Here is a 114,967-nt window from a genome sequence, read left to right as displayed (position 1 = left end):
TCCTCTACTTGGGTATTGGGCAGCACGTAGTCGTTGAACACCTTCACCTGCAGATCCACACCTTGCTTGGCCAGGGTGGGCTTCAGGGCTTCCAGGATTTCAGCGTGCGGCACCGGCGAGGCAGCAACCACCAGCTTTACATTTTCAGCGTGCACGGCCAGGGCGGCCACGCTCAGGCTCAGGGCAGCAAACAGCTTGGAAACGCGTTTCATCGTTTTTTTCTCCAGATCAATGGGCAAAGGGGGTCCATACAGCCGGCAAACTCCGGCTGCACAGGGATTCACAACAAAGGGAATGCAGTAATGTGCTGGCGGCTGACTCAGCCGAAGCGACAGCGGCGCACCAAGGCGTCGCCGGCTGTTTGCAGGGCTTGTACCAACACCAGCAGCAGGGCCACGGTGACGATCATCACCTCGGTCTGGAAGCGCTGATAGCCATAGCGGATGGCCAGATCGCCCAGGCCGCCGCCGCCAATCACGCCGGACATGGCGGTATAACCCACCAGCGCCACAGCAGTAACGGTAGCCGCGCCGATCAAACCGGGCATAGCCTCAGGCAACAGCACCTTGAACACGATCTGCGGCAGTTTGGCCCCCATGGACTGGCTGGCTTCAATCACGCCACGGTCGATTTCGCGCAGCACGTTTTCCACCAGGCGGCCAAAGAAGGGAATGGCCCCCACCACCAGCGGCACAATGGCACCGGCCACGCCGATGGAGGTACCCACCAGCAGCAGGGTGAGCGGAATCAGCACGATCAGCAAAATGACAAACGGCAGCGAGCGCAGCACGTTCACCAGGAAAGACAGTACCGCATACAGGCGCGGGCGGGCGCGCAGCTGGCCCGGTGCGCTGATGTACAGCAGCACGCCCAGCGGCAGGCCGAACACAATGGTAAACAGCAGGGACACGCCCAGCATGGTCAGGGTATCCAGCGTGGCCCCGCCGATTTCCGGCCAGTCCACCGTCAACAACAGGCTTGGGTCGAATCCGCTCATGCCAGCACCTCGCAACGTACACCCTCGCGGGCAAAAATCTCCGGCAGTGCCGGCAGTTCCACATCAGACGCCACCACGCCCACCAGCAGCTGGCCGCAAGGCGTGTCACGGATTTCGCTCAGGGTGCCGCTCAGCAGATTGACGCGCAGGCCGGTTTCGCGACCCACCTTGTCCAGCACCGGGCTGAGCGTGGGTTCACCAACAAAGGTGAGCTTGAGCAGCGGCACGCCGATACGTGCACGCCAGGCTTCCACCCGTTCGCCCTGACCAAAGCCGGTTTCGGCCAGCAGGCTGCGGGTGACGGCATGCTGCGGCTGTAGGAACACATCCAGCACACTGCCCTTTTCCACCACCTTGCCGTGATCCATCACCGACACGTGGTCGCACAATTGGCGAATCACCCGCATATCGTGGGTGATCAGCACAATGGTGAGGTTAAGCTGACGATTGATGTCGGACAGCAGGGCCAGAATCGAATCGGTGGTTTCCGGGTCCAGCGCGGACGTTGCTTCGTCACACAGCAACAGGTCGGGGTGGTTGGCCAGCGCACGGGCAATGCCCACGCGCTGCTTTTGCCCGCCGGACAATTGCGACGGACGCTTTTCCTTGTGATCGGCGAGGCCCACCAGCTGCAGCAATTCGTCTACCCGCGCGTCCATTTGTGCCGGGCTCAGCGTACCTGCGAGCTCCAGCGGGAAACGCACATTGCCGCCCACGGTGCGCGAACGCAGCAGATTGAAATGCTGGAATACCATGCCGATGCGCTGGCGGCGTTGCTGCAGTGCAGCTTCCGGCAGGGCGGTGAGCTCCTGCTCACCCAGGGTCACGGTGCCGCTATCGGGGCGTTCCAACAGGTTGAGGCAACGAATCAGGGTACTTTTACCGGCCCCCGAGCGGCCGATGATGCCGTAGATTTCGCCGGCGGCCACATGCAGGCTGACATCGTCCAGTGCGGCGATGCGGCGGCCTTCATGGCTGAAATGTTTGCTGAGATTGCGTACTTCTATCATACCGTCTGCGTTCTATCCCCTGCCCTGATCAGGCAGAAAGCGGGTGAGCGACGGGGGATAACCCGTCAGGAGTGGCAAGTCTAGCGGCAGTACGCCCAAACCAAAAATAATAAAAATTTCGTTGTATATCGTTTTAGAGAATATTGGATACAGCAGACAAGTTGCACACCTGCCTGACTGCGCAGGGGGTAATGGCGGACTAGCAAGCCGCCCTGTCAAGCTCAGGCCAGCGTAGCGATGGAGACCTCGGTCGATTTGACAAAAGCCACCACCGGCGAGCCCACCTTCAGTTGCAGCTCCCGCACCGAGCGGGTGGTGATCACCGAGGTAACAATGCCGGATGGGGTTTCCACGTCCACCTCAGACAACACCGGCCCTTCGATGATTTCCTTGATCACGCCCTTGAACTGGTTGCGTACATTAATGGATTGAATGCTCATGCTCTGCTTTCTGTGTAATAGGGTTACAAGGCCCAGTGCAGCTGCGAGAAATGCAGCGACGTGAGCGGTGCTTCATTAATTAGCGGCGTATTGAATGACGGCCCCTGCAACACGCGCTGCAGGATGTGCTGCTCCAGTGCGACGAAGCGCGGGTCGGCATGAGTGCGGCTGCGCGGCAGCTCCACCGGCAAATCCAGCGCCACCCGGCCCTCTTCCAGCAACACCACGCGGTCGGCCAGGGTCACGGCTTCGCTAACATCGTGCGTCACCAGCACCGTGGTGCAGCCATGCTGTTGCCACAGCCGCTCGATCAGGCCCTGCATTTCCAGCCGGGTCAGTGCATCCAGTGCACCCAGCGGCTCGTCCAGCAACAGCAGCGAGGGCTGATGCACCAGCGCCCGTGCCAGTGCCACCCGCTGGCGCTGACCGCCGGACAACCGGGCCGGCCACTCCTGCGCCCGGTCAGCCAACCCTACTTCAGCCAAAGCCTGCTCGGCCTCGCCACGACGACTGGCCGGCAAACCCAGCGCCACATTGTCCAGCACGCTTTTCCATGGCAGCAGGCGGGCTTCCTGAAACATTACCCGCACACTCTGCCCGGCCGGCTGCTGCAACAGGCCGCCATCGGGTTGATCCAGCCCACCCAACAGCCGCAGCAAGGTGCTCTTGCCGCAGCCAGAGCGGCCGACAATGGCCAGGAACTGGCCTTGCGGAATCTGCAAATCCAACTGATCCAGCACCAGTCGTTCGCCAAAGCGCCGGCTGAGGCCCTGCAACAAAATCGGGTTGCCGGTCTTGAGATCATCCAGTTTCATCATGTTCTCCTCAGGCCGCCTTGAAATAGGATGGATGCCAGCGCAGCCAGCGTTTTTCCAGCAAACGGGCCGCCACATCCACCACCTTGCCCAGTGCGGCATACAGCAGGATGGACAGCACCACGATGTCGGTTTGCAGGAATTCGCGGGCATTGGCCGCCAGATAGCCGATGCCGCTGGTAGCCGACAGGGTTTCCGCCACGATCAGGATGATCCAGGCAATGCCCAGTGCGTAGCGTATGCCCACCAGAATCGATGGCAGTGCCCCCGGCAGCACGACCTGGCGGAACAACTCGCGGCCGCTCAAACCGTAGCTGCGCGCCATTTCCAGCAGCTGCGGGTCCAGCGAGCGGATGCCGTGATAGGTATTCAGATACACCGGAAACAGCACGGCAAACGCCACCAGAAACACCTTGGCCGACTCATCAATGCCAAACCACAAGATCACCAGCGGCAGGATGGCCAAGGGCGGGATATTGCGCAGCATCTGCAAGGTGGTATCAAACAGCGCCTCGCCCAGCCGTGACACCCCCGTCAGCAGGCCAAACAACAGGCCAAGGCCGGCACCGATGACAAAGCCGGCCGCCACCCGGGCAAAGCTGACCGCCAGATGGCGGAACAGGTCGCCACTGACCAGCAGTTGCCAGAAGGCCACCAGCACTTCGCTGGGCGCCGGCAAGACCCGGTGATTCAGCCAGCCGGCCAGCGAGGCGATCTGCCAGCCGATCACCAACAACAGCGGCACCAACCAGGGCAGCAGGCCTTGCCACAGCCCACGTGCGAATGAGACAGAACGTGACATGGGAGCTCCTCAGGAGGCCGCCGCCAGGCGGGTCTCATTGGGCAACAGCTGATTGGCCATCACCTCGCCTGCCGGCTGCTGGCCAAGGCTGGCCTGGAGACGGTCCGGCAGATGCGGGAACAGCAGCTCGGCCACGCGATAGGCCTCGTCCAGATGCGGGTAACCGGAGAACACGAAGGTTTCGATGCCCAGCTCGGCGTACTCTTGCATGCGCGCTGCCACGGTGGGGCCATCGCCCACCAGTGCCGTGCCTGCGCCGCCGCGCACCAGGCCGATGCCGGCCCACAGATTGGGCGAAATCTCCAGCTTGTCACGGCTGCCACCATGCAGCGCAGCCATGCGGCGCTGGCCTTCCGAGTCGGCCCGCGCCAGGGTTTTCTGCGCATTGGCGATGGTGGCGTCATCCAGACGGCTGATCAGCCGGTCGGCCGCAGCCCAGGCCTCTTCGTTGGTTTCGCGCACGATGATGTGCAGACGGATGCCAAAGCGCACCGTGCGGCCCAGCTTTGCTGCCCGTGCGCGCACGTCGGCAATTTTCCTGGCTACTTCAGCAGGAGGCTCGCCCCAGCTCAGATAGACATCCACATGCTCGGCAGCCAGATCATGCGCAGCATCCGATGACCCACCAAAGTACAGCGGCGGATACGGCTTGCTCACCGGCGGATACAGCAACTGGGCATCGCTCACCTTGATGTGCTTGCCGTCCAGATTCACCTTGTCACCGGCCAGCACGCCCTTCCAGATATGCAGGAATTCGCTGGCGGCTTCGTAACGTTCGTCATGACTCAGCCAGCTGCCATCACCGGCCAGCTCCACCGGGTCGCCACCGGCCACCACATTCACCAGTAGGCGGCCTTGCGACAGGCGGTCGAAACTGGAAGCCATGCGTGCCGCCACCGTGGGCGACATGATGCCGGGACGTACCGCCACCAGGAATTTCAGCTTGCGGGTAGCCGGAATCAAGGTAGCGGCAGTCACCCACGGGTCTTCGCACGAACGGCCGGTGGGAATCAGTGCTCCATCAAAACCCAGGCTGTCGGCCGCGCGGGCAATCTGGGTGAGGTAGTCCAGGTCCACCGTGCGCGCGCCTTCCGGGCTGCCCAGATAACGTCCGTCACCATGGGTGGGGAAAAACCAGAAAATCTGCATGTCTGTTGTTCCTGTCTTCATTTTGTCTTGTTTTTAATGTGTTCTTGATCTGGGCTCAGGGCTTCCACACCGCGTCCTGCACCTTGATGGCCTTGGGAATCAGGCCCAGTGCGTGGAAGGTGTCGGCCACTTGCTGTTGCTGCTGGATGGTTTTGGCGTTGACGTAGCTGACGCTGTAGTCCGGATGGCGGCTGAGCATGGCGGCATAGGTTTCCGCCTCCAGCCCGGTGTAGCCGGACAGGGTTTTCGCCACTTGCTGCACATCGCCACGCAGCTGCTTATTGTTGTCGGTGAGGGCCTTGAACACGATGGCAATCACCTTCGGGTTAGCCTGGGCAAAGTCACGCGCCGCCAGATAGAAGGTATTGTTGGCACTCAAGCCCTTGCCGCTGGACAACACCCGCACACCACCGGCACGAGTGGCCGCTGCATAGTACGGGTCCCAGATGCTCCAGGCGTCCACGCTACCGCGCTCGAAGGCGGCACGTGCTTCGGACGGGGTCAGGTATACCGGGGTGATGTCGCTGTATTGCAGCCCGGCTTTCTTCAATGCCGCCACCGTCAGATAGTGCGCGCTGGAGCCCTTGGTAAAGGCCACGCGCCTGCCCTTGAGGTCGGCCAGCTTCTTGATGGCCGAACCGGCGGGCACCAGAATGGCCGATGATTCCGGCTTGGACGGTTCCTGGCCGATATACACGATATTGGCTCCGGCAGCCTGGGCGAATACCGGTGGCGAATCACCGGTCATGCCGATGCTGACGCTGCCGGCATTCATGGCCTCCAGAATCGGCGGCCCGGCCTGGAACTCATACCACTTCACCGTCACCCCCAGCGGTGCCAGCTGTTTTTCCAGCGTGCCCTGCGCCTTGAGCGACACCAGATTGATAGCGCTTTTCTGGTAGCCGACATTCAGCTCCAGCGCCTGGGCCGATAGTGAAACGGCAGCCAGCCAGGCGAGGCCCAGTGTTTTCTTCAACAGGGAAATGGCCATGCTGGCGCTCCTTACAGGCTGATCAGCCGGGAAATGAAATCGTTGGCATAGCGCGGCGCATGCGGGGCCGGGGCATTCACCCCCAGCAGCGCGGCGAATTCGTGCACTGCGGTTTGCAGGCGCTGTTCCAGCTCCTCGGCCAGTTCGGCCTCGCCATTGGCATTGGCGCCGATTTGCGACTCCACCGCATACACGCCCTGATGGATGGCGCTGGCCTTGAGTGCCGCCAGCACGGGCTTGATGGAGTAATCCACCGCCAGCAAATGGCCGGGGCTGCCGCCGCTGACCAGTGGCAATACCGGCTTGCCGGCCAGGCCGCCTTCGGGAATCAGGTCCAGCAGCACCTTGAGCGCGCCGGCATAGGCGGCCTTGTACACCGGGGTGGCAATGATCAGGCCGCTGGCCGCGCTGACCCTTTGCTGGAAGTCCTGGATTTGCGGGTGAGAAAACTGGCCATGCAATAGGGCATCAGCCGGAAAATCGTGAATGGACAGGGTTTGCAGCTCGATATCGAGTGCGGCCAGCGCGACACGGCTACGCTCGATCAGGCGGGCGGTACGCGAATTCTTGCTGGGGCTGCCGAGAATGGCGAGAACGGTCATGGGTGGGTTTTCCGCAGTGCGTCATGTCAATGAACAGCACCTTAGCAGAGCCCTTTTATATCCATAACCAAGAATAAATAAACTTGTTAGCAGTAAAAAAGCTAATGAAACAACATGATTTGCTTAGCGTCAGGCTTGCAAAAGCCCGTGCCGATGGCTGTCGGCACGGGCTGGCAGATCAATCGCTCAGGCTTGGGCCTGGTCGCCCTGCCCGTCTTCGCTGGCACTCTCGTCCTTCTTCTCCAGCATTTCTTCCAGTGCTCCTGCGCCCTTGAAACCAGCCACGGCAGCAATGCCCTTGGTCAGGAGACCCGCATCGGGATCCAGCTTCTCCGCAGCTTCCACCGCAGCAATGGCACCGGCTACTTCACCCAGGGTATCCAGCAATCCCATAACCACTCCTTCAAAGTCATTGAAATGAAAATTTATAATGCCTGAAGTCGATGACATGGCAAGCATGCTCGGTTCAAACAGATAAACTGGCAGCAGCAACGAGACCAATCCAGCCACGGTGCCAGGCCAGCGCCGCGTGGCCCAACAGATTGCGCCATGGCCGTCATGGCGGCCTGCAACCACCCTGTCCAAATAGCAGCGCTTGCCGCACAATATCCGCCCAGCCAAGCCGCGAGCCCACCATGCGCCATCATTTGTTGATCATCGACCCCCAGAACGATTTCTGTGACCTGCCGCAATCGGCGCTACCCGTCAGCGGAGCCAATGCCGATCTGCAGCGGCTGGCGCAGCTGATCAGCCATCATGGCACGCAGCTGGACGGCATCACGGTGACGCTGGATAGCCATCATCGCTATGACATCGCCCATCCGGCCTTCTGGCGCGGCCCGCATGGCGAGCAACCGCTGCACACCCAGATCAGCCTGGCAGATGTCGATAGCGGGCACTGGTTGCCGGCCAACCCGGTGCTGCTGGCCGAGGTCCGCGCTTATCTGCAACAGAGCAGCCTGTATGTGTGGCCACCGCACTGCCTGGTCGGTAGCTGGGGACACAATATCCAGCAGGATCTGAACCAGGCATTGCAACAGTGGGAATGCCAGCGACAGCGGGTGATGCAGCTGCTGTTCAAGGGGCTTAACCCGCTGACCGAGCATTTTTCTGCTTTCGAGGCCGATGTGCCGCGTGCCGACGACCCCGCCACCTGTTTCGACAGCCGCCAACTGGCACCACTGCTGGCAGCCGACCATATTCTGATCGCCGGCGAAGCCTTGTCCCACTGCGTGGCCAGCTCGGTACGCAGCCTGCTGCGTCATCTGGGGCCGGACTTCGCCCGCAAACTCATCCTGCTGCAAGACTGTAGTAGCCCGGTGCCAGGATTCGAAAAGCAGGCGGAGGACTTTGTCGCAGAAATCAGCCGACTGGGAGCCCGTCTGCAACACAGCACTACCCTATTTTCCTGAAATTTCACCATGAAAAAGGGCGTGCCCGCTGGCACGCCCTGCTGCTTGCATCGGCACGCTAGCGCATGCCGCAACCATGACTCAATCCCGCTCGACCACCACGGTGGCCGGCTGGTGATGACGCCCCAGATTGAACATCTTGTACACCAGCGATACCGCCAGCAGCAGTCCGCTACCGACAAACAGCGATACGCGGGTATCCGGGTTCACCAGCATGCCGAACAGCACGCACACCAGGAAGGCAATAGTCAGCCAGTTGGTGAAGGGGAACAGGATGGACTTGAAGGGGTGAGCCGCCATCTTGTCACTGTGTGCCAGACGGAAGCGCGCCTGACACACCAGCACCACAAACCAGGGCACCATGCCCGGCAGCACGCTGGCACTGTAGACATATACGAATACACGTTCCGGATTCGGGATGATGTAGTTGAGCGCTGAACCCAGGCCGATACAGGCAATGGTCACCCAAATTGCATTGACCGGTACGCCACCCTTGGACACCTTGGCCAGGAAAGACGGCAACTGCTTGTTCTGCGCCAGGGTATACAGCATGCGGCCACAGCTGTAGATGCCGCTATTGCAGCCGGACAGCGCTGCGGTCAGCACCACGAAGTTGATAACACCCGCTGCGGCGGCAATGCCCACCTTGGCAAAGGTCAGCACGAAGGGGCTGCCGCTGCTGCCAATCTGGTTCCACGGGTAGATGGCCACGATGACGAAGATGGCACCGACATAGAAAATCAGGATGCGCCAGATGATGTTGTTGATGGCGCGCTTGAGCGTAACTTGCGGGTTCTTGGCCTCACCCGCAGTAATGCCTACCAACTCCACCCCCTGGTATGCCGCTACCACCAGGCACAAGGCAAACAGGAAGCCCTGCCAGCCACCGGCAAAGAAACCACTATGCGCGGTGAGGTTGGCAAAGCCGATAGCTGGCATGTCTGCACCACCTACCAGAATCAGCTTCAGCCCCACCAGAATCATCACCACGATGGTGGAGATCTTGATCAGGCCGAACCAGAACTCGAACTCGCCATACAGCCGTACCGCCAGCAGATTGGACGCAGCCAGAATGCCGACAAAGGCAATGGCTGGTACCCACTGTGGCATCGAGGGGAACCAATACTGCACATAAACCCCGGCGGCGGTAATCTCGGAAATACCCACCGCAATCCACATCAGCCAGTAAGCCCAGGCTGTCAGATAACCCCAGTAGGGGCTAAGGTATTTATAGGCGTAATAAGCAAACGAGCCGGCTACCGGTTCGGTATGCAGCATCTCGCCCATGGTGCGCATGATGAAGAAGATAAATACGCCGGCAATGGCATAAGCCAGCAATACCGAAGGCCCCGTCCACTTAAGCGTGCTGGCCGAACCCATGAATAGCCCGACACCGATGGTACCGCCCAGGGCGATCAGCTCGATGTGCCGTGCCTCAAGCCCGCGCTGCAGCTTTTTGTCACCTTGATTTTCTGACACGATGTTTTTCCCGTTGGTTTCACATATTTATTAGCGACTATCAAAGCCGCGACAATATTCTGTCAAGCGGCACGCTGATAATCTTTGATCTAACAACGGGTGAATGCTAACCAGTTCATATATTCGGCGCAACGCGGTTTTTATGGCCATTTGCACAGAAAAGCATTAATTCGAAAATCCGAACACCAATACGTTTATTTATTCGGCAATCCGAATGAATATATTCAAACCAGATTAAAATAATCGTCGCATTTAAAATAACTCCACACCTCCCATTCAAAATCATTCAAGACGGCCAGAAAATTTTTCAGCCATTACCTCACCGCAACAGCAGCAAGCGCAGTTGGCACCAGCCAGCAGCAATTCGCGATACGGAAGCGGTCACAAGGCAGCAGCCAGGCTGGGTACGTATGCCTGATTTTTGCCTATTTCTACAAAACCATGTGGGCAATAGCGGTATTAATCGACCCACACATGCCCAATACAATACTTTCAATACTCATTTTCGTTACCCATAATGACTATTCAGCCGCCATACACGGCATAGCGGGACAAGGGCATGGAAAAACTGGTCGCGGATTTGCTGGAAACCTCTCCCATCGGCATTGCGATTCTGGATAGTCAGCTGTGCTACCAGCACATCAACCGCCGGCTGGCCAACTCCAATGGCCTGCCCGCCAGCCAGCATCTTGGCCGCAAGCCCAGTGACATCCTGCCGCTGGCCGGCCCGGCGCTGGAAGCCATCATGCACAAGGTGATGTGCAGCGGCGTGGCCGAATGCGATTTCGAAGCCAGCGAGGAAATACCACCAGGTTCCGGCCGCATGACCTACTGGAATGCCAGTTACCATCCACGCTTCGACAAGGACGGCAAAGCCTGCGGCATCATCGCCATGGTGGAAGACGTCTCGCTGAAAAAACAGGCGGAAATGGCAATACGCAGCAGCAGCGAACGTATCCGCAAGGTACTGGACGCCCTGTTCACCTTTGTCGGCGTGCTGAGTATCGATGGCGTCCTGCTGGAAGCCAACCGCGCACCACTGGAACAAGCCGGGCTTGATTTGCCCGACGTGCAAGGCAAACCATTCTGGGACTGCTATTGGTGGAATTACCACCCGGACATCCAGTCCGGGCTACGCCAGGCCATCAGTCGCGCAACCACTGGAGAAACCATACGCTACGACGTGGTGGTACGCATGAAGCACGATAGCCGCATGACCATCGACTTCATGCTGACCCCACTCATGGACGATGCGGGACAGATCTGCAACCTGATCGCCTCTGGCATCGACATCACCGCCAGAAAGCAGAACGAGCAGGCCTTGCAGATCAGCGAAACCTATTTTCGCGAAGTAGTGGAGTCCACGCCGGACGGGCTGATGATGGTGGACCCGCACGGTACCATTCGCCTGATCAACACCCGCATGGAGCAGCTGTTTGGCTACAGCCGGCACGAGCTGGTGGGTGAAAAGCTGGACCAACTGTTGCCGGAAGGCTTTCGCAGCCAGCATGGCAGCTATGTCAGCGGCTTCTTCCGCCAGCCCGAAGCGCGCGGCATGGCCAATCGCAAACCCCTGTTTGCCCAGCACCGAGATGGTACGCAATTCCCCTGCGAGATTGGCCTGAATCCGATGCAGGTTGGCGACGAACTGCTGACTCTGGCCTGTATTTCCGATGTCTCCGATCGCTATTACGCCAAGCTGGACCTGGAAAAAGCGCTGCAAGAAAAGACCGTGCTGCTAGGCGAAGTGCATCACCGGGTAAAGAATAATCTGCAGGTGATATCCAGCCTGCTCAGCCTGCAATCGCGCAATGCCACCGCCGAAGTCAATAAAGCCTTGTTGGACAGTCAGAACCATGTGCGCTCGATGGCACTGATTCATCAGCTGCTGTATGAGCGCAATGACTTCTCCCGTATCCCGATGTCGGTGTATATCGAGCGCCTGATCCATCTGCTCCGCGACGTCAGCACCGGTTATGGCAGCCATATCGCCTTCAGCTTTCAGCGCGAGGGCAACGAGGCCTATCTGGAATTACAAAACAGTATTCCCTTCGGGCTGATTCTCAACGAAATCGTGGTCAATGCCTGCAAGCACGCCTTCACGCCCGGCAGCCCCGGCAAGGTGGAAATTCACATGCTCAGTGCCGCTACTGTCGTGCTGCAGATTTACGACAATGGCCAGGGCTGCCCGCCCGGCGTGACGCTGGGCAGCACCACTACCCTGGGCTTTCAGTTACTACCCATGCTGACCGAGCAATTGAAAGCCACCCTCACGCTGCAGACGGCACCAGGCCAGGGCTGCTGCTTCACCCTGACCATTCCAGACCTCATCCGGGAGTAAGCATGGCCCACCGCATCCAGATCGTAGAAGACGAGCGCATCGTGGCGCTGGATCTGAAAATTGCCTTGCAAAGCCTGGGCTTTGAGGTTGTCGCCAACTGCGCCTCCGGCGAAGAAGCCATCCGCAGCGCCAGCGAACTACGGCCCGACCTTATCCTGATGGATATCCATCTGGAGGGCGGCATGCCCGGCACCGAGGCTGCACTGATCATCCGCCAGCAACTGGACATCCCCGTGGTGTATCTGACCGCTTTTGCCGAAGAAAACATTCTGCAGCAGGCCGAAAAAAGTGCGCCATACGGCTATCTGCTCAAACCCTTCGAGCTACGCGAACTGAACGCCACCATCCGCATGGCGCTGGCCTGCCGCACGGCCGAGCTCGAAGTACACAAGCAGCAAAAACTGCTGATGCTGGCAGTGGAAACCGCCCAGCTGGGAATCTGGGAATGGGATCAACAACAATCGCTGTTTACCGGCCAGGGCTACTTCGGCAAAATCACCGGCCTGGCCATGGAGCCACGCCAGGAAAGCGCGCCGCCGTTCATGCGTTTGCTGGAACACGCCGACCAGACCCGGCTGAACCAATTACTGAAAGATCGCGGCCGCGTCGACATGATCACCACCATCACCCCGGACGATGGCGAATCGGTATGGGTGGAAATGTCGGTACAGGAGTACGAGCCACAATGGCAGGAAAGCGCCAAGCAAATCGGTGTGTTGCGTGACATCAGCGAACGTATCAAATCCGAACAGCTGCTGCAGCAAGCCGGTGCGGTGTTCCAGTCCACCGCCGAGGGGATTGTGGTGATCGATGCCGAGCTGCTGGTGAAATCCGCCAATCCGGCATTCTTGCGCATGACCGGTTTTTCCCTGCTGGAAATACTGGGACAAGACATCGACGAACTGCTGCATGTCAAAAAGCACACGCCAGACTTTTACCACAGCATCAGCCAGATGAAAGAGGTAGGGTGGCATGGCGAAGTCATGTGCAAGCGCAAAAATGGCGAGCAGTTCCCCGCCTGGGAACACATCTGCCTGGTGTCTTACGACAATGAATTCCCCTCGCACTACATCATCGGCTGCACCGATGTCAGCTCCATCAAGAAGGCCGAAATCGAGCTCAACCGCATGGCCTTTCATGACGCACTGACCGACCTTGGCAATCGCTATCTGCTGAACGAACAGCTGGCCATCGAACTGCAGCGGGCAGAGCTGAACGGTAGCCGCATGGGCCTGCTGTTCATCGATCTGGATGGTTTCAAACTTATCAATGACGGGCTGGGACACGCCACCGGCGACCAGTTGCTGAAAGTGGTGGCGCAACGCATCCGCGAAACCATACGCCGCTCCGACATTCCGGTACGTTTTGGGGGTGACGAGTTCTTCATCATCTGCCCACACAGCAGCGAAGAAGACTGCACGGCGATTGCCGGGCGCTTGCTGGAAAAGCTGGAGCAGCCAATGCAAGCCCGCGATGAAACCATCGTGGTCACCTGCAGTATCGGCATTGCCATGTACCCGCAGCATGGCCGCACAGCAGAAAAGCTGCTCAGCGCAGCCGACAGCGCCATGTATGAGGCCAAGGAATCCGGCAAGCGGCGCTATTGCACTTTTGATGAATCAATGGCTGAAAAAGTGCACGAACGGCTACGGCTGGAACAGCGCCTGCGCCAGGCGGTGAAGGAGCAACGCTTCCAGCTGCACTACCAGCCACTGATCCGGGTTGAGGACAGCGTGCTGATCGGCTTCGAAGCCCTGCTGCGCTGGCGGGATGGCGAACAAGACATTCCACCAGCCCATTTCATTCCGGTGGCTGAGGAATGCGGGCTGATTCAGGAAATCGGTAGTTGGGTGCTGCAACAGGCCTGCCTCGAAGCACAGCGCTGGAACACCACCTTTCACTATCCGCTCAAGGTGGCAGTCAATGTGTCGGTCATGCAGTTTGTCGAAGCGGATTTTCGCCAGCGAGTGGCCGCCGTGCTGGAGGATTCCGGCCTGCCACCCCACCTGCTGGAACTAGAAATCACCGAAAGTGTGCTGCAGTCACTGGAAGACAGCAAACGCATACTAAAAGAACTGAAAGCAGTAGGCGTATCGGTCGCCATCGACGACTTCGGCACCGGCTATTCGTCCATGGCGGTGCTGAAAGATCTGGCAGTCGACCGGCTGAAAATAGACCGTTCCTTCATTTGCAACACACCGACACTCAGCCAGGACTCCGCCGTATGCAAGGCCATCATCATGCTAGCCAAAAGCCTGATGCTGGGTATCACTGCCGAAGGCGTCGAGCTGATCGAACAAGTCGCCTTTCTACGCGAAAACGGCTGTGACACCTTCCAGGGCTATTTCTACTCACGGCCACTGAATGCCACGGCCTTGGAAGACTATCTGCAGCAGTACTTTGCCGGAGAAACCACCACGACAAGCTGCCACAAGACAAGGACAGCCCCGCGACGCAACAAAACCAAACCTACATAGCAGCTTGCTAACTGGCAGCAAGCCGCTGCTGAACTAGCCACATGTCCGCAAGACAGCAGCAAGCAAGCCGATTATTTGAAAATCAGCTGCACTCCGTGCGTCTTGCGCTCGGTATCGAAACGGATGGAAATTTTGCTTTCCAGCACCCCGGTTCCCACCAGGAAATCTTTCACTTCAATGGCGCGCGCCTGGGCCGCTGCTTTGGCATTGCCGACATCACCACGATAACAATGGCCACGAATGGCAATGGCCTTGCTGGCTTTCAATTGCGGCAGCAAACGCAACAGCTGTCCCTGCCCTACCGGATCCAGCTTGGGGCTCATCTTGTCGAAGGGGATGAAATTCGAATCAATTGCCATATTGGCATCAATCTTCTTTTCCAGTGCAGCACGCTCAGCAGCCATTTTTTGGGCTGCAGCAACGGCTACAGGATCCACCGGATGAGACGTATTGGCACATCCAGCCAATAGTGAGGAAAACAGGCAGGCTAACAACAATTGCTTCATGACAAACATCCGAGAAAAGCGGAAAACAGCCCGCTCCGGACGGAGCGGGCGCTATGCTCAATTCACAGGAATCAGGCGATAGTCTTGTTGCTGGTCAGATCCCAGCCGGCGCTTACATTGCCGCCGCCAGTACCGTCAGCACGTTTCTGCTGGGTGTAGGTCCACTTGATCTTGCCATAAGAGAAGCTCACCTTCTCGCTGGGGAAGCCGGCATCATTTGCAGAACCAGTCGGCTCAACTTTGGAAATCAGGACTTGTTCCATCTTGATTTCCATGTATTTCACCTTGTCTCCACCAGCACGGCACAGTTCAATCACAACTTCCTTGATGTGCTTACCAGTGCAGCAAGCCTCGTAAATCTTCGGGCTGGCCTTGTCCAGAAAGTGGGTGATCTGATAGGGAGCATGGTTTACACGCTCGGCAGTAGCACCACCGGCCGAGCTGGCAGTGGACTGTGCCGGCTGTTCCAGAGCATGGGCGAAGGACAGGATTTCGATCCAGTCTTTATGCTTGTCGTCAGTACTTTCACCAGGAATACCATCAATTTTCAGGAATGCATCAAAAGCCATTATTACTTCTCCTTAAAGCAAGAACAAAACGGAGGACACCCTCCACAATCACCAATTAAGCTGCGGGCTGCGGCAGTTCCGCCACCAGTCGCAACGAAATGGTCAACTCATCAAGCTGGAAGTGCGGACGCAAAAAGGCAGCTGCACGGTAAACTCCAGGCTTGCCCGGCACTTCCACCACATCCACCCGAGCCTCGCGCAAAGGATATTTCGCCTTGGCTTCCTGGCTGGCCGAGTCATCCAGCAATACGTACTGCGCCAGCCAAGTATTAAGGTAGTCCTGCACATTCTGACGGGAAGCAAAACTGCCGATCTTGTCGCGCATGATGGACTTCATGTAGTGCGCGATGCGCGATACCGCAAAGATGTACGGCAGCTGGGTCGACAATCTGGCGTTGGCATTGGCAGCATCCGTGTTGTATGTCTTGGCTTTCTGCACCGACTGGCCAGCAAAGAAAGCGGCATAATCCGTGTTCTTGCAGTGAACCAATGAAATCAGTCCCAGATCCGACAACAGCTTCTCGGTGCGATCGGTAATCGCCACCTCGGTCGGGCACTTCAACGCCACCTCGCCGTTATCAGTTTTAAAGGTATGTGCCGGCAAACCCTCTACCAAACCACCCCCCTCAACCCCGCGAATGGCCGCCAGCCAGCCGAACTGAGCAAACGCATCAGTCAACCGCGCAGCATAGGCATAAGACGCATTGGTCCACAGGTACTTGCCATGATTGCTGCCGTCGACATTTTCTTCAAAATCAAAGTCTTCAACCGGAACATTGTCACGGCCATACGGCAAGCGCCCCAGCACATGCGGCAATACCAAACCGACATAGCGCGAATCCTCAGACTCACGGAATGACTTCCATTTGGCATATTCAACGGTATCAAATATTTTGGCAAGATCTCGCGGTTTGCCGATGTCGGCAAAGGTTTCCAGACCGAAAAGACCGGGCGCAGCAGCGGAAATCAACGGAGCATGGGCCGCAGCAGCCACATGGGACAGTTCATCCAGCAGGTAAAAGTCTTCCGGATGGCGGGTAAATTCATAATCCCCCACCAAGGCTGCATAAGGAGCGCCACCGAAAGTACCGTATTCTTCTTCGTAGATTTTCTTGAACAGTGCGCTCTGGTCAAACTCGGCTGCCGATTTGAAATCCTTGACCAGATCCTTCTTGGAAACATTGAGCACCTTGATCTTCAGCATGGTGCTGGTTTCTGACTCTTTGATCAGATAGTTAAGACCACGCCAGGAGGCCTCCAGCTTCTGAAAATCGGGCTGGTGCATGATGGTATTGAGCTGGTCGGAAATCAGGGCATCGATTTCGGCGATTCGGGCATCCAGGCTGGCGCTCAAATCACGAGAAATGGTCACACTGCCTTCCAGCACCTGTTCGGCCAACTCCGAAATCAAATCCCGGGCATGGCCTTTTTCGCTGTCATTGGTGGCAACATGGCTCTGCTCGATGATGCTTTCCAGCAGGCTGGAAGTATTCGCTGCAGCAGTCGGCTCGATAGTATTCAGCTGTTGTTCCGCGTTCATCGCTTATTCACCCGCCTTGTCATTCTTACCCTGACTGATCTGCCGCAGCTTTTCGGTATCGCGCACGACGTCATCCAGCAGCTCTTCCAGTTTGTCATTGCCAGCCATCTTGTTGCGCAGGTCCGCCAGACGCTGGCGCGCCGCCAGCAACTTGTTCAAGGGTTCAACCTGACGGGCCACGTTTTGCGGTTCAAAATCAGCCAGATTCTGGAAATTCAGTTCAATGCCCAACTGGCTTTCGTCATCGACCAGCTTGTTATCCACCTTCATTGCCAAGCGCGGCGCCATGCCCTTGAGCACTTCATCAAAATTGTCACGGTCAATTTGTACAAACTTGCGCTCTTTCAGTTTGGGAAGCGGCTCTTTGCTGTGCCCGGCGTAGTCACCCAGCACACCCATGACAAAAGGCAACTCTTTGGTCTCGATGGCATCGCCGATCTCAACGTCGTAGGTAATCTGTACGCGCGGCGGACGTACGCGCGACAATTTCTTTTGTGTACTTTCGTTAGCCATCATGACTCCCCAAGGTTTGAACTAATCGCCAAAAAGATTAAACAAGGCTGCGCGAAAGGCTGGCCATCACATCGCAAAGCTGAGCTACCGAAAACTGCGGATCAGTCAGCCGGCGGCTGAGAATATAGGCTGCCTCCGCATAAGACTGATGGTTGCGCCACGGCGCCTGCTCATCATCAACATCAATTATGAAACGGGCATCTAGGGGGACACCCCAGCACTGTGCCAGCAGATGCTCACTCAGTGCACCCGGCACGAGGGCCAGATAACTGGCTTGTGGCTGACGGATAATCAGACACTGCACCGGGATATCCCGCATACCAGCGGTAGCAGCGGAAAACAGTGACAGCCAAGTCACTGCGGCCAACATATCCTCACCCTCACCTGCCGGCAGCGGTAGCAAATACGTTTGTGCAGATAGGCTGTCCTTGAATTTGCGCAGCAACTGGCTGTGAAACACAAAGGACAGCAGTAAGGCTTCGATATCCGTATCGCCATGCTGACGCAGCAATCCCGCCAGGTAATCTGGACGAGTCAAAGACAAATGCCTGCTGAGCAGTTGTTCTGCCAGTTCAAGATCTGCAGCCGAGCTGGCTCCGAAGATTGACTGCTCTTCCAGGTATTGCCGGCAGGCCAGCATCTCGACCGCATTGTCAATGGCGTTGCCAAGCTGCTCTTGCAAACCATTGAAAAACAATTCGTTGGAGAGCATCAGCACGGCAATCGGCGGCTGCGGGCCATCGGACTGCAGCAACGATGCCGCCACCAGCGGGTAATTCCGCCCGCTTTCATCATGGCTGGGATGAATCACACCCAGCGAAAGCCAGGCACCATCTCGCGAGCGGATGACAAAAGAAGTGGGTGGCATGGCGCGATAGCCATCGATCCGGGCATCGGAGTCGAGTTGCCGGATACTTTCTGCCAATACCGTATCCAGCTGAGTAGCTGCCGGGTGCGTCGCATTGATGCGTACGAAATCGCCACGGCGGGGCAGTTTGCCGAAAATGCAAAACTGCGCCGGCACGTCTTGAGCACGTTTGAAATTAAAGGCCATGTGACTGTTTTCCTGTTACAAGGTCACACGCTCTGGCAACGTCAATTTGTATAGTTTGATCAATTGCAAAGGGTTGACTCCACCGACCATACGGAAATTGAAATGAACGGACTGGCCATCGGCGGCCTTGCCGGCGGACCAGCTCAACTGGGCCAGATCAGGGCTGTCCTGTGTTACTTTGGCACTGGCCAACAAACGCATCAGACCCATACGACCAGACTGATTGGCAATGACACTAACCGCTCCGCTGTAGGACACCACCTGAATCCGTGCCCCACCACTAGCGTCGTTACCAGGCCAGGTAAACGGCTGCCACGTTTGCGGGCCATTGCGATAGCGCAACTCCTGACCGTCAATCACGAAGGAAATGTCAGATAGTCCTGGCGTTGGCTGCGGCTGTAATTCGAAGCGGCTGTTTTCACCATCCTGCAACTGATTACTGGCCAATGAACTGAGTCTCCCCACGCTGGAGAGAAACTCCGGATTAAAGCGCATGCCCTGATTACCCCAGGCACGCGGCACCAGAGTATCGCCCTTGCGCTGCACCAGACCGTTCAGATACTTGTTGACGAACTTGTCCAGCACGCCATCATTGGCTTTGACAAAGCGATTGATCTCGGCGACGGAGGCCGTGGTGCTGGAATCACTGAATGGATACTTGCTGGCCAACTGTCGCCATTGCGGCAAAACCTCATTCGCCCAAGCCTGGTTGATATCCTGCTGAGCCGGCGCGAGGATGGCAGAATAGGACTGTGACAAAGGCCGGATCAGCATCGGCCGTACCATTACGGCAGTGTCAGCCGGCACCTGGCTGAGCAGGGAATTGTCGACATAGCTAGTCGTATCGGCCAGTTCCGAGCCAGAACCATTCAACGTGGCTTGCAGAGTATTGCGGGCTTGCGGGCCGGGCTCGTCGGTTGACGCAATACCCGCCAGCTTGGCCTTGAGTTTGGCCAGTTGATCAAGATAGCCGTTGATGGGCGGATTATCCCCCTTGACCAGCAAGGCTACGCCGGCAAATACCTGCCCTACCTCACCGTACTGCTTGTCGGTTTTGGGCTGTGCTTGTCCGTCGTTGCCCTTGATAAAATCAGCCGTTTTTTCCAGCACTGACTGTTTGGCATTTTCCAGCGAGCGATTCAGCTCTGATGGGTTATCCCAAGCGGTTTCCACTGCGGCACGCGCCAAGATCAACTTCACCGGTGAAGTTTGCTTGTCTGCCAGACGGGTCAAGGCCGATGCCGATTGTGCCGGGCTGGTGAAATCACGCGTGGTAACCCCAGGCAGGAATTTTTTCCAGGCTGCAATATATTGAGCTCGGTAAAGCGCCATCAAGGCTGCGCGGTTCTTCTCGATATTGCCATCACGCCCCAGATTGTCCTGAATGGAGGAAGCCAGCACCCAGTCATCACCGCGAATTTCGCCCTTGCTCGCCTCATCTATCGCCGTCTTGACATAGGTATTCCAAGCTTCCCTGGTAAACGCACCTTCAACCATCTGGCTACTGGCCATGATGTCGAGATCGTGATTATCCAGAATGCGGGCAACCGTCAACGGGGCAAAACGGGTATTGGCACGGGCACGAATTTCGTTGTAAACCCGCTCTTCGGCAGAAAGATGTTTGTAAGAACCCCGTAGTACTTCACGTGCAGCAGCAACTACCTGAGCGTTGTTGTCGATAACCGGCAGGTCTGGCTCATGGATCTGGCTGACATAAAAGGCCACCAGTTTCTCAGCAACTCCCATGACCTCGTCCACAGAGTACTGCCCATGCTGACTTTCCAGGTAGGGCCGCCAGTAACGCGGAATTTGGTCAATCAGATGTGCCTCATCCATACGCTTGCGGTCATGCAGCATCAGATAGGTTTTCAGTGCGTTGTAGCCTGCATCCAGCTGGCGCGACTGATTATTCGTGGCAGTAACCGTAGCCGGCGCCGCTTCTGCGGCCGGACTGGAACTCTCGGCAGCGGTTGCTTTCTGTGGCCAGCCCAGCGCGCTCAACTTGATATTGGGCAGGCTATTGCCATGGCGCGGCGGACGCGGCTTAGGCTTGACGGGCGGCTTTACCACGGGCTTAGGCATATCCGTGACAACCGGTACCGGTTTAACAACCGGCACTGCTTCCGCTTGCGGCTTATAAGCCACCAGAGTGGCTTCCAGATTGCGCTGCACCGGTTGCAACATGACTTGCTTCAAACCGGCAAAATATTCTGCGCGCAGCCCTGCTTCCAGTGCATCGCCCTGATACAAGCCCCAACCCAACTGCCAGGGGGCTCCATTCTTGCGATAGGCCTGCAGCTCTTCCAGCCGTTGCTGTAGCAATTGCAGAGACTTCAATTTGTTGTACAGCTGACCACTAGCCGCCAGCTTGCTGGCTTCAGCACGCTCTGAGGTGATTTGCTCGATCAGCCGTTGATTGCCGATATAAGTCCACGACCAGACGCCGGCCAGCCCCGCCAGCAGCAAAACACCAACCCCCATAATGGCCATGCGCAAACGCCCGCCACCGGGTGCCGTCTGTCGTGAAATCAGATGCTGGTCCGGAAAAAGGACGTCGCGGAAAAAGTCACGCAAGAAAAAACTGTACGAAGACGGCGGCTGCTTGGCGTCCTTGCTCAAGGGGCTGAGATCGAACTGGCCCTGCACGCGATTGGCAGCCACGATGCGCGGCACCCCTTCCTGCAGGGCGCTGGTAAAGTAAAATCCACGCAGCAGAGGCCGTGCATGATAGGGATCTTCTTCGTGCAACAGCTTGATGAATTTGACAACGGCTGGCTTCAACCCATGGAATTCAATGGGAAACGCAAAATGTGCGGGCTTCACCTGGCTGCCGCGATATTGCACCAGCTTGTCTTCCCCAAGCTGAACCAGTCCGCGGTACAGCAATTCGAACTGCTGTGCCACAACAGTACCCACATCAAAACCATTACCCTGCTCTGCTGACAAGGTAGCGCCCCATACCTGGGCACGGGCCTCGTCGTCTGCATCCAGGAAAAACTGGCCAAAACCACCCAGCAAATCCAGCTTGGTAAACATCAGATACACAGGCACCTGTGCACCGAAGGTATTGCACATTTCATGAATACGCTCACGAATCTGCCGAGCATAGGTGGCGAAGCCTTCACTATTATGCTGAGCCAACTCCGGCAGACTGATCGCGATCAGAATGCCATTTACCGGCGCTTTGGCACGGTACTTTTTCAATAATTTGAGAAATTCCAGCCACTCAACACGATCCTCGGTATGCGTAGCATAACGACCGGCGGTATCAAGCAGTACCCCTTCAGTGGAGAAGAACCAATCGCAATTGCGCGTTCCACCAACCCCCTGGATACCACTCTTATCGCTAAACGGAAACGTTAGCCCCGACTGCAGGATTGCCGAGCTCTTCCCAGCAGCAGGGTGGCCGATAATCATGTACCAAGGCAGTTCGTATAGCGCAGCGCTGCCACTGCTGCTGCCCAGTTTGGACTTTTTCAGGGTATCCACTGCCGCCAGTAGCTTCTGACGCAACATGGTTACCTCGGCCCGCTTACCGGCATCCGCACCGATCACAGCGTCATCCGCCTGCTTGCGCAGCATTTTCTCGAGTAGGCCGCCGGCACGGCGGGTCAGCACCTGTCCCACCAGCAAACTCAGTACCCATAGCAGCATTACCCCGAGAATCCAACCGAGGCGCGCTTCTTGGGAAGCTAGACCCATCCAGGGACCGATAAACCAAATCAAAGCGATCAGGATCAGAAAACCGATTGCTGATGCCACTTTTCCGTGCCGAAGCCAACCTTGCATAACCATCACTTAGCAAAAATTAAAAGAAGGGCTATTTTCTAGCCTGCAAAGCCCGAATCGAGCCTGTCTGTTCGATATGGCCAAAATCTTTGAAACTCCAATTACCACCCCAGGTCAGGCCAGCCGCTTGCGACTCCTCACCCAAGGCCTGATACGCTTGCATCGCCCACGGGTCACGCTCAGATATCACCACCTTGCCATTACGGATTGGAGCCAAATCGACAGCCAAACCATATTGATGCTTGCTCTCCCCGCCTTTGGCTTGGGTCACATGATTGCCTTGGGCAGCCAAGGCATTCTGACGCTCAGGGCTGCGATATCCTTCAAGCAAAACCATGGAAAAACCGCGCTCTTTCATCGATGCCATCACGCGCAATACTGTTTGTACGAATGCCGGATTCAAGCGACTCCAATCACGACTCGCATGATTGATATCCAAACTGGGTCTTTCGGCTTGGGCATCGACAAAGGCAGCTGGCGGCAGGGCCGGTGGCGGCACCAGTTTTTCTTCCCGCAGTGTTTGCTTGATGCGCTCGGCTTGGGCATAGTCCTGTGCCACGTAGTCCGGCCGCTGATAGTAGCGCCCCATATTCAAGACCAGCAGCACCCCCAACCCCACCAGCGGCAAGGACAGCAAAGGGAGCAGCAACCAGCGAAAGCTGTGACTTACCGCCGGGCTTTGTGCCTGAACATTGGCAACTGACCCAGCAGGCAGCGTTCTCAAGTCAACCGCTTCCTCCATACTCAACAAGGGCTTTGACAGCAGCACTTCTGTCGCCTGCGAGGCCTGAAGCTGATGAACCTGCCTCTGCGCACCGGCTCCCAAGAAGTAACGCCAGCCAACCCATGCCAATAGCAGTACAAGCAAGGCCACCAGTACCGGCAAGGCAAAAATCATCTGCATGACACAATCAACACCCGAGAATCATAATTGCATTTAAAGTATTATCACAATATGTAACAATACGCAAAAAGAATATTATAATGTAATTTATTCTGTCGAAAAGATAACTGTAAGTACTAGTAAAAGTACCGATAGAATATGCTACGCGGTTTTTTTCAATCAGGAACGAGCATTATCCAATGACATTTAGTTTGAAAAGTCATCGCAAAAGCCTGCTGGCAGGCATCGTAATTCCGCTGATGCTCAGCGCCTGCAGCGGCCCAAAAATGATCGCCATCCACGGGGAAAGTGCCGCCGGCCTCAACCGCGACGCACAAGGCAAACCGCTATCTGTGGTCGTGCACATCTACCAATTGCGCAGTGCCGACGCATTCAACAGGATGACAATGGACGCCCTGCTGGCGGGTAAAACAGAGCAGGATCTGCTAGGAAACACCCTTATTTCCAGCAAAGAACTGACCATGATTCCGGGCAAGTCGGTGACCGATAGTGAAACCATCGGTGAAGAAACCCGCTACGTTGGCGTGGTCGGTTTTTTCAGGCAGCCTGACCCAGGTTACTGGAGGCTGCTGTTTGACGCCGATGCCATCAAGAGCCGTGGACTGATCTTCAAGGCCGCTGATTGCTACCTGCAGCCGGTGACTGCCAAGAACATTGCAATTCCGGGGCAATCATCACAGCCTCCCGCCGAGTGCACCAGCAAGCGGCGTTGATTTAGCCTGCAAATAATTGCCCTCTGTTGCAATTTAACAACGATTGTTATTAGTCCATTAATTGAATATTTAATTATTGCTATGCACATTCCATTTGCCATAAATATGACAAATGATATTACTACTAAGTAAAATCCCTTAAGCACTGTGAAAATCAATGCAGCGCATTGATCTACAGTTGCAAATGCAAGGTCATCACAAGATGCAATATGCAAAAAGAGTTCTGTGGGGCGAAGGCATGTTTTTGCGGCCACAGCATTTCCAGCAACAGTCATTGTTCCTAGAACAAAAAAGTGCACAGCTACTACAACTGTCCGGCCGCCATTGCTGGGGCGTCAGCCATTTGCTGGTTGATGAAACCGCACTGAAAGCCGGCATGGTGCGTATCGACGCCCTGACCCTGCTGTTTCGTGATGGCACCCTGTACCAGGCACCAGGCAATGCGGCCCTGCCCTTGTCCAGAGAGTGCGCCACCATCCCCCAACTTGGCATCAAGACCACCCTCTACGCCTGTCTTGCCCAGCTGCAGCCATACGGGGGGAACACCCGCAACGGTGAGGCACTCAATCGCCCTACCCGCTTCGTCAGCCACAACAGCGAAATCGCCGATCTCTACACACAGGCATTGGAAGCGGATGTCAGCACACTGGAACTCGACGTGAAGCTGATGTTCGAGGAAGAGAACCGTGACGGGTATGAATCTATACCGCTTTGCCAACTGGAAAAGGATGCAACAGGCCAATGGCGTGTCTGCACCGGTTTTATCCCTCCTCTACTCACCACCGAGGGATCAACCGAAATTCAGCAGTTGTTGCGCCGGCTTTTGGATATTTTGTTAGTGAAGAACCAGTCCTTAAGCAACAGCCACCGCGAACGTTCAAAAAGCGTTGTTGAATACGGCTCAACAGATATCAGCTCATTCTGGTTATTGCACACGGTAAATCGTAACTTCGCCCGACTGCGCCATCTGTCACAAAGCAGCCCGCTACACCCGGAAGAGCTTTACATGGCGCTCGCTGAATTCTGCGGCGAGCTGCAAACCTTTGCCACGCTGTACACGCTGTCGGACATTCCCGCCTACCGGCACGACCAGTTGCATCTGGTACTGCCGGTACTGGATCAGCAAATCCGCGAACTGCTGGAAACGGTCATCTCGGCACGCTACACCATCATCCCCCTGCACTCGCCCAAGCCATCCTTCTTTATTGGCCGACTGGAAAGCGACCGCTTACTGGATAACGTCGATTTCTACCTGTCAGTACAAAGCGAGATGCCAGCCAGCCAGGTAATCGACAGCGTGCCGCTCAAACTCAAGATCGGCGCACCGGATGATGTGGAAAAAATCCTGAACTCGGCGCTGCGTGGCGTAGCACTCAGCCATGCTGCGCAAACGCCCTCTGCCGTACCGGTGCGTGTTGGCAACCATTACTTCGCCCTCGAACCGCACGGAGATATTTTTGGCCGCATGCTGCAGTCACGCAGCATCTGCATCTACCTCCCGCAAACCCTCGCCAATCTGTCACTAGAACTGATTGCTGTTTTCCGTTGATAAGGCCATGAACCAAACTACCGCCCTCCCCAACCAAGAACGCCCACTAGCCGTTACCCCTTCTGCGGCTCCCAGCCTGCGCGAGATGCTGGAAGACGGCATTTACCTGCTGTTTTTGCTCAAAGACGGTAATGCACCCGGCAGCGCAGTGGAGTTCAATCGCCGCGTGGACCAGTTCCTGGCGCAATACGAGAAAACCGCGCGCAATTTCAACAAGGACATGAATGCAGTCAACTACTCCAAATACGCTTTTTGCGCGCTGATGGATGAAATCATTCTGTCGTCGGAATTTCCCTTGCGCGACGAATGGGAACGCATGCCCTTGCAATTGCGTCTGTTCGGCGAACATCTGGCGGGTGAGGGCTTTTTTAGCAGACTGGAACAATTACGACTGGAACCGGCACAGCAGATTGAGCCATTAGAAGTGTTCTACAGCTGCCTGCTGCTGGGCTTTCAGGGCAAATATCTGCTGGAGGGCGAAGAGAAACTGGGCTATCTGACCCACAAGCTGGCACAGGAGATTCAGCAAGTGCGTGGCGGCAAGGCCGAATTCGCCCCTAATGCCCAGTTGCCACAACGCTTTCAGGCTTTTGTCCGGCACGAGCTCCCCCTATGGCTGTACTTCGCCCTGCTGGCCATTGCCGGTAGCGGCATCTTCATGACCTACCGCTGGTTGCTGGCCAAGCAGCTAGGCAAACTGTTTGCCAGCTGACATGAGCACGCTTAGTCGCCACGCCCTGATCCAGCCCTCGGTACTCGACCGTTTGCTGGATGATGAACCGGACAGATCGCGCCAGCCCGAGGCCATGCTCTACGAGCTTGCCCAATTCAAGCGTTCGCTGGCGCGCGATCTTGAAGCCCTGCTCAACACCCGCACCATGCCGCTGGACGACTTGTTCGACGCCTACCCGCTGGCCAGTAGCAGCATGCTGCGTTTTGGGATTCCTGATCTCAGCGGCATCAGCCTGCTGAACCCGGATGATCGGGAATTGCTGCGCGAACAATTGCGGCGCGCCATTGAGACGCACGAACCCCGGCTATCAAGAGTGCGCGTCAATCTGGATGCCCCGCGTGAAATGGAAAGACATCTGCGTTTTCGGGTGGATGCTGTCTTGAAAGTCCACCCGCATCGCCCTCCGGTTACTTTTGATGCGACGTTGCAACTGTCATCCAATGTGTACAAGGTGCAGTAAACAGGCGTGGACTGAGCGACTGACATTTAACTTACAAACTAGATGACCAGGAAGCAGAGCTACGCTTGGCGGACTTGATGGTGACACTTTAGATGACGTTTGCAAAAAACTATTCGAATAGATGCCTGCTCAGCATTGGCATGCTGCTACTCGCACAACAAACAATTGCAGCGTGCAATAAGGCAGACTGGCAACAACTGCTGCGCCATGCCGACGCATCCGCGGTGGTCAGCCATATCAAGAACCATCACTGTGAGCTTGATCAATCGCTAGACAATATTTCCAAGACAGCACTGGCTTATGCGATCGACAGTCGTAACCGTGCAGCGGTGCAAGTGTTGCTGCAGGCTGGTGCTGATGCCAATGTCGATGGCTACGATGGCCGCACACCATTGTTTTACGCGGCGGAATCCAAGGACGTTGGTATCGTGGAAGATCTGATCACCAAGGGTGCCGATGTCAATGCATGTACACGCACCAGCGGGATCACCGTACTGATGATTGCGGTGCTTGAGTCCTCACCGGCCATCGTTGCCTCTCTTGTGGCACATGGCGCATCGCTGGATGAAACCGATAAATACGACCAAACGGCCATCAACTACGTCGACAAATTACCCGCCCATCGACGGGCATCAATGCGGGCAGCGCTGAGAAAGCGTTGAGTGCGTGCTCAGGCCATCAGCTTGCGGTCGCCAAACCAGTCCGCCAGCATCTGGCGGATAGCGGTTGCGTTGTACTTGGGAGCGCGGCTGTCAGACCAGCCGGCGTGATCGAGATGGAAGTTGTAGCGTTGGAATTCCGGTGACTGATTAAGGGCATTGCTACGGGTATAGATGGTGACCCACGGGTCGCCTTCACGCCAGGCGATGGCCACCGGCACCCCTTCCACTTCACCCGACCATAGCTGGTCGGTCTCGCAAAAATGCACATCATCCAACAGCACCATATTGACCACAGCGGGCAGTGCACCACGCTCGGCATACACCTTGCGTAGATGGCGGCAAAGCCTTTCCTTGCTGCCAATGGCAGCGCTTGATCCGCGCAGCAGGAAATAGCTACAGGTACAAGTCAGGGTAGCAGGGTCGACACGGTAGCACTTGCCCGGGGTGATGGTGCTATGCAGGATGACTGCGGGAATGTCCAGCGGCGGAAAGGTAAGCCTGTCACGGATGTAGGGCCAGGGACGGCGGGTCCAGGAGTCGTCGCGCGTCTTGCGGATGGTCACTACCTTGCCAAGTACGCTATCGCCCGGCGGCCTGCCCTGCCCGGTCAGGGCATCAGGATCATGCTGGCGCAGCGCGCCGCCTAACAAGCCGGCCAGAGCGGCGACAGTACACCCCACCAGGACCAGTGTCAGCATGGCCAGCCACATACCATTCCCCCAGATTCGGCCGACTATTGCAGCCTTGTTTATTTTCTTTTGTCAATCCCTGCCCAGGCTGGCTGGTGCATTACCCTTGTTGTAGTGCAATTCACTTCACATTTCGACCCGCCAGCATCAGCCCAGCAGCATGGCGACGTAAAAAAACCGGCCAAAGCCGGTTTTTCCTGCAGCCCGCCAGAGGCGGCCGATTTTACTGCTTAGCGTGATTTTACAAACGGCACGCCAATGGCCTTGGGTGCCACGGCTCGGCCGACAAAGCCGGCCAGCAACAATACCGTCAGCACATAAGGAATCACCTGGATGGCCTGCGAGGGAATCTGGCCAACGATAGGCAAATCCACCCCTTCCAGCCGGATCTGCGAGGCGTCGGCAAAGGCAAACAACAGGCAGCCCAATACCGCCGGCAGCGGACGCCACTTGCCGAAAATCAGCGCAGCCAGTGCCAGAAAGCCCTTGCCGGCGGTCATTTCCTTGATGAAGCTGCCGGTCTGGTATACCGACAGGAAAGTACCGGCCACCCCGCACAGCACGCCACCCCAGAACAGGGCGATATAGCGTACCCGCGCCACCGACACGCCCGCAGTATCCGCCGCATGCGGATTTTCACCCACCGCACGCAGGCGCAGGCCAAAACGGCTGCGATATACCACCCAGCTCACCACGGGAATGATCAGGATGGTGAGGTAAACCAGTATGCTGTGCCCGGACAGCAGCTTGCTGTAGAGATGGCCAATGACTGGGACATTCGACAGCGCATCGGCAAACGGCAGGCTGATGTCGTGGAAGCGTGAATCGTCATCCAGCTGCGGGGTATTGCCGCCCTGCTGGAACCAGGCCAGCCCCAGCACCGGCGTGATGCCGGAGGCAATGGTGTTGATGGCCATGCCGGAGATCAACTGATTGCCGTTATAGGTGACCGAAACAAAAGCATGCACCATGGCCAGGCTGACCGAGGCCATGATGCCGGCCAGCAGCCCCAGCCAGGGAGAATGCGTGACAAAGGCAGCGGCAGCAGCGGCAAAAGCCGCCACCAGCATCTTGCCTTCCAGGCCGATGTCCACCACGCCGGAGCGCTCGGAGAACATGCCGGCCAGTGCCGCCAGCACCAGCGGCGTAGCCACCCGGATGGTTGAGTCCAGCAAGCTGAACAGCTGCTCCATTATTTGTCCTCCTTGCGCTTGAACAGGCCGGCAATAAACGGCTCGAACAGGTTTTCCAGCGCGCCGCAGAACAGGATGATCAGGCCCTGGATGAAGATGATCATTTCGCGGGTAATCACCGGCTTTTCAAACGACAGCTCCAGCCCGCCCTGGGTCAGGCCGCCAAACAGCAGGGCCGACAGAATGATGCCCACCGGATGGTTACGTCCCATCAGCGCCACGGCGATGCCGACAAAACCCACGCCATTGGTGAAGGACACATTCATGCGGTGGGTGGAACCCAGCAGCTCGTTGATGGCGGCAAAGCCGGACAGCGCACCAGACACACACATCGCCAGGATGATGGTCTTGCTGACATTGATGCCGGCATAGCGGGCGGCGCTCTCGTTCACGCCCACCGTACGCAGCTGGAAGCCCCAGCGGCTATGCCACACCAGCAGGTAAAACAGGCCGCAGGCCAGCAGCGCCATGACAAAAGTCAGGTTCAGCGGCGTGCTGGGCAGGCTGATGCCCATGCCGGCAGCCACCTGATGAATGGCAGGAATCCATGAAGCCTGGCCAAACTCGCGGGTGGTGGGGTTTTGCGAACCGGCTTCGATCAGGTGATGGCCAATCAAATACAACATCAGCGAATAAGCGATGAAGTTGAACATGATGGTGGTAACCACGATGTGGCTGCCACGGCGTGCCTGCAGCCAGCCCGGAATGAAGGCCCAGGCCGCACCAAAGCCCATGGCAGCCAGAATGCACAGCGGCACCAGCACAATCGGCGGCAGGGTGTGATCAAACGCCAGCACCACCAGCGTCACCCCCAGGCCAGCCAGATAGGCCTGCCCTTCGCCACCGATATTGAACAGCCCGGCATGAAAAGCCGTGGCCACCGCCAGCCCGGTAAAGATGAAACCGGTGGTGTAGAACAGGGTGTAGCCTATGCCCTCGCCACTACCGAAGGCACCACTGACCAGCAATTGCAGGCATTCCCACGGATCTTCGCCTATCATCCAGGTCACGAAACCGGTCACCAGCAAGGCGGCCAGCAGATTCAATGCCGGCAGCACAGTGAGCTGTGCCCAGCGCGGCAATGTGGACGGTTGTCCGAATTTCAATGTTTGTGCCCCCCCATCAACAAACCCAGCGAAATGGTGTCGGCATCCCTGGCCGCCACTTCGCCGCTAATCTGCCCGCCGGCCATCACCAGAATGCGGTCGGACAAGGCCAGAATCTCTTCCAGTTCCACCGACACCAGCAGGATGGCCTTGCCGGCATCACGCAGTTCCACCAGCCGTTTGTGGATGAACTCGATGGCACCGATGTCCACGCCACGCGTCGGCTGGCCGATCAGCAGCAGTTCTGGATTGGCGTGAATTTCACGCGCCAGCACCACTTTTTGCTGATTGCCACCTGACAGCAAGCCCACGCGCAGCTGGGCATTGTCCGGACGGATATCAAACTGACGGATGAAATCGCGCGTGCGCGCCAGCAGCGCCTGGCGAGAATACAAGCCACCCTTGCTGACGCTCTTGTCGTCGTGATAGCCAAGAATGGCGTTCTCGAACATGGGGAAAGACTTAACCAGCCCCTCGCGCGAACGGTCTTCCGGCACATGGGCAATGCCCTTCTTGCGGTACAGCGCCGCCCGCGGCTGGCTGGATTTTTCCTGTAGCAGATCCGCCCCCTGATAGCGGATTTCACCGGAAGTCGGCTCCAGCATGCCGGCCAGCACTTCCAGCAGCTCGGACTGGCCGTTACCGGACACCCCGGCAATGCCGACGATCTCACCGGCACGCACCTGGAAATTCAAATCGTCCAGCAGCTTGACACCGCGCGCATCGGTCAGGCACAGCTGGCGCACGTCCAGCACCGCAGCACCGGGCTCGCGTTCGGCCTTGTCCACCTTCAGCGTTACCTTGCGCCCTACCATCAGGTCGGCCAGCTTTTCCTTGTCGACATCCGCCGTGCGGACATTGCCCACCACGGTGCCGGCACGCATCACGCTGACCGCGTCGGTGATATCCATCACCTCGCGCAGCTTGTGAGTGATCAGGATCACCGTCTTGCCCTGCTCGCGCAGCGCACGCAGAATGCAAAACAGGTGGTCGGCCTCCTGCGGCGTCAGCACGGCTGTCGGCTCGTCCAGAATCAGTACGTCGGCCCCGCGATACAGCGCCTTGAGAATTTCCACCCGCTGTTGCAGGCCAACACCCAGCTCGCCAACGATGGCGTCCGGATCCACCTCCAGTGAGTAATCACGATTTAGCGCCTGCAGATGTTCGCGCGCCTTGGCCAGGCCCTGCTTGAGCAGCAGGCCGCCTTCGGCGCCCAGCACGATGTTTTCCAGCACGGTGAAGTTGTCCACCAGCATGAAATGCTGATGCACCATGCCGATGCCCAGGCGGATGGCCTCCTGGCTATTGCGGATGCGCACTTCCCGCCCATCGACCGTGATGCTGCCGCTGTCGGCCTGGTAATAGCCGTACAGAATGCTCATCAGGGTGGATTTGCCCGCGCCGTTCTCGCCGATGATGCCGTGTATGGAGCCCTTGGCGATGTTCATTGAGACATCGCGATTGGCCTGCACTGCGCCAAAGCGCTTGCAGATGCCGTTGAGCCCGATGGCGAAATCAGTCATGCCCGTATTTCCCCGATTTCCATGAATCCGGTCGGCGGCCCCGCCAGAACCAAACAGGCACGATAGCCTGAGCCATCGTGCCTGCAGTCCTCCCGGGCCGCGACCGGGAAAATATCTTCAAATAGACTTATTTCACCGGGCAGCTATTGCTGGCGCGGTAGTCGACCACGCTAAGCTTGCCACTGATGATGTCCTTCTTGGCTGCGCCGATTTTCTTTTCCATGTCGGCAGAAATCAGCTTGCGGTTATTGCTGTCCAGCGCCCAGTCCACGCCGCCTTCCTTCAGGCCCATGACCTTGACTTCCGGCTTCCAGCTGCCGTCGCGGGCGGACTTGAATGTGTCGTACACGGCATTGTCCACGCGCTTGACCATGGAGGTCAGCACATAGCCCGGGTAGAGGTGGTTCTGGTTGCTATCCACGCCAATGGACAGCTTGTTGGCGGTCTTGGCAGCCTGCAGCACGCCCAGGCCGGTGCCGCCGGCAGCAGCGAACACCACGTCAACACCGCGATCAAACTGGCTCTTGGCCAGTTCGGTACCACGTGCCGGGTCGTTGAAGGCCTGCGGGGTGGTGCCGGTCATGTTCTGAATGACTTCAGCCTTCTTGTTGGCGTACTTGGCGCCCTGCACATAGCCACAGCCAAAGGCGCGGATCAGCGGCACATCCATGCCACCGATATAACCGACCTTGCCGGACTTGGAGGCCATAGCAGCGGCCATACCCACCAGGAAGGAGCCTTCCTGTTCCTTGAACACGATGCTCTGTACGTTCGGACCCTTGGCCACCGAGTCGATGATGGTGAATTTCACCTTGGGAAATTCCTTGGCCACGGTTTCTACCGCCTGGGTGAAGGAGAAGCCGACAGACACGATCAGGTCAGCATCCTTGCGCGCCAAGTTGCGCAGGAGCTGTTCCTTTTGTGCTTCGGAGGCAATGGTGCCTTCACGATAGCTGATCTTGAATTCCTTCTTGAAACGCTCTGCGCCATTGAACGCCGCTTCGTTGAAGCTCTTGTCAAACTTGCCGGCCTGATCGTAGATCACGGCCGGGGTGAAGTCCTTGGCAAAGGTGGCACCGGCCAGCATGGACAGGGCGACGGCAAGGCTTGCTCGTTTCAGTTGGATGGTCATATCAGGAACTCTTGGTTTTGTTGGTCAACATGCACGAGCGGACGCTAGCCTGTTCATGCACCATCGGGAAGCCCCACCTTCCGCATTGGCTATTTTGCACCCATCACCTGCTTATGGCTAAACCGATGTCAGCCGACAAGGCAGTATTTCAATTTGGTGGGCGCGGCGAATTGTAATGACCGGGAAATTGACTGTAAACAATTTCCTCTCCACTTTGAAATACCTTGTCGCAAAGCTGGTAATTGAGGGGCTGAATTCGCAATGATCCGGCGTTAAAAAACCGCAGCGCGCAGCAAATTTATGCCTATTTGCATGACCGGATCACAAAATATGACGTTTTCCTGAGGCAAGCGCAAGAAGTCACTGTCAATGCCGCTGACCGGCGAAATTTGACCGTATGGCTGTCGCAATTCGGCCACGGCCTCGCCTTTCGCATATCCAAGCCGCCGGCAAAGCCCTACAATCGCCGCCTTCGCCTCATCCACACCGCCATGCTACCCATTCTCTACCGCGACCAGCAGCTGATCGCCATCCACAAGCCGTCCAACCTGCTGGTGCACCGCTCCGAGCTGGACCGCCACGAAACCCGCTTTGCCATCCAGCTATTGCGTGACCAGATCGGTCAGCGCGTCTACCCGGTACACCGGCTGGACAAGGGCACCTCTGGCGTACTGCTGTTTGCCCTGGACAAGGAAAGTGCCAAGGCGATGAGCTGGCAATTCGAACGCCAGGAAGTGAGCAAGCGCTATCTGGCGGTGGTGCGCGGCCATCCGGTCGAAGCCGGCCATATCGACCACGCACTCAGCCGCCGCGTGGATGACCTGGCCTGGCTGGGTGAAAAGGTGGAACAAGGCCCGCAGGAAGCACAAACCGACTACCGCCGCCTGGCCACGGTGGAGCTGCCGATTGCCGTGGACCGCTACCCCAGCAGCCGTTATGCACTGATGGAGCTGTCGCCACTGACCGGCCGCCGCCATCAGCTGCGCCGCCACATGAAGCATATTGCCCACCCCATCATCGGCGATGCCACTCACGGCAAAGGCGTGCATAACCGCATGTTTGCCGAGCACTTTGGCAGCCAGCGCATGTTGCTGGCCTGCATGGAAATGCAGATCAGCCACCCGGTGACAGGTGCGGCCATCCAGTTGACTTGCCCGCTGGCGGAGGACTTTGCCAGCGTGGTACGCGCACTGGGCTGGGCAGATGCCATCCCCGCCAGCTGGCTGCCGGCCGTCTGAGGCGCGCCCAAATCCGCTACAATGCCGCCATTGTCTTAGAAAGCTGATGCATGCTGAGTTATCGCCACGCCTTTCACGCCGGCAACCACGCCGACGTGCTCAAGCACCTGATTGAAATTGCCGTGCTGGACTACCTGGGCCAGAAAGACAAACCCTACTGGTATATCGACACCCACGCCGGAGCCGGCGGCTACGCCTTGCACGAAGGCTATGCCGCCAAGAATGCCGAATACCTGAGCGGCATTGCCCGCCTGTGGGAGCGTAGCGACCTGCCGCCCGCCGTGGCGGCTTATGTGGATGTGGTGCGCGAGATGAACCCGGATGGTGAGCTGCGTTTCTATCCCGGCTCGCCCTGGTGTGCCGCCGCGGTGATGCCGCAAAGCGACAAGCTGCGCCTGTTCGAACTGCACCCTACTGATTTCCAGCTGCTGGAGCAGAACTTTGGCGGCCAGCCGCGCCGCACCCAGCTGCAACAGGCCAATGGCTTTGAAGGCATCAAGGCCATTCTGCCGCCACCGCCGCGCCGTGGCCTGGTGCTGATCGACCCGCCCTACGAAGACAAGCGCGACTACCAGCATGTGGTGACCGCACTGAAAGAAGGCCTGAAGCGCTTTGCCACCGGCATTTACGCCGTGTGGTATCCCTGCCTGCAGCGCGCCGAGATGAAAGAACTGCCCAAAGAACTGAAAAAGCTGCCGGCCAAGAGCTGGCTGCGCGCCGAGCTGCACGTGCAAGCACCCTCTGCCGACGGCTTTGGCATGTACGGCAGCGGCATGTTCCTGCTCAACCCGCCGTGGACCCTGCCCGCCACACTGAAGGAAGTGCTGCCCTATCTGGTGGAGCAGCTAGGCCAGGATGCCAAGGCCAGCTTCATCCTGGAGACCGGCGGCGATCTGTAACAGACAGTGCCACCGACAAGGCCATCCTGCGCGATGGCCTTTTTGCTGCCCGGCCAACCATAAAAAACGGCTGGCCTGCCAGATGGCAGCCAGCCCAAGCATGAGACTGATGAGAACTACAGGGGAATACCGCAGAAGCCGTTACACCTAGCGCACCACGGTTTGCACCGCCCAGGCATTGTTCTTGACTACGGACAGGGTGACCGGTGCCTTGAGCAGATTGCCATTGGGGGCAAAGGCAAAATCCGCCGTCACGCCGCTGTAGCGGATGGCAGCCAGCTTGGGCAGGTATTTGGCTGGCTCCACCGAGCCGGCCTGCTTCATGGCCTCGGCCACCAGCATCACCCCGTCGTAGAACTGCGGCCCCAGCAAGACCACGTCCTGATGGAAGCGCTCCTTGTAGCGACGCTCAAACTCTTTGCCGGCCGGACGGGCTGACAGGATGCCGCCAGCCACGGCCGAGTAATGCCCGGCGGCATCGGCACCTGCCAGCTGGATAAAGGTAGGCGTGTTCATCATGTCACCGCCCATCAGCTTGGCTTTCAATCCCAGCCGCTTGAGCTGCTTGGCCATCGGCGCAGCCTGGGCATCGGCCCCGCCGTAGAAGATGACTTCCGGATTGACCGCCTTCACTGCGGTGAGGATGGAGGTGAAATCGGTGGCCTTATCCGAGGTGAACTCACGACGCAACACCTTGCCGCCATTGGCGGTCACCGCCTTGACGAACTCGTCGGCAATGCCCTGGCCGTAAGCTGTGCGGTCGTCGATGGCCACAATGCTCTTGGCCTTCAGCGTTTTCACGGCGAACTGCCCCAGCGAGCCGCCAATCTGGCTGTCGCTGCCCACCAGACGGAAGGTGGTTTTATAGCCTTGCTGGGTGTAAGCCGGATTGGTGGACACCGACAGCTGCGGGATGCCTGCCTCCGAATAAATGCGCGAAGCCGGAATCGACACCCCGGAATTGAAGTGGCCGATCACGGCTTTCACTCCGGCATCCACCAGCCGCTGCGCGGCCTGGGTGCCAACGCGCGGGTCGGCCTGGTCGTCTTCGGACACCAGCTCAAACTTGATCTTCTGCCCGCCCACCAGCAGTCCCTTGGCATTGACGTCGTCAATCGCCATCTTGGTGGCGTTTTCATTGTCCTTGCCATAGTGGGCCTGCGGGCCGGACAGCGGCGAGGAAAAGCCGATTTTCACCACCGTATCGGCATGGACGGCCGCCATGGCAAACGGCATCATCATGCCGCCCAGCGCCACCACCCAGTTCATTTCTGCAAACAGTTTCTTCTGTGCCATGTCATTTCTCCTTTGATGCTGCATTTATTCAAGAGAAACCCGCTGGTTTCCCCTGCTACTGCTCCCCCGTCATGACCGGTCTGCGCCGGTGTCTGACAGGATCAAAAACGAGATAGCCGGTAGGGCTGCATATCCAGTGCCGGGCCCTGCCCTTGCAGCATGTCGCACAACAGCACGGCGGTAGTGGCCGCCAGCGTCAGGCCCAGATGGCCGTGGCCGGTGGCAAACCACAAACCGGCCTGCTGCGGCGCCGGGCCGATGATGGGCAGGGTGTCCGGCAGCGAGGGACGGTTGCCCATCCATACCGTCATGTCTTCGGTGGAAAAGTCGCCGACGATGCGCCGGGCCTTGTCCAGCAGGATGTGGGCGCGCCGCCAGTTGGGCGCGGCATCGCGGTGTGCCAGCTCCACCGTACCGGCCAGGCGCAGGCCGCCACCCGCCATGGGCAGAATGACAAAGCTCTCACTGGCGCACTGGATGAAGTGGTGCAGCTTCACCCCGGCACAGGGCAGATTGACGTGATAGCCGCGCTCGCTTTCCAGTGGCACGCGGTAACGGTGCTGACGGGTAAAGCGATCGCTCCACACGCCGCAGGCAATCACCGTGGAGGCTGCCGACAGGCGGCCATGGCTGGCTGTTTCCACCCCGCTCACACGCCCGTCCCCAGCGACCGTAGCCAGCACCTCATCCTGCACAAAGCGCCCACCGGCACGGATGAAGGCATCGAACAGGCCGCGGCTGAAGATGTAGGGGTCGTCCACATGCGACCAGTCCGGCACCCGTACCCCGCATTGCCACTCCTCGGCCAGCAAGGGCTCCTGCTCCAAGAGCTGGCTGCGTGACAAGGCCTGCCACTGCACACCGTGACGACCCTTTTCCTGCCATGCAGGCAGCGCGGTGTCGAACTCCTGCTGATTGCGATACAGGGTGAGGTTGCCGTGGCGTCGCCACATATGCTCCAGCCCGGCATTTCCGATCAACGCGGCGTAGTCATCATTCACACGCCCAAGCAAGGCGGACAGATCGCGGGTGAGCGTGGCCACCTTGCTGGGGCGGCTGGCGGCAAGAAAGCGCAGCAACCAGGGCATCAGGCTGGGCAGGTAGCGCCAGCGCAGGGCCAGCGGTCCCAGCGGATCCAGCATCCAGCCCGGCACCTTGCGCAGCACGCCGGGTTCTGCCAGTGGAATCACGTCGCTGATGGCAAAGGCTCCGGCATTGCCATAGCTGGTTTCCATGGCCGGTTCGCCACGGTCCAGCAGGGTGACGGCAAACCCGGCCAGTCGCAGTTGCAGCGCAATGGCGATACCGACCACACCAGCCCCCACCACGATGACCTCATCTCCCGGTGCAAGGAATTGCGCCATGACTCAGGCCTCCCTCATACCATCCACCAGCCGGCGCAAAGCCAGCGGATTGCCATGCTGCAGGGCTGGCGGCAGCAGTACATCCGGCAGGTCCTGATAGCACACCGGGCGCAGGAAGCGCTGGATGGCAGCAGTCCCCACCGAGGTAGAACGCACATCCGATGTCGCCGGGAACGGCCCGCCATGCACCATGGCATCGCACACCTCAACCCCGGTAGGCCAGCCGTTGACCAGGATGCGGCCGGCCTTGCGCTCCAGCACCGGCAACAGGCTGCGCGCCAGTGCGATATCGCCGTCTTCCAGTTGCAAGGTGGCAGTCAGTTGGCCCTCCAGCGCCTCGGCCAGTTGCAGGCATTCTGCTTCATCGCGGCATTGCACAATCAGCGCGGCCGCGCCGAACACCTCGGCCTGCAAGGCCGGATTGGCCTGGTATTCCGCTGCACTCACCCGCAGCAGCAGCGCCTGGCACTGGTTTGGCCCACTGGCGGGCAGGCCGCAGGCGACTGTCGCGGCATGGGTGGACAAGCTGTCCGCTCCGGCCTGATACGCGGCCCAGATGCCAGGCGTGAGCATGGTTTGCGCCGCGCTTTGTTGCAGCAGATCGGCCGCTCTGGCGACAAAACGCTCCAGCGCGGGCCCCTGTACGGCGATCAGCAGACCGGGATTGGTACAGAACTGCCCTGCCCCCAGCGTCAGCGAGCCGACAAAACCCTGTGCCAGCGCATCCCCACGGGCCTGCAAGGCAGCGGGCAACAGGAATACCGGATTGGTGGAACTCATTTCGGCATAGACCGGGATCGGCTCCGGGCGATTCTGCGCCGCCCGACACAGCGCCAGACCGCCAGCACGCGATCCGGTAAAGCCCACGGCCTTGATACGCGGATCGCCCACCAGACCCTGCCCCACTGCGCGGCCACTGCCAAACAGCAGGGCGAACACCCCGGCAGGCAGCTCACAGCGGGCCAGCGCCCGCACGATGGCTTGTCCGGCCAGCTCGCTGCTGCCGGGGTGAGCACTGTGCGCCTTGACGATAACCGGACAACCGGCCGCCAGCGCCGAGGCGGTATCGCCACCGGCCACCGAAAACGCCAGCGGGAAATTGCTGGCACCGAACACCGCCACCGGCCCCAGCGGGATCTGGCGCTGGCGCAGGTCGGCACGCGGCAGCGGCTGGCGTGCCGGCTGGGCCGGGTCTACCCGTACATCCAGCCATTCGCCAGCCAGAACGGTACGGGCAAAGCTGCGCAGCTGGCCGCAGGTGCGGGCACGCTCGCCCTGCAAGCGGGCGCGTGGCAGGCCGGTTTCTTGCATGGCGCGTTCAATCAACGCATCGCCCAGCGCTTCGATTTCCTCGGCAATGGTTTCCAGCAACTGCGCCCGCTGCGCTGGCGTGGTTTCGCGGTAGACATCAAACGCAGCCCAGGCCAGCGCGCAGGCTTGCGCCAGCTGTGCCGCATCGGCACCGGCATAGGCCGGCTCCAGCGCCAACCCGCTGGCGGGGTCAATCCCGTGGCTAGCCTCGCGCATGCCGGCAACAGCTTGTCCGCCAATCAGCATCTTGCCTGTCAGATTCATATGGTTTCCTGCACCTTCGATGACTGCTAATGAGGTAAACCCGGCCACGCCACAGCGGCATGGCACAGGTAGTCAGAGACAGGCTCAGGCCACATTCAGGCCGGCCGACCAGTTGCGATACCACTCGCGGAACAGCGTGTACTGGGTTTCGGCATAGCGGCGCTGGGCTTCGCTCAGCACGTCGGTTTCGTTAAAGTGCAGGCTGTATTCGGTGTCACCGTTCAGCACCATCAGGTACTTGTAATACAGCACCAGATCGCAGCCTTCATCGAAGGAGGACAGCACCGCCAGCGCGGATTCCAGCTCGCGCGCCTGACGGCGAGCGGTGGCGTCGCCCTTGGCGGCCGCCTTGCTCAGGGCCACCAGGTGCAGCACCTCGCGCGGCAGCGCATTGCCGATACCGGTGATGGCGCCGGTGGCATTGCAATTGACAAAGCCATGCACCACCTGGGTATCCACCCCCACCATCAGGGTGACCTGATCATCCTGCGAGGTGATGTGCTCGGCGGCATAGCGCATGTCGGCCGCACCACCGAACTCCTTGAAACCGATCAGGTTGGGATAGCTGCGACGCAGTTCGAAGAACAGGTCGGCACGGGTGGCAAAGCCGTAGTAGGGACTGTTGTAGATCACCGCCGGCAGGTTTGGCGCGGCAGCGAGGATGGCGGAGAAATGGGCTTTCTGGGCAGCCGGTGATGCACCACGCGACAGCACGCGCGGAATCACCATCAGGCCATGTGCGCCAACACGGGCGGCATGCGCGGCATGGGACACCGCCTCGCGGGTATTCACCGCACCGGTGCCGACAATGGTAGGCACACCGGCAGCCACCAGCCGGGCCACGCCTTCCTGACGCTCGGCTTCGGTCAAGAGCGGCCAGTCGCCCATCGAGCCGCAATACACCACGGCGCTCATGCCGGCGGCAATCAGTTGCTGGCCCTTGGCTACCAGTGCGTCAAAATCCGGCTTGCGCTCTGCAGTACACGGGGTCATCAGGGCCGGGATGCAACCGGTGAAAATGTTGTCGCTCATTGTTTTGCTCCTTGCAGCATTCATGCGTGTGTGTGGGGAAAGGATGCCGGGCATCCGGCGTGCGGGCTCAAATGCCCCACGCGAAAGGGTCTTGTTCGTCGATCAGCAGCATGCTGTTGGCGGTGACGTAGGCGCGGCCGGTAATGAAGGGGCGAATCAGTTCGCCCTCGCGCTGGTAATGACCGACAAACTGGCTGCCGGTAATGCTGGCCTGTACCCAGTGTTCGCCTTCGGCCAGCTTGCCGTCGGCGGCAAGACAAGCCAGCTTGGCGCTGGTGCCGGTGCCGCAAGGCGAGCGGTCATAGGCCTTGCCTGGGCACATGACAAAGTTGCGGCTGTCGGCCTCGGCATCGTCGGCGAACAGCTCAACGTGGTCGATCAGCGCGCCATCGGCCCCGGTAATGCCTTGCGCTTCCAGCGCCTTGAGCATGGCCCAGGTAAAGGTGGTCAGCGCCTCCACATTGGCCATTTCAAGCGTCATGCCGTGCTCGGCCACCAGGAAGAACCAGTTTCCGCCCCAGGCAACATCACCATGGAATACGCCATAACCTGGCACCTCCACCGCCACTTGCTGGCGGTAACGGTAGGCCGGCACATTACCCAGAGTGACCGCGCCGTCGGCATGCAGGGTGGCACTGACCGGGCCAACCGGGGTGTCGATCTTGTGCACGCCCGGTGCAATCAGGCCCTGGTAATGCAGTGAGGCGATCAGGCCGATGGTGCCGTGGCCGCACATACCCAGATAACCGGTGTTGTTGAAGAAGATCACCCCGCAAGTGGCATCCGGCGACACGGGGGCGCAATACAGTGCCCCCACCAGCACTTCGCTGCCGCGCGGCTCCAGCAGGCAGGCGCGCCGCCACTGGTCGTGCTGCTGGCGCAGTGCGTCGCGCTGCTCGGCCATGCTGCCACCGGCCAGCGCGGGGAATCCTTGCATCACCAGCCGGGTGGGTTCGCCCCCGGTGTGGGAATCGATGATGTGTATCTCTTGCATATACCTATCCATTCCAGAAACGTGAATGACGGATGGCGGGCAGATGCACAAGGCGCGGAGCGTGCGCGGCCATGCCGTGCAGTGCCTTGATTCCATTGCATCTTCGTGCCGCATCCGTCTTCGTCAGCACCTGCATAGAATGGCTGCATTGCGGCCCGGAATCTTGATGGTTATCATCAGCGACAATGACGAAATCAGCACAATTACTGTTTCCGGGATAAAAACTCCCCCGCTGAGGGGAGGCAAGGCAAAGGGGAAAGAATGACTGGCGATACGCTGGAAACCATCGCGCGCTGGCAGGAAGCCATGCGCCCGCCGTCCATTGCTGCACTGCTGGCAGGGCTGGGGCCGCTGCTGCCGGTGCTGGACCTGATCCCGAATGCAGCCATCTTCATCAAGGATCGTCAGGCGCGTTATCTGGTGGCCAACCAGACACTGGTGGAACGCTGCGGCCTGAAAAGCCTGCAACCGCTGCTGGGCAAGACCAGTGCCGAGGTGTTTCCAGCCCAACTGGGGCCGGTCTATACCGCGCAGGACATGAAAGTGCTGGAGGGTGGACTGGTACTGGAAAGCCAGCTGGAACTGCACCTGTTCAAGAACCGCGAACCCGGCTGGTGCCTGACCTACAAATGGCCACTATACAGCCAGGCCAATGAAATCATCGGGCTGATCGGCATTTCGCTGGACCTGCAAGCAGCCAGCAAGACCCACCCGGCCTACAAGCGGCTGGTGGCGGTGGATGAATTCATTCGCCAGCACTTCAACCGCCCGCTCAGCATGGCAGAGCTCACCGCCATTGCCGGCGTGTCCGCCGCCCAGCTGGAGCGCTACTGCAAAAAGGTGTTTCATCTGACACCACGCCAAATGATTCACAAGGCCCGGCTGGAACATGCGCACCGCCTGCTGCATAGCGACATGCCCATCACCGATGTCGCCCTGCACTGCGGCTACACCGACCACAGTGCCTTCAGCCGCCAGTTCAAGGCACTCACCGGCCTTACCCCGCGCCAGTATCGCCAGGCCACCGGACAGGACTGAACCATGCACAAGGCCCCCGCTGTGCGGCGGGGGCCTTGTTCCTGCACGACCAGGCAGCTGCAGCAGCGGGCTGAGCACCCGCCCCGGCTGCCGGGCTCAGCCCGGCCGCTCGGGCAGCGGCAAGTTCACCCACTCCTTGTCGCAGGTGCCGCCGCTTTATTGCGCCGGCGACAGGCGCTGAGCACTGGCGGCATTGTCCTGCTGATTGTCAGGGCCGATAAGGCTGGTGGCGAGGCTGTTGAAATCCAGCGGCAAGGCAAGGGCCGAGCGCGCTGGCTGATAGCTGGCGGCGTCGTTGACATCGCCTTGTCCGCTATAGCGTGCAATCTGCGGCCACGGATACACCGGCCGGGTGGCCTTCAGTGCCGCCCACGGCTTGGCCAGCGGGCTGCTGGCCATGATTGGCAGATGCAAGGTGGGCGGTGCCAGGCCAGGCTTGCCTTTGGCCGGCAGCTTGCCCGGTGGCGGGCCCGCCATGAAATCCGGCTCGGGCTGCGCCAGCTTGCCGGTAATCAGCGCCTCCGGCGCGTGCTGCAGCTCGGTCCATGCCATCAGCGGGCTGAGCACATCTACCTGGTTATAGCCATCACCACCACCGCAGTGGCTTACCCCGGGCAGCAGGAACAAGCGCATGAAGCTGTCGGTAGCCGCTGCGCCCAGCTGTTGCTGCACGCCCTGGTAATAGGCCAGCGACACGGCAGGCGTAATCGAGGTATCCGCCAGCCCGTGCCACAGAATCAGCTTGCTGCCACGTCGCTGGAAGGGCAGCAGATTGGTATTGGCAGCGTTGTACAGGGGAGCCAGCTGGGCTAGTTTCTGGAAGGTGGCGTCATCAAACCGCAGCTGTTGCAGATTGCCCATGGCCAGGTCCACCTGCGGCAGGATCAGGTAGCTGATAGCCAGCGAGGCCATGTCCTGACTCATCGACTTGCCTGCTGCGCTATTGGGCAGCATCCATTGCAGCTCGGACCCCGGCAAGGCACCGCCTATCGTCAGGCGGCGGCCGGCGGCATCCAGCGGGCCGTCATACAGCTTGCGTGCCACCGCCACTTCTTCGGCGCTCAGGCACTGGCTGCTGTCCTTGGCAGCGGCCGGGCACTGTGCCCAGGCCGGGTCCACCTTGCAGCTGAGCGGGTCTTGCAGCAGGCCGTCCTTTACTCCGGAACCCTCGGCGCAATGCGCCAGCACGGCACGGTGCAGAATGCCCAGCCGGTTTTGCAGCAGGATGTTACTGCCATCCGCACGCTGATTGGCCACCACATTCCAGGCGTGATACAGCGAATTTTGCAGCTGGAACAAGGCTGCCGGCGCGCCGGCTGCCACACCGTCAAAGTCATCCGGATAACGCTGCGCCTCCATCAAGGCTTCACGGCCACCATCGGAGCAGCCGACGAAATAGGCAAAGCGTGCAGGCTGGCCATAAAAGGCCTTGATCAAGGCCTTGGCCACCAGCGCGGTCTGGTGATTGGCGCGGTAGGCAAAGTCGATGCGTTTTTGTGGATCAGCCCCGAAACTGGCCTGATCCGGGCCCGTCATCGAGCCCTTGTGGCCCATGTCATTGCCTGACACCACGAATTCGCCATTCAGCGCCGGGCCACAACGGCCAGCATTGCTGATGCCCACGCGGGTCATGCCACACAGGCCGCCGCAACCGCCTTGCAGATAACGCTGGGTCCAGCCCTTGAGCGGCAGGTCTACCTCGAAGCCGATGGCCGGGGCGATGGTCCCTTCCACCTTGCAAAAATCACCCTTGGGTGTTGCCACCACACTGGCATTGCTGATGCTGACCGGCGCATCGGCCACGCCATTCAAAGCCTGCTGACCCAATGCGCTACAACTGATCAGCGCCGGCTGTGGCGGCAGGCTTTGATAATCAGCCGCCTGCGCCAGTTGCGGCAACAGTACCGTACACAGCAGCGATAGCCAGGCTAGCAGGGGCAGATAGCGCCGGCGGCTCAGCACTCGAGCACCAGCACGATTGGGATTGTTCACTTTGCACACTCCTGTTTCACATCCGGATCAAACGGGAATTACTATCATTCAACCGCCAGTCAGTCATGCAGTTTTGCCGCACTTTGCCTGCCTTTACACACGACAATACCACCCTGGAAACACAGCATAGCCCATGACACATGCCTGGCGCAGCGCCCCGCCGGCAGCGCGACATAACACGGCAACGCAGGTTCACTGATTGGCAACACAGCCCCCATTCCCCTGCCCTAGATTACTGCCTGCAATAACAAGAATTGTCACAACAACGCATTGCAGTTCTGCGATAGAGGAGAAACCATGCAGCAATCCACTTTCAAACTGAGCCTGGCCGCCTGTGCCGTACTCACCACCCTGAGCGTCCATGCCGAAGACAGCAGTGTCACCGTGTATGGCGTCATCAGCGCCTCGCTGGAGTCGGTAGGCGCGTCCGGCGGCAGCGGCGGCAGCAAAACCACAACCACCCGCGTCACTGACAACAACTCCCGCATCGGCTTTCGTGGCAATGAAGACCTGGGCAATGGCCTGAAAGCGATCTGGCAGGTGGAATCCAGCCTGCGCAACTTCGAACAGGGCGGCACGACCGACTGGGGCCAGAGCGCCACCCTGGCCACCCGCAACAGTTTTGTCGGCCTGGCCAGCGAGCAGTATGGCCGCCTGATTGCCGGTTATAACGATACCGTCTACAAATCGTTGGTAGGCAGTACCGCCGACTTCGGCATCGACGTCATGGCCGGCACCATTGCCGATAGCTGGGGCACCGGACCGGGCTTCTACCAGCTGTTCAGCCGTGGCGAAACCCGCCTGAAAAACTCGGTGCATTATGTATCGCCCACTCTGTCCGGCTGGCAGGGCGGCGTATCCTACGGCGTGGATGAAACCCAGACCAACAACACCAACCGCAGCCGCCTGAGCCTGGCGGTGAAATATGGCGATGGTCCGTTCAAGGCCGGTTTCGGCTGGGATCGCCAGTTTGATACCGCCGGCTACGAGCAAAGCAACGCCGGCACTGCCGCCAGTGGCAAGCATGTCGACTTCGCCAAGCTGCTGGCACAATGGACTTTCAGCAGCACGGGCACACTGGTGGGTGCCGGGGTGGAACGTGGCAGCTATGAATCCGCCACCGGCGGCCAAACCCAGACCCAGACTGGCTGGACAGTAGGCATCAGCCAGCCGCTGAGCGAACGCCTGGCGCTGAAAGCCTCGTACAGCAAGCTGGGCAGCCTGAACAATGCCAGCAATGCCGACGACTACAAGGCCACACAGTGGGTATTGGGCGCGAGCTATGCCGCCACCAAGCGCACCAGCTTTTACACCTATGCCACCCGCCTGAGCAATGGCGCACTGCAAAACGCCAACTTCGGCTTCAGCCCGCTCACCACCAGCAGCAGCGCGGTGGACATTGGCAAAGGCAATACCCTGCACACCGTTGGCGTGGGCATGTCCACTGCCTTCTGACCGGTGTGGCTGCCAGTCCTGCTGGCAGCAAATACTCGACAACGGCTGGCTCATGCCAGCCGTTTTTCTTGCCCATGGCGGACAAGGGCCAGCCAGGCTGCGGCCATCAACACGCAGGGCACAAAGCTGCCCTGCCCCTTCACCACACGGCTTCCCATAAAAATGCCACCCCGCAGGGTGGCCAACACAGAGAGTGACGTTTACGCCAGCAAACGTCAGTCGATATAACGCAGGCCGGCCTTGGCCAGCGGCTCGCGCATTGCATACATGTCCAGCCCCAGCACGCCCGAGGCCAGCTTGGCGCGCTTCTCCCCTTCGAACGATTCGCGCTTTTGCGCCGCCGCCAGGGTTTCGGCCGCACGCGCCGCCGGTACGCACACCACGCCGTCGTCGTCCGCCACGATGACATCACCCGGATGCACCAGCATGCCGGCACACACCACCGGGATATTCACCGAGCCCAGCGTGGCCTTGATGGTGCCTTTGCTGCTGATGGCGCGGCTCCATACCGGGAAGTCCATTTCCTGCAGGGTTTTGACGTCGCGTACCCCGGCGTCGATGATCAGCGCCCGTGCGCCGCGTGCCTGGAAGCTGCTGGCCAGCAGGTCGCCAAAATAACCGTCGGTGCATTCCGAAGTGACACCTGCCACCACGATGTCGCCGGGCTGAATCTGTTCGGCCGCCACGTGCAGCATCCAGTTGTCGCCCGGTTGCAGCAGCACGGTGACGGCGGTGCCGGAGACCTGATTGCCGGCAAAGATCGGGCGCATATAGGGCTTGAGCAGGCCGACGCGGCCCATGGCTTCGTGCACGGTGGCCGAACCCAGCGCAGCCAGCGCATCGGCGGCAGCGCGGTCGGCGCGGGTGATATTGCGGTAAACGACTCCGAGTTCGTACATGGTGTTGTCTTTCTTAATTCGTGATGAGCATCACATTTTTTGCGAAGAAGCCCTGGGTCAAGGCGCGCCGCCGCAGACAGTACGTGTGGTACGGCAAGGCGGCGCAACGTAGGAGCGGGGCTTCTATCTGCCTTACAGGCCCTTGGCTTTCAGGGCGGCATCCAGTCGCGGATACACGCGTCGGGCATTGCCTTCAAAGATTTGCTTGCGCTCGGCATCCGTCAGCGCCGCCGCTTCGATGTAGCGCTTGGTGTCGTCGTAGTAGTGGCCGGTTTCCGGGTCGATACCGCGCACCGCGCCAATCATTTCGCTGGCAAACAGCACGTTGTCCACCGGGATGACCTTGGTCAGCAGGTCGATGCCCGGCTGGTGGTAGACGCAGGTGTCAAAGAAGATGTTGTTCAGCAAATGGTCCTTGAGCAGCGGCTTTTTCATTTCCTGCGCCAGCCCGCGGAAGCGGCCCCAGTGGTAAGGCACGGCGCCGCCGCCATGCGGAATGACAAAGCGCAGCGTGGGGAAGTCAGTAAACAGGTCGGAGGTCAGGCATTGCATGAAGGCGGTAGTGTCCGCATTCAGATAATGCGCGCCAGTGGTGTGAAAGGCACAGTTACAGCTGGTGGACACATGCACCATGGCCGGGATGTCGTACTCCACCATTTTTTCGTAGATGGGGTACCACTGCCGGTCGGACAGCGGCGGGCTGGTCCAGTGGCCGCCGGACGGGTCCGGGTTAAGGTTGATGCCGACAAAGCCGTAGTCCTGGATGCAGCGTTCCAGCTCCGGGATGGAGGTGGCCGGGTCCACACCGGGCGACTGCGGCAGCATGGCGGCACCGATGAAGTTGTCGGGAAACAGCTGGCTGACGCGGTAGCACAGCTCGTTGCAGATGGCCGCCCAGGTGGAAGAGGTGTTGAAGTCGCCGATGTGGTGGGCCATGAAGCTGGCGCGCGGGCTGAAGATGGTGAGGTCGGAGCCGCGCTGCTTCATCAGCCGCAGCTGGTTGCTTTCGATGGTGTCGCGCAACTCGTCGTCGGAAATCTTCAGTTCGGACGGCTTGGGGCCCAGCTCCGGGGTGGCGAGGTTGTCGATCTGGCGTTTGCGCCAGTCTTCCAGCGCCTTGGGGGCGGTGGTGTAGTGACCGTGGATGTCGATGATCATGGTGTGATTCCTTGTTGTCTTGCCGCCGCCCTGTGGGCAGCGGCTGTGCAATGCTCAGCCCTGCTTGTTCTGGTCCCAGGCCAGTGCGCCAGCATCCTTGCCGGTGACCGAATACAGCGCGCCCGGCGCATTGCGGGTGGCCTGGAATTGCTCCAGCGTCTGGCCGCGCATGGCGGCGTAAATATGCAGATTGGACACACCCACTACCGCACCTAGTTTTTCCAGGCCAAAGAAAATCACCCCGTAGCGGATCAGCGCATCCCAGTCGCGCCGCTGCAGCATGTCAGCCTCTTCGGCCGTCAGCCCGGCCTTGGCATACGCCGCTTGCGGGTCGTTAAGGAACAGTTCGCGGTGTGCCGGGTCGACCATGTCGCGCAGGAATTTATTCAGGCGATAGGTGCGCAGGCTGGTTTCCAGCGTGAAGGGATGGGTGCCGCTGAGGGCTTCCGCTCCAGCCAGTTCACGCTCCATGGCATGACGTAGGTCGGCCGTGCGCGGCTTGGGCAGCGGCAGGCTGGCGTTTTCGTAAATGGCGGTGGCAATGCCGGTCATCGACGGCAGGTAGTAGGTCTGGTGGATTTTCTTTACCTGTGCCGACAGCGCGCCGCGCATGATCAGCCACATGATGACTTCCGCCCCTTCCATGCCGCCCAACTCGGCGTAGTCGGCCAGCGTCAGCCGGGTGAGCGCCTGCGGATCTTTTTCGAACAGTTCCAGGAACTGCAGATCCCATTCCGGGTTATTGAAGCCGCAGCGCGCACCATGCACCTGATGCGACAGGCCGCCGGTAGCGACGATGGCCACTTTCAGGTCTTCCGGATAGCTTTCGATGGCATCGCGCAGCGCCTTGCCCAGCTTGTAACAGCGCGCGGCGGACGGCACCGGGAACTGCAACACCCCCACGGCCAGCGGCACAATGGGCACATCCCAGTCGCTCTTGCCATTGTTGAGCATGGACAGCGGCGACAGGCAGCCGTGATCCAGCTTCTTGTCCTGGAAGAAGGACATGTCGAATTCGGCTGCCATCAGGCTGTGGCCGATATGGCGCGACAGCGCGGCGTGGCCGGCCACCGGCGGCAGATCGCGTGCGCCACCGCCCTCGTCCGCCACTTCGTAACGCTGGTCTATGCCCAGGGTGAAGGCGGAGTAATGGTCGAAAAAGAAAGACGTGACATGGTCGTTGTAAATCATGAACAGCACATCCGGCTTTTTCTCAGCCAGCCAGGCCTTGACCGGGGCAAAGGCCTCAAAAATGGGCGCCCATACCGGGTCGTCCTGCTTGTTGCGGTCCACCGCGAAGCCGATGGTCGGAGTATGGGAACAGGCGATGCCGCCGATGATAGTTGCCATATCAAGTCTGCCTTGTGTTATTGAGTGCAAGGGCGGTAGCCGCACTACCGCCGCCGTAGTGAAAAATCAGGCTTGCGCGCTGCCTTGCCGGTTACCGCCCAAAATGGCCGCTGCGGCAATCACCGCCGGAATCGCCAGCGCGAGGAAGATGGACTCGAAACCCCAGCCCAGGCTCAGCAGCACGCCGCCGATGGACGAACCCAGAATGCTGCCCAGGCGGCCGACGCCCAGCATCCAGCTCACACCCGTGGCACGGGCCATGGTGGGATAGCAGCCGGGGGCATAAGCATTGAGGCCGGTTTGTGCGCCACTCAGGCAGAAGCCGGTGGCCAGGATGGCCAGCACGATCCAGGCCGAATTCAAGCCGCTGCTACCCAGTACCAGCAGCGCCACGCCGCCCAGCAAGTAAGACGCGCTGATCACGCGGCTGGGCTTGATGCGGTCCATGGCAAAGCCCACCACGATGGCGCCCACGGTGCCACCCAGTTGGAACATCGCGGTCAGGGTGGAGGCACGGTCGATCGAGATGCCGGCGTCCTTCATCATGGTGGGCAGCCAACTGGTGGTGAGGTAGATCACCAAGAGGCCCATGAAGTAGGTCAGCCACAGGCTGAAGGTTTTCAGCGCATAACCGCGGGAAAACAGCACGCCCAACGGTTGCTTGGCGCTGACCGGGGCTTCTTGCGAAACAAATACCTGATAGCTGTCCAGCTTCACCTGGCACACGCGCGCGAGCAGCGGGCGCACGCGCTCGGCCGGTGCGCCCTTGCCCACCAGATAACGGGCGGATTCAGGCAGCAGGAAGAACATGAAAGGCAGCAGGATCAGCGGCATCAGGCCACCAAAGGTCAGCACCGCCTGCCAGCCAAAGCGCGGAGTCAGCCAGGCAGCGGCAAAGCCGATGGCCGCCGACCCCAGATTGAAGCCGGTAAACATGGTGGCAATCACCGAAGAACGAATGCGCTCCGGAATGTATTCGGAGATCAGCGTAGTGGTATTGGGCATGGCGGCACCCAGCGCGAGGCCGGTGACAAAGCGCAGCGCGGCCATCCCTTGCGGGCTGGTGGCATGAGCCGTGGCCAGCGTGGCCAGGCCAAAGCCCAGTACCGAGCCCAGCAACACCTTGCGCCGGCCAAACCAGTCCGCCGAAGAGCCGGCCAGCAAGGCACCCACCGCCAGGCCGATGGGCGCAGCGCCCATCACCACACCAAAGGCCGGACGCGAGATATGCCACTCACCCAGAATGCTGGGCGCAACAAAGCCCATGATGGCCACATCCATGCCATCCACGGCCACGATAAGAAAACACAAGACCACCAGCCCCCATTGAAAGGCCGACATCTTGCGCGCGTTGATAAACTCGCGCACGTCCAGTACTTCAGCTTGTTTCATGAATCTCTCCTGTTGCGAACGTTGGGCGCAGATCGTGCCGCGCCACATGATTTTTTCTTGTCAGTCTATGAAATCAGCCGCGTCTAGCCACGCGGCAGCAATACCTCTCCGCGAAACAGCGGTCGAGCGGTACGGATCAGCGCCACCGCAGGTGCGGCATCGCCTTGCGGCGTCAGGCGGATGGTGAATTCACCGCTGGGGTGCTCCACCGAAACCGCCTCACCGCCAGCCAGCACGGCCAGGCCAGCGGCCACCGTGGCCGGGTCGACACAGGCGGTGGCCACCGAGGCAGCGCCCAGCACGCCAATGGCGTCGTGGCATTTTTTCGGAATGAAAGTACGGGTATGAATGGCCCCGCCAGCAATCGGCGCGGCAATCAGCGTCATCTTGGGCACCACGCGATGGCTGACATCGCCCAGCCCCATGCGCGGGCCGATGGCCAGGCGGATGGCTTCCAGCTGCTGCTTGAAACTGTCGTGGGCGTCCAGCTCGGCCGGGCTTTCATAGCCGCTGATGCCCAGATCGGCAGCCCGCAGCAGCACCACCGGCATGCCGTTGTCGGTGCAAGTAACCGGAACACCGTTGACCACATCCTGCGCCTGCCCGGTGGGATAGAGCGCTCCGCAGGAGGAGCCGGCCACATCGGCAAAACGCAGTTCGATGGCGGCGGCACTGCCGGGTACGCCGCTGATGCGGGTAGTACCCTGGTAGCTCACCTTGCCGCCCGGGGTGGGCAGCACGGCTTCACACAGTGACTGGGTATTCACCATGTGAATGCGCACGCGGGTTTCACCGTCGGCACAGGGCAGCAGCCCCTCTTCCAGTGCAAACGGCGCCACCCCGGCCAGGATATTGCCGCAGGTGGGCGCGTAATCGATGCGATTGGCCCCGATCACCAGTTGGCCGAACAGATAATCGATATCGGCATCGTCACGGCTGGAGGGAGAAATGATGGCGATCTTGGTGGTCAGCGGATGGGCACCGCCAATGCCGTCGATCTGGCGCAAGTCACTGCCGTCCATGGCGGCCAGTAGCAGGCGATCACGGCTGGCCGGGTCGGCTGGCAGGTCTGCCGCGTGAAAGAATGCCGCCTTGGACGTACCGCCGCGCATCCACACGCAGGGTAGCGCCTGCAGGCCACCGTATCGTGCTGTCGAATTCATGCTCATCCTCCGCATTGCCTGGGCAAATTTCTTTTCGTTCCAACAATATATGCGGAGGGAGCCGGGCCGACTTTGCCCCTTCGTGACTGTGCATTCTCATTTTGTGACAGCGGCCAGCCAGTTTTTCCGATGGCCGCCCGCCGGCGCAAGCGGCGGCAGCTTGCTCGCCGCGCACGCGGGAATGCTCAGGACAACAGGCTGTCGCCGCGATTGATGTGATGGGCAGCGCGATGCAGATGGGTCAGCAAATGGCGTACCACCGGGGCCAGTGCCAGCTCCTGACGCAAGATGGCGCCCACCTGCAGCGGCAGGCCGGCTTCGGCCAGTGCAATGGGGGCGACATAATTGGCCAGCCATGGCTGGTGGGCGATCTGCTGCGGCAGCAAGGCCACGTAATCGCCAGTGGACACCAGCGACAGCAAGGCCAGGGTGGAATTGACCAGCGCGCCTTGCTGCGGTGCCTCCAGGCCATTGCGTTCGAACAGGGCCCGTGCATAACCGGAATGGCTGTTGGTACCGGCATACACCCAGGGTGCCTGCTGTAAATCCTGCAAACTCTTTGCTTGCAACCAGCGGCTGCCCTTGCGTGCGGTCGGAATCATTGTGGTGGCCAGCAAGGGCTCAACATAGAACTCGCCGGCAGACAGGTCATCCGGAATGCCACCCACGGTGATGTCGACCTCGCCGCTACGCAGTTTTTGCAATTGCGCCACATACAGCTCTTCGCTGATGCGCAGTTGAATCTGCGGAAACTCACGCACAAAGGTGCGCATGGCCTCCGGTATCAGCAGCATCACGGCCAATGGCACTGCGCCAATATGCAGCTTGCCCACCAGATGACCACCGATCTGGCTGATTTCATCGGCTGCGGCATCCAGCTCGTGGCGCGCCCGCACCGCCCGCTCATACAACACCCGGCCTTGCGCCGTGGGCTGCACCCCGCGTGAGGAGCGCACCAGCAATGGCGCAGCCAGTTCCAGCTCCAGTTCACGGATCATCCGGGTCAGCGCCGGTTGCGAGCAAGCAAGCCGCCGGGCTGCCGCACGCATGCTGCCCTCTTCCACGGCAGCGATCAGCGCCGCCAGTGTTGCCAGTTTCATTCTTCCCTCCTCACCAGTCATTCCCACCGGCTCTGGCGATCAACAAAGCGGATCGCCAGCACAGTTTTAGCATCTTTGATGAATCGCACCTTAGCCGCAGAATGCCCCACAAAGCAAAAAAACCTCCGGTTCGCTCGGGTGCGCCAACGAAACGCCCAGTGATCACGGACCTTGCATTGATGGAGGAGAGACTCATGACCACCCCTGCCGCCCGCGCGGACCGGGATGACGTGTTGCGCTATCTGTGCGTATTTCTGTCAGTAGCACATACAGGCAGCGTCACCCGTTCATCCGAGCAGATTTTCAAGGCCGCCTCGGCCATCACCCGTGCCCTGACCCAGATGGAGCAATTGCTGGGCGTCAGCCTGTTCGAACGCCGCCCGCGTGGCATGTTGCTCAATGCCTATGGCGAAGCCGTCCATTTGCGGGCGCGGCGCATTCAGGCCGAAATCCGCCAGGCAGCAACAACCTTGTGTAACGGCCAGAGCACCAGGAAAGATCCGGCCGTCCTCACCCAGTTACTGCTATCCGGTAACAAATTGCGCGTTTTTGTCAGTCTGGCCAGCCATGGCCAGATTGCTGCCAGTTGCCACCATCTGGGCATGAGCAAATCCGGCATCAGCATGTCGCTGGCACGGCTGGAAGAATCGGTGGGCCAGCCGCTATTCCAGCGCACGGCACAAGGACTGGTCGTCAGCGAAGCGGCCGAGCCATTGCTGCTGCATGCTAAACGGGTGTTTGCCGAAGTGCGCCACATGCAGGCCGACCTGATGGCGCTGCAAGGCAGCGTCGAGGGCTGTATCACGGTGGGGGCCTTGCCATTGGGCCGCACGCGTCTGCTGCCGCTTGCCATCGTGCATCTTTTGCAAAAATATCCCGGCATACAGATCAAGACACGGGAAAGCTCTTACGAAGAGCTGGCACGCGACCTGGGCTGTGGCGACATCGACTTCATCTTTGGCGCACTGCGGCCGCAAGAGGAAAACCGGCAGCTGGTCAGCGAAGCCTTGTTTGTCGATCAGGTACGCATTTTCTGCCGCGCCAATCACCCGCTGACCCGCACGCCGGACCACCTCAGCCTGGCCACCCTGCAGCACAACGGCTGGATCCTGCCCCGGCAGGACTCTCCCGCACGGCGGGCCCTGGTCAGGTCGTTTACCCGCCAAGGACTCAGCGCCCCGCAGCCCTCGGTGGAAAGCGGTGACCTGGCCGTCGTGCGCAATCTGCTGACCCACAGCGATCTGCTGACGGCCTGCTCACCCCATCAACTACGCTATGAAATGGAAAAAGGGGACATTGTCGAATTGAATGTCGACCTGGGCGACGCCGAGCGAAGCATAGGAATTATCCAGCGCTCCGGCTGCCACCCTCCTCCCGCCATGCAGGCACTGCTGGAGGAGGTGCGCAAGATATGCGCCAGCGACCTGCTGCCATGCAGTCCGCCAGCAGCGAGCTACACACCCCGCCGGACGGCAGAACTGGCGCAACACTGTGTCAGCTAGCGGCCGGGCAGCCCGGCTGACGCCGTATCTGCGGCCAATGATTCTGGCAAAGGAAAATGGCTGGATTGGATTGACCAGGGGCCGGCGGCGCTGATACGGCCACCATCCCGCCAACACAGGCGGGATGGTGTGAGCCAGGCGATCAGAAGGAGTAAATGAACTGCGTGGCAAAAATATCGTTATTGCGCGACAGGCTGCCATCGTTGCGCTGGAACACCGCATTGCTGGCAAAGTCGTGACGATATTCCACTTTCACCGTCATCTTGTCGGTCGGGTAGAACAACAGGTCCAGTGCAATGTCGCTGCGGTTGGTCCCCTTGCAGTCCATGCCATTATTGCTTGAGGCATTCAGGCATTGCTGGTCCACCCCCCAGCCGCTGGTGGGATTGATACTGGCAGTGTTCCCGCTCAAGCCGTACAGGATGCCGCTGCCACCGCCTCCGTTGCGGCTGTTGTTCAGGTAATCAAAGCGCAGCACCGTGCCCACCTTGCCCAGCCAGTCGGTATGCCATTTCTTGCTGCCCAGCAGGGAAAAGCCATACCACTGTGCCATGCCGCCATTCCAGGCCGCGTGGGCCTGCTGGCCGTAGTCGACCTGGGCGTTGTACTGGATGTCCGCCCAGGTATAGGTCAGGTCGGCCTCGGCATAGGCATAGCGGCCAAACGGCGAGGACAGATTGCACTGATAACCATAGCCACCACTGCAGCTGGACGGGGTGAACAGGGTTTGCCGGCCAATATTGGCGGAAAAGCCCAAATCCAGCGAAGTGGAGTACTGGTAATCTACCCGCGCCGCCAGCGTGGGCGTGCTGTTACTGCTACTGCGGCCATTCTGCCCGCTGACCACCGCCCCGGCCGACTTGAGCTGCTCGTTGGCCAGCATGAATTGCCACAGTGTCTGGTAGTTGTTGGTAAACAGCTTGTAGTTCATGCCCAGATAGGAAGCGGGCTCGCTGAAATCAAACAGCAGGTTGTGGGTAAGGGTTTGCGTCTGATTGGTGGGATTAGGCTCATAGCCGGCCAGGCTGGGCAACAGACCCAGCTGCAAGGTGTCGGTGCTGCTTAGCGGCAGGTTGACATTCGCCTGATTGAAAATGCTGTTGGTCAGCCCGCCACTTTCGCTGCTGAAACTGGCACCACTGCCCCGGTCCGGCTGGATCACCAGCTCGACACTGGGCGCCTCTGGCCCTACGCCAAAGGTCTTCTTGATGTCCAGATAGACATCGCCCAGATTGCTGTCGTAATAGTTGTAGGCACCGTTCTTGTTAAGAAAATGGAAGCTGGCGGAGTTGCTGTTGCGGTTGTACAGAAACATCGGATCCACAAAGCCGGTCACGCTCAGCCCGGCTATCGGCCCGGTCTGCGCCGCTTCGCTCAGCGTATCCACCTTGATCTTGAGACTGTTCACTGTTTGCTTGAGGGTTTCCGGCTCGTCGGCCGCATCGGCCGGCGGCGTACCGGCATTGACCGGGGCCGGGGCCGCGTCTGCCGTCACCCCCAGTTGCTGCTGCAGGTTTTGCACTTGCTGTTGCAGCAAGGGAATCTGCGCATTGCTTTGCTGCAAGGCTTTGATTTGCTGTTCCAGGGCTTCCAGTTTTTGCAGCAAGGGCGAGGTGGCCTCGCTGGCGGCCTGGGCACAGACCGGCAGCGCCATGATGGCCAGGGCGATATGTTTCAGTTGCATGATGAGCTTCCCCGAGTGACTGATGTATGGCGCTTAGTGGGTTTTCAGTTCCTGCCACAGCCGGGTTTCCAGCCGCATGATTTCAGTGGGCAAGGCACGTACGGTGAACAGCTTCTTCATCTCGGCCGCGCTCGGGTAGACCGTCGGGTCGGATAGCACCTCCGGCTTGATCAGTGGCTTGGCTGCCGGTACGGCAGTGGGGTAAAAGGTTTCGTTACTCAGCGCCGCTGCTTCGTTGGCCGAAATGACATGGTTGATCCATTTCATCGCGGCATCGACATTCGACGCAGTCTTGGGAACTGCCATCACGTCAAACCAGATCACGCTGCCCTCCTTGGGCAGGATGTACTGGATGGTGTAAGGCTTGTGCGCGGCCTGTGCGGCCAGGCGGGCGGTATTCACATCACCGGAGTAACCGAAGGCCATGCAGATATCGCCACTGGCCAGATCGGGTGCGTAGCTGCTGGAGTTGAATTGGCCGATATAAGGACGGATGGTTTTCAGCAGTTTGAATACTTCCTGGTAATCCGCCGGATTGGTACTGAGCGGGTTCTTTTTCAGGTAGTACAAGCCCATGCCGAATACGTCCACCGGCGAATCGAGCACCGACACGCCACACTTGGACAGCTTGGCCATGTACTTGGGGTCAAACAACATGTCCCAGGTATTGAGCGGCACGCCCTTGCCCAGCACGGTCTCCACTTTTTGCAGGTTGATACCGATGCCATCCGTCCCCCAGTTCAGCGGAACACCATATTGATTACCCGGATCGCTGCTTTCCAGAATCTTCATCAGCACCGGATCAAGCTTGGCCAGATTGGGAATCTTGCTCTTGTCCAGTTTGCGGAACAGTCCAGCCTGCAACTGGCGGCCAAAGTAGGCATCCGATGGCACCACCACGTCGTAACCGGAATTGCCCACCAGCAGCTTGCTCATCAGCGTGTCATTGCTGTCGAACTCCTGGTAGCGCACCTTGATGCCGGTTTGCTTGAGGAAGTTGGCATTGCTGTCTTTGGCCAGGCTATTGCCCCAGTTGTAGACATTGACCTGGCCGGCATCGGCAGCCGCATGGCCAGAAACGCTGCCCAGCAGGGCCAGCGCACAACAGGTATGGATCAGTTTTCTCATTTCTCAGCCTTTGTCGTTATCGCCGCTCTACAGGCGGCATGGTGGGTACAACACAATCAATCAGTCGCGGCCATCGCTCAGTTTGGGCTGGCGAGATACACCGTTTCACCGCGGAACACCGTGGCCTGCACCAGCGAATGGTTCAGCCCGGAGAGCGGCAGCGCGAAGATATTGCCGGCCAGAATGACAAAATTGGCCTCATTGCCCGGCAGCAGGCCGCAGCACTCATCCAGCCGCAACGCATGGCTGGCATTGAGGGTGTGGGCTTGCAGCATGACTTGCAGGTCCAGCCGCTCGTCGGGATTCCATGGCATGGCTGCGGGATGATCCGCCGGCAGATGGGTGACACCGGTTTGCATGATTTCCAGAGGATCCATGGTGGAAACCGGCCAATCCGAACCGCCAGCCAGCATGGCACCGGCATTGCGCAGGCTGCGGAAGGGATAGCTGCGCCCTGCCCGCTCGCTGCCCAGAATGTCGCAGTACAACGCTTGCAAGGCCGGCGCGGCCGCCGTCCACAAAGCCTGCACGCTGGCAATGGCCCCCAGCGGCGCAAAGCGGGGCATGTCGTCCGGGTGTACCAGCTGCAAATGCGCCAGCTGGGCGCGGCGCTCGCGCGGGCCATTGCAGCTGGCAGCCCATTCCAGCGCGTCCAGGGCCATGCGCACGGCGCGATCTGCCAGGGTATGGAAATGCAGGTCGAAACCAGCCGCGTCGGCCATGGCGACGATTTCATTCAGTGCCGGCTGCTGCCACAAGGCCAGGCCGCTGTCGTCGGTGCCGGGGTAAGGTTCCAGTAGCGCGGCAGTACGCGATTCGGTTACGCCATCAATGAAGATTTTCACCGTGTGCACATGCAGGGTGTCGCCCTCGTAGCGCTGTTTCCACTCACGAAAACGGGCAATCTGTGCTGCCGGATCATGACGCGGCGTGGCCAGCAAGCCAGCACTGACATGCAGCTTGAGGCTGCCGGCATCGCGGGCGTTGGCATAAGCCTGCAGCAGGCCTTCGTCCACACGGGCATCAAACCAGCCGGTAATGCCCAGGCGGTGTGCCATGGCAATGGCCTTGGCCAGCGATTGCGGATAGCGCGCCGGCCCCAGCTGCGGAATCAGTCCGAACAGGCGGTACAGCGCAGCCTCATGCACCACACCACTGGGCTGGCGGCTGTCTGGCTCGCGCTCGTGAATGCCGCCGCTGGGGTCGCTGGTATCGGCGCTGATGCCGGCCGCCGCCAGTCCGGTGCTATTCAGGCAGCCACTGTGCACGTCGTGCCCCAGCAGCAGCAGCGGGCGGTCGGCCAGTGCGACGTCAAGTTGCTGGCGGGTGGGATAGCTGCCGAATACGTTTAAATCAATGCCGCCGAGAAATACCCATTGCTCGTCCGCCTGTGCCAAAGCGGCTTCGCGGATGAGTTGCAGCACGCCTTCGGCACTGTCGGCGCGCTCCAGCTCGGTATCGCCCACCATCTGCTGGCCTTCCAGCGGATGGGCATGGCCATCGACAAAAGCGGGGATGATCTGCTTGCCATCAAGGTCGATCTGCTCGGTCTGGCTGCCGGCCATGGCGCGTATGGTCTGGTCATCACCGCTGGCGATGATCTTGCCGCCGCCAATGGCCAGCGCACTGTGCATGGCGCTGAAGTCGTTGCCGGTATGGATGCTGCCGTTGTAATAGATTTTTTCGGGATACTGCATGCCTGCCTCCTGATTCATGACCAACACAGGGTCATGCGTCAGGAGGCTGTTGCGCCCTGGGGCAGAACCGTGTGCAACCGGTTCTGATCATGGAGGGAGGGCGACAGGCTGTCTGTCCTCGTATTTCAGGACAAAGCGGCAGGCTGATGGTGACGCTGCTCCACGGCCACGCACCAGGCAAACAGTTCGGACTTGCTGGCCACACCAATCTTGGTCAGCGCACGCTCCATATAGGTGCGTACGCTGCACGGGCTGATCGAGACATGTTCGGCAATCTGCGGCACCGACCAGCCTTGCAGCATGGCATGACAGATCAGCCGTTCGCGTGCTGACAACTGCTTGCCGGCCAGCTGCAGGCAGCGATCAAAATAGTGCAGCAGCACATCTTGTGCTGGTGCAATACAGGGCGAACTGAGCCGGGCATGCTGCGCCAGGAGCGGCATCAGAAAATGGCAGGTCTGGCGCAAGCGGCCCAGCTCGGCCAGGGTAAAGGAAGGGGTATTGCGACAGCGGAAAATCGACAGCAGGTACACATAGTCGGTTTCACAGCCCAGCAGGCTGCACTCCTCGCCCAGCGGGCTTTGCGCGATCATGCGGCCATAGGCCGTGGGCGGATAGTGCTCATTGCGTGACAACACCAGCTGCGGGTCCTGCACCTGTTCGATGAACTGCAGCAACTGCTGGTCCTGCTTCCATTCCATATCGCGCTGGTATAGCGACAAGGCCAGCCGGGTTTCTTCCGGATCCGCCTCGCCGGCAAAGAACAACACATCCAGCTGCTCCACCGGCTGCTGGTAGCCGCCACGGCGAAAACGCAGGGCCGTCATGTGATAGGAACTGGGGTCTACCGCACCATGCAGCCACTGCCACAAGCGCGTGGTGAACTGTGGCGTGCCCATGCTGCCCAGCAGCGCACCCGCGGTCTCCAGTGCAATCGAATGTTGCATCATGCCTCCTATCGCCAGTGGATAAGGCATATCCACTCGGCCACACTAAACCTTCTGTTTCAGATGGCCAAGTGGCAAGCATGAATCGGGCCATGAGCTATTCTCTCCTGAGGCCCGACAATCAGGGCCGTGCAAGCACCTCATCGCCCTGCTGACTGCCGGGCTTGCTGAGTCAATGAGCAAGCTGCCGCCGCTGGCTGCGCGGCCAGCGACCAATAGCGCTTTTGCCAGCCCCGCTGGCATTGCATGGGTTTCATCCAACACTGGCGATCAGGCCAGATGCCTGAGCCATCAACTCGCTGACTCAGCCAAATACCGTCACCACCTGGCGCGACAAGGCCATCAACTCGCCATCCGGCCCGTACAGATAGGCATCCTGATTGCAATAACCATCGCGGGCAGCCAGCAAGGTGGCATCCATATGCCACCAGCCCTCGGCGCTGATGGGCGGCAGGTGGCGCACGAATTCCAGCGACCAGCTCAGTGTGCTGGCCGGCGTCAGTCCCTGCAGCAGCGACAAGGCCACGGGTGGAATGGCATCTGCCAGCGCCACGATGTGTGCCTCATCCAGCACACCAGCATCACGCTGGCGTAGCTGAATGCGATTGACCGGCTGGCTGCCACCACTGAAAGGCAAGGCTCCGGCCAGCCAGCGATAAGCATAATGCTGGGTAAAAGCCGGGGTGAGGCCGGCGATATAAGGAAGTTCCTGGGCTGTCTCGCCAGCGGCGCCGAGCGGGCAGGCAGCCGGGTTCAACTGTATGGCGGAATTCCGTGACTGGCCAAAAGCGGCGACGAAGATGGCAGCAGTCTGCTCGCCATCCAGCAGGCGGGCGCTCAGTTGGACTACGGTTTTGCCCTGCCGCAGCAGCATCACTTCAATCAGTATCTGGCCTGCGGCAATCGGCGCCACAAAGGTGCTGTGCAGCGACCACAAGGGCGGCAATGCCGGCAGCCATTGGCGCATGGCCCGCACCGCCAGCATGGCTTGCGCGCCACCAAACAAGGTGCGGCCCTGCGCCCAGTCATCACTTGTTTCGCAAACAAACCGCGCAACAGTAGCGTCTGCACTTTGCAGGGTGGGGATCATTTCATCGATATGCATGCTGTTTCTCTGTATGGCCGGGGCCTACCCCGTTTGTCATGCAGTGTAGCCATGGCAAACCAGCCGGCACAGTGGCAATATCGACAATATTCAGGTCAATAGCGCCACCTCATGTACCAGATCAGCATCCTGCTTCCCCAGCACTGCTATGCCGGGAGCGTCACCGGTTTCATCGACATCCTGTTATTTGCCAATCAACTGGCCGAGCGCAAGGGACAGGCAGCGCTATTTGGCTGGACCCTGTGCAGCCAGCAGGCCGAGCCGGTGCAAAGCGCATCGGGCATCCTGCTGCAGGCGGATGGCGATTTCAGCCTGGCCAGCGGCGCAGACACCATCATCGTGCCACCGCTTGCCTATGCCTCACTCAAGCAATTCCAGGCAAGGCTGAGCAGTGAAACAGCGCTGCATCAGCAGCTTCCTGCCTGGCATGCGGCAGGCAAGCAGCTGCTTTCATTCTGTACCGGCATCCCCTTGCTGGCGGAAAGCGGAGTACTGAATGAGCGGCCGGCCGCCATCAGCTGGTGGCTGACCACCTGGTTTCGCAACCGCTACCCAAGTGTGCAGCTACAACCCTATGCCACCATGAGCGAAAGCCCGGGCCTGCTATGCGGCGGGGCAAGTACTTCTTATATAGAGCTGGCCTTGCATCTGGTCAGGCAGCACGGCGGGCAGGAAATCGCCCTGGCCTGTTCGCGCCTGCTGCTGACCGGGCCTCAGCACAGCAGCCAGGCACCGTATATGACCATGCAGAGCTTTGCCGGGCATGATGATGCGCTGGTACTGCGCTGCCAGTACTGGCTGCAGGATAATCTGGCCGCGCCCTTCAGTCTGGAAGCGCTGGCCGGGCATGCGCGCAGCAGCAGCCGCACGGTGATCCGCCGCTTCAACCAGGTATTGGGCGTATCCCCGCTGCGCTATTTGCAGCAGCTACGCCTGCATGCCGCCCGGCGCTGGCTGGAGGGCAGCAACTTGCCACTGGAGCAGATTGTCCAGCAGCTGGGCTATAGCGATAGCGCCAGCTTTCGTCGACTATTCCAGCGCGAGCTGCATTGCACGCCGGCAGCCTACCGCAAACAGTTCCAGCCCGTCTGAGCCGCAGTGCCCCGGCAGGCATGGCCGTGCTTGCCCTCCCCCTTAGCTCACTGGCGTGCAGCAGCCACCATGCCATCCAGCCAGTCCTGGTGGCCGTTGATCATGGGATTCGGTTTGGCTTGTGCCAGTGACTGGGCAGGTTTGCCGTTCTGGGTTTCCTGGGTGAGGATGCGTATCCGGCCGGCAGAGAGTTCTTCAATCAGCCAGGCGTGATGCACGTCCAGGCGGTCCTCCGCGGTGCTGCCGGCCCAGCCATGCCAGGCGATGCGCGCAGGCTGACCAGGCAGCGGCGCTACATGCTCCACCACCTGGGCCTCGACAGGAAAGCCGAAGGTTTCAAAGTAAAAACGGTCGCCAAACGCCAGCTGCGGCCCCTTGCCATCGTAGAAGCGGGCATTGGCCGAATTGGCGTAATAGCTGGGCCACAGCTGCGGGGTATTCAGCAGGGTCCAGAGTTTTTCCATCGTTACCCCGGTGACAATCACCTCATTGGAACAGTAATTGTCGGTAAAGCCGGGCACATAGCCGGCGGGCCAGATAATGTCACTCATGATGTTTTCCTTGCGGCAGTTGTAGGTAAGAAAGCTTGACTGCTACTGTACGCATCACACATCAATGAATAAATAGCCGTAAAATCACATCATCTGTTACGCCAGAGAATAACCATGCCTGCATTCGATGCCACCCAAATCAGCACCATCGCCCTGTTTTGCAAAGCCGCAGAGCTGAGCAGCTTTTCCGCCGCCGCAGAAGTGTTGGGGCTGACACCAGCGTCGGTCAGTCGCGCCATCAAAAGGCTGGAAGAGCGGTTGGGTGTGCGCCTGTTCTCGCGCACCACGCGCAATGTACGGCTGACCAGCGAAGGCGAACTGTACTGGCAGGAGTGCAGACAGGCTCTGGAGCAGATTGCCGAGGCCGAACGCACCATTAGCGGCCACCAGAAAGTGCCCAGTGGCTTGCTGCGCATCAGTGTCGGCACCTTGTATGCCAATTTCCGCCTGTTGCCGCTACTACACGAATTCACGGCGACTTACCCGCAGATCGAACTGGAGCTGAGTCTGTCCAACCGGGTGGCTGACATTGTGGAAGAGGGTTACGACCTGGCCATCCGCGTGGGTACACCACAAGACTCGCGGCTGATCGTACACAAGCTGGAAGACGCCACGGTGGGCATATTTGCCACGCCGGCCTATCTGGCCCGGCACGGCGTACCACAGCAGCTGGATGATCTGGCACAGCATGATTGCCTGCAATTCATCCTGCCCACCACCGGCCGCCCCATGCCCTGGATTCTGCAAATGCCCGATGGCCAGCCACTGGACCATCAGTTCCACAGCCGATTCCGCCTGCTGGATGATGCGCTTGGCTGCATCAGCTGGGGGCAGGCCGATGGCGGATTATTCCAGACCTATCACTTCATCACCGCGCCCGCCTTGGCCCGGGGAGAGTTGCTGGAAGTGATGCACGCCTATGGTGGAAGATCACGGCAGTTTTCCATAACCTATCCGCAGAACCGCCATCTGTCTGCCCGGGTTCGCTCGTTTGTTGATTTCCTGCTGCAGCGGCTGCGGCATCCGGCCGGCCAGCCCCCGCGCTGAGGCAAGCATGTTATTGCGGGCTGGCGAGTCGCCCTCCCAAACGGGTAAGGTGCTGTACCTGCAGGCCCCGCCCTTGTCCTCGGCCAGATTGCTGCCGGCCAGCAAGCGGGCCACATCCAGCACCACATGGTCTTGTGCCGGGTCGAAATCCGGCAGCATCACGCTGACCCGGTTAGGGCTGAGGCAATGCACGGTACCCGCCTCGGCCGGGTTGCCGCTACAGCCGGTGGAGCCCAGATGCAGCGTCCACACCGCGGCGCGGCCATTGCTGCGTGCCACCCCGCCTTCCGGCAGCAGTTCCAGCTTGATGAATTTGCGCCCCACCTGCCAGCTCCAGGCCATGCTGGCGCGATCCAGCGGCGCATCAGCCAGTTCGAAATTGCCATGATTGAGTGACACGGCCTGCCCTTGTGGATTAAGACCTAACACCGGCACGCCGATGGTGAATAGCAAGCCACGGTAGTGCGCGGCGGGCACCTCCCCTTGCACGGTGTCATGCACGGGACCGATGGTACCTGCGTGACAGCTGCCACCACCGGGGACGAAATCCAGCAAGGCAACATCGCGCGACTGCCATGCATCCGCACGTAACTGCAAAACCTGCGGCTGGCCGTCGTCGCGAATCAGACGGATGTCCGACAGATAGAACTTGGCATCTTTCAGCCGGGTGGACACGGGCGGCTGCCCCAGTGGCAATGCAGGGCTGGCACAAGAGAAGGCCTGTTCGCCGGCCTGCAAGGCAAAATGCAGGGCGACTTCCTGCCCGGCAGCCAGCCGTGGGACGGATAGCAAGCAGACAGTCAGCAGGCCGGTATGGAAAAAACGCTGCAACATGACAAGGACTCCAGCCAGGGGCCGAGGCCCCCGGCTTGCGGGCTGGCTTAGTACTTGCCGCGCAGGGTCAGCATGACATTGCGCGGTTCGCCATAGAAGTTGTAGATATTCGGTGTACCAACCGAGGCGTAGTAGCGGGTATCAAACAGATTGTTGATATTCAGCGCCAGGCTGTAGTTCTTGTTGAACTGGTAGCCGATACGGGCATTGGCCACCACATAGCCGCTGTTCACCACCTCGTCCGACCAGCCGCGCGAGCTTTGCGCACGGCTTTGGGCAATCAGGCCGCCACCCAGCGAGTAGCCCTTGAGCCAGCCGGTATCGGCAAAGGTGTAGTTGCTCCACAGCTTGAACTGGTTACGCGGGGTCTGGATCGAGTAGGTCTTGCCCTGGTTGCTGGGGTCGGACAGATAGGTGGTGGTCATATAGGTGTAGCCGGCCGTCACGTCAAAGCGGCTGTTCACCTTGCCCTGTACTTCCAGCTCTACCCCCTGCGATTCGATTTCACCGGCATTCAGGTAGTAGTTGGAACTGGGATAGGCCGGGTCGGCATAGGCCCGGTTCTTGTCACGGATATTGAAGAAGGCCAGGGTCGCACCCAGCCTGGAATCCAGAAACTCCCCCTTGGCCCCTACTTCATACTGACGACCGACCCGCGGGTCCAGCGTGGAGCCATCGGCCTTTTGCTGGGGTTGCGGCACAAAGATATTGGCATAGCTGGCGTACAGGGTCACTTGCTGGCTGAAGTCGTACAGCAGGCCGCCATAAGGCGTGACGCGATTGCTGGCCTTGGCACCGTCTTTCCAGTCGGTCACGGTGGACGGGGCAATATTGTGCGACTTGGCTAGGAAGGTGGTGGTGCGCGCCCCCAGCAGCAGGGTGGTGGCATCAGTCAGGTGCAGGCGACCCTGGGTATAAAAGCCACTTTGCCGGGTATTGCTTTCGCTGCCGGAGGTGTAGTTGATCACCGGTTCGGCCAAGCTGCTACCGCTGGCGTAGTCCACCCCGGAATAAGTCGGCCCGCGACCGGAACGGCCCTTGCTATTGTATTCATCGACATTGAAGCCCAGCAGCATGTCATGCTTGCGGCCCCATATTTCCAGCGGCCCGGACAGGCTTATATCCATGCCGTCGCGGGTATAGGTGTAGTCACCGCGCATGGTGCTGTAGTCGATGGTATTGGTCAGCGGGTTCAGGCCGGATGAGGTATAGGCATATTTGTAGTACAGCTCCTGCACCCGGTGGTTCACGTTCAGCTTGGCGGCCCATTCATTGCCGAACTTGTGTTCCAGCGCGGCGGACAGCTCCTGCGTGTTGTAACTGGTACGTCCCCAATCCGGGGCATTGAAGGTAGAGGGCGATACCTTCAGCAACTGGTAATGACCATTACTGTCGGTGGAGGTGTAAGTGGCCAAGCCGGACCACGGGTCTTTCACCGTCTGGTTCTGCCCGGTATAGCTGATGTCAAAGGTGGTTTGCGGGCTCAGTTCAAAACGCAACATGCCGGACAGCAGCCACTTGTTGCTGTGGGTGTGGTCGTAAAAATAGTCGCGGTCTTCGCTGCTGGCAATCAGCCGGCCTTGGACAGTGCCGCTTTCATTCATGGCACCGGTGACATCGCCCACCAGACGGTTATTGCTCCAGGAGCCGGTACTGGCTTCCCAACTGGCGGCAAAGTCTTTTTGCGGCTTTTTCTTTACCAGATTGACAATCCCCCCCGGCTCGCCCACCCCGCGCAGCAGTCCGGCGGGGCCACGCAGCACCTCGATGCTTTCATACAAGGGCAGGTCAAACTGGTGCGAGGGCGACAGGCCGTTATACGACGTCACCCCGTCATACATCACCCCGACCGAGTTATAGCCGCGTATCAGGTACTGATTACTCAGGGTGTCGTTGGCAATGACAGTGACACCGGTGGCCTGCTGCATGGCATCGGCCACCGTGGTCATGTGCTGGTCTTCCATTTGCTGCTTGCCCACCACCGATACCGAGTTGGCAATCTCGCGCAGGCTGACCGGCTTTTTGCCAAAAATGGCTACCTTGTCCGCCTTGTAGCTGTCCAGTGCCATGGCGGTCACTACCACTTCCGGCATCAGCTGTGCATTGGCGGGATTGGCTGCTTTGACAATGATATAGCTGCCACTCGCGGTTTTCCGGGCTTGCAAGCCACTACCTTGCAGCAGACGGGCAAGCGCCTGCTCGGCCGACATGGTGCCATTGAGCCCGGCGCTGCGCTGACCATCCAGTTCATTGCTGGCAAACAGCAGTTGCAGGCCGGTTTGCCCGGCCAGCCCGGTCAGGGCAGAGGCCAGGCTTTGCGGCGGAATGTTGACTGTCACATCTTGTGCCAGAGCGGCACTGGAAAACAGGGTAGAAACCAGCAGGGCCAAGCCCAGTGATTGGTGGCGTTGTTTCATCTTCGTTTCTTTGCTTTTGAGTGTTCATCACGGACAAGAAGGAAGACGAAACAAGGGTCCACAACCTGACATGGCTCAGCACTTATTTTTTTCTACGCAGCAAAACAGTGCCATCCGGCTGTGGCTGCGCCTGCAAGGGCAGCATGCTGGTGAGCATGCTCAGCAAGGTGTCACGGTCGTCGCGCTGTACGCTGCCGCTGAGCAAGAGGCTGGCCTGTGACGGGTCCTCCAGCCGCCATGACTGCGCCGACTGGCCATTGACTGCCTGCAGCAAGTCCCCCAGCGGCAGGTGGTTGAAAGTCCAGGTGTCACTCTGCCAGTCAAAGCTGCCCGCAGATAAGGGCCCTGTCAGATGCTGGCCCTGATAACGGGCCTGCTGTCCGGCAGCCAGTTGCAGCACCTGGCCGGCAAGACGCAGCTCCACCAGCCCTTGCTGTACATGCACCGCTACCTGATCCCCGTTGCGCAGCACGGCAAACTCGGTGCCGATATCGCGTAACTCGCCGGCACCGGCCAGTACTTTCAGCGGGCGCGGATTGGGTGCCACCCGGATGCTGGCCATACCCTGCTCCACCAGCAACTGCCGCTCGCCCCAGCGATAATCCACCCGTACCCGGCTATGCCCACCCAGCGTCAGCTTGCTGCCATCTGCCAGGTATTGGCTGCTGCCTTGTCCGTAGGCAGTGAACAGCGCCGACTGCACCGGCAAGTGCAACAAGGTCCAGCCACCCAGCACCACCAGCAACAGGCAGCCCAGGCTGCCAGCCCGGCCGCGTCGGCGCGCGGGTGCTTTGGCCAGCTGGTCCATGGCACCCCACAAGCGACATTGGGCGGCGTATTCCTGGCGGTGTTCTGCAGCGGCATCATGCCAGCGCTGGAATTCCGCCTGCTGCTGTGGACTCAGTCCCTCTTGCTGGCGCAACAACCAGCGGGCTGCTTCTTCCCGCAGTTGGCGGACTGCGGCATCGGCCTCATGGCTCATACCCACTCCAGCTGCTGGCGCAATGCCAGCATGGCGCGAATCAACAGCTTTTCCACGGCATTGAGGGTGATACCCAACTCGGCCGCCAGTGTTTTTTGCGGAATGCCATCAAAACGGAAACGGACAAATGCCTGACGACAGCGTGGCGGCAGGCTGTCTATCGCGTGGCGCAGCTGGGCCAGCTGCTGACGCGCCAGCACAATACGCTCGGGAGACGGGGTGGCGGACACCTGTTGTTGACATGACTCCAGCGGCACCATCCACCCGGCATGGGCGGCCTTGCCTCGGTAGTGATCTATCAGCAGGTGACGGGCAATGCAGAACAGCAAGGCACGCGGCTGACGCACATCATCCAGCGCTTTATCTGTCGCCAGGACGCGCACAAAGGTTTCATGCGCCAGATCGTCGGCCAAGGCTGGGCTGCCTACCTTGCCAGTCAGGTAGCGGCGCAGTTCCACAATATGGTTCAGATACAAGGAGGCGATGTCGGCAGAAATAGGCATGGCGATAGCCAGGCTGGCAAATCCCGACATCATAGACAGCGCCCACTGACAGCACCATGTGGCAAATTGTCACAGTCCGGCAGTTTGGCGACTAAGCACCTTCCTCTGGCTCGCGGTTCATCAGCGGACTGGCTCGGCCAGACAAGGTCTACACAGCCGAAGGCGGATGCTTGGCCAGCATGCGCTGCAAGGTGCGGCGGTGCATGCCCAGCGCCCGGGCGGTGGCAGAAACATTGCCATTATTCTCCAGCAGGATGCGCTGAATGTATTCCCAACCCAGCCGCCGCACGGACACCGGCCGCGGCGAGATGGGCAAGTCCGGGTCTGGTTCGGCCTGCGCAAAGGCCTGCAGAATGTCATCCACCGAGGCTGGCTTGGGCAGATACTGGGTGGCTCCCAGCTTGATCGACTCCACCGCCGTGGCAATGCTAGCATAACCGGTCAGCACCAGAATACGGCTGTCACTGAAATGGGTGCGCAAGGCGGGCAGCAGGTTCAGCCCGTTCTCCCCGCCCAGGTTCAAATCCAGAATGATACGCTGGCAACTATCCGCAGCATGACTCAGCGCCTCGCGGCCATTGTGTGCCAGCAGCACATCCAGCTGACGCCGCCTGAGGGTGCGCGCCAGTACCTGGCAAAAATCGACATCATCATCCACCAGCAACACGTTCATGGCCACTCCTTCATTCATGCCTGCAACACGCGTCACAGGCAGCAACGCCAACCGCACAAAAGCGACGCAGCACTCGCTGCGTCGCCCTGTACACCACTTACTCTGTATCAATCATCGTGATGCAGGCTTTCCTCAATCACCGCATTGATGACCCCCATGGCCACGGCCAGCGGCAGCCCCAACATCCAGGCGAAATACCACATGATTTTGTCCTTTCGCTTCAGTAAACACTCTTGCTGTTGGTTCGGATGTGCTGCTCGGTTACCTTGCCGCGCATCACGCGGTAGCACCAGGCGGTGTAGCTCAGCACGATGGGCGTGAAGATCAGCGCAGCCCAGAACATGGTGTTCAGCGTCATCTGGCTGGACGTGGCGTCCCAGGCTGTCAGGCTGGAACGCGGGTCCGAGCTGGACGGCAGCAGGAAGGGAAACAGGCTGACACCCGCCGTGCCAATCACCCCGGCCTGCACCAGGCTGGAGGCGATAAAGGCCAGGCCTGCTTTGCGCACCAGCGCCAGCGACACTGCAGCAGCGGCGCTGACAATGCCCAGCAACGGCAGGGCCATGGTCAGCGGATAACGCTGGTAGTTGGCCAGCCAGGCTCCAGCGGCACGCACCACGGTTTTGGCCAGCGGGTTGGACTGCGCGGCGGCTTCACCACCAGCGGTAATCACGTAACCATCCAGATGGCCCACCCACAGGCCGCCCAGCACAAACAGCACGATAGTCAGCACGCCAAACAGCATGGCGGCGCGGCGCGCACGTTGTGCCATCTTCTCCTCGGTGCGCAGCATCAGGTAGGTGGCACCTTGCAGCAGGATCATGCTGGCCGATACCAGACCGCACAGCAGGGCAAACGGGTTGAGCAAGGCCCAGAAGCTGCCTTCGTAGAACACGCGCAGGGTGTCGTCAAAATGGAAAGGCACGCCTTGCAGCAGATTGCCGAATGCCACGCCAAAGATCACCGGCGGCACGAAACCACCGACAAACAGGCCCCAGTCCCAGAAGGCACGCCAGCGCGGGTCTTCGATCTTGCTGCGGTAATCAAAACCGACCGGGCGGAAGAACAAGGACCACAACACCGCCAGCATCGCCCAGTAAAAACCGGAAAAGGCCGTGGCATAGACAAAGGGCCAGGCGGCGAAGATGGCGCCACCGGCGGTGATGAACCACACCTGATTGCCATCCCAGTGCGGGGCGATGGTATTGATCACCACACGGCGTTCGGTATCGCTGCGACCAACAAAAGGCAGCAATGCGCCCACGCCCATGTCGTGGCCATCCATGATGGCAAAGCCGATCAGCAACACGCCCACCAGCAACCACCAGATAAATTTGATTGTCGGGTAATCAAACATGACTCAAGCCTCCTTGCCAGCCAGTTGCGGCTTGCCGTGCGGGGTTGCTGTTTCTTGGTGGTAGCGGCCGGTACCCAGGCTGGCCGGGCCCAGACGGGCGGACTTCACCATCAGGAACATTTCGGCAATCAGCAGGCCGGTGTAGAACAGCACAAAGCCGCTGAGCGAGGCCACCACACTGCCCGCGGTCAGCGAGGAGGTGGACAGATGGGTCGGCAGCAGGCCGTACACCGTCCACGGCTGGCGGCCATATTCGGCCACCACCCAGCCCAGCTCGGCAGCAATCCACGGCATGGGAATCCACAACAGCGCCCATTTGAGCAGCCAGGTCTTGCCGGCAAAGCGGTTACGCAGGGAGAACCAGAAGGCGCAGCCAAACAGCAGCAGGAAGCTGAAGCCCAGACCAGCCATCAGGCGGAAGCTCCAGAACATCGGCGCCACATTGGGAATGGTGCTCCAGGCCGCCTGGTCGATGATGGCCGGGGTGGCGGTGCGTACGTCAGCCACATACTTTTTCAGCAGCAGGCCAAAACCCAGGTCGCCCTGATTCTTTTCGAAGGCTGCACGCAAAGCAGCATCCTGCGGTGCCTTGCGCAGGGCTTCCAGCGCAATCACCGCTTGCTGACCATTCAGAATGCGCTGCTTGTTACGCGCCACAATCTGCTTGATACCTGGGATTTCCTTGGTGGTAGAGCGGGTGCCAATCAGGCCCATCACATAAGGAAGGCGGATTTCGTAGTGATTGGTGCGATTAGCCTGGTCCGGAATGGCAAACAAGGTCAGCGCAGCCGGTGCCGGCTCGGTATCCCAGATGCCTTCCATCGCAGCAATCTTGGTTTGCTGTGATTCGGCCACGGTGTAGCCGGACTCATCGCCCAGCACAATCACCGACAAGGCCGAGGCAAAACCGAAGGCCGCGGCAATACGGAAGCTGCGGCGGGCAAACGGCAGGTCACGGCCTTTCAGGATGTACCAGCTGGAAATACCCAGCACAAAGCAGGCGGCCGTCACATAACCGGCGCTGACGGTGTGGACGAACTTGGCCTGTGCCACCGGGTTGAACACGATGTCCCACATCGAGCTCATTTCCATGCGCATGGTCTGGTAATTGAAATGCGCGCCTACCGGGTCCTGCATCCAGCCGTTGGCAATCAGAATCCACAAGGCGGACAGATTGGAGCCGATGGCCATCAGGATGGTCACCAGCAAATGTTTGCCGCGTGACAGTCGGTCCCAGCCAAAGAAGAAGAGGCCGATAAAGGTGGATTCCAGAAAGAACGCCATCAAGCCTTCAATGGCCAGCGGGGTGCCGAAAATATCTCCGACATAATGCGAGTAATACGCCCAGTTGGTACCAAACTGGAATTCCATGGTAATACCGGTGGTCACCCCAAGCGCGAAATTGATACCGAACAACTTGCCCCAGAAGCGGGTCATGTCGCGGTAGATTTCCTGTTTGGTAATGACATAGGCGGATTCCATGATAACCAGAATCCACACCATCCCCAGTGTTAACGGAACAAACAGAAAGTGATACAAGGCAGTTACAGCAAACTGCAACCGCGATATATCTACCAGTGCTTCATTCATGGTGCTACCTCCTCGTGTTGCAACCAGTGCGTGGCTGCCTTGGTCGGCACAACGGCCGGCCGTTCACGGAAAAATGCCGACCACAACAGGGCCAACAGAATCAACTTCACCAGCAATACCAGGACAATATCCCGGCGATAATTTTTTTTGTCTTTCATGGCCTCATGCACCTGCAATAAAAAACAGCGACACCATGCCATATAACTGGAATTGCCAGAATGCGACCAAATGTCGCAAGTCGCCAATGCCCTTTATTTTCAAGTGGTTTTTCAAGTGCGACATAATGCCACAATCAGAAAAACATACCGCGCAAATAAAAAAGCCGCCTCAGGGGGAGGCGGCACTCAACAAAGTGTTTGAAGTTTGCTTGAGGTGCTGAAATGGTATATCCATCACCAATAAAATGAAATGTGACAGAATGCCGCATCAAAACAAGCCGCATGAAATAAATATGAAATAAAAATGCCCACCTGGTCAGGGCGGGCATTTTATCTATCTGGTCAGGACAGTCATGCAGATGAGCTAGCAAGCCTTGGAGTGCTTGTATTGCGTAATACAATATAAATCAATTGGCCGGAATTAAAAATGTGGCATATTGTCGCAGCCCAAACTGCCTGCCAATAAAAAAGCCCACCATGCAGGTGGGCTGAATGACTAAACGCAGTCGGCTCAGAACTTGTAGTTGAAGGCGGTATACAGCGAACGGGCAGCTCCCGGCACGCCAACACCCCAGGCAATGCTGTTGATGCCCATGGTGGCACCCTGGCCGGTATAGGCCCCGCCCAGCGGCAGCGTGTAGAAGCGGTTGAACACATTGTCGATGCCCACATCCACGCTGAATTGCTTGGTTTCATAGCGGGTGCGCAAGTTGAACAAGCTATAGCCAGGGGTTTTGGCCTCATTACGCACGGCAGAAACCTCAGTCTTGGCGCGTACGGCCTGCCATTCGGCAGTGCTGGTCCATTGCCCCAGCTTATTCACCAGCGCCAGCTTGGCGTTGAGCGGCATGATGTTGTACAGATTGTCGCCGGTCGTCAGGCTTTCGCCACGGGTGTAACTCAGCTGCGCGGTGGCATCAAAGCTGCCATAGGCCGTGTTTTTGGCCAGCTGCAGCTTGCCGCTGACATCCACGCCGTATAGCTGGGCGTTCTGGTTGATGTATTGCAGCACCACATAGCCGGTAGTAGCGGTACTGCTGGCATCATAACGCTTGGCGTCGATATAGTTTTGCACGTAGCTGTAATACGGACTGACCCTGAACAGCCACGCTTCGCCATCCGCCGCATGCCAGTCAAGGCTGCTGCTTAAGGTATTGGCCACTTCCGGCTTCAGGTTAGGGTTACCGACATAACCGTTACCATCACCGGCAAAGTTATTCATGATGGAGGTCATGCTGTCGGTGGCCCAGGTATAGCGCTCGTACAGATTGGGCGAACGGGTCTTGCGGGCAAAAGCCAGTTCGTACTGCTCGGTTGCCGAGGGGATGTAGCGGGTCAAGGCCGAGAAGTCGATATTGTTGTCGGTACGGGCATGGCTCTGGGCATTGAAGGCAGCAGCGTCGCTGTCATACATGCTGCTATAGCCGGACACATTGTCGGCATTGGTTTTCACCTGGCTCAGACGGGTACCGATGATGCTGCGCCATTGCGGGGTCCAGTCCGCCTGCCATTCGGCAAACACATCCAGTTTGTCACGCTTGCCGTTCTTGATGTTCCAGAAGGTTTCCGGCCCCATCATCATGGTGTCCCCTGCGACTGGCGGCCACCAGTCATTCAACTGGTAGCGCTGGAATTCGGTACCCAGCTTCAGCTTGTTGCTGGCATTCAGCGGCAGATCCAGCGTGAGGCTGCCACCCTGGGTATGGCTGGCGGTGTCCATCGGCATGCCGATGTCGCCCATGTAATCCAGCTGTTTGTCATTACCGAAATCCATGTGATGACGCACATACTGGCTGTACAGCCGCGCATCCAGCTCGCCCCAGGCAAACTGGCCGTTGTAGTGCAGGTTCAGCTGGTCGCTGCTGTTGTCGGTCATGTCCATGCGCTGGTTGGCAAAGCCTTCGTATGGGGTGCGCTGCACACCCACCTTGGCTTCCAGCAGCTGGTAGTAGTCACGCCAGGCCACGCCCAGTTCATGGTTTTCGGTCTTGTAAGCGGTGGAGCCCACAGTGTCGCCATCCATCCAGGCACGACCGGAAGCTGCGGCACCGGCGCTCTTGAAGTTGGCCGCGGCGTCGTAGTTATTACTACGGGCAGTGGAACCGGTGTAGTTGATGCTGACATGGTCGTTGGCCAGGGTAGCACTGGCATTGGCACCACGCGCATCGCCATTGCTGCGGTAGAAGGCCCCTACTTCGCCGCCCTGCAATATCTGGCCTGGCTCGGCAAACTGCAGCGCAGCCGACTTGGCCACGATCACTCCACCGATATTGTCGCCCCCGGCGCTGACCGGAGCGGCAGCGTTATACACCTGCACGCTGTCCACCTTGCTGGCATCCATATAGGACAGCGGCGAGTTCATGTGATTGGGACAGGAGGCAATCAGGCTGGCGCCATCGGTCTTGACCAGCAGGCGGTCGTCGGCCAGGCCACGCAGCACCGGCAGGCTGGAAAAACCACCGGCTGCGTGCAGAGTCAGGCCGGGGATGTCTTGCAGCAGTTGGGCGCTGTCGCTGCTGCGCGCTGCTTGCCCAGCCAGTTGTGTCTGGCTGAGGCTGCTGCCATTGGCCTGGTTGTCCGGCCGGCTGCCGTGGACAACTACCTCCGGCATTTGCTGTACTTCAGTGCTGTCGGCGGCATAAGCCAGCTGGCCAAGGGCGGACAGCGCAAGGGTGACGGCCACAACGGCCGGTTTGGTCTGGTAATGCATGAGGCTTCCCAAGTGAGCAACGGATAATCAGCCGGGCCGGTCAAACTGGTGATTGCCAGCCCTGTTATGCCGATCAGGCCCAAGCATGCTTGCCGAACACAGTTCGGCGGCCTGGCCTGTCAATCTTGCGAGCTTACAAGCTTGCCAAGGCAAAGCGCTGTGACATATTGCCGCACCATGCTGCGACAATTTGCCGCAGCCACCCATCCCGCCCTTTCCTTAAAATGACGGCCTTGTCACCCGATATCCAAAGAATAATGACCAGCCGCCGCACCGCCATCCTTGCCCTGTGCCTGTCCTCCCTGCTGGCCCTGCCCGCCTTTGCCAAACCGCTCACCATCAGTGATGCCCTTAACCGCAAGGTGGTGGTGGATGTTCCGGCCAAACGGGTAGTGCTGGGTTTCAATTTCGAGGATTTCACCGCCATCGCCGGTACCGAGGGCTGGAAACGCGTGGTAGGCATCAGCAAAAACCCCTGGGCTGGCTGGCGTCCGGCCAACTGGGCGCTTTATCAGCAGGTGATTCCGGCACTCAAAACCATGCCGGACGTGGGTTATAGCGAGGACAACACCTTCAGCGCGGAAAAGGTGATTGCGCTGAAGCCGGATGTGCTGATCCTGCCCGAGGGCAGCTTCAAGGTGCTGGGCACGGCGGTACAGCAAATCACCCAGGCGGGCATTCCCATCGTGGTGATCGACTACAACGCCCAGACGCTGGAGCGGCATCTGGCCAGCACCCGCGCCATTGGGGCGGTGATGGGCAGCAATATCCGTGCAGAGGAACTGGCGCAGCAATACCAGCGCAAATACCGTGACATCCTGCGTCGCGTGGCACTGGCCAAAGCCAGCAGCAAGCCAAAGGTATATGTGGAGCTGGGCCGCGACGGCGCAGACACGGTGGGCAATACCTACCGCGACACCATGTGGGGCAAGCTGCTGGACACCCTGGGCGCGGATAATCTGGCCAATGGCCGCATTGCCGCCAACTGGGGGCCGCTGAACCCGGAAGCCGTGCTGGCCGCCCAGCCGGACTACATCTTCATTGCCGGCTCGTCCTGGGTAAACCGCCCCAAGGCAGTCAAACTCGGATACAACCATAACGCTGCGGACGCCCGCACCAGCCTGCAGGCCTATCTGGGCCGCCCCGGCTGGAGCAGCCTGCCCGCCGTGCGCCAACAGCATGTTTATGCTATCGAACACGGCTTGTGCCGCAGCCTGAACGACTACACCGCCATGGCCTTTATCACCAAGCAGCTGTACCCGGCGCAGTTTGCCGATGTCGACCCGCTGGCCGAATTGCGCCAGTACCACCAGCGCTATCTGCCGGTTGCCTATAGCGGCAGCTGGTTGCTGTCTCTCAAACCATGAGCACACTGACTCTCGCGCTGACTGGCCGCTGGCAGTCCTGGCTTGGCCGCAGCGGCTTGCTGCTGCTGGCAGCCCTGTTGCTGGCTGGCAGTTTGCTGCTGGACATTGCCAGCGGCCCGGCACAGCTGAGCATGACTCAGGTACTGCACAGCCTGCTGCAAGGGGAAGGGGGCGATGGCGTCATCGTGTGGCAAATCCGCCTGCCGGTGGCGCTGATGGCGCTGGCGGTGGGCGCGGCGCTGGGGGTATCCGGGCTGGTCATGCAGACCGTGCTGCACAATCCGCTGGCCAGCAGCTACACACTAGGCATTTCGGCGGGGGCCGGTTTTGGCGCGGCCCTATTCATAGTGGCGGGCAGCAGCCTGGGGCTGGCCGAAGCCTGGGGCCTGCCGCTTTGCGCGCTGGGCTTTGCCTTTGTCGCCGGCAGTGCGGTATTGCTGATTGGCCGTCACCGTGGTGGCAATGCCGAATCCTATGTACTGGCCGGTATTGCGCTGCTATTCCTGTTTCAGGCGCTGCTGTCCTTGCTGCAATACCTGGCCGCACCGGACGCCCTGGCGCAGATCGTATTCTGGCTGTTTGGCAGCCTGTACAAAAGCGGCTGGCATGCGGTGGGACTGATGTGGCTTACCCTGCTGCTGGCCTGTGGCGTACTGGCGCGCGACGCCTGGCGCTTTACCGCGCTGAGTCTGTCAGATGAACGCGCCGCCAGCCTGGGCATTACGGTAAGCCGCCTGCGCTGGCGCGCGCTGGCCCTGGTGTCCTTGCTCACCGGCGTGGCGGTGGCCTTTGTCGGCACCATCGGTTTTGTCGGGCTGATTGCCCCGCATATGGCGCGCATGCTGCTGGGTGAGGACCACCGGCTGTTGATTCCCGGTGCGGCGCTGTCGGGTGCCTTGTTACTGTCACTGGCCTCGGTACTGGGCAAATGGTTGTCACCCGGCGGCTTGATTCCCATCGGCATTGTCACGGCGCTGATCGGCCTGCCCTTCTTCCTGCTGCTGATCTTGCGTAGAAAAGGCGGGCAATAAGATGCTGCAACTCACACAGCTATCGGTACGCCTGGCCGGGCAAACCGTGCTGCACGGGCTGGACCTTGCCAGCGGCCCGCAAGGCAGCATCACCTGCCTGCTGGGGCCCAATGGCTGCGGCAAATCCACCCTGCTGCGCACCCTGGCCGGGCAACTGGCCTATGCCGGCAGCATCCGGCATGCCAGTCAGCCCGACTGGCAGCACCACCACGGCACCCTGCCCGCCAAGGTGGCCTGGCTGCCGCAGGACTGTGGCAGCAACAGCCGGCTGAGTGCAGTGGAAGTGGTACTACTGGGCAAGCTGCAAACCCTGGGCTGGCGCGTGCCGGAAAGCTTGCAGCAGCAAGCCCGGCAGCAACTGGCGCAGCTGGGCTTGTCCGCTGTGGCGCAACAGCCGCTATGCCAACTGAGCGGCGGGCAGCGCCAGATGGTGTTTCTGGCACAGGCATTGATGCGTGAACCGTCCATCCTGCTGCTGGACGAACCCATCAGCGCGCTGGACCTGCAACACCAGCAGCAAGTACTGGCACTGATTGAGCAGCAAACCCGCCAGCGCAATATGCTCACCATCATGGTGCTGCACGACCTGAATGCCGCCCGGCGTTACAGCCAGCATTGCTGGCTGCTGCAACAGGGGCGCGTGCTGGCGGCTGGGGCAACGGCAGAAGTAATGACCCCGGCCTTGCTCAGCCAGCTATATCACACGCCCATTTCCAGCATCACCGCCGATGACGGCTTTGCGCTGTTTTACCATGGTCGCCATGCTCAGCCTGCCTGAGGGCCGTGGCCTGCAGGCTCAGGCAGCAAATGCACGGCACTGCCTGATGCACTCCGCACAGGACTCCATGCAGGCGCGGCACGGAGCGTGCATGCTGCTGTGCTGCTTGCAGGCTTTTTCGCATACGGTACAGGCTTCCAGCGCCACCTTGGCCATGGCCGGCAACAAGGCCGAATCCTGTGCTGCCAGGCTTTGCAAGGCCGTACAGCACGCCAGCATCTGGTTGATGGCCTTGGAACAATCAGCCATCGAATCATCACCATTACCCAGCAAGAACAGGCAATGGGCCAGACAGTGCTGGCCATTCAGCACACAGTGGCTTGCCGCCTCTGCCAGCGCAGCGGTCTTGCTGACAGGTGCGCTCGCCGCAGGCATGCTCTCCGCCCGGCCCACCGTACTCAATGCTGCCAGAGTAAAGGCACCAACAGCTCCAATGGCTTCACGACGGTCCATCATTTCTCCAATCAATATTTCAGGACATAAGATTTAAATGCTACGCCAGATCATGCAATCTGCGCGCAAAATTAAACGGCAATGCGCCGGGGAGCTGACCGCCAGCCAGCCCTGAACACCGGATGGCAGGCACTGCGCTGCTAGCTTGGCGTGTCGCCTCGGCAGGCCCGGATCGTTTTTTTATAATCTATCTTTTTCACACCAACAGGAGTTCCCATGCTGCGTTTTATCCGTTTTGCCCTGCTGATCATCACCGCCAGCCTGTTCACCAGCACGGCCGCCTGGGCCCATGCCCATCTGAAAGCAGCCGAGCCGGCCGCCAACAGCATAGCCAGCAGCCCTGCCAGCCTGAGCCTGACATTTTCCGAAGCACTGGATGTGAAATTCAGCGGCATCAAGCTGATTAACGCCAGCAAGCAGGACATCGCGCTGGGTGAAGCCACGCTGACCAATGGCGGCAAGACACTGGTGGTGAAACCGGCCCAGCCATTGCCCGCAGGAAGCTACCAGGTGGAATGGCATGCCTTGTCCGTGGATGGCCACAAGACCAACGGCACGTATAGCTTCAGCGTAGGCAAGTGAACTCGGCTGATTACTTGTTATGGCTGTGCCGCTGGCTGACAGACGGTGCAGCCATGTGCTTGTTCGGCACGGCCTGGTTTCTGCTCAGTCTGGTGCCAGGCGGGCTGGGCAGCCGGCTCGGGCATGCCTGGCAGCCGAGGCTGGCGCGGCTTCGCTGGCTCATCCTGCTCGCCACCTTGTGTGCACTACCCTTGCACAACGCCATCCTTGCCGATAGCTGGGCAGACAGCTGGCAGATCAGCAGCCTGGCCATGCTGGCCGGTGAATCCAGTATCGGTCGGGCCTGGTGCTGGCAGTTGGCAGCAGCCTTGCTGCTGGTGCTGTCCGGCCATGCCGGGCAAAGGGCCGGCGCTGCACCAGTGACGGCACTCCTTGCCACCGCATTATTGGCCAGTCTGACGCTCAGTGGTCACGCGGCAATGAATGAGGGCTGGCTCGGCGTAGTCCATCAACTCAACGACCTGCTGCATTTACTCGCTGCGGCAGCATGGCTGGGTGCGCTGCCGCTGGTATTGCAACTGATGCGGCAAACCGGGCCATGGCGGCAGCCTGCCATGCAGGCGCTGATCCGCTTTTCCACGGCGGGTCATGCGCTTGTTGCAGTCGTCATCCTCACCGGCATGGGCAATTTCTATCTGATCAACGGCAGTTTGCTACCCGATGGTTTTTCCGCGTATACCATCCTGCTGGGCTTAAAACTGCTGGCGATACTCGGCATGGTGCTGCTGGCCGTGTTCAACCGCTACTATCTTGTTCCGCGCATGCGCGACAAGCGCAGCGCCATTCCCTGGTTGATCCGCGCCGTTAACATGCAAATTGCCCTGTGCCTGCTTGCTTTGGCATTGCTAGCCTGTCTTGGCACGCTAGATCCGCACTGAAATTCTGTATCCGGCAAGCATGCCATCAGCTTGCCTATGTCCCGATACGCCAGACTTGGTGCAGCAGCTTTCTCCGGCACACCTTCAGTAGCAAGGAAACTGCATATTGGCTGTCATCAAAAACAGGGAAGGAAAAACCAGGGAGTAGCCGCCGCCGCTCAAGCAAGTCGTAACCAGGACAGCTTGACACGGCGGTCCGCGGCTCAAGAGCCAGCCCCATGACAAAACCCGCTGGACTCAGGCGGCAGATGCCAGGGGGCGGCGGTTGCGCAGCATGTGAAGTACGGTCACCGCCAGATAAGCACTGCTACTGAGCGCAGTTATCCAGAAGCTGGTAGGCCAATCCGTATAGAAAGCCAGGGTAATGCCCAACCATGCTTCGGCCAGTGCCAGCAGCGCTGCCAGCAGCACCCCGGTACCCAGGTGTGAAGTCAGCTTTTGCGCGGTTGCCGCAGGCCCTACCATCAGCGTGAATACCAGCAAGACGCCAACAATCTGGATACATTCCGCCGTGGTCAAGGCAACAATGGCCAGAAACAGCATGGACACCTGCCGCAGAGAAACGCCCTTGGCCTCGGCCAGCTCGGGTTGCAGACTGGCAAAGACCAGCGGGCGGGCCATGATGGCCAGCAACAGCAGGCAAGCCATGCCAAGCCATGCCAATGTCCATAGCGTGTCGGTATTCACCCCGAGGACGTTGCCAAACAGCAAGGCTGTGGCTTGTGTGGCATAGGCAGTAAAGAAATGAAGAAACAGCATCCCCAGGCCCAGGGCGAGTGACAGGATGGTGCCAATCACAATATCACTGCCCTGCAAGCGCTCACCCAGTGCCCCCATGGAGACACCACCGAGCAAGGTAACCCAGATCAGCCCCCACATGGGCGACAGGCCAAGCAGCGCTGCGCCAGTTGCACCGGCGAAACCAACGTGTGACAAGGCATGGCCGGCAAAGGTCTGCCCGCGCATGACCAGAAAAAACCCCACTACCCCGGCCAGCACGGACACCAGGCCGCCAGCAATGAAGGCGTTCTGCATGAAATCGAATTCAAGCATGGTGGCAGTGCTCCTCTTTTTCCACTTCAACATCACCGGCCATCACGAAAATGCGGTTTTTCATGCGTATCACATCAATATTGGAACCATACAGCCGCGATAACACCGGCTTGGTAATGACCTCGTCCACCTTGCCCAGCGCCGCCTGACCCCGCCCCAGATACAAGACCTGATCGATGGCAGCAAGCAGCGGATTGAGCTCATGCGCGCTGAAGATCACGGTAATGCCCAGCTCTTGCTGTACCTGTTTCACCAGCGTCACCACCCCATGCTGATGGTGCGGGTCCAGACTGATCAGGGGCTCATCCAGCAACAGCAGACGTGGCCGGCCCAGCAAGGCTTGCGCCAGCAGCAGCCGCTGCCGCTCGCCCCCCGACGTTTCCATGAGAGGGCGCCGTGCCAGCTCGGAGGCCCCCACCATGTCGAGCGCCCAGTGCACTTCTTGCCGCGCGGCGCGGCTCAGGATAGGCAGCCCCCAGCGATGGCCATTGCAGGCACTGGCGACAAAATCCCAGCCACGCAGCCGCATATTGCCAGCCAGACTGCGCAGCTGCGGGATATACCCTACCGCAGCATTACCGCGCGAGGCAGGCTCGCCCAGCACGCGGATGCTGCCTCCAACAGGCCGTATCAGGCCGAGTACCGTGCGCATCAGCGTGGTCTTGCCCGCCCCGTTGGGGCCGAGCATGCCAATAAACAGCCCCTGGCCAATCTCCAGAGTCACGTCCGACAGGACCGTCCTTCCCGCGAAAGAGACGGTCACCTGTTGTAAGGAAAGTGCGCTCATCACTTACCGGAGGACAAAGCCTGATTCAGCGCATTCAGCTGACCGAGCATCCAGTCCTGATAGTGCTTGCCAGTCGGCGCGGTTTCGGTAACGCCCACCACCGGAACCTTGGCTTCCTTGGCAATCTTCTGTACACGCTTGGCCGATTGGTCCGAAGCCTGGCTGTTATAGAACAGCACTTTTACCTTGTGGGTTTTCAGGTCGTTTTCGAAGGCGGCAACATCACTGGCACTGGGCTCGGTGTTGTTCATGACGGCCAGCTGGAATTTTTCATTACGCATCTTGAAGCCAAGCGCGCTGGCCATATAGCCGAAGACAGGCTCGGTAGCGGTTACCGGCGTGCCTGCGTATTTGTCATGAATCGACTTTACCTTGCTGTTGATTGCCTGCAGCGAATCCAGGAAGCGCTTCAGGTTCTGTTGGTATTCGGCCTTGTTGGACGGATCCGCAGCCTCCAGCTCCACCGCAATCGCTTTCGCCACCAGCGGCATGGTGGCCGGGTCGTACCACAGGTGCGGGTTATCGCCGGTTTTTTTCTGCATCAATTGACCGGCAACGATTTCCTTGCGGCCGGCAGCTTTGGCAGCGGACAGCAGCTTGGCCATCCACGGGTCGTAATCGATGCCGTTGTACACCACCAGCCTGGCGGCACTCAGGGCCTTGGCTGTCGATGCACTGGCTTCGAACAGGTGTGGGTCCTGATCCGGATTGCTCAGGATGCTGGTGACATGCACATGCTTGCCGCCAATTTGCTGGGCAATATCACCATAGAAATTCTCGCCAGCCACGACGTTGATCGGCTGGCCGGATGCCTGTGCCAACAACGATGTGCAGGCCAGGGCCAGGAGTGAAGCAAGGCGGGTGATGCGATTCATGTGTATTCTCACTTTCAAATGTTATGTTATAACGCTTCTTCGATTTTATGTAATGATATAACATTATGCAAACTATTTTTACGCCCGCTCCCCCCGCCTGACAGAACATGAAAGCCGCTGGCGGCGGCGGACAGCGCGATGACCAGGACACCCGACGATGACTGTCGCCCTCAACCCAGCGCCTAGCGCGACACCACCCACAAGCTCACTACGCGAAGCGGCCCGACTGACCGACCTGCTGCACATTTTCGATGAAGAGGTGCAGCTTTGCCTGTATCCGCGCAGCCCGATAGAACCCATCACCCGCTACTTTGCCGCCGCACGCGAGCAGGGTGTGCTCGGGCTGGGATTCCGACTGGTGGCCACACCGGGCCAGGCGCTGGATATTCCGGGCCTGGCCGCCCTGCCCGGACGTGATGCCCTACTGCAGGACATGGCCTATCTGCTTGATATGTATGCCGAGTTGATTGGCTGTCCGCAGGTTGGCATGCGTCTTGAAGTGCTCGACCGCGCCATGTGCCCGCGCTTTCATGTCGACCGGACAGGTGTGCGCATGCTGTGCACCTACTACGGCCAGGGTACCGAATGGCTAAGCGAGGAAGCCGCCGACCGCAGCAGGCTCGGCCGCCTGGCCCAGGGCAGGCCGGACGAAACCTCCGGGCTGATCCGCAACCCGGCGGCCATCCGGCAGGCAGCGCCCTTTGCCCTGCTCCTGCTCAAGGGAACGCAATGGCAGGGCAATGATGGCCGTGGCGCGATTCATCGCTCCCCCGCCCCGGACCCGCTTGAGCCATGCCGTGTGCTACTGGCGCTGGACGCCATTTGGTAGCCCGCCACCTAATTTGAACGCCCAAGGAACAACCATGCAAAAACTCCCTGTCACCGTGCTGTCCGGCTTTCTTGGCGCCGGCAAAACCACCCTGCTCAATCACATCCTCAACAACCGTGAAGGCAAGCGGGTTGCCGTCATCGTCAACGACATGTCGGAAGTCAATATCGACGCCCGCCTGGTGCGCGAGGGTGGTGCCGCCTTGTCACGTGCCGAAGAAAAACTGGTCGAGATGAGCAATGGCTGCATTTGCTGCACCTTGCGCGAAGACCTGCTGATTGAAATTGACCGACTGGCACGCACTGGCCGTTTTGACTACCTCTTGATCGAATCGACAGGCATTGCCGAACCGTTGCCCGTGGCAGAAACCTTCACCTTCCGCGATGACGACGGGGCAAGCCTGTCGGACATAGCCCGGCTGGACACCATGGTGACGGTGGTCGATGCCCACAATTTTTTGCGCGATTACAGTTGCCGCGACCAACTGACAGACCGTGGCGAAAGCCTGGGCGAAGAAGACGATCGCGCCGTGGTGGATTTGCTGGTTGAGCAAGTGGAATTTTGTGACGTGATCGTGCTGAACAAAACCGACCTGGTCAGCCCGCAAGAGCTGGACCGCCTCGACAGCATTCTGCGCTCGCTCAATCCGCACGCCGACATCGTGCACAGTGCGTTTGGCACAGTACCCCTCACGCGCGTGCTCAATACTGGCCGCTTCGACTTCGACAAGGCAGCGGAAGCCGCCGGATGGCTGACCGAATTGCGCGGCGAGCATGTACCGGAGAGCGAGGAATACGGCATCAGCAGTTTCGTCTACCGTGCCCGTCGGCCCTTTCACCCGCAGCGCCTGTGGGACTGGTTTGCCTGCCAATGGCCGGGGGCGATACGTTCGAAAGGCTACTTCTGGTTGGCCAACCGGCCGGATTTCGCTGGCAGTTGGTCTCAAGCGGGTACCATCTCACGCCATGCCTGTGCCGGTTTGTGGTGGGCTGCGGTCGCCAGAGAAGATTGGCCGGAAGATCCGGAAAGCGTGGAAATGATTGAGGCGCGCTGGGAAGCGCCCTGGGGCGACCGCCAGCAGGAACTGGTGCTGATCGGCATGAAGATGGACCAAGCCGCACTGATTGCCGGGTTTGATGCCTGCCTGATGACCGATGCAGAACTGGCTAGCGGCGAGCAAGGCTGGTCCGGCCTGGCTGATCCCTTCCCCTGCTGGGTGTTAAATCCGGAAGATAACGCGATCTAAGAGACATGGGGAAAAATGCCTGCTGTGTTCTCTACACCTTCAGGCTTTTTACACGATGAAAGGAACCATCTTCCGCCTAGTGTACGGAAGACCGCTAAGGCAGACAGCCTGCCGCTGCTCTACGTGTGAAGGCAGCAGATCGGCCAAAGCGATCTATGGGACAGGCTTGGCATAACTACCGGTTTACGCAAAATTTGGACACGTACTGCGCCGAATATTTAGTGTTCAAGAGGCTGGGTGACAAAGGCAATACGATTCACCCCGGCCTGCTGGACCAGCGCCATCACGGCGGCGACGGCCTGATACGGCGTGGCCTGATCAGCCTGCAATTGTAGTTCCGGATTCCCGGCACTGGCTGCTTTCAGTTGCACGCCAAGGGCTGTCTGGCTGATGGCCTGCCCGTCCAGCGCCACGCTGCCGTCTCGCGCCAGCGTCAGGTGCAGCACCTTCTCCTGCGGCTTGTCTTGCGTGGCCACTGTTTTGGGCAGGTCAATACCCACCGCCTGATGAAACAAGGGCGCGGTAATCATGAACACCACCAGCAACACCAGCATCACGTCCACCAGCGGGGTGGTGTTGATTTCGGCCATGGGCTGACCGTGCTGGCCTGAAGATGAAAAGCCGTGAAATGCCATGGTTTACACCCCCTTGCCAGCGGAATGCGGCTGTAGTGCACCGTCTGGCATGGGCGATGACGGGTACTGACGCACCCCAGCCACCAGATAGGCATGCAGGCCATGGGCAAAGCCTTCCAGCGCGGCCAGCATCAGCCGGTTGTTGCGGGTGCAGGCGTTATAGGCCAGCACCGCCGGGATGGCGACAAACAGGCCGATGGCGGTCATGATCAGCGCCTCGCCCACCGGCCCGGCCACCTGGTCGATGTTCATCTGGCCATGGCCAGACAGGCTGATCAGGGCGTGATAAATCCCCCATACCGTACCAAACAGGCCAACGAAAGGCGCGGTGGCACCAATGGAGGCCAGCATGGTGAGGCCCTGTTCCAGCCGGGCCTGCGCTTGCAGCAAGGTCTGTTGCAGGGTTCGTCCCAGATACTCCCCCGCGTCCAGCCCGCCCCCCAGGCCCAGGCCGGATTTACCCGCATAAGCCTGTGCGGCGTGTTCGGCCTGGAGCGCAATTCCGCTCAGTAGCTGGCTACCGTCACGTGTCACAAGCACCTGCTGGGCGGCCTGTTTGCTGCCCGCCTGCCAGAAGGCTGGCAACGCATGACGCAGAGCCTGGCGCAAGCGCCATTGCTCCAGCAGTTTGATCAGCAGCAGGCTCCAGCTGGCAATCGACATCAACACCAGCAAGATGGCCAGCGTGTGGGATACCGCATCCCCCTGCTGCCAGAAATGGGCCAGACCCAGTTGTGTATCCATGATGCTTCCTTGCAATAAACCAGCCCCGGCGCTTAATGGCCCAGGCGAAAAGTAATGGGAACGATGACGGTAGAGGCAAGTGCCTGCCCTCCACGCCGGGCGGGGGTAAAACGCCAGTTGGCCACGGCCTCTCTGGCCGCTTCGTCCAGCCGGGAAAAACCGCTGCCATGCTGGACATCCACCGCCTCTGCCTGCCCAGCGGCCGAAACGCGCACCCTCAGCAACACCCTGCCCTCTTCACCGTTACGCCGAGAGGACGGTGGGTAGACCGGTGCAGGGTTGTGCAGGTAGTCCGCGGTGAACCCGGCCTCGGTCGTGGCTGGCGAATGCGCCTCTGCCGTTGCCTGTGGTGCTGTAGCGGTTGGAGTGACCGAACCGGTGCTGGTAGCCGCCGCCGTACCGGACAGCACAGCAGGGGCAGCAGGATGGGCGGAGGCCATGAGCGCGGCGGAAACTGGCTGCGCTGCCCTTGGTTTGGCCTGTGCTGCATGCCGGGAGGAATGGACAGGCTGCTGCGCTTTAGTGGGCAATGGTTTGGCCACGCTTTGCGGCATGGCGACTTGTGCGGTGCGCATCTGCACCGCAATCCGGGACGGCAGCGCCTGCGCTGGCCGGGTTTGCTGCAAGCCCAGCAACCAGTTGGCAAAAGCAGCATGCAGCAGCAACACCGCCAGCACACAAATGGCCCTGGTGTGCTGCGGATTCTGTCTGCTACCCGGCCGTGTCATCTGCAACATCGCCTGCACTTGCTCTCCCCCTTGCTGCCAGGCAGGCCGATGCGCCTACCAATGCGGGAGCAACCTTAACAGGATTTCTCCGCGCCTCCGTGCGACCAATTGCCGCAGCCGGCAAAGTTCCCGCCTGCGACAAAATGCCACATTCCCGAACCGCCACCGTGCAGGGCATCATCCACGCCGCTTAACAAAATCTAACGTCATCAAAACAAGAGCGAGCTTTCCTGATGAGACACTTCGCAGCGTTTCCCCGACATCAACTGGTTCTGGCTGTTACCTTGGCATTGGGGCAAATCAGCCTGGCCCAGGCTAGCGATACCGACAAGCAACTAGCTGAAGTGACCGTGCAATCGCAAGCCGACAAAAGCAGCGTGCCGGATAATCTGCCGGCCACCACCAGCAGCATGACTGCTGACAAGATTGCCCAGACCACCAATGTCACCAGCACCGAAGACACGGTGAAATACCTGCCGGATGTGCAGGTGCGCCGCCGCTATATTGGTGACCAGAACAGCATCATCGCTACCCGCACCTCCGGCCAGACCAGCAGCGCCCGCGCCCTGCTGTATGCCGACGATATCCTGCTGTCCAACCTGCTGGGCAACAGCTACGCCTACCCACCGCGCTGGAACCTGGTCAGCCCGGAAGAAATCAGCCAGGTCAATGCCATCTACGGCCCGTTTGCGGCCGAATATCCGGGCAATTCCATTGGCAGCGTCATCGTGCTGACCACCCGCATGCCGGAGAAATTCGAAGCCCATGCCAGCAGCACGCTGTTTGACGAAAGTTTCAGCCAGTACAAAACCAGCCAGCATTTCACCGGCAGCAAAAATGCCGTCATGCTGGGCAGCCGCGAGGACCGGCTTGCGTGGATGATTGAAGCCGGGCATCTGGACAGCCTGGGCCATCCGGCCACCTTTGCCGCCAACCCCAACAAGTACACCGGTGCAAGCGCGGCCACCACGGTGAGCGGTGCGGTCAGCGATGTCGACACCACCGGCGCCAAACGGCTGATTGCCGGAGCCACCGGTGCCGAGCATTCGATACAGGACAATGCCAACCTCAAGTTGTCCTACGACATCACCCCCACCCTGAAGCTGAACTACACCCTGGGCTACTGGCAAAACAATTCCACGGTGTCGGTCAACAGCTATCTGCGCGATGCCGCCGGTAATCCGGTTTACACCGGCATCGTCAACATCGACGGTCAGAAATACAATCTGGCCAATGCCTTCCAGCCCAGCAAAAAGCAGCAGGAACACCTGCTCAACGCCTTGTCCTTCAAGACCAGCACTGACGGCAGCTGGGACTGGCAGGGCAATATCAGCATTTATGATTTCAGCAAGGACCGTCAGCGCAGTGCGACTGCCGGGCTGACCGGCGCCGGCACCATTACCGACCTGGCCGGCACCGGTTGGCAAACGGTGGACCTGAAAGGGGACTGGCGTCCCGGCGGCAGCCTAGCCAGCGCACACCAGCTGCGCTTTGGCTACCACTACGACCACTACGCGCTGAACAGCCACAGCTATGCCACCAGCGACTGGCAGTCCGGTACACAAGGCAGCCAGACCGCCGCCTTTGTCGGCAATACCCAGATCCATGCCCTGTTTGCCCAGGACACCTGGCGCATGCTGCCCGGCGTGCAGCTGATTGCCGGAGGCCGTTACGAGTGGTGGTCGGCCTTTGGTGGTGCCACCACCAGCGGCCAGAACACCTACAACGACCCGGCGCGCAGCCAGCAGTTCTTCTCGCCCAAGGCCGCGGTGGTGTTCGACCTGAACGACAAATGGTCGCTGCGTACCGCCTATGGCCGTGGCTACCGCACCCCGACCGTGGCCGAGCTGTTCCAGGGCTCGGTGCCCAGCAGCAATACCATCGTCAACAACAACCCCAACCTGAAAGCCGAGCGGGCCGATACCGGCGAAATCACCGCCACGCGCCAGCTGCAAGGCGGCACCCTGCGCCTGACCGCCTTCCGCGAGCAGTTGAGCGATGCCCTGCTGTCGCAAACCAACACCACCGTCACCCCCAATGTCACCAATATCCAGAACATCGACCGGGTGGTGACCAATGGGCTGGAAGTGGCCTACGAGCAAAGCGACATCGGCCTGCGCGAGCTGGATTTCAGCGGCAACATTACCTATGCCAAATCGCAAATCCGCGCCAACAGCAATAACCCGGCCTCGGTAAACAACCCCTTCCCCGGCATTCCGCTGTGGCGTGCCACCGCCGTACTGAGCTACCGCCAGAACGACAAGCTGTCCTATTCGCTGGCCGGGCGCTACAGCAGCTTCCAGAGTTCGGATGTGGGCAACACGGTGATCAACAGCGGCGTATACGGAGCCAACAGTGCCTATCTCATCATGGATACGCGCATCAGCTACAAGCTGGATCGCCAGTTCACCGTGGCGCTGGGCGTGGACAATCTCAACAACTACAAGAGCTTTGCCTACCACCCCATGCCGCAGCGCACCACCTATGCGCAGCTGAAATTCGACTACTGACTTCGGCCTGTCTTGAGCCATCCGGCGTGTGCTGTTCGCAGCGCACGCTGTTTTCATGGAAGAACCTGCATGAAGCGCCTGCTGTTTCTCGCCCATCGCTGGCTGGGCATCGTCCTGTGCCTGTTGCTGCTGCTATGGTCGTTTTCCGGCTTGATGATGATCTATGCCGGGCCTTCAGGCATCAGCCCGGATGTCCGGCTGGCACACGCTCAGCCGCTGCCGGCAGCCGAAGCCGGACACTGGCTCAGCCTGAGCGACGCCTGGCAGCGCAGCGGGCTGGCCACCACGCGCCAACCGGTCACAGCCCGGCTGAGCATGCAGGCTGGCGAGGCCGTCTGGCTGGTGACGGACAATAGCGGCCAGCGCCAGCGCATCTCCGCACAGGATGGACAGCTGCGCCCGCTCACCCCGGCACAGGCCGTGCAGATTGCCCGCGACTGGCGGCCCGCCAGCCAGCAGGCCCGCTTGCAAGCCGCATTCGAGCGCGATGCCAGCACCGCCATGATGAACTACGACCCCTACCGGCCGTTTTATCGCGTGGCGCTGGATGATGCCGAGCAGCACGAAGTCACCATCTCGCAAAAGAGCGGCGAAGTGGTCAAATCCACCACCCGCATGCAGCGCATCCTGTTCTGGAGCGGCAGTTACCTGCATTTTCTGCGCCCGCTGGATGCCATTGGCCTCGCGGAAGCCAGAAAGCCCATCCTTACCTGGGGAGCGCTGGCGGCCTTGCTGTCGGTGTGTAGCGGGTTATGGCTGGGTGTGGGGCGCTGGCGTCCGGCCTGGCTTGGCAAACGTCCCTACCCCAATGGCAGCAGCAACCCTTACCGCGCCTTGTGGCAGCGCTGGCATCTGTGGCTGGGCTTGTCTGCTGGCCTGCTGGCTTTTACCTGGTGCCTGAGCGGCTTTCTGTCCGGCAACCCCTGGCAGCTGTTTGGCCAGCAAGGCGGCCATGGCAAAACCCATCAGCACAGCCAGCCAGCCTTGCCTGCCCAAGCCACCGGGCTGCCCATGGCGCAGATTGCCGGGCAATTGCAGCAGAAGCCGTCGGAACCGGCGGTGGAATTGAACTGGTTTCAGCTGGGCAGACAGCAACAATTACAAGCGCGCGACCGACAAGGCCATGTCTGGCTTCTGGCCACTACCGGATCAGGCCAGCCGCAACCAGAAGCAGGCTTTAGCAAAGACGCCGTGCTGGCTGCGGTAAGCAGCCAGCACCATGCCCCCATCCGCGCCGCCGAACTGCTGCAACAGGATGACGACTATTACTACAGCAGCCCGCGCATCAGCCGTGCCGAGCTCCCGCTGCCGGTATGGCGCATCAAACTGGCTGACACGGCGGCCAACTGGCTGTATGTGAATCCGCAAACCGGAGAAACCGTGCTGCAGCTCAAACAAGGTCAGCGCAGCTTGCGCTGGCTGTTCAGCGGCCTGCACAACTGGGACCTGCCCATGCTGAAGTACCGGCCATTGTGGGATATCTGGATGCTGCTGGGCAGCACAACCTGTGTGGCACTTGCACTCAGCGCGGTGGTAATGGGCTGGCGGCGTCTATCAAAGCGAAAATGACGCAATCACAGTGCACAAAATACAAACACCACTGATGTATTAGTCGGGCAAGGAAACATCCCGTGAGTAGTCCAAGCCCTGCATATAAATCTTGACCCCGGAGAACGGGACAGACCAAAGAGAGACACAAGCTATAGCTCGGTTCAAAACCAGCGATATAGCACAAGAAGGACTTTAAACTTGTTTTATCAATCACGTCAGCTGTCATGGCACAAGAAGAGTGTGTCCGGAGTTCTGTGTAAATCAGCAGTTCCCCACTCATTTGTCGAAAGGCCACTCTGGCCGACCAACAGCCGGTAAGTCTGCCAGGTAGGCGGCAGTTCGGCCAAAACCGACTTTGATTGTCCATAGCAAAAATGGCTGCTTCCTGTTTGAAAGCAGCCATCAATGTCGTAAGTGAAGGAGGGTACATGCCGCTTAAGCATGGCGCTCAAAGCAGGGAGATCGTACTGCCTACGCTACCGGGTTAGTTTGGTGATCATCATGCCAGGCAATCGGTTTTCTGCTAGCCATGGATGCACCCAGACTACTAACGGTATCAAGACGTTGAATCTGTTCTGCCGAAAGCGTCATATCCAGCGCCTCAAGGTTGTCCTTGAGCTGGGTTTGCGAACGCGGCCCGATAATGGGTACGGAACCGTGTGTCCCTGCCCAGGCAATGGCAACCTGACTGGCACTCACGCCTAGCTCAGCGGCAATTGCCAGTACCGTGTCAAGAATCTGCGTGCGCTGGGTTGAATTCTCTGCCTGGAACACACGCCCGCCAAAACCTTCAGCCCGTCCCTTTTCCCCCTGTCGATACTTGCCGGTGAGCATACCGCCCCCCAGTGGTGACCAGGTGACGATACCCAGGCTCAACGCAAGTGATGCAGGGAACAGATCAGCTTCTGGCTCACGGTGTACCAGGCTGTGTTCAAACTGGGCAGCAGCAATGGGAACTGCATGCGTCAATTCTGCGTAGGTGACTGCCCGGGAAAGCCGCCAGGCTGGAAAATTCGACAACCCTGCGTACAGAATCTTGCCGGCACGTGCCAGATCTTCAAATCCACGCACGATTTCTTCAATGGGCGTGATGCCGTCAGGATGGTGTGCCCAGTAGATATCGATTCGATCCGTCTTGAGCCGTTTAAGGCTGGCTTCCACCGAGGCAATCATTGCCTTGCGGCTATTACCGGTTACAAGCCGGTTGGCATTAGGTACCGCGCCGTTGGTAAACTTCGTTGCCAGGACAAAATCTTCACGTCGTCCTTTCAGCAGGTCTCCGAGCAGCGCTTCAGCTTGTCCGAACTGATAAACGTCTGCGGCATCAATAAAATTACCACCCGCCTCGGCATAGGCGTTGAATATGTCTGCGGCAACGTCCGGGTCGGCTCCATAGCCCCAGCCAGTGCCAAAGTTGCCGGTACCCAAAGCCACTTGCGATACCTGCAAGCCAGTTTTGCCAAAAGTGGTGTATTTCATGCTTTGCTCCGTTAATGGAAGTATTCGTGTGCTGAATCAGCTGATGGTGCCGAGCGCATCAGTTTGCGTACTGGGCAAGGCCACTGCCGAATGACCAGTTTTCTTTTTTGACCTCGACCAGACTGATGAAGACATCCTCCATCCGGACACCGGCTTCTTCATTGAGCCCTTCTGCTATCGTCTGGTAGAGCAGCTTCTTCTGCTCTGTCGAGCGTCCTTCATTCAGCGTGATCTGGATAAACACCACGCCATCAGTCCGCTGTATTCCGAGATAGGCGGAGTCGTAGACAAAATGATTGTCGTCGTGCTCTGTCAGGACCTGAAAGTTGTCCTTGTCTGGAACATTGATCGCCTTTTTCATCGACGCGTAAACCACCTTGCCCAGTTTTTGGGCAAAGGTCGGATCAGGGTTCTTTTTGATGTCGATACGCACGAGAGGCATGTTTCTCTCCTTGACTTTGCTTGAGCATCTGCCCGGGTTGCGCAGGCCATAAGGGTGTGACCTCAAGCACAAGCGGGCTGAGACTTCGATCAATAGTCGGTGTAGCCCTTTTCACCAGGCGTGTAGAAGGTAGCGAAATCCGGCTCTGCCAGTTGCTGCCCGGTCTGCAGCTTGCTTACGAGGTCAGGGTTCGAGATGAACGGACGACCAAATGCGACAAGGTCGCCACGGTTTGCATTGAGATCGGTCGCGGCACGTGCGGCATCGTAGCCACCAGAAAGAATGTACTGCCCGTTGAATGCGCTACGGATTTTGGCTTTCAATTCGGGGCTGACTTCTGGAGCGCCCATTGCGCTGTGATCAACGACATGGATATACAGCAGGCCAAGGGTATTCAACTCATCAATCAAGCGCAGATACAGCGCGTCCATTTCTGCATCTGGTACTTGGGCATTGAAAACACCATACGGCGAGATGCGCATGCCCACACGTTTGGAACCAGCCACAGCGACGGTGACTCTGGCCACTTCAACCGCAAAGCGGATACGGTTTTCAACCGAACCACCCCAGCGATCATTGCGCTGATTGGAGGCGGTATTAAGAAACTGGTCGATCAGATAGCCATTGGCGGCATGCAGCTCGACCCCATCGAAGCCAGCCTGCAAGGCCAGTTTGGCCGACTCGGCATATTCGGCGATGCTTTGGGCGATGTCCGCTTCATTCATTTCATGTGGCACCGGATGCGGCTGCATACCAGCCGTATCCGTCCACGTTTCACCAGGCACAGCAATCGGTGACGGTGCCAGGACACGTGCACCATCCGGCATGTTGGCAGGATGGCTGACGCGGCCTGTATGCATCAATTGCACAAAAATCCTGCTCCCGGCCTGATGCACGCGCTCAGTCACCTGTTGCCAGCCCTGTACTTGCTCTGTATTGAACAAGCCGGGGATGCGCGGATAACCCAGGCCATTTGGCGATGGGGATGTCCCCTCGGTAATGATCAGTCCTGCGCCCGCCCGTTGGCTGTAGTATTCCGCCATCAAGTCATTGGGCAGATTTGCGATGGCGCGGCTTCGGGTCAGCTGCGCCATCACGATGCGATTTTTCAGCGGCAGGCTGCCAAGCTGGGTAGGGCTAAATAAGAGATTGGGCATTGAAGCGACCTTGGTGTTGGATTCACATTCCGATGAATACGGTGGATGGCTCAGTGTTGTTGCTGATAGCGTTCAGCGGCATGGGCTTGCCGAATGTCTGACATCAGCCCTTGACGCGCCCCATCCAGCGCATCCCAGCGCTCGGCAACATGCAAGGGGGGAATCGTCACCAGCTCGCGACGGTCAAAGCCAACCAGCGCGGCATCAACCAGTTCACCCACTTCCATCACCTCCGGGAAGGTGTTGACGTCAATGCCGGCGTGCTGCCAGATTTCGGTGCGGGTGGCGGCTGGCAGTACCGCTTGTACGTAAACGCCCTTGGGTGACAGCTCCAGGCTCAAGCCCTGCGACAAAAACAGCACAAAGGCTTTGGTCGCGCCATAAATCGACATGCCGAATTCCGGGGCGAACCCCACCACCGAGCCAATATTGACGATGGCACCAGTGCCGGACTGGGCGAGGCGCGGTGCAATTGCGGCAGCAAGCCGTGTCAAGGCGGTGGTGTTGAGCGTGATCTGGCGTTCAATCGCTTCGCCGGATTGCTGCAGGAATCCACCGGCTTGCGGCATGCCTGCGTTATTGATCAAGATGCCAATATCTGCGTCATCACGCAGCCTTGCCTCCAGTGCGGACAGTTCTGCCGTGTTGGTCAGGTCGGCTTGCAGTACCTCGACAGATACCTGGTGCTCGGCACGCAGGCGCGTGGCCAAGGCCTCCAGGCGCGATTTGTCACGCGCAACAATAATGAGATTGTGGCCGCGACGTGCAAAGCGTTCGGCATAGGTGGCACCAATGCCGCTGGAGGCACCGGTAATGAAAACGGTCGGCAGTGTAGTCATGGGTTTGCTCTGGATCAGTTGATTTGGTGGAAAGGGGAAGTACCGCGCGCCTTACATCTTGACCACGACCTTGCCCTTGGATCGCCCCTGGGCCAGGTACTCAAGTGCGTACTTTGCATCCTTGAATGGGAATACCTTGTCGATTACCGGCTTGATGTGCTCTGTTTCCAGTAGCTTGCTGATGGCGGCGAGTTGACTGCCATCCGGACGGACGAAAAGAAAGGAATAAGAGACGTCCCGCTGCCGCGCCAGGCGCATGATCTTGCGGCTCATCAAGCCGAACACGAAGCGCAGCACAAAATTCAAGCGTTTTCTGCGGGCAAATGCCGCGTCCAGCGGGCCAATGAGCGAGACGATCCGGCTACCCGGTTTGAGAATGGCAAGTGACTTTTCAATGGTGTCACCGCGTGTTGTGCCCAGCACCGCATCGTAGTCACGCAGCACGGTTTCAAATTCCTGCTTTTTGTAGTCGACAACCTCATCGGCCCCCAGGCTGCGTACCAGATCAACATTGCCAGTACTGGTTGTGGTGCCAACCTTTGCGCCCAGGTACTTGGCCAGCTGGATGGCAAACGTGCCTATCCCGCCGGACCCGGCCGGAATGAAGACCTTCTGGCCCGCCTGCAGATTGGCCCGCTCTTTCAGCGCTTGCCACGAGGTGAGGGCCACCATCGGAATGGAAGCGGCTTGCACAAAGTCCAGATTTTCAGGTTTCAGTGCAACTGCACGCTCCGGCACAACGGCATATTCAGCAATCGCCCCGGTACCCAAGTCGAAAATGCTGGCAAACACGGCATCGCCCGGTTTGAAGCGCGTCACATTGCTACCCACTTCGGTGACAACACCGGCCAGATCACTCCCCATTACGCCGGGTAGCTGGAAATGCAGCACCGGCTTGAACATCCCGGTCGGAATCATATTGTCGATCGGGTTAAGCCCGGCGGCGTGAACCTGCACCAGCAGTTCATCGGGTTTGAGTGCTGGCCGGGGAACTTCGGCAATGCCGATCTCTGGCGACTTGCCATAACGCTTGAAGGTGAGTGCTTTCATGGTTTTCAACTTCCATCCTTGGTTCTTGAATTTTGTCTTGCCTGCTCAACCGGTTCAGCTCAACCGGCTCAGCTCAATCCGCGAGGAAATCCAACACGGCGGGCACAAATGTCCGGTAGTGCTGGAACACGCCGCCGTGTCCTGAGTCGGGATAAATCGTCAGTTGTGCATTGGGCAAGCGGCGCGCCATGTCTGCGGAATGGTTGCTGTCCACCATCAGGTCACGATCACCGTTGGCGACAAAAACCGGCTGCGTGATCACGGAGAGATCGTCTGGTGTACTCAGCCCAGCAGTCTTGATGGCTTTCAATTGGGCAAGTCTGGCTTGCAGGGAAATGCCCTTGTCGCGGTTAGTCGTCCGCATTTTCAGGGCGGTGAAGTAATCCCGCGCAGCGCGCTTTCCTTCCGGTGTGCGAGGGAAAAACAGAAAATGTCTGGCATCGCTCCAGGTCAACGCCGCCTTGATGTAGGCCAGGACGGCCACCTTGGTCACTTTTTCAATACCGCCACCACCACGCGGTCCGGTACCGGCCAGCACGATCCGCCGCACCAGATCCGGTGCTTGCAATGCCACCATTTGGGCAACGCCACCGCCCAGGGAGAAGCCGAGTAAATCCACCTGTGTGAACCCCATGGCACGGATAAAGGCAATGGCATCACGCCCCATTTCTTCCACCGTCTCGGGTACACGCCCTGTAGAGGCACCCACCCCGCGGTTGTCAAATGCGATGACGCGACGTTTGGTGGCGATGCCATCGATAACACGCGGGTCCCAATCGTCCAGTACTGCCATCAGGTGATGCAGAAAAATAACCGGCACACCGGAATCGGGGCCCAGATCGCGATAGGCAAAAAACACCCCGCCAGCGTTAATGGTACGGGTTGCTACGTCCTGCCATTTTGCTTTGCGTACCGGCTGCACAACAAGCACGGCATGTTGTGCAGCCACTGTCTTGGCGGCCGATGAAGTGCCTGTATTGTTCGTGCTCATCAAAGAGTTCTCCTGACGGGTGGATTGCCAGTCCATGAAGTGTTAGTATCAAAGTGATACGAACAATACTACCAATTTCCCGATAAGTCACTATCGAAATAGTATGGACACAGAAAATAGTTGTGAGAACCCTTGCCCTATCTCCCGCAGCCTGAGCGTTGCCGGTGATGCCTGGAGCATTTTGATCCTGCGTGATGCCCATGCCGGACTGACCCGTTTCGACCAATTCCGTAAGAGCATGGGTATTGCACCCACCATGCTGACCCGACGTTTGGCGACACTGACGGAGGAAGGACTGCTGGAAAAACGGCGCTACTCGGAGCACCCGCCGCGTGAGGAATACCTATTGACCGATGCAGGCCGGGACTTTTTACCGGTGCTGTTCATGATCGGGGCGTGGGGACGCAAATACCGGGGTGGTGGCAAGTTGACGCAGTTCTTTGATGCAGAAACGGGGACTGAAATTCAAGCAATTGCGGTAGATGAAGTGACCGGAGCGAAGATCGGAACGCGTCCAATGCGAGTCGTTGTTCCGGATGAGCGCTGACAGCACTGTCAATGTACAGGCTGCCAGCACAGGGATGATTCAGCTTTCAGTCCGGCTCATTGGCTTCCATCTGCAGGGATGGCAAGCAAGCTGCTGTTTTTGATAGAGGCATTGGCTTGCTGGCTGGATTGATCTGCAGGCACGGCAAGATCATGGCCAATACCAACAGACATAAATGCGAACACAAGATAAGCCAGTGGGGCTGCAATGATGAACATTTGTTTACTCCTGTATGCAGGATGGAGGGCAACTTATCCTCTATGTCACTCTGGCTGAAGCGAGGTTGTTGAGAGGATTAGCATAAGTACTATTTCAGTAGTGACTTTAGCAGCACTCCTCTCTTAAGTCACTATCAAATTGATACAAACAAAGAGTTGCTCATCTTGCTGCGCGGAGAAGCCCATTGTGTGCTTTGGTATTTGATGTCAAAAAACGTCCATTGATCTAAAAGCTGGTCCTTGTGTTCCCCCCCATCCCCCGCTCCACACCGGATTCCGGCAGATCCCTGATCTGCCAAAGAAAAAAGCCAACCGTCAGCGGTTGGCTTTTTCTTGTCTGGTCGATATCGGATCAGCGCTGGGTCAAGCGTTAGCAAGCAGCCAACGCATCCGGAATCAAAATGTGGGATTGGATTTCACGACAGACCAAAGGTTTTGCGCAGCCCCTTCTCGACCGGGCCAGCAGGCATGAAACGCCGCAACTTGGCCAACAGCGATGCTTCACCCTTGGGCGTATGGCGCATTTTCCACGCGCCTAAAGCGGCATGAACAATGGTGGAGGCGACACTGTCGGGATTGGGCGCTTTCTGGACATTGTTTTGAATGGCTTGGGCAACGACGCCGCGTTCTGCGTCATAGTCGGAGATTCTGGAAGCCGTCTGCGGCGCGTTGAGGTCCAGATTGGTTTTGGTGAAGGAAGGCTCGACCAAGGCCACGCGGATGCCGAATTGGCGCAGCTCGTGATCCAGGGTCTCGGACAGGCCTTCAACAGCATGCTTGGACGACGAATAGAGCGCCATATAGGGTGCGGGCAGAAAGCCCAACACCGAACTGACGTTGACGATACGTCCGGAGCGTTGCTTGCGCATGTGGGGCAGCACCGCCTTGGAAACCCGCATAAGACCAAAGAGATTGGTATCAAACAGCGTTTGCGCTTCGGCAATCGAGGCTTCTTCCAGTGCGCCCAGCAGGGTCACGCCGGCACTGTTGACCAGCACGTCGATGCGCTTGGCCAGATCGATAACGGTTTGAATCCCTTGCAGAACGGAGGTGTCCTCGCGGATATCCATTTCGATGAGCGTTACACCGGGGATGGCCCGTGCTGTTGCAATGTTCCGGACCGTGCCGAATACACGGCAACCCCGCTGGGTAAACTGCTCCGCAGTAGCGCGGCCTATGCCCGATGACACACCAGTAATGATGACAACCTGAGAATTCGACATGATGGTTTTTCCGTGGATGGTGAATGCTTGGCCAATCTGTGGGCCAGATCCATGCCCTGCCCCTGACCAGGACAAATGAAGTTGCGCTCAGTCCAGTGTCTCAAGCGCCAGGGCGATGCCTTGACCGCCGCCGATGCACAAGGTCACGATGCCGCGCCGCACCTTGTCTCGATGCATGGAGTGAATCAGCCGTGTCGTGAGAATTGCGCCGGTGGCACCGATAGCGTGGCCATGCGCAATAGATCCACCTTCGACATTGACAATGTCCTCGGCAAAGCCAAGTTGCTGAAGGCACAGTAACGAAACGGCGGCAAAGGCTTCATTGATCTCCACACGATCCACATCGGAGGTCTTCCAGCCAGCGCGTTCCATGGCAAGCTTTACCGCAGGTATCGGCCCCATGCCAAACATGCCGGGTTCAACCGCAGCGACCGCATAGGATGCCAAGCGTACCGATGGCTGCAGACCATGCGTCTCTGCAAAGCTGCGTTGTGCAATCACCATGGCAGAGGCTGCACTGTTGAGCCCTGGTGCATTCCCGGCAGTGATCGTGCCATTGGGGCGGAATGCCGGTTTAAGGCGGCGCAGAGCCTCGATTGTCGTTTCCGGCCGATTGCTTTCGTCCCTGGCAAAAACGACGGTTCCTTTTCGACTCTGCAATTCGACCGGAATGATTTCATCTTCGAATTTTCCGGCAGCTTGCGCCGCCGCAAAGCGCAGCTGAGAGCGCAAGGCCCACTGATCCTGCTGCTCGCGACTGATATGGAAACGGCTCACCAGATCTTCGGTATGCCAACCGGAATGTTGACCACTGAATGCATCGTTCAGTCCGTCATTCAACATGCTGTCAATGACCTGGCCGTTGCCCATGCGATAGCCCCAGCGCCCACCCGGAATCAAGTACGGTGCTTGATCCATATTCTCCATTCCGCCGGCAATCGCGCAGTTTCCGTAACCCGCCAGTATTTCGAGCGCGGCAGAGACAATCGCCTGAGCACCAGAACCACAAACTCGATTCACGGTGAAAGCAGGAATATCGACCGGTAAGCCTGCATGAATAGCAGCCTGACGGGCGGGATTCATCCTGGCACCGGCTTGAATCACATTGCCCATCACCACAGCATCAAGGTCTAGAGACGAGAGGCCAGAGCGCTGCAATGTTGCCTGAACTGCCGCAGCGCCAAGTACCGTTGCGGGTGTGTCTTTCAAGCTGCCGCCATAGTTGCCGATGGCGGTACGTACCGGCTTGCAGATGACAATTTCTCTTTGCTTCATTTCACATCTCCTTGCGCATCAAGTGGCATCAAGCGGCGAATCGGCTTTTTGATTGAAGGGGTTTGATCTTGAACCAGATCGAATACATGGCCGGCAGGAATACCAGGGTCAGGATGGTCCCGGCCAAGGTGCCGCCAATCAGGGTGTAAGCCAGCGTTCCCCAGAACACCGAATGGGTGAGCGGGATGAAAGCAAAAATGGCCGCCAGCGCAGTCAGAATCACTGGCCGTGCCCGCTGCACCGTTGCTTCGACGACTGCGCGGAACGGGTCCAGCCCGGCTTTTTCGTTTTCACGAATCTGGCCGATCAGAATCAGCGTGTTGCGCATCAGGATGCCGGACAGGGCAATCAGGCCCACCAGCGCATTGATGCCGAAGGGTTGCTGGAACAACAGCAGCGTCGGTACCACACCGATCAGCCCCAGCGGACTGGTGAGGAAAACCATCACCATCCCGGAGATGGAGCGAACCTGCAGAATGATGATGAGCAGCGTGAGGGCAATCATGATTGGAAACAGCGGCAGCATGGCAGTGCTGGCCTTGCCGGATTCCTCAATGGAGCCAGCTTCTACGATGCGATAGGCACTGGGCAGCATTGCCATGATGGGTTGCAGCTGCTTGGTCATTGCTGTTGATACGTCTGGCGGCTGCAAACCTTCGGCAATGTCACCACGCACCGTGATGGTTGGCGTACGGTCGCGGCGCCGCAGGATGGGATCCTCCATACGCACCTCGACCTTACCGACCTGGGACAAGGGAATGCGCTGCCCGGCCGCGCCGACCAGCGTGAAACCAGCAATCTTCGCGGGATCAAGGCGGATATCACCGGCGGCACGGCCAATCACCTGCACGGCACGGATATCTTCCCGCACCTCGGTCAGCGGCACTCCGGAGAGCAGGAACTGCAATTGCGATGCCACCGCGCTTGAACTCAGACCGAGAGCCTGCAAGCGATCCTGATCAAGCACAAAATGCAGGGTAGGTACGCGCGCGCCCCAATCCGTGTTGACGGTACGCATCATCGGGCTGGCATGCATTACCCCTGCGACTTGCTTGGCAATCTCGCGCAATTTGTCGGGGTCTGGCCCCATCACACGATAGGCGACCGGGAAGGGCGAGGGAGGACCAAACACGATCTGGGTGACACGGACTCTTGCCTCGGGAGCCAAGTCCGCGGCTGCCGCCTCGCGCAGTCGGAACTTGAGGGTTTCCCGCTCCTGGTCATTACCTGTCAGCACCACGATTTTGGCAAAGGACGGATCAGGCAATTCCGGTGCCATGGCCAGGAAAAAGCGGGGTGCACCTTGCCCAATGTAGGACGTCACCACTTTTGCTTCTTTCTGCTTGGCCAGCCACGCTTCTACCTTCGCTGTTGCAGCACTGGTTTGCTGGATCGAAGTGCCATAAGGCATCTGCACTTCAACCAGCACTTCTGGCCGGTCGGAAGTCGGAAAGAACTGTTTCTTCACGATACCCATGCCGACGATGGCCAGCGTAAACATCCCGACAACTGCGCCAGCCACCCACCATTTGCTGGCAATGACGCGCCCCAGCAACTGCCGGAAGCGGTTGTAGCGCGGTGTGTCGTAGAGCGCTCCATGCCCTCCTTCCACCTGCTTGAAGTCTGGTAACAACTTGACCCCGAGATAGGGCGTGAAGACCACGGCCACCACCCACGACGCAATCAGCGCAATCCCGACGATCCAGAACATGTTACTGGTATATTCACCTGCCGTGGATCGTGCGAATCCGTTTGGCATGAAGCCGATCGCGGTGACCAAGGTCCCCGAAAGCATGGGGGCGGCCGTATGACTCCAGGCATAAGCCGACGCGGCAATACGGTCGTACCCTTCCTCCATCTTAACCACCATCATTTCAATCGCAATGATGGCGTCATCCACCAGCAAGCCCAGTGCCAGGATCAGGGAGCCAAGGGTAATGCGGTCAAAGTTCTTGCCAGAAGCAGCCATGACGACAAACACGGCAGCCAGCGTCAGCGGAACCGCCGCAGCCACCACAATACCGACGCGCCAGCCCATACTGACAAAGCACACCACCATCACCACCAGCAAGGCGACGAAGAACTTCACCATGAACTCGTCCACTGCGGAGTGGATATTGACCGCCTGGTCTGTCACTTTCGACAAGCTCATTCCCTTGGGGAGTTCGGCATTGATCTTGGTGACTTCGGCCTCAAGTGCTTTGCCCAGATCAAGTCCATTCCATTCGTCGCGCATCACCACGCCGAGCAATAAGGCCGGTTCACCGCCATTGCGGACCAGGAAGGTAGCGGGGTCTTCATAGCCACGTGCCACGGTGGCCACATCGGACAGCTTCAGCGTGCGCCCCTGTACAACAATCGGGGTCTGCCGAATCTTCTCCAGCTTGTCGAACGCCCCATCGATACGAACAAACACCTCGGGGCCTTTGGTTTCGATCGACCCGGCTGGCGTCAGCACGTTCTGGCTGTTCAAGGCCGCAAATATGTCCTGCGGCGTAACGCCCAGCGTTGCCAGACGATCATGCGAGAAAGATACGAAAATACGTTCCGGCTGCTCGCCGATGATATTGACCTTCTTGACCCCGGGGACATGCAGCAGTTGCTGCCGCAGCGCCTCCGCATCACGCACCAGCAGTCTTTGCGGCTCGCCCTTGGCTTTGAGGGCAAACAGGGCAAACGTCACGTCTGCATATTCATCGTTGACCATGGGGCCAATGACGCCTGCGGGCAGCTTTTTGGCTTCGTCACTAATCTTTTTGCGGGCCTGATAGAACTCTTCCTGAACTTCCGCTGGTGGCGCGCTATCGAGCAGGGAAACCATGGTGAAAGCCAAACCGGGTCGCGTGAAGGTTTCGGTGCGGTCATACCACCGTAGCTCTTGCATACGTTTTTCCAGGGGCTCTGCCACCTGATCCTGCATCTCCTGCGCCGTTGCGCCCGGCCAGGCGGTCACAATCGTCATCTGCTTGATGGTAAATGGCGGATCTTCCGCCCGGCCGAGTTTGAAGAAGGCCAGGACGCCTGCGGCGGAAATCAGCAGGATCAGGAATAAGGTGATGGCGCGCTCCCGTACGGCGAGAGCAGATAAATTGAAGCGGCTCTCGCTCATGGACGGTCCCCTTCCGTAGCGCTATTGAAGACCGGTTTGACAAGCCGAACCTGTTCGCCTTCCCGCAGCAGGTGGGCTCCGAGTGCGACGATCTTGTCGCCCGGTACGAGCTTGCCGCTTACGCGTGCATTGTCATCTTCAATACGCTGGACCACGACAGGCTGCCAGGAAACCTTGGCCGGCTTGCCAGTCACTACCCAGACGCCAGGCCCTTTACCCGCATCGAACAAAGCACCGATAGGTACCTGCACTCCCCCTGTTTTTACTGCACGACCATCCGGAATCTGGATTGTCACCGTGGCACCCAAAGGCGCATTGGCCAAGTCGCCATCCAGCACGTAGCGTGCTTCGAAGGTACGGGTCAGGCGATCGGCAGTCTCTGAGAGCTGGCGTAGTTTGGCGGGGACAGGATGGGTTTCAGATCCATATAGCGCGGCTTGCCCGACAGAGCCTACCACCGGACGCAAGGTCTCCGGCAACTGGATGACCGCTTCACGCCGACCGGCATGGGCAAGGCGCACGACAGTCTGCCCGGCATTCACCACCTGGCCGGGTTCGGCCAGCGTTTCCATCACCACGCCATCACCATCCGCCAGCAACTCGGCATAACGACTGGCATTACGGGCCACATCAGCCTGGGCTTCTGCAGCGCTCAACTGGGCTTTGGCTGCATCCGCTGCCGCCTTGCTCTGGTCGTAAGCAGAAGCGGAGATGGCACCGGTACCGCGCAGTTCACGGTAACGCGCTTCATCCTGTGCCGCCTGCAGCGCCCGTGCCCGTGCGGCGCTGACCGCTTCCTGCTGGGCATTGGCGGCAAGCCGCAGATCGACCGGGTCGATACGCATCAGCACCTGGCCGCGCTTGACGGTTTGGCCTGCGTCGACCAGGCGCTCCAGCACCTTGCCGGCAACGCGAAAGCCAAGATCGCTTTGAACGCGGGCGGCTACGGTGCCAGTGAATACGCGGGATTCAGGCGTGCCGGCCTGCACCAGGGCAGTACGTACCAGCGGGGTGCTGGTGCGGGGGTCGGTCTGTGCTTTTTCGCCGCAAGCGACCAGGGCAAACGGCAAGGCACAGATGACGGTAGAGATGGTAAGGCGACGCCGAAGCATGAAAGTCCCTTTGACGAAGTGATCGGGACTTTCAGTATTATTCTTGTGACCAATTTAGTCAATAGTCACTAGTCAGGCGTAGCTTCATGGCGACAGGCTGCGTAGCACCAGGCTGGAAAGCTGGGCCGGGGCCACCTCGGTGTAATCAAAGTTGTATTGCAATATCAAGGGGTGCAGAAAAGGCCGTATCACCAGGAAAATTGCCTTGGTCGTTTCATCCAGCGGGGTCTTGCGTTCAAAGTCGCCGCTGAGCCGCCCCTGTTGCACGATGTCTTGCAGCAAATTGCGAATGCGCTCCTCGTAAGCAACGGTCGCCGGCCAGCGCTCACCCGCTGCAGACGCTGCAATCTCGTACAGCTTTCTATCCTGAAAAAACAGCCTGAGGCTTGATTCCACAATGGTTTTAAACATGCGCCGCAGCTTTTCCGGCGGGCCTTCCGCCGCGTCAATAGCAGCTTTGACATCGTTTTCGATCTCGCGCAGGCACTGACTGCAAATCATCTCGCCAATGGCTTGCTTGGATTCGAAGAACTTGTAGATATAGGCCTTGGAAAAGCCAATGGCTTTGGCAAGGTCAGACACCGTGGTTTTTTCGTAACCATAGAGGCTGAAATGCTCGGTGGCGGCAGTCACGATTTGATCGCGGACTTCGTGATCCGCCGGGCCACGAGCTGCGTTCGGGGATGTGTGTGCATTTTTCATGGCTAGTAGCTTACAGACGTGCTCAAAAATTGACAATCAGTGACCAATATGTATTATGGTCACTATAGTTATTTTTATTCGGAGCCTTCCGTGCCAGCCAAACACCCCCTCGCCTTGCTTGTTGCCGCCAGTTTGTTGACCGGCTGTGCCGTTGGTCCTGATTACACGCGGCCCAATATACCGACCTCGGTGAGCTATCTGGGTGCTGCCGCCGTGGAACAACGCCATGCCGCCACCGCGGCCGACCTGGCTACATGGTGGACGGGGTTTGGCGATCCGCAACTGAATCGATACGTCATGCTGGCACTGGAACAGAATCTGAATCTCGCACAAGCATCCGCACGCGTCCTGCAAGCCCGGGCCGGGCTGGGAGCGGCCACCGCTGCGTTACTGCCCTCAGGCACGATCAGCGGCAAAGCCGCCAGAGCCTACCAGTCGGTTGAAACACCCCTGGGCCAGCTGTTGAATTCGCAACCGGGATTCAAGCGCTATGGCAATACTTACCAAGCAGACCTCGGTGCCAGCTGGGAGCTGGATTTGTTTGGTGGTTTAAGTCGTGACCGGGAAGCGGCACTCGCCGATTACCAAGCCTCTCAGGCAGGTGCAACTGCTACACGTCTGACGGTGGCTGCCCAGACTGCCGACATCTATATCAGCATCCGCGGCTTGCAAACCCGCCTGGACATTGCACGTCAGCAGGTTGAGAAACAACAAGCACTGCTTGATACCATCCAGCTGCTGTATGGCAAAGGATTGGCGGCTGAACTACAGGTAGACCAAGCGGCAGGGGCGCTGGCAGAAGTTCAGTCCGCAGTGCCTGTGCTGGAAACAGGGCTGGACGCCGCCATGAATGCCCTGGATGTGATGCTGGGCTCGCCCCCCGGCACCCATCGCGCCAAACTGGCCACCGTGAGTGCCATCCCGACCGTTCCTCACATTACCGCCACCGGGTCACCCGCCGACTTGCTGCGGCGCCGGCCAGACTTGATTGTGGCCGAGCGTCGCCTGACTGCATCCCATGCCCGCATTGGCGTGGCAATTGCCGAGTACTACCCCAAGCTGTCATTAAGTGGGCTGCTGGGTAGTGCCACGGCAGTTTCCTCCGGCAATCTGTTCACCAGTGGTGCCAGCCAGGCCGCAGGCGTACTGGGGCTGCGTTGGCGTCTCTTCGATTTTGGCCGCATCAACGCGCAGATTGAACAAGCCAAGGGGCAAGAGGCCGAGATGCTGGCCGCCTATCGACTTGCCGTGCTGCATGCAACAGAGGATGTCGAAAACGCCTTCTCTTCTTTGCTTAAACGCGAGGAGCAGTCTGTTGTCCTGGCTCGGGGGGTTGATTCGCTGGGCCGTGCCAGGTCCGCTTTGTTTGCGGCATATCAACAAGGAGTCGTCAGTCTGATCGAGGTACTACAGGCTGATGAAAACCTGCTGCGCGCCTCCGATGCGCAAGCACAAGCCAAAACGGAAGCAGCACGTGCGGCGGTTGCAGCCTTCAAGGCACTAGGTGGCGGTTGGCAGCCCAGTGGGTCGGATATGCTGGCAATAAAATGATTGAGCCGCATCTTGTTTACTGGATATTTTTATGGCTGCTTTCAACATTAGAGCAGCCGTCTCATATCTTGTATGCGAAGGACCGCTTTGGCCGAAACGCGGACGTGGCCAACTTTCAATGTCATGAACAACAAGAGCACTGACCCTTTGATGGATCAGTGCTCTTGTTGTTCATGTGCAGGACGATCAAAATCAGCGGTATCTCAGGGACAGCCCCCAGGCAATAGCAGCCTGATGCCCGACGTCCCCCCAGTATTGAGTAGCACCTGACTTTAGGGTCCAATCAACCCCACATGGAGATTGGACATGAAGAAACGTTTCACCGAAGAACAGATCATCGGCTTCCTGCGCGAGGCAGAAGCCGGCATGCCTGTTGCACAGTTGTGCCGCAAATACGCCTTCTCGGAAGCCAGCTATTACCTCTGGCGCAACAAATTCGGCGGCATGAATGTCTCCGAGGCCAAGCGTCTCAAGGAGCTGGAAACTGAGAACGCACGGCTGAAGAAGCTCCTGGCCGAGACCATGCTCGAGAACGAGATTGCCAAAGAGGCCCTGCGAAAAAAGTGGTAAGCGCACCGTCACGGCGGGAGCTGGTGCGCCATCTTGTGGGCAAAGGGCTTAGCGAGCGTCGATCGCTATGTCTGGCCGACATGAGCCCCAGCTCATACCGCTACCAGCCCGCCACTGACCGAAATGCCGCCTTGAAAGCGCAGATCATCGCGCTCGCGCAACGGCACCGACGCTATGGGGCCGGCATGATCTATTTGAAGCTGCGACAGAGCGGCATGCTGGTCAATCACAAGCGGGTAGATCGACTCTATGCCGAGGCAGGTCTGCAAATTCGCCGGCGCAAGCGCAAGAAAATTCCCGTGGCAGACCGTCACCCACTAGCTCGCCCTTTGGCGGCCAATCAGGTCTGGTCGATGGACTTTGTGTTCGACCGGACGGCAGAGGGGCGTGTCATCAAGAATCTGACAGTGGTCGATGATGCCACGCATGAAGCAGTCGCCATTGTTCCAGAGCGGGCGATGGGAGGCCTGCATCTGACGCGCGTCCTCGACCAACTGGCGAAGACACGTGGCTTGCCCAAAGCCATCCGGACCGATAACGGCAAGGAGTTCTGCAGCCGTGCGATGTTGAGCTGGGCGCACGTCCGTGGGGTTCAACTCTTTCTGATTGAGCCGGGCAAGCCCAATCAGAACGCTTATATCGAATCCTTTAACGGACGTTTCCGGGATGAGTGCCTGAACGAACACTGGTTCACCAGCCTGCGCCACGCCCAGGTTGTTATCGAAGCCTGGCGAAGGGAATACAACAATGAAAGGCCGAAGAAAGCACTGGGTGGTTTGACGCCGGCGGCCTATGCCGAATCACTTGCTGAGAAATCAGGTAAATTAAGCCCGGACTCTAAAGCCCTCTGCTACTGAAAGTGGGGGGACGTCGATACCTCCAACGCTTACGATCAACGCTAACAACTAACCACAAGCCACCACCATCTCGAAAATTTGACTCGGATTTGCCTGCCTCGACCCGTGCAGAACGGCACTGAATATCCTTGAGCAATGCCATCCCAATGCTTTTCTCCACTGCCATAAAGAATCCCCCCGACGTTCCCCCACAAAATATCACGGGGGTACATTCAGGGGAACATTTTGATGTGGATGTAGCTGACTCTTACTATCTCACTTTGGACTCTCAACAACCCAAAAGCCTACAAAAAAAGGAAATGCAGGCTACTTTGGACATCTTAAAACAGCTTTGAAATATCCTTGGTTTCCCAGTGCGGGAAGTGCTTGCGTACCAGCTGATTGAATTCCAGCTCGAAGGCGCGCAGGCGGGCCAGTTCATCGCTTACCGGAGCCGCACTGGATTCAGCAGCGGCCGTGATCATGCCGGCAGCCGCCGTTGCATTGGACAGGCGATCGATAATCACGAAGCTGCCCGTGCCACGACTCAGGGCATAGGCATCGAACACGGCCGGCGCATTCAACTCCACCCGGCACAGGGCAATTTCATTCAGCGCCAGCTCAGCGGCATTGAACTGCTGCAGGGAATTGACATCCACCCGATGCTGGATGCTGCTTACCCGGCCGGTGACCACCTTGCCAGCCAGCTTGAAACCATATTCCTTGCCCAACTCCAGCGGCGCCTCGGCCATCCATACCAGGTGGGCATCAAAAGCCTGGGATACGCTGGGTTGCTGCTCGCCAGCGCGTACGATCATGTCGCCACGCGAGATGTCGATTTCATCTTCCAGGGTCAGGGTAATGGCCTGGCCGACAAAGGCAGAAGGCTGGTTGCCTTCGAAGGTCACCACCTCTTTCACCTTGCTGCGCTTGCCGGAAGGCAGGGCCACAATTTCATCCCCGGGTTTCACTTCGCCAGCCACCACGGTACCGCAGAAGCCGCGGAAATCCAGGTTCGGACGATTCACATACTGCACCGGCAAGCGGAAGGCTTCCAGCGCGACGTCGTGGCTGACCTGCACGCTCTCCAGCAGCTCCATCAGGGTAGCGCCCTGATACCAGCCCATGTTTTCGCTGCGGGTGACCACGTTGTCACCACGCAAGGCAGAGATCGGCACGAAACGGATATCCGGAATGGTCAGGTGCTCGGAGAAGGCCAGGTATTCGTCACGAATGCGCTGGTAGGTTTCTTCGCTGTGTTCGACCAGGTCCATCTTGTTGATGGCCACGATCACGTGCTTGATGCCCAGCAGGCTGACGATGAAGCTGTGGCGGCGGGTCTGGGTCTGCACACCACGGCGGGCATCGATCAGGATGATGGCCAGATTGCAGGTGGAGGCCCCGGTTGCCATATTGCGGGTGTACTGCTCGTGGCCCGGGCAGTCGGCAATGATGAACTTGCGCTTTTCGGTGCTGAAATAGCGGTAGGCCACATCGATGGTAATGCCCTGCTCGCGCTCGGCCTGCAAGCCATCCACCAGCAGCGCCAGATCGATTTCCTGGTCGGTGGTGTTGTACTTTTTCGAATCGCGCTCGATGGCCGCCAGCTGGTCTTCAAAAATCAGCTTGGAGTCATGCAACAGGCGGCCAATCAGCGTGGACTTGCCATCATCGACATTGCCACAGGTGATAAAGCGCAGCATGTCCTTGTTTTCATGCTGCTTCAGGTATTCCAGGATATCGCTGGCAATCAGCTCGGACTGGTGAGACATGATCGTTCTTTCCACTGTATTCCGTCGCCAGGGCGCCGGACATCAATTCTTCAGAATGGTGACAGGATGGAGCCGGGCTTAGAAATAGCCTTCCATCTTCTTCTTCTCCATCGACCCTGCCTGGTCATGGTCGATCAGACGGCCCTGGCGCTCACTAGTGGTGGTGAGCAGCATTTCCTGGATCACCTCCGGCAGCGTGGCGGCAGTGGATTCCACCGCGCCGGTCAGCGGGTAACAGCCCAGCGTGCGGAAGCGCACTTGCTTCTTGCTGATGCTGGCTTTTTGTTCCGGCGTCAGGTATTGCAGGATGCGGTCGTCATCTATCATCACCAGCGTGCCGTTCAGATTCACCACTTCACGCTCGGCGGCAAAGTAGAGCGGCACGATGTCGATGTTTTCCAGATAGATGTACTGCCAGATATCCAGCTCGGTCCAGTTCGACAGCGGGAACACGCGAATGCTCTCGCCCTTGTCGATCTTGCTGTTGTAGATATTCCAGAGTTCCGGACGCTGGTTTTTCGGGTCCCAGCGGTGGTTCTTGTCGCGGAAGGAGTACACACGCTCCTTGGCACGCGATTTTTCTTCATCACGACGCGCGCCACCAAAGGCGGCATCGAAACCATATTTGTTCAGCGCCTGCTTAAGGCCCTCGGTCTTCATCACGTCAGTGTGCTTGGCACTGCCCACGGTAAACGGATTGACGTTGGCCTTCACGCCCTCTTCGTTCACATGCACGATCAGCTCCCAGCCTTCGGCAGCCTGCTTGTCGCGCAGCGCATACATGTCCTGGAACTTCCAGGTGGTATCCACATGCATCAGCGGAAACGGCGGCTTGCCAGGGGCAAACGCCTTGCGCGCCAGATGCAGCATCACCGCCGAATCTTTGCCAATGCTGTACAGCATGACCGGGTTTTCAAACTCCGCCGCCACTTCGCGGATGATGTGAATCGACTCGGCTTCCAACTGCTTGAGGTGAGTCAGTTTCTGTTGACTGATGTTCATGGTTCCCGCCTGTTCCTGGGCTGCCTGCACTTCTGGTGAGCACAGCACGATGGTTTGCTTGTCGCTCAATTTACCGGAAGGCCTGCCATTTTCCAAAATCAGTTGGATATATCAATATGCACTATCCAAGTGAAAATTCAGTCCAAAGAGCAATAACGCAATACTGATTAAGTCATGCCGTGATGGCTGTTTCGCCATATAGTGACAAGCAGGGAGATCAAGACCATGAACCGCGTCGACAATACAGCGGACTACCAGCTGGAGCACAGCCTGAGTTGTGCCGATGGCTCGTCACTATTACTGGCCAGGGCCGGCGAACACGACTACCTGCTACTACCCGCCGCCGCACAGCCCTCTGCCGGCAAGCTGCCTCACAGCCTGCTTGCCCAGCCTGTGGATCACACCACACTCGCCGGCCAGGACTATGCCTGCTACCTGCGTGACGGACAGAAACTGTTGAGTGAAATCCCCCCCGGCATGCTGAACGACAAGGAAGTCACCGGCATCGCCTGTGACATCATGGAAGCCCTGCTGCAACTGCAGCTGAACCAGTTAGCCCTGCCTGTAGTGGATTCCGAGCATATCCTGATCGACGCCCAGCAGCAGATTCAGTTGCTCGGTCAACATGCCGCCATCTCGCATGACACCGTGCAACAGCAGCAGAACCTGATACAAGCCGGCCGCCTGCTGTACTGGCTTTACAGTGGCCGCCGTTATAGCAGCCTGCCACTGGCCAGCCTGCGCCCCCAACTGGATAACGAGCTATTGCAGCTCTGCCAGCAATTACTAACCGCCCACACGGCCAGCCCGCTCCCCACTCGCGCCATCCTGGCACAGTTACAGGACTGGCTGGTCCGCCAGCAAAGCTTTATCCGCCCGCAGGGCAATCATCGCACCGCACTGGAGCAACTCTTGCAACGCATGCGGCACAGCCCGGACTTCCCGGCCTTGTCCCAAGCCGTTTCTGCCATCAATCACATTGGCAATGCCGATAGCGAACGGCTGCAAGTATTGGCAGAAATCATCCTGAAAGACTTCTCACTCACCAACAAGCTGCTCAAGGTGGTGAACTCGGCCAACTTCAGCCAGTTTGGTGGCACCGTCAGCACGGTATCGCGCGCCATCGTCATCCTCGGTTTCGACACCATCCGCAACCTCGCCCTGACCTTGCTGCTGTTTGAACACATGCATAACCGCAGCCACGCCCAGGAGGTACGCGACGTCGCCATCAAGGCATTGTTCTGTGGCCTGCTGGCGCGCAACCTGGCCCGCCACAGTGGCCTGCGCGAAGCAGAAGAGGCGCTGATCTGCGGCATGTTCCAGCAGCTGGGCGAACTGCTCTGTGTGTACTACTTCCGCGATGAATACCGGCTGATCCATAAAAAAATCAGCAGTGGCAGTACGGCTGACCAAGCGGTACTGCATACGCTAGGTCTTTCCTATGCCGCGCTCGGCGCAGGCACCGTCAGCCTGTGGAGCTTTCCGGAAAGCATGATCAGCAGCCTGGAGCCCTATCCTGCCGGCCCGGTGCGCCAGCCACAAAGCAGCACCGCCCGCTTGCGCATGCTGGGCAATCTGGCACAGGAGCTGACCAGCCTGCTAAGCACGGCCAACCCACCCTCGCAGGCTGCAGCCCGACAGTTACTTACTCGCTACGAACGGGCCAGTGCGCTGGACATGAAGCAGCTCAATACTGTCATCGAACAGACTCAAGCTGCTTTTGACGACTACCTGCGTGAATGGAGTGGCGAACAGCCACGCCATGGGCAGGCTCATCAGCTGAAAACAGCCCGCCTGGATAGGCAAGCGCAACAGCCCACAGCACAAGTCATCCCAGACGATGCCCTGACCACCAGCTACCTGCTTGCCCCGCCGGCTACGGCATCCCTACTGTCCGCCGGCATCCAGGACATCACCCTGACCCTGCTGGGGAGTTATCAGCTAAACGATCTGCTGCGGATGATTCTGGAAATCATGTTCCGGGCGGTGGGATTTGATCATGTCGTGCTCTGCACCAAAGACCCGCGCCAAAACCAGTTGCAGGCACGCTTCGGCTTTGGCCCGGACATCCCCGAGCTACTCAAACAGTTCCGGGTCGATCTCGATCAACAAGACAATGCTTTTTGCATTGCAATGGAACGTAATGTCGACATTTTCATCGAAGATGCCAGCGATGCCACCATCGCCAGTCATATACCCGACTGGTATCGACAACTGAATCTGGCGCAAACTTTCATCATCTTTCCGTTAGTGCTGGAAAAGAGGAAAATAGGCTTCTTGTATGGTGACAAAAAACAGGCACACAGCCTGCCATTACGTCCCGACGAACTCAATCTGCTCAAAACCCTGCGCAACCAGGCCTTGCTGGCCATTCGCCAGAAACAGAACTGAGCAGCCACACCATCAGGAATCGTTTGTCACTGACCAGCCAGCACCCCATTGAAATGCTGTCACGCAGAAGCTTGCTGCGAACCGGCTTGAGCCTTGCCGCCATCGGTATGCTGCAAGCCTGTAGCAGCCCCCTGCGCCGCCCCACTTCACCTACTGCCGCCTATCCGACCATGCCATTGCAAAACCAGGAAATCACTCTGCTAGCCTGTTCCGGTAGCCTCCCCAGCGCCGCGCAGCGCCAACATGGCATCGACCGCCTGCAACAGGCCGGCTTCGATGTAACCAATCGTGAGGCAATCGACCGCCAATACCAGCGCTTTGCCGGCACTGACCAACAACGCCTGCAAGACCTTAATCAGCTCAGTCAACGTCAGGACATGCCACGCATGCTGTTGGCTGGCCGTGGCGGCTACGGTGCCTGCCGCCTGTTGCCGGACATCGACTATGCCCGCCTGTGCCCTATGCTCAAGGAGGCAGGCACCCAGATCATGGGTTATAGCGATTTCACCGCCATCCAGCTTGCCTTGCTGGCCAAGGGCGGCGTTGGTAGCTTTGCCGGCCCCATGCTGTATAGCGACTTTGGTGGACGCAATATCAGCCCCTACACCATGCAGCAGTTTATCCAGGCCACCACCACCCCGGACTGGGTAGTACGCAGTCAGACCATGCAAAGCGTAAACGACCACGGTGAGGGCATTTTCTGGGGTGGCAATCTCAGTGTTCTCAGCAGCCTGGTGGGTAGCCCTTACCTACCGGATATCCGCGGCGGCTTGCTGTTTCTGGAAGATGTAGGCGAACAACCCTACCGGCTGGAGCGCATGCTTCAGCAACTATACCTGGCAGGCATTCTGCAGTGGCAGCGGGCCATCTTCCTGGGAGACTTTGCCATGGGGCGCATCGTTGATGCCTATGATGCTGGCTATACGCTAGACAGCGTCATTGCACAGCTACGCCAGCAACTGAAGGTGCCAATCCTCACGGGCATTCCCTTCGGCCACATCCACGACAAGACCACCCTGCCGCTCGGCTACCCGGCACGTTTCAACAGCAGCGAAAATGGACTGGAATTGCAATTCAGTGACTACCCAGTGCACTCGACAACAGGACTGACGCTGGAAAATCTGCTCCACAACAATCTGTGATCATCCCAGACGCAACAAAGCCGCCCAGGTGGCGGCTGTGCGGGCATCAGCAGCGGCGCGAACGGCCGCAATGCAGCACCGCCATGCAAAAAGCCCAGCTCGATTGAGCTGGGCTTCTAATGGGGAGTCTGGCGGTGTCCTACTTTCACATGGCGAATGCCACACTATCATCGGCGCTAAGGCGTTTCACGGTCCTGTTCGGGATGGGAAGGCGTGGGACCACCTCGCTATGGCCACCAGACATAAACTGTCAACAAACTCGAAGAAGCTTTGTATCCCAGACTCCGTCTGAAACACTGAATTAATTAGGTATCTCTTGGATCTTTGATCGCGTCGCACATTCACTATCCAGTCAGCTCGGTTTCCCAAGCCACTCAAATGATAGGATCAAGCCTCACGAGCAATTAGTATCGGTTAGCTTAACGCCTCACAGCGCTTCC

General features: G+C 59.1%; 102 protein-coding genes, 1 rRNA gene and 1 pseudogene (1 of these 104 cut by a window edge). 29 read left to right on the top strand and 75 right to left on the bottom strand.

All coding sequences use genetic code 11. The annotated features are described in order from the left end of the window. The 11 genes and pseudogenes from H2Z84_RS18220 to H2Z84_RS18175 form a co-directional block, all read right to left on the bottom strand. Positions 1–212 carry the beginning of a MetQ/NlpA family ABC transporter substrate-binding protein gene (locus tag H2Z84_RS18220; protein WP_181837211.1) on the bottom strand. It extends 577 nt beyond the left edge of the window, so 212 of the gene's 789 nt are visible here — the first part of the coding sequence; it begins with the start codon at positions 210–212; its stop codon lies off the left edge, out of view. A gap of 107 nt (positions 213–319) precedes the next feature. Further along, positions 320–997: a methionine ABC transporter permease gene (locus tag H2Z84_RS18215; protein ID WP_181837210.1), complete on the bottom strand. Its 678-nt coding sequence runs from the start codon at positions 995–997 to the stop codon at positions 320–322. Further along, positions 994–1,224 (bottom strand): NIL domain-containing protein, encoded by a 231-nt coding sequence (locus tag H2Z84_RS21610; protein ID WP_374556928.1) that lies wholly within the window; start codon positions 1,222–1,224, stop codon positions 994–996. Before H2Z84_RS21610 ends, H2Z84_RS18215 begins: the two co-directional genes overlap by 4 nt. A gap of 51 nt (positions 1,225–1,275) precedes the next feature. Then, positions 1,276–2,007, bottom strand: a pseudogene (locus H2Z84_RS18210) (methionine ABC transporter ATP-binding protein); the annotation flags it as partial. 221 nt (positions 2,008–2,228) lie between these two features. After that, a complete protein-coding gene (locus H2Z84_RS18205; RefSeq protein WP_103525746.1) occupies positions 2,229–2,447 on the bottom strand; it encodes a TOBE domain-containing protein in 219 nt (72 codons plus the stop codon). A 23-nt stretch (positions 2,448–2,470) separates the two neighbouring features. Further along, positions 2,471–3,262: an ATP-binding cassette domain-containing protein gene (locus tag H2Z84_RS18200; protein ID WP_258869477.1), complete on the bottom strand. Its 792-nt coding sequence runs from the start codon at positions 3,260–3,262 to the stop codon at positions 2,471–2,473. 10 nt (positions 3,263–3,272) lie between these two features. Further along, positions 3,273–4,064 (bottom strand): aliphatic sulfonate ABC transporter permease SsuC, encoded by a 792-nt coding sequence (gene ssuC, locus H2Z84_RS18195; protein WP_181837207.1) that lies wholly within the window; start codon positions 4,062–4,064, stop codon positions 3,273–3,275. 9 nt (positions 4,065–4,073) lie between these two features. Next, positions 4,074–5,213, bottom strand: a complete 1,140-nt coding sequence (ssuD, locus tag H2Z84_RS18190) for an FMNH2-dependent alkanesulfonate monooxygenase (RefSeq protein WP_181837206.1) — start codon at positions 5,211–5,213, stop codon at positions 4,074–4,076. Positions 5,214–5,268: 55 nt separating this feature from the next. Then, entirely contained in the window at positions 5,269–6,204 is a 936-nt protein-coding gene (locus H2Z84_RS18185) for a sulfonate ABC transporter substrate-binding protein (RefSeq protein WP_181837205.1), read from the bottom strand. Between the two features lie 11 nt (positions 6,205–6,215). Further along, positions 6,216–6,806, bottom strand: coding sequence for an NADPH-dependent FMN reductase (gene ssuE / locus H2Z84_RS18180; RefSeq protein ID WP_181837204.1), 591 nt, complete (start codon positions 6,804–6,806; stop codon positions 6,216–6,218). Positions 6,807–6,992: 186 nt separating this feature from the next. After that, the gene (locus H2Z84_RS18175) at positions 6,993–7,199 is read right to left on the bottom strand and encodes a hypothetical protein (protein ID WP_181837203.1); all 207 of its coding nucleotides are present in this window, start codon (positions 7,197–7,199) and stop codon (positions 6,993–6,995) included. Between the two features lie 242 nt (positions 7,200–7,441). Between H2Z84_RS18175 and H2Z84_RS18170 the strand changes: the two genes are divergently transcribed. Then, positions 7,442–8,218, top strand: a complete 777-nt coding sequence (locus H2Z84_RS18170; RefSeq protein ID WP_181837202.1) for a cysteine hydrolase family protein — start codon at positions 7,442–7,444, stop codon at positions 8,216–8,218. An 81-nt stretch (positions 8,219–8,299) separates the two neighbouring features. Here H2Z84_RS18170 and H2Z84_RS18165 read toward each other — a convergent pair whose 3' ends face one another. Beyond that, the gene (locus H2Z84_RS18165) at positions 8,300–9,697 is read right to left on the bottom strand and encodes an amino acid permease (RefSeq protein WP_181837201.1); all 1,398 of its coding nucleotides are present in this window, start codon (positions 9,695–9,697) and stop codon (positions 8,300–8,302) included. Positions 9,698–10,256: 559 nt separating this feature from the next. On the opposite strand from H2Z84_RS18165, the gene H2Z84_RS18160 reads away from it, so the two are divergent. After that, complete coding sequence (locus tag H2Z84_RS18160; RefSeq protein ID WP_181837200.1) at positions 10,257–12,038, top strand: PAS domain S-box protein; 1,782 nt, start codon at positions 10,257–10,259, stop codon at positions 12,036–12,038. Between the two features lie 2 nt (positions 12,039–12,040). Beyond that, entirely contained in the window at positions 12,041–14,515 is a 2,475-nt protein-coding gene (locus H2Z84_RS18155) for a two-component system response regulator (protein WP_181837199.1), read from the top strand. Between the two features lie 71 nt (positions 14,516–14,586). On the opposite strand, the gene H2Z84_RS18150 is transcribed toward H2Z84_RS18155, so the two are convergent. The 7 genes from H2Z84_RS18150 to H2Z84_RS21370 all read right to left on the bottom strand — a co-directional run bounded on the left by H2Z84_RS18150 (position 14,587) and on the right by H2Z84_RS21370 (position 23,390). After that, entirely contained in the window at positions 14,587–14,919 is a 333-nt protein-coding gene (locus tag H2Z84_RS18150; protein WP_181837198.1) for an OmpA family protein, read from the bottom strand. Between the two features lie 173 nt (positions 14,920–15,092). Then, positions 15,093–15,590, bottom strand: coding sequence for an Hcp family type VI secretion system effector (locus tag H2Z84_RS18145; RefSeq protein ID WP_103525758.1), 498 nt, complete (start codon positions 15,588–15,590; stop codon positions 15,093–15,095). Between the two features lie 55 nt (positions 15,591–15,645). Continuing rightward, the gene (tssC, locus tag H2Z84_RS18140) at positions 15,646–17,130 is read right to left on the bottom strand and encodes a type VI secretion system contractile sheath large subunit (RefSeq protein WP_181837197.1); all 1,485 of its coding nucleotides are present in this window, start codon (positions 17,128–17,130) and stop codon (positions 15,646–15,648) included. 3 nt (positions 17,131–17,133) lie between these two features. Then, entirely contained in the window at positions 17,134–17,646 is a 513-nt protein-coding gene (gene tssB / locus H2Z84_RS18135; protein WP_258869476.1) for a type VI secretion system contractile sheath small subunit, read from the bottom strand. Positions 17,647–17,680: 34 nt separating this feature from the next. Beyond that, on the bottom strand, positions 17,681–18,697 hold the full coding sequence (gene tagF / locus H2Z84_RS18130) for a type VI secretion system-associated protein TagF (RefSeq protein WP_181837196.1): 1,017 nt from the start codon (positions 18,695–18,697) through the stop codon (positions 17,681–17,683). A gap of 15 nt (positions 18,698–18,712) precedes the next feature. Continuing rightward, complete coding sequence (tssM, locus tag H2Z84_RS18125; protein ID WP_258869475.1) at positions 18,713–22,486, bottom strand: type VI secretion system membrane subunit TssM; 3,774 nt, start codon at positions 22,484–22,486, stop codon at positions 18,713–18,715. Between the two features lie 31 nt (positions 22,487–22,517). Beyond that, the gene (locus H2Z84_RS21370) at positions 22,518–23,390 is read right to left on the bottom strand and encodes a M15 family metallopeptidase (RefSeq protein WP_258869474.1); all 873 of its coding nucleotides are present in this window, start codon (positions 23,388–23,390) and stop codon (positions 22,518–22,520) included. 179 nt (positions 23,391–23,569) lie between these two features. Here H2Z84_RS21370 and tssJ point away from each other — a divergent pair, with 179 nt between their 5' ends. The 5 genes from tssJ to H2Z84_RS18095 all read left to right on the top strand — a co-directional run bounded on the left by tssJ (position 23,570) and on the right by H2Z84_RS18095 (position 27,507). Then, entirely contained in the window at positions 23,570–24,103 is a 534-nt protein-coding gene (tssJ, locus tag H2Z84_RS18115) for a type VI secretion system lipoprotein TssJ (protein WP_181837194.1), read from the top strand. 157 nt (positions 24,104–24,260) lie between these two features. After that, positions 24,261–25,652, top strand: a complete 1,392-nt coding sequence (tssK, locus tag H2Z84_RS18110) for a type VI secretion system baseplate subunit TssK (protein ID WP_309545499.1) — start codon at positions 24,261–24,263, stop codon at positions 25,650–25,652. A 7-nt stretch (positions 25,653–25,659) separates the two neighbouring features. After that, positions 25,660–26,364, top strand: a complete 705-nt coding sequence (gene icmH / locus H2Z84_RS18105; protein ID WP_181837192.1) for a type IVB secretion system protein IcmH/DotU — start codon at positions 25,660–25,662, stop codon at positions 26,362–26,364. 1 nt (position 26,365) lies between these two features. Beyond that, a complete protein-coding gene (tssE, locus tag H2Z84_RS18100) occupies positions 26,366–26,845 on the top strand; it encodes a type VI secretion system baseplate subunit TssE (protein WP_103525764.1) in 480 nt (159 codons plus the stop codon). Positions 26,846–26,937: 92 nt separating this feature from the next. Beyond that, positions 26,938–27,507 (top strand): ankyrin repeat domain-containing protein, encoded by a 570-nt coding sequence (locus H2Z84_RS18095; RefSeq protein WP_181837191.1) that lies wholly within the window; start codon positions 26,938–26,940, stop codon positions 27,505–27,507. An 8-nt stretch (positions 27,508–27,515) separates the two neighbouring features. Here H2Z84_RS18095 and H2Z84_RS18090 read toward each other — a convergent pair whose 3' ends face one another. From H2Z84_RS18090 to H2Z84_RS18065, 6 genes are all read right to left on the bottom strand, one after another. Continuing rightward, complete coding sequence (locus H2Z84_RS18090; RefSeq protein ID WP_181837190.1) at positions 27,516–28,205, bottom strand: hypothetical protein; 690 nt, start codon at positions 28,203–28,205, stop codon at positions 27,516–27,518. A 221-nt stretch (positions 28,206–28,426) separates the two neighbouring features. Further along, positions 28,427–29,389 (bottom strand): ABC transporter permease, encoded by a 963-nt coding sequence (locus H2Z84_RS18085; RefSeq protein ID WP_181837189.1) that lies wholly within the window; start codon positions 29,387–29,389, stop codon positions 28,427–28,429. Further along, positions 29,389–30,495: an ABC transporter permease gene (locus H2Z84_RS18080; RefSeq protein ID WP_181837188.1), complete on the bottom strand. Its 1,107-nt coding sequence runs from the start codon at positions 30,493–30,495 to the stop codon at positions 29,389–29,391. The genes H2Z84_RS18085 and H2Z84_RS18080 overlap by 1 nt, the downstream gene beginning before the upstream one ends. Continuing rightward, positions 30,492–32,018, bottom strand: a complete 1,527-nt coding sequence (locus H2Z84_RS18075) for an ABC transporter ATP-binding protein (RefSeq protein ID WP_181837187.1) — start codon at positions 32,016–32,018, stop codon at positions 30,492–30,494. The genes H2Z84_RS18080 and H2Z84_RS18075 overlap by 4 nt, the downstream gene beginning before the upstream one ends. A 127-nt stretch (positions 32,019–32,145) precedes the next feature. Further along, positions 32,146–33,150 carry a BMP family lipoprotein gene (locus H2Z84_RS18070; protein WP_181837186.1) on the bottom strand — a complete coding sequence of 335 codons (1,005 nt, stop codon included), beginning with the start codon at positions 33,148–33,150 and terminating at the stop codon, positions 32,146–32,148. A 272-nt stretch (positions 33,151–33,422) separates the two neighbouring features. After that, on the bottom strand, positions 33,423–33,635 hold the full coding sequence (locus H2Z84_RS18065; RefSeq protein ID WP_181837185.1) for a hypothetical protein: 213 nt from the start codon (positions 33,633–33,635) through the stop codon (positions 33,423–33,425). A gap of 6 nt (positions 33,636–33,641) precedes the next feature. On the opposite strand from H2Z84_RS18065, the gene H2Z84_RS18060 reads away from it, so the two are divergent. Both H2Z84_RS18060 and H2Z84_RS18055 read left to right on the top strand, forming a co-directional pair. Then, complete coding sequence (locus H2Z84_RS18060; RefSeq protein ID WP_181837184.1) at positions 33,642–34,388, top strand: tRNA pseudouridine(65) synthase TruC; 747 nt, start codon at positions 33,642–33,644, stop codon at positions 34,386–34,388. A gap of 50 nt (positions 34,389–34,438) precedes the next feature. Next, positions 34,439–35,287, top strand: a complete 849-nt coding sequence (locus H2Z84_RS18055) for a 23S rRNA (adenine(2030)-N(6))-methyltransferase RlmJ (protein WP_181837183.1) — start codon at positions 34,439–34,441, stop codon at positions 35,285–35,287. A 147-nt stretch (positions 35,288–35,434) separates the two neighbouring features. On the opposite strand, the gene H2Z84_RS18050 is transcribed toward H2Z84_RS18055, so the two are convergent. The 5 genes from H2Z84_RS18050 to H2Z84_RS18030 form a co-directional block, all read right to left on the bottom strand. Further along, on the bottom strand, positions 35,435–36,583 hold the full coding sequence (locus H2Z84_RS18050; RefSeq protein WP_181837182.1) for a branched-chain amino acid ABC transporter substrate-binding protein: 1,149 nt from the start codon (positions 36,581–36,583) through the stop codon (positions 35,435–35,437). 101 nt (positions 36,584–36,684) lie between these two features. Further along, complete coding sequence (locus H2Z84_RS18045) at positions 36,685–37,947, bottom strand: NAD(P)/FAD-dependent oxidoreductase (protein ID WP_181837181.1); 1,263 nt, start codon at positions 37,945–37,947, stop codon at positions 36,685–36,687. Positions 37,948–37,950: 3 nt separating this feature from the next. Beyond that, on the bottom strand, positions 37,951–39,522 hold the full coding sequence (locus H2Z84_RS18040; RefSeq protein ID WP_181837180.1) for an aldehyde dehydrogenase (NADP(+)): 1,572 nt from the start codon (positions 39,520–39,522) through the stop codon (positions 37,951–37,953). An 84-nt stretch (positions 39,523–39,606) separates the two neighbouring features. Then, the gene (locus H2Z84_RS18035) at positions 39,607–40,554 is read right to left on the bottom strand and encodes a dihydrodipicolinate synthase family protein (protein WP_181837179.1); all 948 of its coding nucleotides are present in this window, start codon (positions 40,552–40,554) and stop codon (positions 39,607–39,609) included. Between the two features lie 67 nt (positions 40,555–40,621). Further along, the gene (locus H2Z84_RS18030; protein WP_181837178.1) at positions 40,622–41,548 is read right to left on the bottom strand and encodes a 4-hydroxyproline epimerase; all 927 of its coding nucleotides are present in this window, start codon (positions 41,546–41,548) and stop codon (positions 40,622–40,624) included. A 261-nt stretch (positions 41,549–41,809) separates the two neighbouring features. On the opposite strand from H2Z84_RS18030, the gene H2Z84_RS18025 reads away from it, so the two are divergent. Beyond that, complete coding sequence (locus H2Z84_RS18025) at positions 41,810–42,586, top strand: AraC family transcriptional regulator (protein WP_181837177.1); 777 nt, start codon at positions 41,810–41,812, stop codon at positions 42,584–42,586. Between the two features lie 156 nt (positions 42,587–42,742). Here H2Z84_RS18025 and H2Z84_RS18020 read toward each other — a convergent pair whose 3' ends face one another. Then, positions 42,743–44,578 carry a tannase/feruloyl esterase family alpha/beta hydrolase gene (locus tag H2Z84_RS18020; protein ID WP_220272906.1) on the bottom strand — a complete coding sequence of 612 codons (1,836 nt, stop codon included), beginning with the start codon at positions 44,576–44,578 and terminating at the stop codon, positions 42,743–42,745. A 297-nt stretch (positions 44,579–44,875) separates the two neighbouring features. On the opposite strand from H2Z84_RS18020, the gene H2Z84_RS18015 reads away from it, so the two are divergent. Next, a complete protein-coding gene (locus H2Z84_RS18015) occupies positions 44,876–46,033 on the top strand; it encodes a porin (protein ID WP_181837176.1) in 1,158 nt (385 codons plus the stop codon). Positions 46,034–46,248: 215 nt separating this feature from the next. On the opposite strand, the gene ligK is transcribed toward H2Z84_RS18015, so the two are convergent. From ligK to H2Z84_RS17985, 6 genes are all read right to left on the bottom strand, one after another. After that, a complete protein-coding gene (gene ligK, locus H2Z84_RS18010) occupies positions 46,249–46,932 on the bottom strand; it encodes a 4-carboxy-4-hydroxy-2-oxoadipate aldolase/oxaloacetate decarboxylase (RefSeq protein ID WP_181837175.1) in 684 nt (227 codons plus the stop codon). A gap of 132 nt (positions 46,933–47,064) precedes the next feature. Next, positions 47,065–48,090 (bottom strand): amidohydrolase family protein, encoded by a 1,026-nt coding sequence (locus tag H2Z84_RS18005; protein WP_181837174.1) that lies wholly within the window; start codon positions 48,088–48,090, stop codon positions 47,065–47,067. A 54-nt stretch (positions 48,091–48,144) separates the two neighbouring features. Then, positions 48,145–49,440: a gallate dioxygenase gene (locus tag H2Z84_RS18000; protein ID WP_181837173.1), complete on the bottom strand. Its 1,296-nt coding sequence runs from the start codon at positions 49,438–49,440 to the stop codon at positions 48,145–48,147. A gap of 66 nt (positions 49,441–49,506) precedes the next feature. Then, complete coding sequence (locus H2Z84_RS17995; RefSeq protein ID WP_103525945.1) at positions 49,507–50,832, bottom strand: MFS transporter; 1,326 nt, start codon at positions 50,830–50,832, stop codon at positions 49,507–49,509. 83 nt (positions 50,833–50,915) lie between these two features. Beyond that, on the bottom strand, positions 50,916–51,995 hold the full coding sequence (locus tag H2Z84_RS17990) for a 4-oxalomesaconate tautomerase (protein WP_258869473.1): 1,080 nt from the start codon (positions 51,993–51,995) through the stop codon (positions 50,916–50,918). A gap of 185 nt (positions 51,996–52,180) precedes the next feature. Beyond that, positions 52,181–53,095 carry a LysR family transcriptional regulator gene (locus H2Z84_RS17985; protein WP_181837171.1) on the bottom strand — a complete coding sequence of 305 codons (915 nt, stop codon included), beginning with the start codon at positions 53,093–53,095 and terminating at the stop codon, positions 52,181–52,183. A 194-nt stretch (positions 53,096–53,289) separates the two neighbouring features. On the opposite strand from H2Z84_RS17985, the gene H2Z84_RS17980 reads away from it, so the two are divergent. Further along, entirely contained in the window at positions 53,290–54,597 is a 1,308-nt protein-coding gene (locus tag H2Z84_RS17980) for a LysR family transcriptional regulator (protein ID WP_181837170.1), read from the top strand. A 142-nt stretch (positions 54,598–54,739) separates the two neighbouring features. Here the strand turns inward: H2Z84_RS17980 and H2Z84_RS17975 are convergent, their stop codons facing one another. From H2Z84_RS17975 to H2Z84_RS17955, 5 genes are all read right to left on the bottom strand, one after another. Next, the gene (locus H2Z84_RS17975; RefSeq protein ID WP_181837169.1) at positions 54,740–56,281 is read right to left on the bottom strand and encodes a DUF3138 family protein; all 1,542 of its coding nucleotides are present in this window, start codon (positions 56,279–56,281) and stop codon (positions 54,740–54,742) included. A 33-nt stretch (positions 56,282–56,314) separates the two neighbouring features. Next, positions 56,315–57,409, bottom strand: coding sequence for an extracellular solute-binding protein (locus tag H2Z84_RS17970; protein ID WP_103525950.1), 1,095 nt, complete (start codon positions 57,407–57,409; stop codon positions 56,315–56,317). 77 nt (positions 57,410–57,486) lie between these two features. Then, positions 57,487–59,106 (bottom strand): amidohydrolase, encoded by a 1,620-nt coding sequence (locus tag H2Z84_RS17965; protein WP_181837168.1) that lies wholly within the window; start codon positions 59,104–59,106, stop codon positions 57,487–57,489. A gap of 125 nt (positions 59,107–59,231) precedes the next feature. Then, entirely contained in the window at positions 59,232–60,053 is an 822-nt protein-coding gene (locus tag H2Z84_RS17960) for a helix-turn-helix transcriptional regulator (protein WP_199107537.1), read from the bottom strand. Positions 60,054–60,357: 304 nt separating this feature from the next. Further along, positions 60,358–61,158: an acyl-CoA thioesterase gene (locus tag H2Z84_RS17955; protein WP_220272905.1), complete on the bottom strand. Its 801-nt coding sequence runs from the start codon at positions 61,156–61,158 to the stop codon at positions 60,358–60,360. Between the two features lie 111 nt (positions 61,159–61,269). On the opposite strand from H2Z84_RS17955, the gene H2Z84_RS17950 reads away from it, so the two are divergent. Next, positions 61,270–62,250: a GlxA family transcriptional regulator gene (locus H2Z84_RS17950; protein WP_181837167.1), complete on the top strand. Its 981-nt coding sequence runs from the start codon at positions 61,270–61,272 to the stop codon at positions 62,248–62,250. A 47-nt stretch (positions 62,251–62,297) separates the two neighbouring features. On the opposite strand, the gene H2Z84_RS17945 is transcribed toward H2Z84_RS17950, so the two are convergent. After that, complete coding sequence (locus H2Z84_RS17945) at positions 62,298–62,801, bottom strand: SRPBCC family protein (protein WP_181837166.1); 504 nt, start codon at positions 62,799–62,801, stop codon at positions 62,298–62,300. A gap of 114 nt (positions 62,802–62,915) precedes the next feature. On the opposite strand from H2Z84_RS17945, the gene H2Z84_RS17940 reads away from it, so the two are divergent. Further along, the gene (locus H2Z84_RS17940; protein ID WP_181837165.1) at positions 62,916–63,848 is read left to right on the top strand and encodes a LysR family transcriptional regulator; all 933 of its coding nucleotides are present in this window, start codon (positions 62,916–62,918) and stop codon (positions 63,846–63,848) included. Here the strand turns inward: H2Z84_RS17940 and H2Z84_RS17935 are convergent. The 10 genes from H2Z84_RS17935 to H2Z84_RS17890 all read right to left on the bottom strand — a co-directional run bounded on the left by H2Z84_RS17935 (position 63,732) and on the right by H2Z84_RS17890 (position 75,072). Continuing rightward, positions 63,732–64,682: an MbnP family copper-binding protein gene (locus H2Z84_RS17935; protein ID WP_181837164.1), complete on the bottom strand. Its 951-nt coding sequence runs from the start codon at positions 64,680–64,682 to the stop codon at positions 63,732–63,734. The two genes, H2Z84_RS17940 and H2Z84_RS17935, sit on opposite strands and share 117 nt — an antisense overlap. Positions 64,683–64,729: 47 nt before the next feature. Next, complete coding sequence (locus H2Z84_RS17930; protein ID WP_181837163.1) at positions 64,730–67,099, bottom strand: TonB-dependent siderophore receptor; 2,370 nt, start codon at positions 67,097–67,099, stop codon at positions 64,730–64,732. Between the two features lie 82 nt (positions 67,100–67,181). Beyond that, entirely contained in the window at positions 67,182–68,081 is a 900-nt protein-coding gene (locus H2Z84_RS17925; protein ID WP_181837162.1) for a FecR family protein, read from the bottom strand. Further along, a complete protein-coding gene (locus H2Z84_RS17920) occupies positions 68,078–68,617 on the bottom strand; it encodes an RNA polymerase sigma factor (RefSeq protein WP_220272904.1) in 540 nt (179 codons plus the stop codon). Before H2Z84_RS17920 ends, H2Z84_RS17925 begins: the two co-directional genes overlap by 4 nt. 115 nt (positions 68,618–68,732) lie before the next feature. Beyond that, positions 68,733–69,257, bottom strand: coding sequence for a response regulator transcription factor (locus H2Z84_RS17915; RefSeq protein ID WP_258869471.1), 525 nt, complete (start codon positions 69,255–69,257; stop codon positions 68,733–68,735). 107 nt (positions 69,258–69,364) lie between these two features. Next, positions 69,365–69,460, bottom strand: coding sequence for a cytochrome bd-I oxidase subunit CydX (cydX, locus tag H2Z84_RS17910; RefSeq protein WP_113023936.1), 96 nt, complete (start codon positions 69,458–69,460; stop codon positions 69,365–69,367). A 17-nt stretch (positions 69,461–69,477) separates the two neighbouring features. Then, positions 69,478–70,614: a cytochrome d ubiquinol oxidase subunit II gene (gene cydB / locus H2Z84_RS17905; protein WP_181837161.1), complete on the bottom strand. Its 1,137-nt coding sequence runs from the start codon at positions 70,612–70,614 to the stop codon at positions 69,478–69,480. A gap of 3 nt (positions 70,615–70,617) precedes the next feature. Continuing rightward, on the bottom strand, positions 70,618–72,204 hold the full coding sequence (locus H2Z84_RS17900) for a cytochrome ubiquinol oxidase subunit I (RefSeq protein ID WP_181837160.1): 1,587 nt from the start codon (positions 72,202–72,204) through the stop codon (positions 70,618–70,620). Continuing rightward, positions 72,201–72,362 carry a cytochrome oxidase putative small subunit CydP gene (cydP, locus tag H2Z84_RS17895; protein WP_181837159.1) on the bottom strand — a complete coding sequence of 54 codons (162 nt, stop codon included), beginning with the start codon at positions 72,360–72,362 and terminating at the stop codon, positions 72,201–72,203. The genes H2Z84_RS17900 and cydP overlap by 4 nt, the downstream gene beginning before the upstream one ends. 511 nt (positions 72,363–72,873) lie before the next feature. After that, complete coding sequence (locus H2Z84_RS17890; protein WP_181837158.1) at positions 72,874–75,072, bottom strand: TonB-dependent receptor; 2,199 nt, start codon at positions 75,070–75,072, stop codon at positions 72,874–72,876. 257 nt (positions 75,073–75,329) lie between these two features. On the opposite strand from H2Z84_RS17890, the gene H2Z84_RS17885 reads away from it, so the two are divergent. From H2Z84_RS17885 to H2Z84_RS17875, 3 genes are read left to right on the top strand one after another with little or no spacing between them, the layout of a single operon-like run. Next, positions 75,330–76,439, top strand: coding sequence for an ABC transporter substrate-binding protein (locus H2Z84_RS17885; RefSeq protein ID WP_181837157.1), 1,110 nt, complete (start codon positions 75,330–75,332; stop codon positions 76,437–76,439). Further along, on the top strand, positions 76,436–77,470 hold the full coding sequence (locus tag H2Z84_RS17880; RefSeq protein ID WP_181837156.1) for a FecCD family ABC transporter permease: 1,035 nt from the start codon (positions 76,436–76,438) through the stop codon (positions 77,468–77,470). The genes H2Z84_RS17885 and H2Z84_RS17880 overlap by 4 nt, the downstream gene beginning before the upstream one ends. Before the next feature lies 1 nt (position 77,471). After that, on the top strand, positions 77,472–78,248 hold the full coding sequence (locus tag H2Z84_RS17875) for an ABC transporter ATP-binding protein (protein WP_181837155.1): 777 nt from the start codon (positions 77,472–77,474) through the stop codon (positions 78,246–78,248). An 18-nt stretch (positions 78,249–78,266) separates the two neighbouring features. Here the strand turns inward: H2Z84_RS17875 and H2Z84_RS17870 are convergent, their stop codons facing one another. Next, on the bottom strand, positions 78,267–78,701 hold the full coding sequence (locus tag H2Z84_RS17870) for a four-helix bundle copper-binding protein (RefSeq protein ID WP_181837154.1): 435 nt from the start codon (positions 78,699–78,701) through the stop codon (positions 78,267–78,269). A 216-nt stretch (positions 78,702–78,917) separates the two neighbouring features. Between H2Z84_RS17870 and copC the strand changes: the two genes are divergently transcribed. Further along, complete coding sequence (copC, locus tag H2Z84_RS17865) at positions 78,918–79,283, top strand: copper homeostasis periplasmic binding protein CopC (RefSeq protein ID WP_220272903.1); 366 nt, start codon at positions 78,918–78,920, stop codon at positions 79,281–79,283. Beyond that, a complete protein-coding gene (gene copD / locus H2Z84_RS17860) occupies positions 79,280–80,161 on the top strand; it encodes a copper homeostasis membrane protein CopD (RefSeq protein ID WP_181837153.1) in 882 nt (293 codons plus the stop codon). The genes copC and copD overlap by 4 nt, the downstream gene beginning before the upstream one ends. A 237-nt stretch (positions 80,162–80,398) precedes the next feature. Here copD and H2Z84_RS17855 read toward each other — a convergent pair whose 3' ends face one another. From H2Z84_RS17855 to H2Z84_RS17845, 3 genes are read right to left on the bottom strand one after another with little or no spacing between them, the layout of a single operon-like run. Further along, positions 80,399–81,214: a metal ABC transporter permease gene (locus tag H2Z84_RS17855; RefSeq protein ID WP_181837152.1), complete on the bottom strand. Its 816-nt coding sequence runs from the start codon at positions 81,212–81,214 to the stop codon at positions 80,399–80,401. After that, positions 81,207–82,001 (bottom strand): metal ABC transporter ATP-binding protein, encoded by a 795-nt coding sequence (locus H2Z84_RS17850; RefSeq protein ID WP_181837151.1) that lies wholly within the window; start codon positions 81,999–82,001, stop codon positions 81,207–81,209. Before H2Z84_RS17850 ends, H2Z84_RS17855 begins: the two co-directional genes overlap by 8 nt. Beyond that, positions 82,001–82,876 carry a metal ABC transporter solute-binding protein gene (locus H2Z84_RS17845; protein ID WP_181837150.1) on the bottom strand — a complete coding sequence of 292 codons (876 nt, stop codon included), beginning with the start codon at positions 82,874–82,876 and terminating at the stop codon, positions 82,001–82,003. Before H2Z84_RS17845 ends, H2Z84_RS17850 begins: the two co-directional genes overlap by 1 nt. Positions 82,877–83,033: 157 nt before the next feature. Here H2Z84_RS17845 and H2Z84_RS17840 point away from each other — a divergent pair, with 157 nt between their 5' ends. Together H2Z84_RS17840 and zigA are read left to right on the top strand one after the other, a co-directional pair. Next, a complete protein-coding gene (locus H2Z84_RS17840; protein ID WP_181837149.1) occupies positions 83,034–83,705 on the top strand; it encodes a DUF1826 domain-containing protein in 672 nt (223 codons plus the stop codon). A gap of 34 nt (positions 83,706–83,739) precedes the next feature. Next, positions 83,740–84,951 (top strand): zinc metallochaperone GTPase ZigA, encoded by a 1,212-nt coding sequence (zigA, locus tag H2Z84_RS17835; RefSeq protein ID WP_181837148.1) that lies wholly within the window; start codon positions 83,740–83,742, stop codon positions 84,949–84,951. A 218-nt stretch (positions 84,952–85,169) separates the two neighbouring features. Here the strand turns inward: zigA and H2Z84_RS17830 are convergent, their stop codons facing one another. The 3 genes from H2Z84_RS17830 to H2Z84_RS17820 are packed head-to-tail and all read right to left on the bottom strand — an operon-like array spanning position 85,170 to position 87,067. Continuing rightward, positions 85,170–85,541 (bottom strand): ExbD/TolR family protein, encoded by a 372-nt coding sequence (locus tag H2Z84_RS17830; RefSeq protein ID WP_258869467.1) that lies wholly within the window; start codon positions 85,539–85,541, stop codon positions 85,170–85,172. Between the two features lie 48 nt (positions 85,542–85,589). Next, positions 85,590–86,330, bottom strand: a complete 741-nt coding sequence (locus H2Z84_RS17825) for a MotA/TolQ/ExbB proton channel family protein (protein ID WP_181837146.1) — start codon at positions 86,328–86,330, stop codon at positions 85,590–85,592. 32 nt (positions 86,331–86,362) lie between these two features. Further along, positions 86,363–87,067: an energy transducer TonB gene (locus H2Z84_RS17820; RefSeq protein ID WP_181837145.1), complete on the bottom strand. Its 705-nt coding sequence runs from the start codon at positions 87,065–87,067 to the stop codon at positions 86,363–86,365. Between the two features lie 224 nt (positions 87,068–87,291). On the opposite strand from H2Z84_RS17820, the gene H2Z84_RS17815 reads away from it, so the two are divergent. Both H2Z84_RS17815 and H2Z84_RS17810 read left to right on the top strand, forming a co-directional pair. Next, positions 87,292–89,568 carry a TonB-dependent receptor gene (locus tag H2Z84_RS17815; RefSeq protein ID WP_181837144.1) on the top strand — a complete coding sequence of 759 codons (2,277 nt, stop codon included), beginning with the start codon at positions 87,292–87,294 and terminating at the stop codon, positions 89,566–89,568. A 69-nt stretch (positions 89,569–89,637) separates the two neighbouring features. Continuing rightward, complete coding sequence (locus H2Z84_RS17810) at positions 89,638–91,137, top strand: PepSY-associated TM helix domain-containing protein (RefSeq protein ID WP_181837143.1); 1,500 nt, start codon at positions 89,638–89,640, stop codon at positions 91,135–91,137. A 453-nt stretch (positions 91,138–91,590) separates the two neighbouring features. Here the strand turns inward: H2Z84_RS17810 and H2Z84_RS17805 are convergent, their stop codons facing one another. The 6 genes from H2Z84_RS17805 to H2Z84_RS17780 all read right to left on the bottom strand — a co-directional run bounded on the left by H2Z84_RS17805 (position 91,591) and on the right by H2Z84_RS17780 (position 97,077). Next, on the bottom strand, positions 91,591–92,598 hold the full coding sequence (locus H2Z84_RS17805) for an aldo/keto reductase (RefSeq protein ID WP_181837142.1): 1,008 nt from the start codon (positions 92,596–92,598) through the stop codon (positions 91,591–91,593). A 58-nt stretch (positions 92,599–92,656) separates the two neighbouring features. After that, positions 92,657–93,040: a tautomerase family protein gene (locus H2Z84_RS17800; RefSeq protein ID WP_181837141.1), complete on the bottom strand. Its 384-nt coding sequence runs from the start codon at positions 93,038–93,040 to the stop codon at positions 92,657–92,659. A gap of 89 nt (positions 93,041–93,129) precedes the next feature. Continuing rightward, complete coding sequence (locus tag H2Z84_RS17795; protein WP_181837140.1) at positions 93,130–94,197, bottom strand: alkene reductase; 1,068 nt, start codon at positions 94,195–94,197, stop codon at positions 93,130–93,132. 50 nt (positions 94,198–94,247) lie between these two features. Beyond that, on the bottom strand, positions 94,248–95,036 hold the full coding sequence (locus H2Z84_RS17790; protein ID WP_181837139.1) for an SDR family NAD(P)-dependent oxidoreductase: 789 nt from the start codon (positions 95,034–95,036) through the stop codon (positions 94,248–94,250). A gap of 51 nt (positions 95,037–95,087) precedes the next feature. Further along, entirely contained in the window at positions 95,088–96,086 is a 999-nt protein-coding gene (locus H2Z84_RS17785) for an NADP-dependent oxidoreductase (RefSeq protein WP_181837138.1), read from the bottom strand. A gap of 73 nt (positions 96,087–96,159) precedes the next feature. Continuing rightward, the gene (locus H2Z84_RS17780) at positions 96,160–97,077 is read right to left on the bottom strand and encodes an alpha/beta fold hydrolase (RefSeq protein WP_181837137.1); all 918 of its coding nucleotides are present in this window, start codon (positions 97,075–97,077) and stop codon (positions 96,160–96,162) included. Between the two features lie 103 nt (positions 97,078–97,180). Between H2Z84_RS17780 and H2Z84_RS17775 the strand changes: the two genes are divergently transcribed. Continuing rightward, complete coding sequence (locus H2Z84_RS17775) at positions 97,181–97,624, top strand: winged helix-turn-helix transcriptional regulator (protein WP_181837136.1); 444 nt, start codon at positions 97,181–97,183, stop codon at positions 97,622–97,624. 56 nt (positions 97,625–97,680) lie between these two features. Here H2Z84_RS17775 and H2Z84_RS17770 read toward each other — a convergent pair whose 3' ends face one another. The 6 genes from H2Z84_RS17770 to H2Z84_RS17745 form a co-directional block, all read right to left on the bottom strand. Beyond that, positions 97,681–97,842 carry a hypothetical protein gene (locus H2Z84_RS17770; protein WP_181837135.1) on the bottom strand — a complete coding sequence of 54 codons (162 nt, stop codon included), beginning with the start codon at positions 97,840–97,842 and terminating at the stop codon, positions 97,681–97,683. A 416-nt stretch (positions 97,843–98,258) separates the two neighbouring features. Next, positions 98,259–99,065 carry an oxidoreductase gene (locus tag H2Z84_RS17765; protein WP_181837134.1) on the bottom strand — a complete coding sequence of 269 codons (807 nt, stop codon included), beginning with the start codon at positions 99,063–99,065 and terminating at the stop codon, positions 98,259–98,261. 87 nt (positions 99,066–99,152) lie between these two features. Next, a complete protein-coding gene (locus H2Z84_RS17760) occupies positions 99,153–100,340 on the bottom strand; it encodes a thiolase family protein (RefSeq protein ID WP_181837133.1) in 1,188 nt (395 codons plus the stop codon). A gap of 28 nt (positions 100,341–100,368) precedes the next feature. After that, positions 100,369–103,449 carry an efflux RND transporter permease subunit gene (locus H2Z84_RS17755; protein ID WP_181837132.1) on the bottom strand — a complete coding sequence of 1,027 codons (3,081 nt, stop codon included), beginning with the start codon at positions 103,447–103,449 and terminating at the stop codon, positions 100,369–100,371. After that, on the bottom strand, positions 103,446–104,561 hold the full coding sequence (locus H2Z84_RS17750) for an efflux RND transporter periplasmic adaptor subunit (RefSeq protein WP_181837131.1): 1,116 nt from the start codon (positions 104,559–104,561) through the stop codon (positions 103,446–103,448). Before H2Z84_RS17750 ends, H2Z84_RS17755 begins: the two co-directional genes overlap by 4 nt. A gap of 84 nt (positions 104,562–104,645) precedes the next feature. Then, positions 104,646–105,263, bottom strand: a complete 618-nt coding sequence (locus H2Z84_RS17745; RefSeq protein ID WP_181837130.1) for a TetR/AcrR family transcriptional regulator — start codon at positions 105,261–105,263, stop codon at positions 104,646–104,648. A gap of 90 nt (positions 105,264–105,353) precedes the next feature. On the opposite strand from H2Z84_RS17745, the gene H2Z84_RS17740 reads away from it, so the two are divergent. After that, positions 105,354–106,814 (top strand): efflux transporter outer membrane subunit, encoded by a 1,461-nt coding sequence (locus tag H2Z84_RS17740; RefSeq protein ID WP_309545498.1) that lies wholly within the window; start codon positions 105,354–105,356, stop codon positions 106,812–106,814. A 306-nt stretch (positions 106,815–107,120) separates the two neighbouring features. Continuing rightward, positions 107,121–108,241 (top strand): IS3 family transposase gene (locus H2Z84_RS17735; protein WP_181837129.1). Its coding sequence is split into 2 segments (ribosomal slippage): positions 107,121–107,379 and positions 107,379–108,241, totalling 1,122 coding nucleotides; the frame shifts between segments, so codons are not numbered across the junction. A 320-nt stretch (positions 108,242–108,561) separates the two neighbouring features. Here the strand turns inward: H2Z84_RS17735 and cysN are convergent. Together cysN and cysD are read right to left on the bottom strand one after the other, a co-directional pair. Then, on the bottom strand, positions 108,562–109,992 hold the full coding sequence (gene cysN, locus H2Z84_RS17730; protein ID WP_181837128.1) for a sulfate adenylyltransferase subunit CysN: 1,431 nt from the start codon (positions 109,990–109,992) through the stop codon (positions 108,562–108,564). Between the two features lie 78 nt (positions 109,993–110,070). After that, complete coding sequence (gene cysD, locus H2Z84_RS17725) at positions 110,071–111,024, bottom strand: sulfate adenylyltransferase subunit CysD (RefSeq protein WP_255424550.1); 954 nt, start codon at positions 111,022–111,024, stop codon at positions 110,071–110,073. A gap of 195 nt (positions 111,025–111,219) precedes the next feature. On the opposite strand from cysD, the gene H2Z84_RS17720 reads away from it, so the two are divergent. After that, positions 111,220–113,385: an HDOD domain-containing protein gene (locus H2Z84_RS17720; RefSeq protein ID WP_181837127.1), complete on the top strand. Its 2,166-nt coding sequence runs from the start codon at positions 111,220–111,222 to the stop codon at positions 113,383–113,385. Between the two features lie 53 nt (positions 113,386–113,438). Beyond that, the gene (locus tag H2Z84_RS17715; protein WP_181837126.1) at positions 113,439–114,527 is read left to right on the top strand and encodes an LD-carboxypeptidase; all 1,089 of its coding nucleotides are present in this window, start codon (positions 113,439–113,441) and stop codon (positions 114,525–114,527) included. Between the two features lie 126 nt (positions 114,528–114,653). On the opposite strand, the gene rrf is transcribed toward H2Z84_RS17715, so the two are convergent. Next, positions 114,654–114,768, bottom strand: a 5S ribosomal RNA gene (gene rrf, locus H2Z84_RS17710). Between the last annotated feature and the right edge of the window lie 199 nt (positions 114,769–114,967).

It is taken from the genome of Aquitalea aquatica, assembly GCF_013911085.1.
Taxonomy (GTDB): domain Bacteria; phylum Pseudomonadota; class Gammaproteobacteria; order Burkholderiales; family Chromobacteriaceae; genus Aquitalea; species Aquitalea aquatica.
This window is presented reverse-complemented; position numbering and strand designations above follow the sequence as displayed.

What these genes read in the sequence shown, in the direction of transcription:
- H2Z84_RS21370 (WP_258869474.1), bottom strand. Translation starts at nt 23,390, where the DNA reads ATGCAGATGATTTTTGCCTTGCCGGTACTGGTGGCCTTGCTTGTACTG.
- H2Z84_RS18095 (WP_181837191.1), top strand. Translation starts at nt 26,938, where the DNA reads ATGACGTTTGCAAAAAACTATTCGAATAGATGCCTGCTCAGCATTGGC.
- H2Z84_RS17980 (WP_181837170.1), top strand. Translation starts at nt 53,290, where the DNA reads ATGACCACCCCTGCCGCCCGCGCGGACCGGGATGACGTGTTGCGCTAT.
- H2Z84_RS18055 (WP_181837183.1), top strand. Translation starts at nt 34,439, where the DNA reads ATGCTGAGTTATCGCCACGCCTTTCACGCCGGCAACCACGCCGACGTG.
- H2Z84_RS18000 (WP_181837173.1), bottom strand. Translation starts at nt 49,440, where the DNA reads ATGGCAACTATCATCGGCGGCATCGCCTGTTCCCATACTCCGACCATC.
- H2Z84_RS17775 (WP_181837136.1), top strand. Translation starts at nt 97,181, where the DNA reads ATGGACACAGAAAATAGTTGTGAGAACCCTTGCCCTATCTCCCGCAGC.
- H2Z84_RS18200 (WP_258869477.1), bottom strand. Translation starts at nt 3,262, where the DNA reads ATGAAACTGGATGATCTCAAGACCGGCAACCCGATTTTGTTGCAGGGC.
- tagF (WP_181837196.1), bottom strand. Translation starts at nt 18,697, where the DNA reads ATGGCCTTTAATTTCAAACGTGCTCAAGACGTGCCGGCGCAGTTTTGC.
- H2Z84_RS17755 (WP_181837132.1), bottom strand. Translation starts at nt 103,449, where the DNA reads ATGAGCGAGAGCCGCTTCAATTTATCTGCTCTCGCCGTACGGGAGCGC.
- H2Z84_RS17875 (WP_181837155.1), top strand. Translation starts at nt 77,472, where the DNA reads ATGCTGCAACTCACACAGCTATCGGTACGCCTGGCCGGGCAAACCGTG.
- cydX (WP_113023936.1), bottom strand. Translation starts at nt 69,460, where the DNA reads ATGTGGTATTTCGCCTGGATGTTGGGGCTGCCGCTGGCCGTGGCCATG.
- H2Z84_RS17780 (WP_181837137.1), bottom strand. Translation starts at nt 97,077, where the DNA reads ATGAGCACGAACAATACAGGCACTTCATCGGCCGCCAAGACAGTGGCT.
- H2Z84_RS18030 (WP_181837178.1), bottom strand. Translation starts at nt 41,548, where the DNA reads ATGCAAGAGATACACATCATCGATTCCCACACCGGGGGCGAACCCACC.
- H2Z84_RS17985 (WP_181837171.1), bottom strand. Translation starts at nt 53,095, where the DNA reads ATGAAACTGGCAACACTGGCGGCGCTGATCGCTGCCGTGGAAGAGGGC.
- H2Z84_RS17850 (WP_181837151.1), bottom strand. Translation starts at nt 82,001, where the DNA reads ATGAGCGCACTTTCCTTACAACAGGTGACCGTCTCTTTCGCGGGAAGG.
- ligK (WP_181837175.1), bottom strand. Translation starts at nt 46,932, where the DNA reads ATGTACGAACTCGGAGTCGTTTACCGCAATATCACCCGCGCCGACCGC.
- copC (WP_220272903.1), top strand. Translation starts at nt 78,918, where the DNA reads ATGCTGCGTTTTATCCGTTTTGCCCTGCTGATCATCACCGCCAGCCTG.
- ssuD (WP_181837206.1), bottom strand. Translation starts at nt 5,213, where the DNA reads ATGCAGATTTTCTGGTTTTTCCCCACCCATGGTGACGGACGTTATCTG.
- H2Z84_RS18050 (WP_181837182.1), bottom strand. Translation starts at nt 36,583, where the DNA reads ATGGCACAGAAGAAACTGTTTGCAGAAATGAACTGGGTGGTGGCGCTG.
- H2Z84_RS17745 (WP_181837130.1), bottom strand. Translation starts at nt 105,263, where the DNA reads ATGAAAAATGCACACACATCCCCGAACGCAGCTCGTGGCCCGGCGGAT.
- H2Z84_RS17845 (WP_181837150.1), bottom strand. Translation starts at nt 82,876, where the DNA reads ATGAATCGCATCACCCGCCTTGCTTCACTCCTGGCCCTGGCCTGCACA.
- icmH (WP_181837192.1), top strand. Translation starts at nt 25,660, where the DNA reads ATGAACCAAACTACCGCCCTCCCCAACCAAGAACGCCCACTAGCCGTT.
- tssC (WP_181837197.1), bottom strand. Translation starts at nt 17,130, where the DNA reads ATGAACGCGGAACAACAGCTGAATACTATCGAGCCGACTGCTGCAGCG.
- H2Z84_RS17715 (WP_181837126.1), top strand. Translation starts at nt 113,439, where the DNA reads ATGCTGTCACGCAGAAGCTTGCTGCGAACCGGCTTGAGCCTTGCCGCC.
- H2Z84_RS18085 (WP_181837189.1), bottom strand. Translation starts at nt 29,389, where the DNA reads ATGGAGCAGCTGTTCAGCTTGCTGGACTCAACCATCCGGGTGGCTACG.
- H2Z84_RS17820 (WP_181837145.1), bottom strand. Translation starts at nt 87,067, where the DNA reads ATGTTGCAGATGACACGGCCGGGTAGCAGACAGAATCCGCAGCACACC.
- H2Z84_RS18005 (WP_181837174.1), bottom strand. Translation starts at nt 48,090, where the DNA reads ATGATCATCGACATCCACGGTCACTACACCACCGCCCCCAAGGCGCTG.
- cysN (WP_181837128.1), bottom strand. Translation starts at nt 109,992, where the DNA reads ATGTCTCACCAGTCCGAGCTGATTGCCAGCGATATCCTGGAATACCTG.
- H2Z84_RS17990 (WP_258869473.1), bottom strand. Translation starts at nt 51,995, where the DNA reads ATGAATTCGACAGCACGATACGGTGGCCTGCAGGCGCTACCCTGCGTG.
- H2Z84_RS17890 (WP_181837158.1), bottom strand. Translation starts at nt 75,072, where the DNA reads ATGCATTACCAGACCAAACCGGCCGTTGTGGCCGTCACCCTTGCGCTG.
- H2Z84_RS17825 (WP_181837146.1), bottom strand. Translation starts at nt 86,330, where the DNA reads ATGGATACACAACTGGGTCTGGCCCATTTCTGGCAGCAGGGGGATGCG.
- H2Z84_RS18170 (WP_181837202.1), top strand. Translation starts at nt 7,442, where the DNA reads ATGCGCCATCATTTGTTGATCATCGACCCCCAGAACGATTTCTGTGAC.
- H2Z84_RS17815 (WP_181837144.1), top strand. Translation starts at nt 87,292, where the DNA reads ATGAGACACTTCGCAGCGTTTCCCCGACATCAACTGGTTCTGGCTGTT.
- H2Z84_RS17950 (WP_181837167.1), top strand. Translation starts at nt 61,270, where the DNA reads ATGTACCAGATCAGCATCCTGCTTCCCCAGCACTGCTATGCCGGGAGC.
- H2Z84_RS17925 (WP_181837162.1), bottom strand. Translation starts at nt 68,081, where the DNA reads ATGAGCCATGAGGCCGATGCCGCAGTCCGCCAACTGCGGGAAGAAGCA.
- H2Z84_RS18075 (WP_181837187.1), bottom strand. Translation starts at nt 32,018, where the DNA reads ATGACTGATTTCGCCATCGGGCTCAACGGCATCTGCAAGCGCTTTGGC.
- H2Z84_RS18175 (WP_181837203.1), bottom strand. Translation starts at nt 7,199, where the DNA reads ATGGGATTGCTGGATACCCTGGGTGAAGTAGCCGGTGCCATTGCTGCG.
- H2Z84_RS18045 (WP_181837181.1), bottom strand. Translation starts at nt 37,947, where the DNA reads ATGGCGCAATTCCTTGCACCGGGAGATGAGGTCATCGTGGTGGGGGCT.
- H2Z84_RS17810 (WP_181837143.1), top strand. Translation starts at nt 89,638, where the DNA reads ATGAAGCGCCTGCTGTTTCTCGCCCATCGCTGGCTGGGCATCGTCCTG.
- cydP (WP_181837159.1), bottom strand. Translation starts at nt 72,362, where the DNA reads ATGAAAGACAAAAAAAATTATCGCCGGGATATTGTCCTGGTATTGCTG.
- H2Z84_RS18025 (WP_181837177.1), top strand. Translation starts at nt 41,810, where the DNA reads ATGACTGGCGATACGCTGGAAACCATCGCGCGCTGGCAGGAAGCCATG.
- H2Z84_RS17720 (WP_181837127.1), top strand. Translation starts at nt 111,220, where the DNA reads ATGAACCGCGTCGACAATACAGCGGACTACCAGCTGGAGCACAGCCTG.
- tssE (WP_103525764.1), top strand. Translation starts at nt 26,366, where the DNA reads ATGAGCACGCTTAGTCGCCACGCCCTGATCCAGCCCTCGGTACTCGAC.
- H2Z84_RS17920 (WP_220272904.1), bottom strand. Translation starts at nt 68,617, where the DNA reads ATGATGTCGGGATTTGCCAGCCTGGCTATCGCCATGCCTATTTCTGCC.
- H2Z84_RS18070 (WP_181837186.1), bottom strand. Translation starts at nt 33,150, where the DNA reads ATGACCATCCAACTGAAACGAGCAAGCCTTGCCGTCGCCCTGTCCATG.
- tssM (WP_258869475.1), bottom strand. Translation starts at nt 22,486, where the DNA reads ATGCAAGGTTGGCTTCGGCACGGAAAAGTGGCATCAGCAATCGGTTTT.
- H2Z84_RS17930 (WP_181837163.1), bottom strand. Translation starts at nt 67,099, where the DNA reads ATGAAACAACGCCACCAATCACTGGGCTTGGCCCTGCTGGTTTCTACC.
- H2Z84_RS18160 (WP_181837200.1), top strand. Translation starts at nt 10,257, where the DNA reads ATGGAAAAACTGGTCGCGGATTTGCTGGAAACCTCTCCCATCGGCATT.
- H2Z84_RS17945 (WP_181837166.1), bottom strand. Translation starts at nt 62,801, where the DNA reads ATGAGTGACATTATCTGGCCCGCCGGCTATGTGCCCGGCTTTACCGAC.
- H2Z84_RS17830 (WP_258869467.1), bottom strand. Translation starts at nt 85,541, where the DNA reads ATGGCCGAAATCAACACCACCCCGCTGGTGGACGTGATGCTGGTGTTG.
- H2Z84_RS17750 (WP_181837131.1), bottom strand. Translation starts at nt 104,561, where the DNA reads ATGCTTCGGCGTCGCCTTACCATCTCTACCGTCATCTGTGCCTTGCCG.
- tssB (WP_258869476.1), bottom strand. Translation starts at nt 17,646, where the DNA reads ATGATGGCTAACGAAAGTACACAAAAGAAATTGTCGCGCGTACGTCCG.
- H2Z84_RS17995 (WP_103525945.1), bottom strand. Translation starts at nt 50,832, where the DNA reads ATGAAACAAGCTGAAGTACTGGACGTGCGCGAGTTTATCAACGCGCGC.
- H2Z84_RS18060 (WP_181837184.1), top strand. Translation starts at nt 33,642, where the DNA reads ATGCTACCCATTCTCTACCGCGACCAGCAGCTGATCGCCATCCACAAG.
- H2Z84_RS17805 (WP_181837142.1), bottom strand. Translation starts at nt 92,598, where the DNA reads ATGAAATACACCACTTTTGGCAAAACTGGCTTGCAGGTATCGCAAGTG.
- H2Z84_RS17885 (WP_181837157.1), top strand. Translation starts at nt 75,330, where the DNA reads ATGACCAGCCGCCGCACCGCCATCCTTGCCCTGTGCCTGTCCTCCCTG.
- H2Z84_RS17900 (WP_181837160.1), bottom strand. Translation starts at nt 72,204, where the DNA reads ATGAATGAAGCACTGGTAGATATATCGCGGTTGCAGTTTGCTGTAACT.
- H2Z84_RS17975 (WP_181837169.1), bottom strand. Translation starts at nt 56,281, where the DNA reads ATGCAACTGAAACATATCGCCCTGGCCATCATGGCGCTGCCGGTCTGT.
- H2Z84_RS17915 (WP_258869471.1), bottom strand. Translation starts at nt 69,257, where the DNA reads ATGAACGTGTTGCTGGTGGATGATGATGTCGATTTTTGCCAGGTACTG.
- H2Z84_RS17970 (WP_103525950.1), bottom strand. Translation starts at nt 57,409, where the DNA reads ATGAGAAAACTGATCCATACCTGTTGTGCGCTGGCCCTGCTGGGCAGC.
- H2Z84_RS18090 (WP_181837190.1), bottom strand. Translation starts at nt 28,205, where the DNA reads ATGCTGACACTGGTCCTGGTGGGGTGTACTGTCGCCGCTCTGGCCGGC.
- tssJ (WP_181837194.1), top strand. Translation starts at nt 23,570, where the DNA reads ATGACATTTAGTTTGAAAAGTCATCGCAAAAGCCTGCTGGCAGGCATC.
- ssuC (WP_181837207.1), bottom strand. Translation starts at nt 4,064, where the DNA reads ATGTCACGTTCTGTCTCATTCGCACGTGGGCTGTGGCAAGGCCTGCTG.
- H2Z84_RS17790 (WP_181837139.1), bottom strand. Translation starts at nt 95,036, where the DNA reads ATGACTACACTGCCGACCGTTTTCATTACCGGTGCCTCCAGCGGCATT.
- H2Z84_RS17935 (WP_181837164.1), bottom strand. Translation starts at nt 64,682, where the DNA reads ATGTTGCAGCGTTTTTTCCATACCGGCCTGCTGACTGTCTGCTTGCTA.
- ssuE (WP_181837204.1), bottom strand. Translation starts at nt 6,806, where the DNA reads ATGACCGTTCTCGCCATTCTCGGCAGCCCCAGCAAGAATTCGCGTACC.
- H2Z84_RS17965 (WP_181837168.1), bottom strand. Translation starts at nt 59,106, where the DNA reads ATGCAGTATCCCGAAAAAATCTATTACAACGGCAGCATCCATACCGGC.
- H2Z84_RS17840 (WP_181837149.1), top strand. Translation starts at nt 83,034, where the DNA reads ATGACTGTCGCCCTCAACCCAGCGCCTAGCGCGACACCACCCACAAGC.
- cydB (WP_181837161.1), bottom strand. Translation starts at nt 70,614, where the DNA reads ATGTTTGATTACCCGACAATCAAATTTATCTGGTGGTTGCTGGTGGGC.
- H2Z84_RS18035 (WP_181837179.1), bottom strand. Translation starts at nt 40,554, where the DNA reads ATGAGCGACAACATTTTCACCGGTTGCATCCCGGCCCTGATGACCCCG.
- H2Z84_RS17960 (WP_199107537.1), bottom strand. Translation starts at nt 60,053, where the DNA reads ATGCAACATTCGATTGCACTGGAGACCGCGGGTGCGCTGCTGGGCAGC.
- tssK (WP_309545499.1), top strand. Translation starts at nt 24,261, where the DNA reads ATGCAGCGCATTGATCTACAGTTGCAAATGCAAGGTCATCACAAGATG.
- H2Z84_RS17855 (WP_181837152.1), bottom strand. Translation starts at nt 81,214, where the DNA reads ATGCTTGAATTCGATTTCATGCAGAACGCCTTCATTGCTGGCGGCCTG.
- H2Z84_RS17765 (WP_181837134.1), bottom strand. Translation starts at nt 99,065, where the DNA reads ATGTCGAATTCTCAGGTTGTCATCATTACTGGTGTGTCATCGGGCATA.
- H2Z84_RS17940 (WP_181837165.1), top strand. Translation starts at nt 62,916, where the DNA reads ATGCCTGCATTCGATGCCACCCAAATCAGCACCATCGCCCTGTTTTGC.
- H2Z84_RS17760 (WP_181837133.1), bottom strand. Translation starts at nt 100,340, where the DNA reads ATGAAGCAAAGAGAAATTGTCATCTGCAAGCCGGTACGTACCGCCATC.
- H2Z84_RS18145 (WP_103525758.1), bottom strand. Translation starts at nt 15,590, where the DNA reads ATGGCTTTTGATGCATTCCTGAAAATTGATGGTATTCCTGGTGAAAGT.
- H2Z84_RS18205 (WP_103525746.1), bottom strand. Translation starts at nt 2,447, where the DNA reads ATGAGCATTCAATCCATTAATGTACGCAACCAGTTCAAGGGCGTGATC.
- H2Z84_RS17795 (WP_181837140.1), bottom strand. Translation starts at nt 94,197, where the DNA reads ATGCCCAATCTCTTATTTAGCCCTACCCAGCTTGGCAGCCTGCCGCTG.
- H2Z84_RS18215 (WP_181837210.1), bottom strand. Translation starts at nt 997, where the DNA reads ATGAGCGGATTCGACCCAAGCCTGTTGTTGACGGTGGACTGGCCGGAA.
- H2Z84_RS18155 (WP_181837199.1), top strand. Translation starts at nt 12,041, where the DNA reads ATGGCCCACCGCATCCAGATCGTAGAAGACGAGCGCATCGTGGCGCTG.
- H2Z84_RS18150 (WP_181837198.1), bottom strand. Translation starts at nt 14,919, where the DNA reads ATGGCTGCTGAGCGTGCTGCACTGGAAAAGAAGATTGATGCCAATATG.
- H2Z84_RS18185 (WP_181837205.1), bottom strand. Translation starts at nt 6,204, where the DNA reads ATGGCCATTTCCCTGTTGAAGAAAACACTGGGCCTCGCCTGGCTGGCT.
- H2Z84_RS17770 (WP_181837135.1), bottom strand. Translation starts at nt 97,842, where the DNA reads ATGTTCATCATTGCAGCCCCACTGGCTTATCTTGTGTTCGCATTTATG.
- H2Z84_RS18040 (WP_181837180.1), bottom strand. Translation starts at nt 39,522, where the DNA reads ATGAATCTGACAGGCAAGATGCTGATTGGCGGACAAGCTGTTGCCGGC.
- zigA (WP_181837148.1), top strand. Translation starts at nt 83,740, where the DNA reads ATGCAAAAACTCCCTGTCACCGTGCTGTCCGGCTTTCTTGGCGCCGGC.
- H2Z84_RS17880 (WP_181837156.1), top strand. Translation starts at nt 76,436, where the DNA reads ATGAGCACACTGACTCTCGCGCTGACTGGCCGCTGGCAGTCCTGGCTT.
- H2Z84_RS17800 (WP_181837141.1), bottom strand. Translation starts at nt 93,040, where the DNA reads ATGCCTCTCGTGCGTATCGACATCAAAAAGAACCCTGATCCGACCTTT.
- H2Z84_RS17785 (WP_181837138.1), bottom strand. Translation starts at nt 96,086, where the DNA reads ATGAAAGCACTCACCTTCAAGCGTTATGGCAAGTCGCCAGAGATCGGC.
- H2Z84_RS17870 (WP_181837154.1), bottom strand. Translation starts at nt 78,701, where the DNA reads ATGGACCGTCGTGAAGCCATTGGAGCTGTTGGTGCCTTTACTCTGGCA.
- H2Z84_RS18015 (WP_181837176.1), top strand. Translation starts at nt 44,876, where the DNA reads ATGCAGCAATCCACTTTCAAACTGAGCCTGGCCGCCTGTGCCGTACTC.
- H2Z84_RS17955 (WP_220272905.1), bottom strand. Translation starts at nt 61,158, where the DNA reads ATGCATATCGATGAAATGATCCCCACCCTGCAAAGTGCAGACGCTACT.